The sequence below is a fragment of the Streptomyces sp. NPDC088124 genome (assembly GCF_040685895.1).
Taxonomy (GTDB): Bacteria; Actinomycetota; Actinomycetes; order Streptomycetales; family Streptomycetaceae; genus Streptomyces.
The window spans coordinates 1-115,343 of the sequence record NZ_JBFBJB010000011.1 but is presented as its reverse complement, the minus strand read 5'-3'; the positions used below and the strand labels follow the sequence as shown (position 1 = coordinate 115,343).

The following is a 115,343-nucleotide window of genomic DNA, read 5'->3' as shown; positions in this document are numbered from 1 at the left end:
GGGAGTACGGGGTGGATCAGCCCGAGGGCGCAGGAGACGATCGAGCCGTCCGGGGCGTCGACGACGAAGGCGCGGGCGTCTCCCGCCGGTGTCAGCCGCGGCGCCAGCTCGTTCGCACACCGCCGGATCCACTCCTCGCTCAAGGGCTCGGAGAGGACGTAGGCGGAGCGCAGCCGGACGATCCCTTCGGCGTCGGCGGGCGTGGCGGCGCGGACCGCGGGCCGCTCGGCGGATGCCGGTGGTCCGGCCGTGGCGAGGGGCCTCATGTCGAGGTTCACGTGGCTTCTTCCTGTGGTGGGTTGTGCGGGTGGCGCCCGGCGTGCGTCCGGGCAGGGGGCCGGCGTCCGGGCTCGATGGCTTCCGCGGACGGCCGTGGGGGCAGGCCGACGACGATTCAGTTCACCGGGTCGGGGGAGCCTCGGCCCGGCGTGTCTCCTCGGCCCGGCGTGCCTCCCCGGCCCGGCGCCTGGCAGAGGCCGGTGCGCGCCGAGCGCCCTCGGCGCCCGGGCGCCGAGGGCGGAACGCCGGGTGGCTCATGGGTGTGTCCCGTGCCGCTCGCCGGCACCGCGGGCCGCGTCGGAGGTGACCTGGTAGGACAGCAGCTGCTTGAACAGCCCCTCCTGCTCGGCGAGTTCCTGGTAGGTGCCCTCCTGTACGACCTTGCCTTCGTCGAGGACCACGATCCGGTCGGCCACGGCCACATTGGTGATGCGGTGGGTCACCAGCAGTACCACCCGGTCCCGTGCCAGGCCGCGCAGCCGCTGGAAGATCCGGTACTCCGCGCGGGGATCGAGGTTCGCGGTGGGCTCGTCGAGGACCAGGAGCCCCGCCTCGCGGAAGAACGCTCTGCCGAGGGCGATGCGCTGCCACTGGCCGCCGCTCAGTTCCTCCCCGTTGAGCCACTCCCGGGCCAGCAGGGTGTCCAGACCGGCGCCGAGCCGGTCGACGACCTCGTCCGCGCCGGCCGCCTCGCAGGCCTCGCGCACCGCCGCGTCGCCGCGCGCCGTGGGCTGCCCGAGCGTGATGTTCTCCCGCACGGTCAGGGGCCAGTGGGCGTAGTCCTGGGGGACCAGGGCGACTTGCTGCCACAGCGCCTGCGGGTCGGCGTCTCCCGTGGGGGCGCCGTCCCACAGCACCTGCCCGTCGGTGGGCAGATACAGGCCGCTGACCAGCTTGGACAGCGTCGATTTTCCCGAGCCGTTGAAGCCGACCAGGGCGGTGACCTCGCCCCGGCGCAAGGTGAGCGAGACGTCGGACAGCGCGTCCCGGTCCTTGCCGGCGTAGCGGTGGGTGACCGACTTGAGTTCGATCGTCTTCGGCGGCTCGGGCCGGTGCGGGCCACGGCGCATGCGGAAACCGCCGGCCTTGTCCAGGAATCCGGTCCAGTCGTCCATGTACAGCCCGGTGCGCACGGTCCGTGCCCCGACGGCCACGAGCCCGCGCACCGACTGTCCTACCGTCTGCAGGGCGAAGACGGCCGTTCCGGCGTGCCCGACGCTGATGCGGCCGGTGGCCAGCAGCCATACGACCGCGGCCCAGACGACCGCCGAGCCGACGCCTCCGCACACCGCACCGACCAGGGACATGCGTGCCGCCGTGTCGGCCGCGGTCCGGTCCTCGTGGTTGATCCGGGCGACCGTCTGCCGGTACCGGCCGGACAGGAACGCGGCCATCGTGCCGGCGCGGATCTGGTCGGCGGCCTCCCGGGTGAAGATGTGCCACCGCAGCACCGACAGCATCCGGTTGTCCCCGTTGCTGCGAAGGTTCGCCAGGTAGCGCACCCGCGCGGCGCTGATCTGGGCCAGGGCCTGCGGCAGGCTGGCCGCCACCAGGAGCGGAAGGAGCACCCAGCTCACTCCGGCGAGCACGATGGCCCCGGCGAGGAAGGAAGCCGCCGAGGCGATCAGGTCCTGCCCTTCGTCGATCAGGTCTCCGGTGACCTGCGCGCCACGGTCGGCGGCCTCGCGGTCTCGGTTGAAGTCGGGCTCGTCGTAGGCGCACAGCTCCACCTCGGCGCAGCCGGTGAGCAGCATCTGCTGGGCCTCGCGCGACATCTGCGGACCCAGCCGGGAGGAGAGCCAGCTGACGGTGATTCCCAGGAGCGCGCGCACGCCGGACGCGCCGGCGAGCAGCGCCACGGACGGCCACGCCTGCAGGAGCCGCTGGTAGATGTCGCCGCTGGTCAGCAGCGCGGTCAGGGTGCCGCTGATCGCGACCAGGCCCAGGGCCTGCATCACGCCGGCGACGGCCTGACACAGCAGGAGACCGACAGTCGCCCGTCGGTCGACCTGCCAGGCGAGGGCCAGCGACCGGCGCACCAACTGCGGGAGGCGCCTGGCCATGTCGCGCATCCGGATCGAGCGGCCGGCCGCCTCACGACTGCCGGTCAGATCCACGTACCGCATCTGCGGCCCAGGAGCGGCGGATTCCACGGCGGCGTCGGGCCCGGCTTCGAGGGGGCGGACCGGTCCCTTCGCCGGTCCGGCAGGCTCTGCCGCGGGAGCGGGCGGAAGCGGGGCGGTGCGCGGCCCCGGGACACCGTCGGCCGACACATCGGTGGGCTCGTCGCTCACGCCGCCCACCCCGTATCCGGGGTTGCCGAGCGGATGCTGCTGCCGACGCCGTGGGGGACCGCGCTGAACCGCCGTTCGGTTCCAGGGGGCTGGTACGCGCGGGCAGGATGCATGACGTCCTCCAACTGGGGCACCGGCGGGGTGACGATGGTGCTGACGGTGCCGGTGAGTTCGGCGGTGCGGCAGCGGGTGAGGACGGCGAGGGCGTCCAAGGGGCGGCCGGTACGGGCGATCCGGTCGGCGTTGAACGCGGTCTCCTCCAAGGGAACCTTCACAGGCATGGGCAAACCCTAGGGGCGTCCGCGGGGCGGCGCTGGCATTCTCGCCGAGGTCATCCGGCAGGGTGACGCGAGGCCGACGGGCTGGCGCGGAACAGCAGGCAGGCGTGGCGAAAACGCTTACGGGGGAGACCGATCACGGCAAGATCGTCAAGCGGGACCGCGGCGGCAGGACCCAGAACATCGAGATCGAGGTCGACAGCACCGAGAAGCTGCGCGCGGTCTTCGACGACGCCCTCTCCAACGTCACCGACGAAGGCGCGTACTTCGTCACGATCAACTGTTCCAGCGGGGGGCACCGCAACTGTCGACAATCGGCTCGCCAACGGCCGCTACGCGATCGGAAGGATGGGGGCGATCAGGACCGGTCTTGACGACGGGGACAAGGCGTTCGAGCTATTGGAAGGTCGGACCTGTCCGAGCGCGGCGCCGTCGACGGCTGCGAGCAGCGCATCCGAGTGAGCCGCGCTGTCAGCCGCTCGGTGGATGTCTGCGACGTGATCCGTAAGGGCAAGGACGATGCCACCGCTCTCAAGAGCGCGGCGTTCCGGTACGACGTAGGCAACGCAGGCGTTGAGGCCGAGGCGACGGAGACCGTGTCCGTCACCCAGGTCACGTACCGAACGTCCTGCCGAACGTCCTGACCCATCCGCAGACTCCCGGGCCCGGCCGCGCACCTCCGCGCGAGCCGGGCCTGTCGATGCCGCCGGGAGGCTCCGGCCGATGGTTTCGGCTCCGGTGAGGGCGTGCGGCGCGCAGCGGGTTCGTCGATGCGCTCCGAACGCCTGCCTGTTGTGTGGTTTGACTCAACTCGACGGTCCCAGCGTGCCGACGGGAGTGGGGGCCGGACCATCCGGTCCCGGTGGTGACGGTGTGTGTCGTCCGGGCGCGATGGTGTTCGGGCCTTCCCGAAGGAGAAATGGAAATGAGTACAACACGGCAAGCCTGTCGTAGTGGCGGGCGGTTCCTCACGAGCGGTGCGCTCGGGGTCTTCCTCGCTGTGGCGGCCCCCGCGGCGGGAGCGGCCGCGGCCTCGTACAGCGCTGGAATCGGCAGCCCGGCGGCACAGCAGCCGCAGAGGATCATCTGCGCGGAGGCCGACGTGACGGATCTGCCCCATCTGTCCGCACGGCAGTGCGATTCGGTCCACTGGGGTCCGATCTCCTATTTCGTCGTCATCGACCGTGACAGCAACGCCCAGTACGACTGTGAGAACGGCTGGTCCGAAGGCGGCTTGTGGCTGCGGGCCCAGAAATGCCGCGGGGCCTCCACAGGATCCTGACCCCGCCGCCGGCTCCGCCGAAGCGCCCCAGGTCCCTCTTCTCGCGGCGGAGCTTGGACCGCTTCTCAGCGGTCCCGTGCACCGTCTCACCACCGTGACCGGCGCCGTGCGGTCGTGGCTTTCGTCGACGCAGGGAACCACCAAGGTGACCACTCGCCCATAGACGTAACAAAGCCCTACCGGGCGACCCCGGAAGCGTCCTGGGACCGTCGTACGACGGCCGCCCCGCGCAGTGCGACGGCGCACCAGATGGTCACCAGGAGCAGCGCGGCCGCGGCCAGGCCCGCGACTTCGAGGGGCTCCGGCCGCCAGCCCAGGGACAGCCGGGTGCCGATCATGACGCTGCCGAGAAGGACCTCCGACGGGGAATAGACCGGCACCTTGGCCGCCACGAACCGCAGGATGGCGCCCAGCCCCAGACCGATCCCGGCCCAGGCGAGCAGATAGGGCCAGAGCGCTCCCGGCGCGGCGGGCGGCAGGCCGTACTCCTCCGGGCCGATGCGGAACAGGGCGCCCAACCACCCCAGCGTCACTCCGGCGGCGGTGACGAGCGCCGCCCACAGCGCATGGCGCCACAGCGGGCCGGACCGCACTCGCTCATCCTCGTGCTCGTCCTGGGTGTCGACGGGGTTCGTGGTCTCAGGAAGATCCATCACACCCGATGAGACGCTCACCGGCCGCCGAACGTTCCGTCGCGGACGGTGTCGCGGGCACCGAGGGCCGTAGCCCGTCGGCGACGAGCTCGACATGAGCCGAACGAGAGGCCCTGGCCCCGCGTCCGCCTTGCGGGCGCGGGGCCATCCCGGGGACGGCGCCCGCGCGCCCCACATCACCGTCCACGCCGACGCGCCCTGCGATGGAAGGTGGCCGGCCCCGAGCACATCGAACCGATACCGGCCCGCCCCCTGCCCGAACTCCCGGCCGCCGGAGCCCTGCCCGGCGAGGGGCCGCGGTGCTGGAGCCGCTGCCGGTCAGGGTGCCCACTGCCGCCAAGAGCCTCTCGGCGTCCCGCCCACGAACTCATCCGTTTTCCTCTGGAATCGTTCACTCCGTGGGCGTTCGGCTGAGACGTGGCCTACGGTGCGGACAGGGTCGGGTCACGGGACCAGGACGATCTTTACCTGTGGTGTGGCCGGCCACGATCTCGCGGTGGGCAGCGGCGGCCTCACGCATCGGGTAGCCGTCCTCGACACGGCCGAGGCGTGGGCCGGCAAGCGCGCCGCGTATGTCACCGATGGCGGCGACCTGTCCAGGAGCGTGCATTTCCCGGCCGGTATCGCCGTGTTCCGGGCCGCCGGCTGCGTTGTCGTCGGCATGGGTGCCCCGATAGGTGAGACAGGTCGTGGGCTTGTGTCCGCCGCCGAGACCCACAGACTGCTGATGTCGATGACGCGCGGGAGCGCTCCGTTGCCCGGATGCCGAGTGCCGCCGCCACAGCACGACGGCGGCAGAAGCGATGACAGCGACTGCGGCCAGGACCGGTGCGCCCAGGGAAAGGATGCGCTCCAGGGAGGCCGCGGCGGCGTATCCGGCGCTGATCTCGGCTGTGGCCCACAGGCAGGCGGCGGTGATGCTGTAGGGGGCGATGCGGCGATAGGGCAGACGGGTGGCCCCCGCGAAGTGGGGGGCGAGGGTCCGGACGACGGGTAGGAAGCGGGCGATGAGGACCGCCCGGCCGCCGTGCCGGTTCATCAGCTTCTCCGCCTGGTGCCAGGCAGCGCGCGGAATACGGCGTCCCGTACGGCCGGTACGCAGACGCGCGCCGAGGAGTGTGCCGGTGCGGTGGGCGAGGAGGTCCCCCGCGATCACGGCGGCGGCAGCGGTGGCGATCACGAGAGGAAGGCTGATATGCCCGTCGCGGGCCAGTGCGCCGGCCGTCAGGAGCAGGGTGAGGGTGGGGATGAACGCGCCGACCAGGAGAACGGATTCCGCCAGGATGGCACCCGCCACCACGGCATAGGCGAGGCCATGCGGGAGGTGGCCGAGCAGCTGGGAGACGGCGTTCACCGCCGGGTCTCCTCGGGGCACGGCGCGGAAGGGGCGGCGGCCGTGACCAGGGGGCGCTGCAGATGCCAGACATGGGCAGGGGGCAGGTTGGCCCACACGGTGCAGCGCTTGACGGCGTAGGTGCGCTGGAAGGCGGCCATGACCCCGTCCACCGCGGCATGGCGGCGGGACTCGGCACGGGAAGCGGTCAGCGAGCGGGCGCGGCGGGTTCCGAGATAGGCGAAGTAGGTGAGCGTGCCGCCCGGGTGCAGCAGCTCCATGTAGCGGCTCATGATCCGCTCGACCTGCTCGGGGGCGAAGTTGGTCAGCGGCAGACCGGAGACGATCACGTCGTAGAGGTGAGGCGTGTCGAACTCCTCGGCATAGCTCTGGTGCACCGCTGCCCGCCCGGCCGGGCCCAGCAGGCTCGGGTGCGCCGTGACGAGCTTGTCCAGGCGGTCGGCGAACCGGGGGTTGGCCTCCACGATGTCCAGGCGGCTGCTCCTGGACAGCTGCGGGATCAGGGCCCGCGTGACCGCGCCCGTGCCTGCCCCCGCTTCCAGAACGGCCAGCGGGTGGGGCGCCTGGGCTCGGACGGGTTCGGTCAGGGCACGCGCCAGCGCCTTGCCGCTGGGGGCTATCGCTCCGATGGTCCGCAGATCGCGAACGGCCTCGGTCAGGAACATCCAGCCTTCGGCCTGGCGCTGCGCGATCACCCGATCGTGGGAAGAGATCCGCTTATTCATGCGATCGACGTGAGAAATCCGCGCCGGGCCACAGATCGGTCGTTGTGCGTCGCGCCTCTCCTACGAAAGTAGGAGAACGGCGCGGCCGAACGTCTGAGGGATCGACCCGTCACCGCAGCCTAGCCTTGCAGACGTGAGCACGGAAAAGATGTCGAAATGGGCAGCCCTGACCGGGCGCACAGCGCTCGTCGCGTTCTTCACGGTGATCGCCGTCATGGACGCCGCGACAGTGCGCGGCGGCTGGATCGGGGCAGCAGTAGCCCTCTCCGCAGTGGCCTGCGGGACGGCTCTGCTGGTTCCGCGGCTGCGCCGGCCGGCCGCTTACTCCCGCACTGGAGTTGGGGCTGATCGAGCGCCGTTTGGATATCTGTGTGCTGCGTCCTCCCATCAGAAAGGAGGGCATTGTCCACCGTCTCGTCGCGGAGGAGCCGCTCGTTGTGGCTGCCCCCGAGGAGCATTGGCTGGCCGGGGCGGAAACCGTCCGTATCGAACAACTGCGGCATGAGGACTTCATCCTGTACGACGCGAGGCTCGGCTCCGTTGTCAACGATGCCGTCGTCCGTAGTTGTCTCGCCTCCGGCTTCTACCCGCACCCCGCCTACGAGGTCGCCGAGACGTCCGCGGCCCTGGCCCTCGTCGCCGCCGGCCTCGGTATCGCCGTGCTGCCCGACTCGATCCGCTCCGCACCTCGTGAGGGCGTCGTGTGCAAGGACATCGAGGACGCGCTTTCTGTTCCCCTGGCGCTGGCCTGGCGAGCAGACGACGACTCACCACTGCTGAAGCGCCTGCTGGACGTACTCGAACGAAACGATGTGTTTCTGGCAGCCACCGGGCCGGGGAATGATGAAAGAGCGGAGCGCACGCTGTGAAGATCGCCGCGGTGGAGACCATTCCTTTCGCGATTCCTTTCCGGAAGCCACTGAGATTCGCCAGTGGAGGAGTGCACACGGCCGAACATGTCCTGGTGCGGGTGCACACCGAGGACGGCCTGATCGGCACCGCCGAGGCACCACCACGCCCGTACACGTACGGCGAGACCCAGGAGTCCATCGTGGCGGTGATCGACAAGATCTTCACGCCGCAGATCCTGGGGCTGTCGGCGCTGGAACGAGAAACGGTGCATGATCGGCTCGACCGCACCGTGGGCAACCCGACGGCGAAGGCCGCGATCGACATGGCGCTGTGGGACATCCTGGGCCAGGCCGCCGGGATGTCGGTGTCCGGGCTGCTGGGCGGTTTCACCGATCGCATGCGAGTGAGCCACATGGTCGGGTTCGCGCCGGCCGAGGCGATGGTCGCCGAGGCGGAACGCTTCCGGGACACCTATGGCGTCACCACGTTCAAGGTGAAAGTGGGACGCCGCCCCTACACACAGGATGTCGAAGCCTGCCGAGCCCTGCGCGAGGCCCTCGGCCCGGACGCCGAGCTCTATATCGACGGCAACCGGGGCTGGACGGCCTCGGAGTCCGCCCGGGCTCTGCGGGAGATGGCCGATCTCGGCCTGGTTTTCGCCGAGGAGCTCTGTCCCGCCGACGATGTGCTGGGCCGGCGCTGGTTGGTGGCGCAGACCACGGTGCCCTTCATCGCCGACGAGAGCGCCACGCGGGCCGCCGATGTGACCCGTGAACTCCTGGGTGGCTCCGCCACCGCCATCAGCATCAAAACAGCGCGCACCGGCTTCACCGGATCCCAGCGGGTGTTGCACGAGTGTGAAGGGCTGGGCGTCGAGGTGGTGATGGGCAATCAGATCGACGGTCAGCTGGGCACTTTGTGCACGGTCGCCTTCGGCGCGGCCCACCGCACCACGGCGCGGTACGCGGGCGAGCTGTCCAACTTCCTCGACATGACCGACGACCTTCTCACCGAACCGCTGACCATCGAGGCCGGCACACTGCGCATCCGCGAGGGTGCCGGCCTCGGCATCGACATAGACCCCGACAAGCTGGCGCGCTATCGCCAGGACCGCTGACACCGTGTCGCCCCACTCAGGAACGCATCCAAGGGGCGGGATCATCATGACCGAGAACACCACCGAACAGGCCACCGCCGCAGCCTCAGGAGCGGCGGCCACCGAGCAGTTCCGCGGCAAGCAGCGCGCGGGGACGGCCGAGGTCGGCACCGAGCGCGTCAATACCCTCGTCTCCGAACTCCTCACGGCCGCCCATGACATCATCCGCCGTCACCAGGTGAGCTACGCCGAGTACGACGCGCTCAAGTCCTGGCTCATCAGGGTCGGCGAGGACGGCGAGTGGCCGCTGTTCCTCGACGTGTGGCTGGAGCATGTCGTCGAGGAGGTGGCCAACGAGCAGCGTGAGGGCAGCAAGGGAACGATCGAAGGACGGTACTACGTCCCCGGCTCGCCGGCCCTGCCCGCCGATGCGAGCCTGCCCATGCGCAAGGGCGAGCAGGGCACACCGCTTCTGTTCCAGGGGCGGGTGACGAGCGTGGACGGTACGCCGCTGACCGACGCGAAGGTGGAGGTCTGGCACGCGGACAGTGACGGCTATTATTCGCAGTTCGCGCCTGGCCTGCCCGAGTGGAACCTCAGGGGCACGGTCACCGCCGACGAGACCGGCCGCTTCCGGATCCGCACCATCGAACCGGCGCCGTATCGGATTCCGACGGACGGCGCCTGCGGCTCCCTCATCTCCGCGGCGGGCTGGCACGCGTGGCGGCCGGCCCACCTGCACCTCAAGGCATCGGCGCCCGGTCACCGGCTCATCACCACTCAGCTGTACTTCAAGGGTGGCAGGCACGTCGCCGACGACATAGCCTCCGCGGTGAAGCCCGAACTCATCCTCGACCCCACCCCGGTGGTGGACGGCAGTGGCCGAGAGGTCCGTTACGACTTCGCCCTCGACAAGGCGTGACGCGCGGTGCTGTTCTTCGTACGCATGGACGTGGAGATTCCGCGCGACCTCGACCCCGGGGTCCGCGCCGACCTGGTGGCGCGGGAGAAGAGGTACTGCCGGGAACTGCAGAAGTCGGGGGAATGGGCGCACATCTGGAGGTGTGCCGGGCAGTACGCCAACGTCAGTGTGTTTGACGTTGCCGACAACGAGGCACTCCATCGCATCCTGTGGAATCTCCCACTGTTCCCGTACCTGACGATCGACATCACACCGCTGGCCGAGCACTCGCCCGATCTGGCCGCCGCAACGGAAAGTGCGGCGTGATGGACAAGGTGGTCTCCACGGCGCTGGAGGCGGTGGCCGACGCGGGAGACGGCGCGTCGCTCGCGGTGGGTGGTTTCGGGCTGAGCGGTGTGCCGAACGTGCTGATCCAGGCACTCTTCGAGTGCGGTGTGTCCGGTCCGTCGGTCGTCTCGAACAACTGCGGGGCGATGGAGTCGGGGCTGGCCGTGCTGCTGTCGTCCGGGCGGATCGCCCGGGTGACCGGCTCCTACATCGGCGCGAACAAGGAGTTCGCCCGGCAGTACCTGGCCGGGGAACTGGAGGTCGAGATGATCCCGCAGGGCACACTGGCCGAGCGGCTGCGGGCCGGTGGGGCGGGCATCCCAGCGTTCTACACGCCGGCCGGGGTGGGTACGCAGGTCGCCGAGGGCGGGCTGCCCTGGCGCTACGACGGCTCCGGCGGGGTCGCGATGGCCTCCCCACCGAAGGAGGTGCGGGAGTTCGACGGCACCGAGTACGTACTGGAGCGCGGGATCCGCACGGACTTCGCGCTGGTGCGGGCCAGGAGAGGCGACCGGCACGGAAATCTGGTGTTCAACAAATCCACCCGGAACTTCAACCCGTTGGCCGCGATGGCCGGCCGGGTGACGATCGCCGAGGTGGAGGAGCTCGTCGAGCCCGGCGAGATCGATCCGGACGCGGTGCGTCTGCCGGGGATCTTCGTGCAGCGGGTTGTGGCGCTCACCCCCGAGCAGGCCGCGGACAAGCAGATCGAACGGCGCACGGTTTCCGCGCCCGGGGCACGAGGGGCGGTGGGCCAGCCATGGCGTGGACGCGGGAAGAGATGGCCGCGCGGGCCGCACGCGAGCTGCGGGACGGGCAGTACGTCAATCTCGGCATCGGTCTTCCGACGCCGATCCCGAACCACCTGCCGGACGGCGTGGAGGTGTTCCTGAAGTCGGAGAACGGCATCCTGGGCACCGGCCCCTACCCGAGCGAGGACCAGGCCGACCCGGACCTGATCAACGCCGGCAAGGAGACCGTCACGGTCCTGCCGGGGGCCTCCTTCTTCGACTCGGCACTGTCCTTCTCGATGATCCGGGGCGGCCACATCGATGTCGCCGTACTCGGCGCGATGCAGGTGTCGGGGACCGGGGACCTGGCCAACTGGGCCATCCCCGGCAAGATGATCACCGGGATCGGCGGGGCGATGGACCTGGTCCACGGCGCCCGCACGGTCATCGTCGTGATGACCCATACCGCCAAGGACGGCTCCCCGAAGATCCTCGCCGAGTGCGCACTTCCCCTCACCGGCAAGGCGTGCGTGAACCGGATCATCACTGATCTGGGCGTGCTGGACGTGACACGCGACGGTCTGACGCTGACCGAGACCGCGCCCGGCGTGAGCGTCGACGCGATCATCGCCACGACCGGCGCCGAACTCGCCGTCGCGGAGGGGCTGCTGTGAACACCGTCTACCGCGTCGACGCGGTCCGTACCCAGATCGGCCGCTACAACGGCGCCCTCGCATCGGTCCGCCCGGACGACCTGGCCGCCCACGCCATCCGTGAACTCGTCGGCCGTACACCCGACCTGGACCCGTCCCGGATCGAGGACGTGTACTTCGGCAACGCCAACGGCGCCGGCGAGGAGAACCGCAACGTCGGCCGCATGGCCGCGCTGCTGGCCGGCCTGCCCACCGGCGTGCCGGGCGTGACGGTCAACCGGCTGTGCGCCTCCGGGCTGGAGGCAGTCATCCAGGCGGCCCGCGCCATCGCGATCGGGGACGCCTCCATCACCGTGGCCGGTGGTGTCGAGTCGATGACCCGGGCGCCGTACGTCCTGCCCAAGTCCGACAAGCCGTTCCCGGCCGGACACGCCGAGCTGTATTCCACCTCGCTGGGCTGGCGCATGGTCAACCCGAGGATGGAACCGCGGTGGACCGTCCCACTGGGTGAGTCGGCCGAGCTTCTCGCCGAGAAGCACCGGATCAGCCGGGAGCAGCAGGACGAGTTCGCCCTGCACAGCCACCAGAAGGCCGCACGCGCCCAGCAGACCGGCCTGTTCGACGCCGAGCTCGCGCCCGTGAGCATCCCGCGGCGCCGGGGCGAGCCGAAGGTCCTCGGTTCCGACGAATCCGTACGGCCCGACGCGTCGCTGGAGGCGATGTCGGGACTCAAGCCGACGCTCCGTCAGGAGAACGGCACCGTCACCGCGGGCAACGCGTCCCCGCTCAGCGACGGTGCCGCCGCCTTGCTGCTGACCGACGAGAAGGCCCGCGTCCGGGGTGCAGGACCGCACCGGGGCCCACCGGCCCGGCTGATCCCCTCACCCTGCGCATGTGTGTGCGATGTGGCGCAGGCAGGAGCCTTCACACGGTTCGCCTTGCCGCGCGCCAGCAGCGCGGCCGGCGGGGCGCTCAGCAGATCCGGGCGGGCTCCCTCCTGGGCCAGAGCGCGTGCCGCCTCGTAGGCCATGACCGTGAGGTGGGCTTCGGCGAGCGGGGGTGTCCATACCGGCCAGTCGATCTCGACGAGCTCGGCACCGAGATCCACGGCGAGGTGCTGGGCGGAGCGGGCCAACGCCGCCAGCATGTCCGGTGTGACGTCGTCGAGTTCGGTCCCGGTCCACACCGCCACGCGGGGATGCGCAGCGAGTGCGCGACGACTGGAGGGGCGACCTCGGCGGTCGGCATTCCATACACGAGACGGAGGTCCGCGACCGCCGGGGTGATGAGCCCGACCGCGTCGAGGCTGTGGGACAGTCCGGCGAAGCCCTCCGTGCTGAGCGGTCCGTCGACCGGGGCCACGAACCCGGCGACCCCTCGGTACGCGGCGGGCCGGGTCAGTGAACCCGCGGTTTGGCTGCCGAGGGCCGGCGGCACCACCCCCTCGGCCACGGCGGCGGCCGATCCGCTCGATGAACCACCCGGCGGGACAGTGTGCGCAGGGTGCGCACGGCCGCCGCGGCCGAGATCGTGATCAGCGCCTGTGGCCTGCTGCCGCATGGGTAACGGCGATCGTCTGGAATCGGCGTTCCCGGCCCGCGGGGCGAAGTTGGACGTGGGCGTCCAGACCGCCACCGGGGGCTGCGTGCAGTGTGATCTGTCCGCCGGAGGCGTGGACGAGGTGACGGACGATGGGCAGGCCCAGGCCGGTTCCGTCGTGATGAGAGTCGGAGGCACGCCAGAAGCGGTCGAAGGCCCGCTCCCGGTCGGCTTCCGGCATGCCGGGGCCTTGGTCGATGACGTGTAGGCCGGCGCCGGGGGCGCGGGCGAGGGTGATGGTCGTGCCGGGTGGGGAGACCCGTAGTGCGTTGGCGAGGAGGTTGTCGATGATCTGTTCCAGCGCTCCGGGAATCGCCCGTACCCGGCCGGCCGCTGGGCCGGTGATGGCGATGGTGACGTGTTGTTCGGCTGCGAGGGGTTCCCACATGGTTGCCCGTTCGACGAGGACGGCGTCCGCGTCGACGGGGCCGGGGGTGGTGGCGGTGTTCTCCAGGCGGGCCAGGGCGAGCAGGCCATGGACCATGCGGCTGAGGCGTTCGACCTCTCCGATCGTCTCCTCCAGGCTGGGGTGGGCGCGCGGGTCGAGGTAGGGCTCGAAGTTCTCCAGGCGCAGTCGCAATGAGGTCAGTGGGGTCTTGAGCTGGTGGGAGGCCTCGGAGGCGAAGCCGTGCTGAGCCTGGAGCAGGTGTTGCAGGCGGGTGGCGGTGTGGGTGAACGCAGCGGCCAGGCGGCGTAGTTCGGGGGGTCCGCTGTCGGCGTCGGGCGGGTTGTCCAGGCGGCCGGCGGCGAGTTGGGCGGTGGCGCGTTCCAGGGTGCGCAGGGGCCGGGTGATCCAGCGGGCGAGGGCGAACGCCACGAGTGCCACGGCGGTCACGATGCATGCGCCGGCCAGGGCGAGGACGGCCCAGATGCGGTTCTCCCGGTCGGTGACCGTGGTCATCGGGTAGGTCACCCGCAGGGCGCCGCGGATCGTGGTGCCGGAGGAGCCCGGCATCGTTGCCGCGAGAACATCCGCGCTGTTGGTGCCGGTGCTGGTGGCGACCGTGGTCCGGTTGCGCAGGGCGGCCGCGATGTCCGGCTCACCGGCCAGGGTGGATCCGGTCGGGATGGTGCCGGCGGAGTCGGTGAGTAGCCGGCCGGTGCGGTCGACGATCACGACGCGGGCGCCGGGATTGTCCTCGGCGTATTCTCGGGCCAGTTCGGGCAGGGCCGTCAGGTTGCCTTTCTCGATGCTCTCCTCGGCGATCTCCGCCAGCATCGAGGCGTCGCGTTCGATGCTTTGGGCGAACCGGGATTCCTCGCCGCGGGCGTAGAGGTAGCCGAGGGGGATCTCCAGTCCCAGCAGTACCAGCAGGGCCAGCGCGACATAGCTGAGCATCAGCCGCCGGGTCACGACGCGCCCTTGGCCGGCCCCGGTTCGCCGGGCACGGTGAGCCGGAAGCCCACGCCGCGCGCTGTGATGATCCAGGCGGGGTCGCCCAGCTTGCGGCGCAGGGTGGCGATGTGCGCGTCGAGGGTCTTGGTGGGGCCGAAGAAGTGCGGGTCCCACACGGTGTCCATGATCTGCCGGCGGGAATACACGGCGCCGGGGTCGTCGGAGAGGTAGGCGAGCAGGTCGAACTCCCGTGGGGACAGGGCGATCTCATGGCCCTGGAGGCGGACCTGTCGGGTGCGGCGGTCGATCTCCAGCGGTCCCAGCCGCTGGATCGTGACGGTGGGGGCGGAGGCCGGTTTCTCCGCGGAGGCCGGATGCGTTGCCGGGGGCAGTGTCTGCCGGGTGCCGGTACGGCGGGTGACCGCCCGGATGCGGGCCACCAGCTCCCGCACACCGAACGGCTTGGCGAGATAGTCGTCCGCGCCCAGTTCCAGTCCCACGATCCGGTCGGCTTCCTCACCCCGGGCGGTGATCATGATGATGGGGATCGCGGACCTGGCGCGCAGTGTTCGGCAGAGGTCCAGGCCGTCCATGTCCGGCAGCCCGAGATCGAGCAGGACCAGATCGGCGGCCTGAGCGCTGTCGGTGAGGCCGGCGGCACCGGTGCGTACCCGGTCGACCGTGAACCCGTACCGGCCGAGACCTTCGGTGAGGGGACCGGCGATCCGGTCGTCGTCTTCTATGAGCAGCAGCCGCATGGCGACAGGCTCGCACAACTGTGGGGCAGGAGCAGGGGCGTTCATCACAACCTGCCTGGGATCAGAGGAAACGGACGATGCGACGGATCCGACAGGGCGAAGGGGTGCCGTCCGGCCGGTCACCTGGGGTGGTGATCGGCCGGACGGCAGCGGCGGGACAGCACGCGACGACAGCGAACGGGGGCAGCCGTCGTCGGAGCGGTCGCTGTCCTCGCGTCGGTTCTCGCGCCCGTTGTCCTCCCTTTCGCCGTCCTGGTGATCACTGGTGACGGGGTGCGCTGGTCTGCGGGGCAGCGGTACCCGTCCGGACGGTGTCACCAGCGGTACGGCGGAGACCTGGCCGAGGTCGGAGGCAGGACCCGGGCGAGGTCCTGGAGGAAACGGTGCCGCTGGCCGTCGACCGTGCCGGTCCGAAGCCGCCCGTGATGAGCAGGACCGTGGCCCGTGCAGGCGGCTCACCCGCCGCCCGGTTCCGCGTGGCGGCCGGTACGGGGGAGCCGAAGGAGTCCGCCGCACAGCGGTCCCGTCAACCGGCCTGCCTCACGGCCGGACGCCGCGGAGACCGCGGTCTTCGTCCCCCCTGCCCATCGATGGCGGGCCGTCTCTGAACGGCTGGGATCCACGGGCACGACTCCTGTCCCTGTTCCGGTTCGCGGGACGGGTCAGCTGAACAGCAGGAGTGTCAGTCCTCGTCCTCCTCGGTGCCCTCGTCCTTGGTGCCGGTGATGTTGTAGCTCTTGTCCATGTAGATCTCGACCGTGGTGCCGTCCTCCTTCTTGACCTCCACCGCGAGCATGCCGGGCTTCTCCCTGTCCTCCTCGGACTTCAGGACGGTGCCCGGGTACTCGGCCACCGCGGCGGCCTCGGCCTTCTGCTTGACCTCACCGGTCAGCGGCGGCTCCTTCTCCTCACCGGCCTCGCCCTCCTGGGCATCACCTGTGTTCTGCTCCGACTGCTGGGTGTCCGCGGCCTTCGAGCTGCCGGAGTCGGATTCGGACCCTCCGCCACAGGCGGCCAGCGCGAACATCAGCACGGCGGCGGGAGCGGCGAGCAGGGCACGACGAGGAAGAGCACGCATCAGGAATCTCCACAACGATGTCGGGGTGGTGGCCGGTGTGACCGGATCACCTGGGGACGGACACGACCCTAGAAGTCGCCCTCCAGAGCAGGGCCAGCAAAGGACAGCAGCAGACCAGCAAACCGCCAATTCTTGACCGCAGTCACAGAACAGCAGGTCAAAGCTGTGTTCCGGTATCAGGAGGCCATCGTGCTCACCCTGATGCGGTGTCGTCCTTCGGTCCGGTGTCCCGGCGGCCGGCCCTGACCGGCGGCTCGGCTGAGCCCGGCCACCAGGGCGTCGGTGTCGGAGCAGGCTCCTGTCGCGCCTTGTCGGACCCCTGCTTCAGCACGGTGCGCGGTGTCGGCGGGCGCCGGTGGGTCTGCCACGGTTGTCACCGGGGGATCAGACCCGCTCGTAGACAAGTTGTCGGATTGCGGGTCGCTTCAGTTCCCGTGTGACAGCGGGAGAATCGTCACGTGCGGGAAGGCCGCGCAGGCGGGTACTCAAGATGCCGACCGTGTCAGCATGGTGCGCACAGGCCTCGTTGAACGGCCCCTGGCAGACCTTATTACGTTCCCCCGCACCCGCCCCGCGTGACTGCGGGCCTCCGTCTCTGGAGTGGCGATGGCAGATCAACAGGAGCTTCGTCCCCACCCTTCGGCCGTGCCGGGGCGATGGGTACCACCGCCGGCACTCGCCGGGTTTCTGGTGCTGCTCCTGGTGATGTTCGGCGTCTCGTACGGGATCGGATCGGCGGTCGGGCCGGTCGCTCCCGGAATGTATTCCGGCACCCGTTCCGGCGACGGGACCGGGAGCGGCGATCAGGACGGCGGCGGCATGGACGACATGCACTCCGGCGGCAGGCGATGACGACGCCCTCGACGGACACCACGGCGACCACCGATCTGATCGTCGGCGGTATGACCTGCGCGGCGTGCGTCAGCCGGGTGGAGAAGCGACTGGCCAGACTCGAAGGCGTTACGGCCACGGTCAATCTCGCCACCGGGCGGGCAAGGGTGAGCCATCCCGTGGACATCGCGGAGGAGGACCTTGTCGCGGCGGTCGAGCGGGCCGGGTACACGGCCGAACTGCCACCGCCCCCCGAGACCGCGGAGGAGGCGCGGGGAACGGAGCCGGATACGGCCGACGCCCGTGCGAAGCGGGAGGAGCGCGACCGCCTGCTGATCACCGCGCTGCTCTCGGTGCCGGTGCTCGTCCTGTCGATGGTCCCCGCCTTTCAGTTCCGCAACTGGCAGTGGCTGTGCCTCATGCTCGCCGCGCCGGTGGTGGTCTGGGGGGCTTGGCCGTTCCACCGGCGCGCGCTGCTCGGTCTGCGGCACTCGGCGGCGACCATGGACACGCTGGTCTCCCTCGGGGTTGCCGCCTCCTTCCTCTGGTCCGTGTACGCCCTCTTCCTCGGTGGGGCGGGCGAGGCCGGGATGCGGATGCCGTTCACCCTGCTTCCCTCCGCGGGTGGGGAGGTCGCGCATGTCTATCTGGAGGCGGCGGTCGCCGTCCCCCTGTTCGTGCTGACCGGCCGTTTCCTGGAAGCCCGTGCCAAACGCGGCACCGGCGAGGCTCTGCGGTCACTGGCCGGGCTGGCGGCCAAGGAGGTGACCGTCCGTGAGAACAAGAAGGAACGGCTCATCCCCATCGATCAGTTGCGGGTGGGGCAGGAGTTCATCGTCCGCCCGGGGGAGCGAGTTGCCACCGACGGGGTCGTGATGAGCGGCATTTCCGCACTGGACCTGTCGCTGGTCACCGGGGAGAGCGAGCCCGTCGAGATCAGCCCCGGGAAGCCGGTGATCGGTGCGGCCGTGAACGTGGGCGGACTTCTGCGGGTACGGGCCACCGCGATCGGCGCGGAGACCCAGCTCGCGAGGATCACCCGGCTGGTCACCGAGGCCCAGGCCGGGAAGGCCAGGGCTCAGCGGCTGGCCGATACGGTGGCCGGTTTCTTCGTACCGGTCGTCCTGGCCCTCGCCGTCACCGTGCTCGGCTTCTGGCTCGGCGCCGGCGCGGATCCGCAGGCGGCCGTCACCGCCTGCGTCGCGATCCTCGTCGTCGCCTGCCCCTGCGCCCTGGGCCTGGCCACCCCCACCGCCCTGCTCGCGGCCACCGGCCGTGGTGCCCAACTCGGCGTTCTGGTCAGTGGTCCTCAGGCGCTGGAGACACTCCGCCATGTCGACACCATCGTGCTGGACAAGACCGGAACGCTGACCACCGGTCACATGACCGTCACCCAGGTCACGTCGGTGCCGGACGGCGTCGACCAGGACACGGTGCTGCGGCTGGCCGGCGCGGTGGAGAGTGGCTCCGAGCACCCGCTGGGACGGGCGATCGTCGCATACGCGCGGCGGGCGCTGCCCGAAAAACCCTTGCCCGAGGTGACCACGTTCCATTCCACCGCGGGGTTCGGTGTGACCGGTCAGGTCGAGGGGCACCGGGTCGAGGTATGTGCCCCGGGAAGCGATCTGCCCGCACCGCTGGCACGGGCGATCGCCGAGGCCGAAGCCGCCGTTCTGACCCCTGTCCTGGTACGGGTGGACGGAGTTGACACGGCGCTCATCGCCGTGGGGGACGCCCTGCGGCCCGGCAGCTACCGGGCGGTGGAGCGGCTGAGGCGGCTGGGCGTGGAGCCGGTACTGGCGACCGGTGACCGTGAGGCCACCGCGCGGGCCGTCGCCGCCGAACTCGGCATCACCGATGTCCACGCCCGCTGCTCACCCGAGGACAAGGCGGAACTGGTACGGCGGTTGAAGGAAGGGGACCGGCGGGTCGCCGTCATCGGTGACGGCGTGAACGACGCGGCGGCCCTGGCCGGTGCCGATCTGGGGATCGCCATGGGCAGCGGTACGGACGTGGCCATTGGAGCCGCCGATGTGACGCTGGTACGCGGTGACATCGAGGCCGTCGCCGACGCGGTCCGGCTCGCCCGGCGCACGCTGGGAACGATCCGGGCCAACCTTCTGTGGGCCTTCGGCTACAACGCCGTCACCGTGCCGCTCGCCGCTGTGGGCCTGCTCAATCCGATGGTGGCCGCCGCCGCGATGTCGGTCAGTTCCCTGCTCGTGGTCGGCAACAGCCTACGGCTGCGGGCCTGGCAGCCCTCCCCACCGCGCGGGTCGCGCAGGGGCAGGCCCGGCATCCGAGGAGCGATGCGGCGATGACGAAGCCCGCCACACAGTCCGTCGCCACGGCATGGAAGCCCACGCGTGCCCGCGTACGCGAGGCACTCCTCGCCGCCGGTGCCCCGGTCGTCGCCTGCGCGCTGGCACTGGGAGCTCTGACGACCTGGGTCAACGCCGGGGCCGCCGGCAGCCGGCCGCAGATCGGAATCAGCGACGCGCGCATCTTTCTGCAGTACGGCGACAGCCAGTACACCTCCGCCTACTTCCGGATCGCGAACGGCGGCGACTCCGATGACGAACTCGTCTCCGTCACCTCACCGGAGATGGCAGAGACCATGCTCAGCAGGGATCAGGAGAACGGCGACGGGGCCGCCTCCATGAACATGGTGAACTCGGCCACCGTCCCGGGGCGTGGAACGCTGGCCATGTCTCCGTACGGCCTGAATGTGATGGTGAAAACCAAGAAGAAGCCGCACTGGCAACTCGGTGACACCGTTCCCTTCATCCTGCACTTCCGCTACAGCGGCTCCCGGGAAAGCACGGCGGTTGTCGTCCGTCCCAGCAGCGATTGACCCAGCCTGCCGGGACGGGCACACCGCCGGTGGAATGACGGCAGGGCCGATGACGCGGATGGTGAGGGCCGCGCTGTTCGCGGCCATCTGCGTGTTGCTCGCCGCCATCGGCCATGCCGTGATGTCGGGCTCGGCGGTCCCCTGGTGGGCCATGTCCGCCGCATTCGTGTCGACAGGTTCGGCCGCTTGGGTCTTCGCACGCGCGGAGCGCGGGCTCGTCGCGGTCACCGGTGCGGTGGTCGTGGCCCAGGCCGCGCTCCACACCGGTTTCTCCCTTGCGCAGACGCTGTCCACTTCGGACGGCTCCGAAGGCGCTTCCTTCGCCCGGCGGTGGGCGACCTATCTGACCTGTGGAGCGATCGGTCCTGACGGTATGTCGTTCGCTGGTGCCGGAGGTCTCGTCAAGGCAGCCGGTTCGGGAAGCGAACTCGATGGTCCGCCGCCCGTCATGTCACATGGCGCGATGGAGGGCATGGGCCACGCGGGGGCCGTGATGACGGCGGAGCTTGAGGGCCCCACCTCCATGGCTCACAGTATGGCCGGGATGTCCCCGACCGGCATGATCCTGGCGCACCTGGTCGCGGCCCTCCTGTGCGGGGTGTGGCTGGCTCATGGCGAGCGGGCCGCGTTCCGGCTACTGCGCGCTTTCGCCGGCTGGATGCTCGCTCCCCTGCGGATCCTGCTGACTCCTCCGGCGCCCTGCGGGCCTCCCCGGGCCGGCCTCCGCGACGTCGATACGGATCGTCGCCTCCGCCGGTTCCTGCTGGCCTCCTCACTCATCTCACGAGGTCCGCCCGTCGTCGCTGTCGTCTGACAGCCGTCTCCACGTACCGCGGACCGTCCCGGTCCGCGGCACGGGCCATCGGTCCTGCCGTGAGGCGGGGTCGAACGACGTACCGGCGTGCCACGGCACGCCGGTTATTCCGGATTCTCCGAGAGGGACGACACTCGATGTCTCCTACCCTGTACACACCTGCCGGGAGTGATCCCGCCCGGTACGAATCAACCGGTCCGACAGGTGACGAGGCGGCTACCGGCTGGGCCCTGGCCGCACGCGGCGGCGACCTCCAGGCCGCCGACCGGTTCGTTCGCGCACTGCACCTCGACGTGTGGCGCTTCGTAGCCCATCTGAGCGCGGACCCGCAGTCCGCCGACGACCTGACCCAGGACACCTTTCTGCGGGCCCTGGGCAGTCTGCACGGATTCGAGGGCAGATCCTCGGCGCGAACCTGGCTGCTGACCATCGCTCGTAGAACGGTGATCGACAGCCTCCGCAGCGCGTCCGCCCGCCCTCGGCGGGCGGACGGCGAGGACTGGCAGCTCGCCGCTGAACGCACCCAGCAACGGGATCTGCCAGGGTTCGACGAGGGAGTGGCCCTGACCGAGTTGCTGTCGTCGCTTCCGCGTGACCGCCGTGAGGCCTTTGTGCTCACTCAGTTGCTCGGTGTGCCGTATGCCGAGGTGGCGGTGGTGTGCCGTTGCCCCGTGGGTACGGTGCGCTCGCGTGTCTCCCGGGCCCGTGCAGCCTTGTGGGAGCTGCTCGACGCCGCTGAACACGCGACGGACCATCCGGAGGCCGCGGGGGCGTCATCGCGCCGCCCCGCGCCGGGGCGAGGGCGTCAACACCCTGCCAGGAACGCCTGACAACACACCCCCCGTAGAAGCGCCCGGACGGCAGTTCATCCCGTCCGGGCGCGGGCGTGTCGGCCCGGCACGATCTGCACGGCCACCGTTCCTGAAGAGTCGCACCGGCCGCGTACAGAAGGAACTTCCCAGGTAGTCGGCCTGAGTGCCGGTGCGGTTCCCGAAAAATCCCGTGTTCGAGGTCACCCGCCTCGCATTGAGTCGAGGACCCGGCCGCCGTCCGTAACTCGTCGTGAGGCTCCGGTTCCTGAGGTGAGGAAGAGGCCGTGATGACCGCTGGGTGGTGTTTGCGCACGGTGCGCGCCGCGATGTTCGCGGCCGTCTGTGTGCTTCTCGCCGCCCTGGGCCATGTGCTGATGTCCGGATCCTCGGTGCCCTGGTGGGCGATGACCGTAGCGGCCCTGGTGACGGGCGGCGCGGGCTGGTGTGCGGCCGGCCGTGAACGGGAGCTGCCACTGATCGTGTCCGTGGTGGTCGTCACCCAGACGGCACTCCACTTCGCGTTCTCGTCGGCGCAGTCGGCCGCCCGGCAACCGCACCCCGGCCCCACGGGGCACGATGCCGGATCCATGTCCGTGGACCCCGCGCACCTGCCGCGGATGGACACCGGCCATCTGATGAACTCAGCACATGACCTGGGCAGCGGCATGTCGTCGTCCGGGATGCTCCTCGCCCACCTTCTGGCAGCGCTGCTGTGCGGCGTGTGGCTGGCGTACGGAGAGCGCGCCGCCTTCCGTGTCCTGCGGACCCTGACCTGGCGGCTGACCGCGCCGGTGCGGCTCCTGGTCGCCCTGGCCGCTCCGCCGCACCGTCCGCACGCAGGCGTACGCCGCGACTTCTCGAACCGGGCACCACGCCTGCTCGTTCTCGTTCATGCGATCACTTCCCGGGGGCCGCCGGAGGGAACCGCTGTCATCTGATGACAGCCGTTCTCCCGGGGCACTTCTGTGCGTGCCTCGGGCATCGGGCGTACCTCCCCAAGCGCCCGTACCTCTTACCGGACCACTGCCCTCTCGTACGGGTCCGGATCACGGTTGACCGGAGAAGGACACTTTGTGATGACTTCTGGCCTGCCCGTTTCGCGCCACGACATGGTGCCCTCCGAGGAGTCGACAACGGCCTGGGCGCTGGCCGCCGGCGGTGGCGACCCGGAGGCTTTCGAGCACCTGGTGCGTGCCCTGCACCGTGACGTGGTTCGCTACGTCGCCCACCTTTCCGCGGACCCTCAGGCCGCCGACGATCTGGCCCAGGAGACGTTCCTGCGCGCGCTCGGCAGCCTGCACCGCTTCGAAGGACGTTCCTCGGCCCGGACATGGCTGCTGTCCATCGCGCGACGCGCGGTGATCGACAGCTTCCGGCACGCCGCCGCCCGCCCCCGGTTCGGTGACACCATGGACTGGCAGGTGGCGATCGAGCTCGCCCAGCCGCGTAACACGCCTGGATTCGATGACGGAATCGCGCTCCTCGACCTGCTGGAGACGCTGCCGGACGACCGTCGTGAGGCGTTCGTACACACGCAGATGCTGGGACTGTCCTATGCGGAAGCGGCCGAGATCAGCGGCTGCCCCATCGGTACGATCCGCTCCCGCGTGGCCCGCGCCCGGACCACGCTCCTCGGTCTGCTCTCCGAGGCGGAGCTGCCGGCCGCATGATTCCTGAGGCTGCGTTGCCCGGTTTCACGGGGGAGTTCAGCTCGATCCGGATTGGCGGGAACTCATCGCCTCCGACGCTCGACTACTTGTTCGGAACCACACTTCGATCCCGAACCGACCGCCGCGCGAGCGCGACGTGCCGAACGGGCGCACGACAGCCGCATCCGTGGGGAACTCTCCTTCCTCGAAGGCGACTCGGTCCGTCATCAGATCCGCAACAGGAGACGTGCGTGACACCTGGCATAGAAGAGGTCTTTGCGGAGATCAAGAGCGAGTCCGGCCCGGATTCCATCGCACGTGTCGAGCAGATGATGGAGTCGGGAAGGGGTGAGCGTCATCCACTTCAGAAGGGCGCGAAGTGGATCCTTCCCGGACTCTCCCGGACGCCTTGGCACGAGCCCTACGGATATGCGGAGATGGACCCCGTGGTGAAGGGGTTGGAGAGCAATCACGCTGCGATCAAGGAAGAGTTGGCGGCGGCCTGGTCGACGCAGCGGAGTAAATTCTCCGACTACGAGCACTATTTGACACGTCAGGAGGACTGGCAGGCCCTCTACCTGTTCCGCGGGGGAGGGCTCGTCGAGAGCTCGGCGAGCACGACGCCGACCGCTTACCGGGTACTGAAAGAGCTTGCCGTCGACACGGAGAAGATCTGCCCGCTCCTGGAGAGTCATTTCTCGACACTCCTGCCGGGCGCCGCCGTCGCTCCCCACTGCGACCTGTGGAACTTCAGCATCAACCTGCACCTTGCCGTGGACATACCCGAGGGATGCAGCATCACGGTCGCGAAGGAGACACGCTCCTGGGAAGAGGGGAAGTGTCTACTCTTCGACTATTCCTTCGAACACGAGGCACGCAATGACGGAGTGAGTCCCCGTACATGTCTGCTCGTCGACCTCTGGCATCCGGAGACCACCCTTCCCGAGCGGAAGGCGCTGGTCGCCCTCATTACCGAGATACGCACACTGCTGGGAGAGGCATGAGGCGCGACAGTGCTCCCTCATTCGTTGATCCGGTCACATGTGACATACGGCTCCTCGGAATTGGACCTCGATGAGCACCGTGAAAGAGTATGCGGCCGCTCCGTCCCGGCAGCGTCTCGGACTCCCCCTGTTATTTCTGGCGGCGGCCCAGTTGGTCATCTCGCTCGACTACAGCATCGTGTATGTCGCTCTCCCCGGCATGGGGGCGGAAGCGGGTTTCTCCGACCAGAATCTGCAATGGGTGGTGAGCGCCTATGTCGTGGCCAACGGGGGGTTTCTGCTCCTGGGCGGCCGGGTGACGGACCTCCTCGGGCGGCGCAGGATGTTCGTGCTGGGGGCGCTGCTGTACGCGGGATCGTCTCTCATCGGCGGGCTGTCGGAGTCAGCGGGAGTCCTGGTCGCGGTCCGGGCGGTCCAGGGCATCGGCGGAGCCCTGCTGTTTCCCGCGACGCTGTCGCTCATCAACACGATCTACGCCGAGGGTCCTGGCCGAAACCGGGCTCTCGCCGTATGGGGAGCCGCCGGGGCCGGCGGCCTGTGCTTCGGTTCGTTGCTCGGTGGAGTGCTGGTGGAAGCCTTCGGATGGCCGTCGGTGTTCTTCGTCAACGTGCCGCTGGCCGGAGGCATCGCGCTGGCAGGACGCCTGCTCTTTCCCGCCGACGGTCCCCGCGCCGGTTCACGGCACGTCGGCCTGATGGGTGCGCCGGCCGCCACCGGCGGCATCAGCCTGATGGTCTTCGTCCTGGTGTACGCGCCCGAGGCGGGCTGGGGCAGTGGGTCCGTTGTCGGGTGTGCGGTGCTGTCGTTGTCGCTGCTGGTTCTCTTCTTCGTCGTCGAGAGCCGGTCCCGTGACCCGCTGGTGCCCGCCCGGCTGTTCGCGCACCGTGGTCTGGTCGTCGCCATGGGGGTGACCGCTCTCTTCAGTGCGACGTTCAGTTCGGTGCCATACTTCCTGACCCTCTATTTCCAGTCCGTGCACGGCTACAGCGCCTTCGGCACCGGCCTCGCGTTCCTGGTTCCCGCCGTGGTGGTAGCCGTGGGGACGCAGGTGGGCGAGCGGGCCGTGTCGGTCTTCGGGGCGCGCCGGATGCTGGTGGGCGGGATGGTGCTGGGCACCGCCGGCGCCACCGCGCTCGGACTCGCGCTCACCCACGACGGGACGTATCCGATGTTGCTGCCGGGGATCGTGCTGCTGGGCCTCGGTCAGGGGGCCGCGTGGACGGGCATGTGGATCGCCGCGTCCACCGGGATTGCCCCGGGCGACCAGGGCATCGCCTCCGGAATGGCGTCGACGACGCTTCAGGTGGGAGGCGCGGTGGGACTGGCCGTGCTGATCGCCGTCTCGCGGCTGGGCAGTCCGGGCCTGTCCGGTGAGGGCCTTCTCGACGGAATCCGCACCGCTCTGTTCGCGATCGCGGCCGGCATCTGCTGCGGCGTGCTGCTGACGCTGGGCCTGCGCAGGCCGGCCGCCGCGTAGACCGCAGGATTCGTGTACGGGCCGGCACGGTTGCCGCCGACGGCTCGCGCCCGACCTGGCGCGCGCCCCTCCCCGAATCATCCGTACGACCAAGGAGACCAATCCCGCCATGAGTACCACGTACGAGCAGTTGGCCACGATCCTCACCAAGGTGCACGACGCCCCGCCCGAACAGATCGCCCCCCACACGACCTTCGCCGAACTCGGTGTCGACTCACTGACGATGGTGGAGATCAGCATCCGCATCGAGCGTGACCTCGGCGTCGCCATCGACGACAACGAACTCCGGCCGGACCTCACCCTGGGCGCGATCACCGTACTGATCGACGCGAAGCGGGCCGCGTAACCCACCCGACAGGTCGAACAGGCGCGTTCCACCGTCACCGGGGCCCTCACAGAAGGCGGGAACACATGAAGATCACAGAACAGCTCGGCGAGAAGATCGGCGTAGCCGTGGAGGAATTCGACTCCGCCACCGCGTCGGCAGCGGACATCGACGCGCTCAAGCAGACCGTCTACACCAAGAAGATCGCTGTCCTCAAGGATCAGGATCTGTCACCTCTTCAGTTCCTCGAACTGGGAGAGCGGCTTGGACGTCCGGAGGTCTACTACGAGCCCATGTACAAGCACCCGGAGGTGGAGGAGATATTCGTGTCCTCCAACGTTCCCGAGGGCGGACGACAGATCGGTGTGCCGAAGACGGGAAAGTTCTGGCATGCCGACTACCAGTTCATGCCCGACCCCTTCGGTCTCACCCTGATCTATCCGCAGGTCGTCCCCGAGAAGAACCGCGGCACGTACTTCATCGACATGGGCGGCGCCTACGAGAAGCTCCCCGAGGAATTGAAGAGCGAGATCAGCGGTACCTACTGCCGGCACTCGGTGCGCAAGTACTTCAAGATCCGTCCGCACGACGTCTACCGGCCCATCTCGGAAATCCTGGACGAGGTCGAGGAGAAGACGCCGCCCGTTGTCCAGCCGACCACCTTCATCCACCCCATGACCGGGGAAAGAGTCCTGTACGTCAGTGAGGGATTCACCGTCGGCGTCGAGGACGGAAACGGCCGGCCGCTCGACGACGACCTGCTGCGCCGGCTGTTCGAGGCAACCGGTCAGTTGGACGAGACGTTCGCCCACGACAACATCCACCTGCAGACCTTCGAGAAGGGCGACCTGCTGGTCTGGGACAACCGCAGCCTCATCCACCGGGCCCGGCACACCACCACCCCCGAGCCGACGGTCTCCTACCGGATCACCGTGCACGACGAGAGGAAGCTCTACGACGCGAGCGCCGCCGCATGACCACGCACGCCGTGCCCGCCGCCAGGCCCGAACCACCGCCACGACGGACATACGCCACCGACGAGAAACTGCTGGCGCGCGTGCTGGCGCCCTACAAGAAGCACTGCGTATACCTGCGCGCCGCCACCGTCACCACTCACGACGGCAACGCGTCCGCCGAGTGCGAGTTCGTCATTCCCGAGTCGTGCTACATCGATGACACCGGTCATCTGAATTCCGTCGAAGTCAACATCTGCTACAACCAGATGATGTATTACCTGGTCGCCAAGTGTGTGAAAGAAGGAATGCCGGCCGGGTTCGAGACCTGGACGCTGGAAGACTTCTGGAAACGCCAGCTTCCCGACATCCTCATAGCCCGCTTCTCCAGCAGCTTCCGACGTCCCGTCAACCCTCGTTCCTTCGCGGGTGAGATGGAATTCCAGTCCGTCACCCGACGCGCCCCGGGCCGCGGCGCTCCCTTTCTCCACGCACAGACATCCTTCCGTTACTGGGACACCGACGGCGGGCGCTGCGACGGGCAGGCGACACTCGCCTTCGTCAACATCCCCTGAAAACAACCTGGTCATGAAAGCGAGCAAGGGGTTCTTCATGGACGTGACTCCGGTACCGGAGACCTCGGGCGGACCGCCGGCCGCGGCATCGCGGCAGAGGCTGCACCACCCGCACCTGCGGACGCTCGTCCAGACCGCCCGATTCCACGCGGAGCACCGGCCGCGGACACCCGCGGTCCTCTGTGAGGGGCGCACCCTGACCTACGGGCAGCTGGATCGGGAGAGCAACCGGATCGCCCACGCCATCCGGGCCGCAGGGCTCGGCGCGGGCGCGAGGGTCGCCTACCTGGGGAAGGAGTCCGAGCACTACTACGAGATCCTCTTCGGCTGCGCGAAGAGCGAGACGGTTCTGGTGCCGGTCAACTGGCGGCTCACCGCCCCCGAGGTGAGTCACATCCTCCAGGACTCCGGCACAGAACTGCTCCTCCTGGAAGAGGACTTCGTGCCGGTCGTCGAGAACCTGCCGGCCGGGCCACCGAAAACGGTGGTGCGGCTGGGCGCAGTGGACGGCTTCGCCTCCTGGAAGGCGTCCCGGCCCGACACCGACCTGCCGTCGCAGGCGACCCCCGACACACCCGTCGCCCAGCTCTACACGAGCGGAACCACGGGACTGCCCAAAGGAGTCGTCCTCGCCCACCGCAGTTTCTTCGCGATCCGTGATGCCCTCGCGAGCGAGGAGCTGGACTGGATCGACTGGCGCGCCGGCGACATCGCCCTGATCGGTATCCCCGGATTCCACGTCGGTGGCCTGTGGTGGGCCACCCAGAACTTCAACGCGGGCGTCACCGTCGTGTCGATGCGCGCTTTCGCCGCCCGTGACGCCGTCGCCCTCATCCGCGGTCTCGGCATCACCACCGCATGTGTGGTGCCCGCCATGCTCCGTATGATGCTGGCCGAACCCGGCCTGAGCGCCGAGGACTTCGCGACCCTGCGCAAGACGGTGTACGGCGGGTCGCCGATCTCCGAAGCGCTGCTGGAGGAGAGCCTGGCCGTCTTCGACTGCGAGTTCGCACAGATCTACGGCCTGACCGAGACCGGCAACACCGCCGTCTGCCTCCCCCCGTCCGACCACATCCCCGGCAGTCCGCTCATGCAGGCGGCCGGCCGCACCTATCCCGGGGTGCGCGGCAAGGTCATCGATGACCAGGGCCGCGAACTGCCACCGGGAGCCGTGGGAGAGGTCTGCCTGGCCACCCCGGCGCGCATGGTGGAGTACTGGGGGCTGCCCGACAGGACAGCCGAGACCTTGGTCGACGACTGGATCCACACCGGGGACGCCGGATACATCGACGAGGACGGCTATGTCTTCATCCGCGACCGCATCAAGGACGTCATCCTCGTCGCGGGCGAGAACGTCTATCCCGCCGAGATCGAGAACGCTCTGGAGTCCCACTCCGGCGTGGCCGAGGCGGTGATCGTAGGAGCCCCCGACGAGCGATGGGGGGAGTGTGTCCACGCCTTCGTCGTCCCTGCACCCGAATCCCCGCCCACCCCCCGCGAACTGCACACCTTCCTCGTCCGTCGCCTCGCGAGCTTCAAACTGCCGGCCCGGTACGAGTTCATCGACCAGGTGCCGCGCAACCCCAGCGGAAAGATCCTGCGCCGGGAGTTGCGGGACCGTTTCTGGAGCGGCACCGAACGCAAGGTCAACTGATCCTTCCCGCCGTCGAGTCACCAAGAGAGAGCAACATGTCCGATCCCCTCACCCTGGCGGGCTTCCGCGCGGACCTGGCGGAGTTCCTGCACCAGAAGCCCGATGAAGTCGACCTCGCGGAAAACCCCCTGTACGCGGGCCTCGACTCCTTGCGCATCGTCACCCTCGCCGAACGCTGGCGTGCCACCGGTGTGGAGGTGAGCTTCATCGAGCTCGCCGAGCGCACCTCCTTCGCCCGGTGGTGGCAGCTGTTGTCCGAACGCGGTGCGGGAGCCTCCCGTGGCGATGCCTGAAAGAACCGGGCGGCGCCACCCACTGCTGGCAGCCCAGGAAGGCATCTGGACCGGTCAGCAACTGGCCCCGGACAGCCCCGCCTACAACACGGCGGAATACATACGGATAGAGGGCCCGGTGGACGCCGCGGCCCTCGACCGGGCCCTGCGTCACGTGGTGGCCGAGACGGAGGCCCTCAACGTGGCGTTCGTCGTAGACGACCAGGGACAGCCCTGGCAGGTCGGCGTTCCGGCCGTCGACTGGCAGATACACGTCCGCGACCTCAGCGCCGAGCCGGACCCGCATGCCGCGGCCCTGACGTGGATGGCGCGGGACGTGAGCCGTCCCGTCGACCTCGAACAGGGCCCCGTTTTCGGCCACGCCCTGCTGCGGACCGCGCCCCGCACCCACCTCTGGTACCACCGGGTCCACCACATCGCGCTCGACGGATTCGGGCTCTCCCTGGTGGCCCGCCGGGTCGCCGAGGTCTACACGGCCCTGATGGACGGCGTCCCCGTCGGGGCCGGTGACTTCGGCCTCCTGGATTCGGTCCGGGCCGAGGAACTCGCCTACCGAAGGTCGGCCCGCTGGGCCGAGGACCGCGACTACTGGGCGGCGCGCTTCGCGGACCGTCCGCCCGTCGCCTCCCCGGCCGGCCGGGCTGCTCTGCCCGCGGCCACCTTCCTCCGCGGTGTCACCGACCTCCCGGCGGAGGAGACCCGAGCGTTGCGCGCCGTCGCACGCGACCTCTCGGTCACCTGGTCCGAAGTCGTTCTGGCCGTCACCGCCGCATACCTGAGCCGGGCGACCGGAGCGGCCGAGACGGTCCTCAGCCTGCCGGTGATGGGCCGCCTCGGCTCGGCGTCCCTGCGTGTCCCGGCCATGGTGCGCAACATCATTCCGCTGCGTATCGCCGTCGCAGGAGAGGACGGCCTGCGCGATCTGGTGACGAGAGTCTCCGGCGAACTCCGGGCCGGGCTGCCGCACCAGCGTTACCGCTACGAACAGTTGCGCCGCGATCTCCAGCTGGTCGGCGGGCAACGCCGGCTGTCCGGGCCCGGTGTCAACATCATGCCCTTCGAGTACGGCCTTCACTTCGCCGGACACCGCAGCACCGTTCACAACATCTCCGCCGGCCCCGTGGACGACCTGGCGATCAACGTCTACGACCGGGCAGAAGGCGCGGGCCTGCGGATCGCCTTCGACGCCAACCCCGACCTCTACGACCGGGCCGGCCTCACCGACCATCAGCAGGGGCTGCTCTCCCTGCTCCGTGATGCCGTCGCGGCACCCGACCGGGCGCTGCGCGCACCCGGGGGGCGCGCACCCGGTGGGCGGACACCCGTCACCGTACTGGAGGGCGGCCCTCTCCCCGGCCCCGCCCGCCAGGTGCTCAGCTTGATCGCCGACCACGCCGCCCGGCGGGGCCGGGCCGTCGCCGTCGAACACGACGGGCGGACGGTCACCTACGCGCAGCTGTTCGGCTCGGCCCGGGACCTCGCCCGGGGGCTCGCGGCCCGGTCCATCGGCCCCGGCGCGCTGGTTGCCGTGGTGCTGCCCCGCGGGATCGAAGCCGTCACCGCGATCCTCGGTGTCCTGCTGTCCGGCGCCGCCTACTGCCCGCTCGACCCGAATGCGCCCGCGTCCCGCACCACCGCGTTGCTCGACAACGCGGAGCCCGACCTCGTGCTCACCCTCGGAGCGGGTGCGGACCACTTCGGTGATCACGCCGTACTCCGACTCGACCTGCCGGACACCGGGGCGCGGGGCGCGCAACCGGTGGCGCCGTCATCCCGGGCCCCGGCCTACGTCATTTACACCTCCGGCTCAACGGGACAGCCGAAAGGCGTGGCAGTCAGCCATGCCGCACTGGCCGGATTCGTCAGCGGTGCCACCCACCGCTACGGACTGGACGCCAACGACCGTGTCCTGCAGTTCGCCCCCCTGCACTTCGACGCCAGTGTGGAGGAAATCTTCCTCACCCTGTGCGCCGGCGCCACGCTCGTGGTCCGCACCGACGACATGACCGAGTCGGTGCCCCGTCTCCTGGACGCCTGTGAGCGGCTGCGCATCAGCGTCCTCGATCTGCCCACCGCCTACTGGCACGAACTGGCCTACGCCGTCTCGTCCGGTGCCGCCGCGCTCCCTCCTGGGGTACGGACCGTCATCATCGGCGGTGAGGCCGCCCTGCCCGAGCGAGTGGACCGCTGGCGCACAGCAGTCGGCACCTCGGTCGCCCTCTTCAACACCTACGGTCCGACGGAGGCCACCGTGGTGGCCACGGTCGCCTCACTCCACGACGCTGCCCCGGCCCCCGGGGACGTCCCGATCGGGCTGCCGCTTCCCGGCATCCGTGCCGCTGTCGTCGACGGGGAGCTCTACCTCCTGGGCGGGACGCTGGCGCTCGGATACCGCGGCGGCCCGCCATCGGACCAGTCCCGCTTCGCACCCCTCCACCGCCTGCCCGGAAGCCCGCGCGCCTACCGCACCGGCGATCTGGTGCGGCTCGGCGACGACGGACAACTGCGCTTCGTCGGCCGGGCGGACACCGAATTCAAGATAAGCGGACACCGCGTCCACCCCGCGGAGGTCGAGACCCAGCTCCTCACCCACCCACGGATCCGGGAGGCCGCCGTCGTGGGACAGCTGCTGCCGGACGGAACCCGGCGCCTGGTGGCCCACCTCGTCACGGAGGACCCGGAACTGTCCGCTGCCGAGGTCAGGGACCACGTACGCGCGAGGCTGCCCGCCGCGGTGATCCCGTCAGCCGTCGAATTCCACGACCGGCTGCCCCGTACGGGATCCGGAAAGATCGACAGAGCCACACTCAGCACCCCGAACCCGCAGCCGACACCGGTTGCCACGGCCCCCGGGACCGGCAGCCCACTGGCACGGACCATCACGGACATCTGGCAGCAGATCCTCGGTGCCGGCCAGGTCCTCCCGTCGGACGACATCTTCGATCTCGGTGCACAGTCGCTCCAGGCCATCCAGGCCGCCAACCGGCTCGGCGTCGCACTGAACCGCGAGATCCGGGTCGCCTGGCTTTTCCAGTACCCCACCGCGACCGGACTGACGGAGTTCCTGGAGCACCGGTCGCGGGAATCGGCGCTCGCCCCCGGGCTCCCGGCGGCCCTCGTCACCGACACCGTTCTCGACGACGACATCCGACCCGGCACCGCGCCCCGGGCGGCCACCGAGCCACGGAAGGTCCTCCTCACGGGCGCCACCGGTTTCGTCGGCACGCACCTGCTCTCGGAACTCCTGACCACCACCGGAGCCCAGATCGTCTGCCTGGTCCGCGCGGCCGACCCGGCCACGGCCACCACCCGCGTCCACCAGGCCCTGGACGCCCAGGGGATACCGGTCACGGCGCCGACCGCCAAGAGGATCACCGCACTCCCCGCCGATCTGTCCCGCCGCCGCCTCGGCCTCGACCCGGCGCTGTTCGCCGAACTCGCCCGGACCTGCGACGCGATCTTCCACAACGCCGCCACTGTCAGCATCCTGCGGGAGTACGGCACCCTCCGCGCCGCCAACACCGAATCCACCCGGCACCTGCTCCGCATGGCGGCCGTACGGTCGACGCCTCTCCATCTGGTCTCCACCCTGTCGGTCGCCCCACCCCTCGGCCACAGCCCCGAGGTAACGGAAACCTTCCTGCCGTCCCACCCTGGACTCCGCTCCGGTTACCAGCAGTCGAAATGGGCCTCCGAACGTCTGCTGGAGCAGGCCGCCGAGCGCGGACTGCCGGTCACACTCCACCGGCTCGGCCGGGTCGTCGGCCCGGCCGGCACCGGATACGTGAACGAGCGGGACTTCCTGTGGAGCGTGCTCCGAGCCGGTATCCCGGCCGGCATCCTGCCCGACCTCTTCGAGGCCGAGACCTGGACACCGGCCGACTACGTGGCCCGGGCCGTCGTCCACCTCAGCCTCGACCGGCACACCTCGGGCAGCACCGTCTTCCACCACGCCCCCCTGCCACCAGTGCGATGGCGGGACGTCCACGACTGGGTGCACGACTACGGCTACCGCGTGCGGCACCTGTCACTGGCCCGCTGGAGAAGCGAGCTGCCGCGCTCCGCCGACGTCGCCGCGACCACCCTCGCCTTCTTCGACTCATGGAGCACCCGTACCACCGACGGAGACGAACCCGAACTACGCCTGGGGCACGTACGCGCCGACAACGCCCGGACGGGCCTGCGGGACAGCGGCATCGTCTGCCCCGCGCTCGACCGCGACCTCATGTTCCGCTACCTCGACCACTGCGTGTCCACCGGTTCTCTGCCCGCACCGTCCGGCCGGCGTCCCCACCCGTACTCCGCCGCGAAGTAGTCGGACTCTCATGGAACTCGGCCGCACCACGCCCCGACTACTGGATCGCAACCCCTTCACCTTGCACCAAGGAGTCCGTATGCCGAAGAAACGGCCTATCGCCACGCTCCTGGCCGGAGCACTGTGCCTGGCGACCGCGGCATGTGCCGAGTCCTCGACAGAGCCGTCGAACGGCGAGGCATCCGCGCCCGCGGCGGAATCCGGCTACCCCGTGACCATCGAGAACTGCGGGCGGACCGAAACCTTCGCCAAGGCGCCGAGCAGAGTCGTCGTCATGAACGGCGCCTCCGTGGCGGAGGTCTCCACCCTGCTCGCCCTCGGCCTCGGCGACCGGATCGTCTCCAACCAGCAGACCTACGGCATGTCCGAGGTTCCGGGCCGTGCCCAGGCCATCAAGTCCCTGCCCACCGGCGACATCGAACTCAATGACGCCTACGACATCCCCCGCGAGGCCATGCTCGGCCTGCGCCCCGACCTCGTGCTGTCGACCACCTCGTACGGCTTCGACGGGAAGAACGGGTTCACCACCCGGGACCAGCTGCGGGACGTCAAGGCGAACAGCTATGTCTCACCGCAGGGCTGCGACCAGGACACCTCCAGGATGACCGTCGCCGACAGCTACACACTCCTGCGGGACATGGGCAAGGTCTTCAACGTCGGCGACCGTGCCGAGAAGCTGATCGCCGACTCGGAGAAGCGCATCGCCGAAGTGTCCGCCAAGGTGCAGGACAAGAAGAATCCCAAGGTCATGGTGGTCTTCGCCAACATGGCCATGGGAGGCAACGACTTCAGTTCGGTCGTCGCCAAGGGCATCTACAACGACATCCTCACCCAGGCCGGCGGTGCCAACGCCTTCGAGTCGGCTGCCAAGACCTCCTTCGCCGATCTGAGCAAGGAGAAGGTGGCCGCCACGGACGTGGACGCCCTGGTCGTCATCAGCTACAACGCACCCGACCCGACGGCCTATGCCAAGAAACTGCTCAAGGAGTTCCCCCAGTGGCCGGCCGCCAAGAACAACACGTACACGGTGCTGTCCGACTCGATCTACCTGGGCCCCAGCAACCACCTGGCCGTGGAGAAGGTGGCCAGGATGCTGCACCCCGACGCCTTCTGAAACGGCTGGGACTTCCGTTCGCCCTGCTCGGGCTCGTCGCCGTGCTGACCGCCACCATGATCGTGGCGGTCAGCATCGGCGCCGTCACCATCCCGCTCGGTGACGTGTGGCGGATCATCGCGCACCACGTGAGCGGCGGCGGGGCGACCGGCGATCCGGCGCTGGACCAGATCGTATGGAACTTCCGTGCCCCCCGGGTGGTGCTCGCCGCTCTGGTCGGCGCGGGTCTCGCGGTCTCCGGCGCGGTGTTGCAGGCCGTGGTGTCCAATCCGCTGGCGGACCCCACCGTCCTGGGCTTCTCCTACGGCGCCTCGCTGGGTGCCGTCGTGGTCATCGTCCTGGCCTCGGGCGCCTCGCTCGGAGGGCTCGGGGTATCGGCGGCGGCCTTCGTCGGCGCTCTCGCGGCCGCGGCACTGGTCTTCGCCCTGGGCCGGCGGCGCGGACGGATGGCACCCACCCGACTGGTGCTGGCCGGGGTGGCGGTCGGCTACGTCTTCCTCTCCGCGACGAGCTTCCTGCAGCTCCAGGCGACACCCACCGAGCTGCGTACGGTGATGTTCTGGATGCTGGGCAGCGTCTCAGGCGCCCAGTGGAGCCAACTGCCCATCGTCAGCGCGGTGGTCATCGCCACGACCGTCCTGCTGTCCCTCTTCGGCCGACGGCTCAACGTCCTGCTGGCCGGTGACGAATCGGCCACCGCCCTCGGCGTGGACGTCAACCGGCTGCGCGCCGTGCTGCTGGTCCTCTCCTCACTCCTCACCGGAACCACCATCGCGGTCGCCGGCGGCATCGGCTTCGTAGGACTGATGATCCCCCACCTCGTCCGCCTCACCGTCGGCGCCGACCACCGCAGACTCCTGCCGCTTACCGCCCTGCTGGGAGCCACGTACCTCGTCGTCGTCGACCTGCTCTCCCGCACCCTCAACCGCCCCAACGAACTGCCGCTGGGCATCCTCACCGCCCTCCTCGGCGCTCCGTTCTTCATCTGGCTGCTGCGCCGCAACAAGGGCCTGGACACCGCATGAAACTGACCGTGGACCAACTCCACATCACCCTGGACCGCACGCCCATCCTGCACGACGTGACCCTGGAGGCCCGCAAGGGCGACATCGTCGGACTCGTCGGCCCCAACGGCAGCGGCAAATCCACCCTGCTGCGCGCCGTCTACCGCTCACTGCGCCCGGCCGGCGGAGTGGTCCGCGTCGGCGGTGACGACGTATGGACGCTGCCCGCCCGCACCGCCGCCCGCCGCACCGCCGCCGTACTCCAGGACTCGACCGGCAACACCACCGGGCTGGCGGTCGCCGAGATCGTCGCGCTGGGACGCACACCACACCACGGCCTCCTCGGCCGCGACGGCACCGACGACCGCCGGGCCGTCGACGACGCGATCGACCGCTGCGGTGTGCGCCCACTGGCCGAGCGGGACTACGCCTCCCTGTCGGGCGGAGAACGCCAGCGGGTCCTGCTCGCCCGCGCACTCGCCCAGCACCCTCAACTCCTGGTCCTGGACGAACTCACCAACCACCTCGACATCCGCGCCCGCTTCGAACTCCTCGACCTGATCCGCACCACCGGCATCACCACCCTCGCGGTCCTGCACGACCTCGATCTGGCCGCCAGACTCTGCGACCACCTTGTGGTCCTGCATGAAGGCACCGTCGTGACGGCGGGAGCGGTCCTCGACGTCCTCACCCCCGACATCCTGCGTGAGGTCTTCGGCGTACGGGCCGACACCGACCGCCACCCCGACGGCGTCATACGCATCACCTACGCCGCCCAGCCTCTCGACCTCGACAGGGCAGCATGCGTGCGGCCGGACCTCCGCAGCGTACAGAGGCCGTAGACCAGGAGCGACCCGGAGGCATCGGGTCGCAACCCGGTCAACTCCCCATGTCTTTCCGACCGCCCTCTAGTGCAGCGCCGCATTGATCTTGCGGGGGTCTGTGTCCCGCTGTCAGCAGACGATGGGGCTGCTGACGGCGGGCAGTGATGCGTCAGTTCTTGACGAGCACGGCCGCGTGGACGGATAGCGCGGTGTTGACCTCTGTTGGATCGAAGGCTGCGGGGTCGAACTGGTCGGCAGAGTCGAGGCCCAGCCATTCCAGGCGGTCTTCGTGTTCTTCGTGGTGGGGATCGGCAAGGATCTCGATGAGGTAGTCGTATCCCCAGATGCCGCCGCAGTCCTCGGGCGGGCAAGCTCGGCGGCCAGCGAGGCATCGGGGGTAGGCGGTGTCCGGCTCGGGCTCGGTGATGTCTTCGATGAGGATGTCGTGTTCCCAGTCGTCGCCGAAGTCGTAGGTGTAACGGAGCCGTTCGCCGGTGTGAGCAGCGACCTGGTGGAGTTGCTCGGAGGGGGCGCTGCGGATGCCCAGGTCACGGTCGGCGGTGCCGTATCGGTCCCGTCCGCTTTCAGCGCGACCCCCTGCACCGGACACTGCTGGCCGCGCTCGATACCTGGTATCGCGAAGGGAATTGGCGATGACCACCGGCGAGACCGCCGCGGCGAGCGCCCCGGCGGAGGCGACCGGCGCCGCAACCACCACGACCACGCCCGGCACATCGCGCAGGCGCCGCACCCGGTCACGGGTGCGCTGCGGAGCCTGCGCTCCAACTGCCCGCACGACGCACCTGGAGGCACACCATGTCTGAGCTGTCCCGGCGACACGTCCTGGCCGTGGCCGGAGCATCCGCGGCGGCGACCGCGCTGAGTACCGGACTCGCACAGGCGGCAATCGGTGCGGCGGACACCACCGCGCCGTCGGCCACCGGGACCGGAACTCACCCGATGCGGTTGTGGTACCAGGCCCCGGCGGCGGAGTGGCTGGAGGCACTGCCGGTCGGCAACGGCCGGATCGGCGCCATGGTCTTCGGCGGAACGGACACCGAACGGCTCCAGCTCAACGAGGACAGCGTGTGGGCCGGCGGTCCGCACGATTACATCCGTCCCGGCGCAGGGGAGCACCTGGACGAGATCCGCCGCCTGGTCGTGGAGGAGAAGTGGAACCAGGCGCAGCGGCTGATCGACACCAAGTTCATCGGCAGCCCCTCGGAGCAGGTTGCCTACCAGGTGCTCGGCGATCTCGAACTCGCCTTCACCGGAACCGGCGAGGTGACCGACTACGAACGTGAGCTGGACCTGGAGACCGCGGTCGCCCGCACCAGCTACACGCGCGGCGGCGTACGCCATGTGCGCGAGGTCTTCGCCAGCACCCCCGACCAGGTCGTCGTCGTGCGGATGACCACGGACACTCCAGGGAGTATCGGCTTCACCACTCGCTTCACCACCCCCCCCAACGGTCGACCGACTCCGCGGTGGACGCGCACACCGTCGCGCTCGATGGAGTCAGCGGCGACTGGTACGGCCTGCCCGGTTCCGTGCACTTCCGCGCGCTGGCCCGTGCCGAGGCCGAGGGCGGACAGGTCTCCACCGACCAGGGGGCGCTGACCGTCGAGGGCGCCGACTCGGTCACCCTGCTGATCGCCATGGCGACCAGCTACCGCAACTACCTCGATGCCGGCGCCGACCCGAAGGCCAGAGCCCGCCGCCACCTCGACCCGGCCGCGAAGCGAAGGTATGAGCATCTGTGCACCAGGCACGTGGCCGACTACCGGCGGCTGTTCTCCCGGGTCGGCATCGACCTGGGCCCGTCGGAGCGCGCCGGCCTGCCCACCGACCAGCGCATCCCGCTCTTCGCCGACGGCAAGGACCCGCAGTTGGCCGCCCTCTACTTCCAGTACGGCCGCTACCTGCTGGCCTCCTGCTCCCGGTCGCCGGGGCAGCCCGCCAACCTCCAGGGCCTGTGGAACGACAGCCTGAACCCGGCCTGGGAATCCAAGTACACTGTCAACATCAACTTCGAGATGAACTACTGGCCCGCGGGGCCCGCCAACCTGGCGGAGTGCTGGGACCCCGCCGTGCAGATGGTCCACGAGCTGGCGGAGTCCGGCACCCGCACCGCCAAGGCGATGTACGACGCGCCGGGCTGGGTGTTGCACCACAACACGGACGGCTGGCGGGGAACCGCGCCGGTGGACGCCGCGCAGTACGGCATGTGGCCGACCGGAGGCGCCTGGCTGTGCGTGATGCTCTGGGACCACTACCGCTTCACCGGTGAAACGGGCGCTCTGATCCGCAACTATCCGGTGATCAAGGGCGCGGTGGAGTTCTTCCTCGACACGCTGGTCGTGGACGCGAAGACCGGATGGCTCGTCACCAACCCCTCACAGTCCCCAGAGGTCACCCACCACCAGGACGAGGGCGAAAGCGTCAGTATCTGCGTCGGCCCCACCATGGACATGCAGCTCCTGCGCGACCTGTTCGACGCCTACCGGCAGGCCGCGAAGGTGCTGCACCGCGATGCCGGCTTCGTCGAACGGGTCTCCGAGATCCGCGACCGCCTCGCGCCCACGCGGATCGGCTACCTCGGCCAGATCCAGGAGTGGCTGGAGGACTGGGAGGAGGCGGCGCTGGTGCGGAGCCGCCATGTCTCCCACCTGTACGGGGTGTTCCCGAGCGGGCAGATCAACCCGCGCACGACCCCGGAACTCGCCGCGGCGGCGGTGAAGAGCCTGGAGCTGCGGGGAACGGCGGGGCAGGGCTGGTCCCTCGCCTGGAAGATCGACATGTGGGCCAGACTGCTGGAACCGGCGCGCGCCTACAAGCACCTGTCGGACCTGCTCACCCCGGCGCGCACGGCCCCCAACCTCTTCGACCTGCACCCGCCGTTCCAGATCGACGGCAACTTCGGCGGCGTCTCCGGCATCACCGAGATGCTGCTGCAGAGCCACGCCGACGAGATTGACCTCCTGCCGGCGCTGCCCGAGACATGGCCCACCGGATCCTTCCGCGGACTGCGCTCCCGCGGTGGCTTCGAGGTCGACCTCGCGTGGACGGCCTACGGGATCACGGAAGTCGAGATCCGCTCCCTGCTCGGCAACCCGGTGCGTGTCCGCACCCCGCACCCGGTGGACGTCGAGGGCGCAGGGGCCGACCGCCCCGAGGAGTGCGTGGTGTCCTTCGACACTCGCCGGGGCGGCCGGTACCGTCTGACCGCCGCGAAGACGGGTCGCTGACCCGGGGAAGCGGCGGAACGTCACGTCACAGGGAGCCGGAAGCGGACCGTCGGTCGCGCAGCGGCATCCATACCCGCATCGCGCCGTCGCCGCGGTTGTCCCACTGGAAGTAGGGCATCGCGGTGGCGTGCGCGGGGCAGCCGGAGTCGTCGCTCGCCGGGCCGCCGAGCGTGCGCTACGGCAGCCCCGCCTGTGGGCGCCGGTGACCGCCACCGCCGGGGTCCGCAGCGTGATGGCCGCCACCGTGCCGCCGACGTCGGTTCGCCGGCCGGCCCGCACCATGGGCACCCTGGCCGCCCAGATGCTGCTGCAGGAGACCGACGCCCACGCGGGCGAGCACCGCCACCAACGCATCGTGCTGCGAGCGGAGTTGGTGGTCCGCAAGTCGAACCTGGCTTGAGAGCGGCGCGAGCAGTTGTCTGAAGAGCGCGCGATCGTCCGAAAGGCCATCGGCGGCCTGGTCGGGTGACCAGGCCGCCGATGGCCTTTCCGGTGCGGGGTGCCCTGTTACGCCTGCACGGTGCCCCGCCCGTACGGCACGATCCGTACCGGGCCGATGAGCCCGTAGTCCTGCCGTTTGCCGGCCCCGAACACGGACGGGCGGGCGACCCGCAGCCGGTTCAGGAGGGTCGTCGCCACCTCCGCCTCGATGGTGTTGGCGCCCCGCCGCAGCCGGGTGCCGAGGTCGGCGACCCGGGCGAGCTGGTCCAGCGGTGGCAGCTCGCGGCCGTTGACGAGTACGCGGAACGTATCGAAGACGCGGCCCAGGTGAAGCAGCGCGCCGTGCTCTTCGGACCAGTCGTCGCCCAGGACGACGGTGGTGCGGTAGCGGCCCACACCGGAGACGTCTTCCAGGCCGGGGATCTTCGACCAGGGCGCGAGGGCGTCCAGTTGGACGACCTGCTGCTCGTGGGCCGTCTCGGTGGCGCTCGCCCCGGGGCGCCAGTCGTCGACGGTCAGCGTCCAGGAGGTCAGCGCGACGGGCTGCGGTAGCGCGCCGATGACAGTGTTCGTGCTCCGCCCGTCGTCGAACGTGGTGGTGTATGTTCCGGCGGCCGCGGCGCGCATTTCGAGACGGCCCCCATCGCGCACGTGGAGGGAGTCGGCCTGCGTGGCGGTGGCGTGCCGGCGGGGGGTGTCCCGGGTGGGCCGGGCCAGCACGACGACGGTGACCGCACCGGGCTCCAGGTCCACGGTGAGGCGGATGCGGCCGTCGCCGGTGCGGGTGTACAGGGCGATCGGGGTGAGCGTGCCCGTCCACGGGTCGAGGCGGCGCGGGACCGCGCCCTTGACCCCGGTGGTGAGCGTGACGTCATGTGTGATGCGGGTACCGGTCGAACCCTTCTTGCTCACCGCGTCGTTGGCGAAATAGAACCAGTCGGCCTCGACGGTCGCGCGGTGGCTGTGCAGCAGCATGGACGACTGGGCGTACTCGACGTCGCGACGCAGCCCGAGCGCGGCGATGGCCTCGGGCACGTTGGGGCGGTCGGCCACGATGTGGACCGACTTCAACTTGCCCAGGTCCGCAAGGAGTTGACGCAGCCGCGCGTCGCCGCCGGGGCGGGGGACGCCGGGGACGCGGGCGTTGGACCAGTCGCCGATGAGGATGATGGGCAGGCCGGCCTTCGCGTACGAGAGCAGCTTCTCGGCGACGCCCAGCTCCAGCGTGTGCTCCCGTCCGGCCATGACGTCGCCGTCGACCACGAGGGCCTTGAGCGCCGGCCCGTCCGGCGCGAGGCGCCCGTCGCGTACGACGGCCGACGGCAGATCGAGCAGGCGCGGGCTGAGGAACGTGTGCGTCCAGCCGACCGGTACGCCCTCGCCGGAGAACCAGGGGGCGCCGAGTCCGGAACCGGCGTAGCCCTTCTGGCGCAGGATCCCGACGTCGACCTTGTTGACGCCGGTCTGCAGCACGCGCTGCAGGCGGCCGAGGAAGTCGGCGACCGCCGGCGTGTGCCGCCACAGTGGCTGGCGCGGACCCCATGCCTCGCCGTATCCGGCTGCGCCCGAGTACGGTGAGAACGCCGCGAAGCCCGGCCACTCGGCGCCCGGCGCGTCGGCGTATGCGAAGCCGTGGAAGACGGCCTGGTTGACGCCGGCCGCGTACTGCGTGACCAGCTTCTTGAGGGTGTCGGCCCAGGTCGTCGCGTAGGCGCCGCCGGCGGTGGCACCCGCCTCGTTGGACACGATGCGCCCGCCGCCCATGTCTCGGCCGCCCGCCAGGCACCGGAAGTCGTCCAGGTTCTTGAAGCCGAGCGATTCGCCCTCGCTGACGTCCAGGATCGCCGACTTGTAGATGGCATCGGTCTCCAAGCCGTATGGCTGGATGCGTAGTTGGAGGCCGAGCGAGTGCGCCCACATCTGCAGGGGACGCAGATGATGATCGACGTACAACTCGGTCACGACCTCCATGACGTCGCGGCGGACCCCCTTGTCCAGGGTCGGCTCGAAACTGAATACGTGGTCCTCGTGCTTCTCCACGAACGCGGCCAGATAGGGCAGCAGCGAGTAGCCCATGCGGCGTTCGAACTCCGCCGGCAGTGCGGGGGTCCACAGCGTGGCTTCGGTCTCCATCTCGATGGAGTCCTCGAACAGGGCCCCGCCCGTCTCGCGCAGGAGCGAGCGGATCGTGGGGGTGAGGATGTGCTCCTCCCAGAAGTCGGTGACCGCGCCGGTGCCGACGTCGCTGAAGTGGTCGACAACGTAGGAGAGGGGAGTGGTGTGGTTCCTTCCCTCCGGGCGCTGGCCGGACCCGCGCTCCCAGTACGCGACGATCAGCCAGGTGCCCCCGTCGTCGGGCGCCGTCCAGGACACACGGCCACCGTCGACATGCGTGGCGAGATCGGTGACAGTCGCCTGGTCCAGGCGCACCGGCTCGGCCGTCGGTGAACTGCCCGCCGACACACGGACGGCCTGGGCGAGGAAGAGCCGCTGGTCCGTCACGCCCGGCTCGGGCTCTTCGGCTGTCGGCAGCGGACCCTCGTACGTCGATCCCGCGGCTACAGTGGTGAGTCCGTGGGCGAGTTCCTTCGCCGCGGCCGGGCTGTCGGGCGTGATGGAGGGAACAGCGGCGGGCCAGGCCGGGCCGATGGTCAGGTCGACCAGGACGTCGCGCTTCTTGGCCTCGCGCAGGGCGGCCTCGATGGCGGCGCGCCAGGCCGTGGTGCCCCAGCCGTAGCGGACCGTGTCCAGCTGCTGGGTCATGCTGTGGGTGACCGCCGCGATCTCCACACCGCCGAACCCGGCGTCGGCGATCGCCCGCACCTCCCTGGCGATCTCACCGGTGTCGACCAGTGCGTCGGGCCACCACCAGCGGAACTTGGCTCGCACGGCGGACGCCGGGTCGCGCAGGTCGAAGGCGGCGCCGGCCGCGAGGTCCGCCGCGGCGGCCCCTGTCGCGGTGTGCCAGGGCAGAGCCGTCGCGACGCCTGCCAGGGCGCCCATTCTCAGCAGTGTCCGGCGTCGCAGACTCATGGCTCTCCTTGCCGAGGTCACTGGGCGATTAAACGATTCAATCAGTGCGGGTGGAAACCTACGTTGCGGCGTGGCGGCAGACAAGGGGTGGTCGACAACTATCCCGGCGCAAGCGTCTTGACGGGCGGTGTCGCCTCGCGCAGAGTGGCCGTCGGCGCGATACGAAACGATTCAACGATACGGATTACGCCGGCGGGTGAGGTGGCTTGCCCACGCCTCCATGTGCCGGCCGAATCCCGGTCGTGGATCATCCTTGGCCCGTCCTGCTGTCCCCTCGCTCCCCGCATCCCTCCTGATCGTCTTCCGCCGTACGCCCACGCCGCAACGGAGCCGCCGCATGCCAAGTCAGCACCTGACGAGACGCACCTTCGTTGCCGGGTCCGGGGCGGCGGTCTCTGTCGCGCTGAGGGCGGGAGCCGCGTGGGCGGCCGACCCGGTGCGCACGTCCGCCAGCGTGCGTCCCGCGCTCGCCGAGCTCCCGCTGGGCGACGTACGGCTCCTTGAGGGGCCCTTCCGGGACAACATGCGCCGTACCTGTGCCTACTTGCTGGCCGTCGACGCCGAGCGTCTGCTGCACACCTTCCGCGCCAACGTGGGCCTGCCCTCCAACGCCGAACCCTGCGGCGGCTGGGAGGCGCCGACGATCCAGCTGCGCGGCCACACCACCGGTCACCTCCTGTCAGGACTCGCGCTCGCCCACGCGAACACCGGGGACGAAGCGTACGCGGACAAGGCCCGCTGCCTGGTGGACGCCCTGGCGGCCTGCCAGCAGGCCGGACCCGCCGCCGGGTTCACCGAGGGCTACCTGTCGGCGTTCCCCGAGCAGGTCTTCGCGGACCTGGAGGCGGGCGGCAAGCCCTGGGCGCCGTACTACACGATCCACAAGATCATGGCGGGACTGCTCGACCAATACCGACTCTGTGGCAACCTACAGGCGCTCAAGGTCCTTGAGGGTATGGCCCGTTGGACCGATGTGCGGCTGTCGGCGCTGACCGATGCCGAGCTGCGCAACGTACTGCGCGTGGAGTGGGGCGGCATGAACGAGGTGCTCGCCTCCCTCCACCTGGCCACGGGGGACGAATCGGCGCTGCGCACCGCGCGCCGCTTCGACCAGGAGGACCTGTTCGGCCCGCTGGCCGAAGGGCGCGATGAACTCGCCGGGCGGCACGCCAACACCGAGATCGCCAAGATCGTGGGTGCCGCCCGGCTGTACTACGCCACGGGCGAAGGTCGCTACCGGGCGATCGCCGCCAACTTCTGGGACATCGTGGTCCGCGACCACTCGTACGCCATCGGCGGCAACTCCAACCAGGAGTTCTTCGGGCCGCCGCGCGAGATCGTCAGCCGCCTGTCCGAGGACACCTGCGAGAACTGCAACACGTACAACATGCTGAAACTGGGCCGCGGGCTGTTCCTCGGCGACCCGGACAAGGCCGCCTACATGGACCACTACGAGTGGGCGCTGTACAACCAGATGCTCGGCGAGCAGGACCCCGAATCCGAGCACGGCTACGTCACGTACTACACCGGGCTGTGGGCGGGCTCGCGGCGTCAGCCCAAGGGCGGGCTCGGCGCCGCGCCCGGCAGTTACAGCAGCGACTACGACAACTTCTCCTGCGACCACGGCACCGGACTCGAGACGCACACCAAGTTCGTCGACACCATCTACTTCGAGTCGGCGGCCGGTCCGAAGGGGGCAGCGCAGCCGCCCGAGCTGTACGTCAACCTCTTCATCCCCTCGGAACTGAACTGGCACAGCACCGGCGTGACGGTGCGTCTGTCCGGCGGATATCCGGCTGCCTCGGGCAAGGTGCGGATCGCGGTCACCCGCGGCGCGGCATACTTCCGGCTCAAGGTGCGCATCCCGGGCTGGCTCGCCGACGCGGACCGGCCGCTCATCGCGCAGGTGCGGGTCAACGGACGCGACGTCGACTCCGCACAGATACGGCCCGGCGCCTATCTCACGCTGGAACGGCACTGGCGCGCGGGCGACACCGTCGAGCTCGCCTTCCCACGCGAGCTGACCTGGCGGCCCGCGCCCGACAACCCGCACGTCCACGCCCTGTCCTACGGGCCGCTGGTGCTCGCCGGTGCCTATGGGAGCGTCGAGTCGCCCACGATTCCGTCCCTGGTGCGCCCATTGGTGCGTCAAGTCGGAGCGGACACAGTGCAGTTCGCCGCGTCGCAGACGGACGGCACGGCTGTCGCCCTGCGGCCCTTCTACCAGGTCCACCATCAGCACTACAACGTCTACTTCGCGACCGAGCCCCGCCCCGGCCGTCCCCGCGAGTTGGCGCGCTACCTCCTCGACGAGGGCACCGGAGCCACCGTCGCCGATTCCACCGGAGCGACGCCCGACGGCAAGCTCGTCGAGGGGGCCTCCTGGACCACGGGACGCGACGGACGCACCCACGCCGTCGCCCTCGACGGAGCGGGCGGACATATCGCCCTGCCGCCGGGCCTCATTGCGGGACTGACCGAACTCACGCTCAGCGTCTGGGTCCGCGTCGACACCCAGGTCAACTCGGCACGGATCTTCGACCTCGGCTACCACAAGAGCACCTATCTCTTCCTCGCCGCCCGGACCGGCACCGGGCGCCCCCGCGCCGCCTTGAAGATCGCCGGGATGGCCGACGAAGACTTCATCGACGGCGACGCGCCGCTGCCCACGGGGAGGTGGGTGCACATGGCGCTCGCCCTCCGCTCCGGTGGGGGAGTGCTGTACGTCGACGGGGCCGAGGCCGGGCGCAACGACGCGTTTGTCTCCTCCGCGCTGCTGCTCGGCGCGACGCCCCGCAACTACCTGGGCCGCTCGCAGAACTCCACCCACCCGCATCTGCACGGAGCGGTCGCCGAATTCCGCGTACACAACCGGGCGTTGACGGCCCAGGACGTCGGCGCGCTCGCCCGTTCCTGACCGGCCGCCTCAGCCCCGCCACGCCCCATATTCCTCGTACACAGAGAGCGCACTCACATGCCCCAGCAGCTCGATCCCTCCGAGCAGTTCCCGAGCTCTGGCCACTCGGCCGTGACCAGACGCCACTTCGTAGCCCTGTCCGCCCTCACCGCCGCAGCGGTCACCGTAGGTCTGCCCGGCGCGGCGTTCGCCGACGGTCGGCTTTCGGGAGCAGCCCGGTTCGACCCTGCCGGGTTCGCAGATCCGCGCAGGGACAGCCGGCCCGCCGTCTATTGGTACTGGAACGGGCCCGTCACCCACGAACTGGTCGAGCGGCAGATGGCCGATCTGCGCGACAAGGGCATGTACGAGGTCGTCGTCTTCCCCTACGACAACGCGGACATGCAGCCCGCCTTCTTCACAGAGGGCTGGTTCGATGTCGTCGGACACGTCATCGAGACCGCCGATAAGACCGGCATGAAGGTCTGGCTGTTCAACGACAACCACTTCCCGAGCGGCCGCGCCGGCTACTTCATCACCCAGGGCGGCACGGTCGGTTCGCGCACCTACGAGCCGCGCCCCGACCTGCGTCTGAAGGGTCTGTGGCGGTCCACCGCGGTCGTCGAAGGGCCGGGCACGGTGAGCCTGTCCCAGACCACCGGCGTCGGCGTGGACAAGGGCCGGCTCGTGGCCGATGCGGCCGTGCTCGCCGGGCCTGCCGTGCTGCGCGACGGCGCCGAGTGGGGCGAGGTGACCGTCAGCTGCACCGTCAGGGCCGACGTCATCGCCGCCGGTCTCCTCGTACGCGCGTCGTCCTCAGGGCGCGACGGGCTGCTCGTCGAGGCCGACCAGAGCGGGGTCGTCACCCTGTCCCGTGTCGCGGACGGTGCGGTAACCCAGGTCGCCAAGTCCTCGCGTACCGACGGATTCAACAAGACCAAGTTCCACTCCCTCGCGGTCTCCCTGCGCGGCCCGGACTGCTCGGTCACCCTCGACGGCAAGGACAAAGGCACCGTCACCGACGACTCGCTCACGCGCGGCGGAGTCGGCGTGTACGCCCGCGACGGGCAGCGCTCCCTGTGGGAGGACCTGACGGTCACCGGGGCCGACGGCGGCACGCTCTACACCCAGGTCTTCGACGACCCGGCGGCGGCGGGTGACTTCACCGCACGCGACATGCCCGAGCACGCACCGCGCCCGGCCGCGGCCACCGCACGCCCTGCCGGTTCCAAGGACGGGAGTGAACTGGTCGAGCTCACCGAGCAGGCCGACGGCGGCAGTTGGCGGGTGCCCGAGGGCCGCTGGCAGATCGACCTGTTCGGCGGCGTCGACCTGGTCGACAACACCTCTGGCTACATACGCGGTTACACCGATCTCCTCGACGACGAGCCCGTGGAGCTGTTCCTTGACATTGTGCCGGGCGAGTACCACCGCCGGTTCGGCCGCTACTTCGGCAACGTGATCAAGGGCTTCTGGGACGATGAGCCGTTCATAGCCTCCGCCGGGCCGCACCCCTTCAAGCGCCGCCCCTGGTCGCCGACGCTCGCCGGCGCCCTCGCCGAGATCGGGGCCGAACCGGGCGCCGCGTACGCGAGCGCCTTCGACGACCTGGGCGAACGGGGCCGGGTGCTGCGCGGCCGGTACTGGCAGGCCGTCTCCGACCGGTTCTCGCGCTACTTCCAGAAGCAGGCGGAGCAGTACGCCGAGTGGGGCGTACGCCTGGTCACCAACCCGCTGTACGACGAGGTGGGCGTGTCCAAGCGCATCGTCTCCACCGGTGACCTGCACAAGGTCAACCAGTGGGCGCAGGTGCCCGGCGGCGACTGCATCACCGCCGAGTACGAGCTGAACACGCCGACGACGGATCCGCGCAACCCGGCATCCGTTGCCCACCAGACGGGCCGCCCGCGGGTGCTGATGGAGGCGTTCGGCAACATGGGTTGGCAGATCGCCCCGGACTTCATGCGGGCCCTGCTCGGCGCGTTCGCGACGCGCGGCATCAACCTCACCGTGCTGCACGCCCTGTGGACCGACGAGACACGCGTCTTCTTCGCGCCGCCGTTCGGGCCGCGCAACCCCTGGTGGTGGGCGATGCCGCCGGTCTCGGCGTGGATCGGACGAGTCATGGAGCTCGCGCGCGGCACCTCCGGCGCGCGGACCGCGCTGCTCCAACCTCAGCGCGCCGCCGAGCAGTTCACCGCCACCGACCAGCAGGCCGCGGTGGACGACGGCTTCACGGATGCCGCCTACGCCCTGGAACGCGCCCAGGTCGACTTCGACCTCGTCCACGAAGGCGCGCTCAGCGGGGACAAGGCGCTCCTCGCGCACGCCGAGGCGGACGACGGCAGGCTCCGCGTGGGCCATGCGGCGTACGAGCTGGTCGTCCTGCCCGCCACTCCCGTACTCGACACCGCGACCGTGCGCGCGCTCGCCGACTTCGTACGCTCCGGAGGCACCGCCGTCGCCGTGGGCGAGCTGCCGGCGCTCGCGGCCGACGGTGACGAGGCGGCGCTCGCTCGTGAACTCGCCAAGCTCTTCCCCGCAGTGGGGATCCGCCGCTTCGGCAAGGGCCGCGCCGTGCACCTCACGGACGTCGGGAGGCTGCGGGACGTAGCACAGGAGGCGTCGGTCGCCGCCGCCGTCCTGGAACCCGCGGCCGACGCGGTCCGCGTGCTGCGCACCACGCGCGGCGGTGACACGGCGTTCCTGTTCAACAACGAAAGCGGCATTCCGGTCACCACCATGGCCCTGCTGCCCGCCCACGGCGAGCCCGAACTGTGGGACCCGGCGACCGGCACGGTGCGGCCCGCCCCCGTACGCGGCCTGCTCACGCGCGACGGCGTCCGCTTGCCGATCACCCTCGCCCCGTACGAGACGCTCGCCGTGGTGGTGCGCAAGAGCGCCAAGGCAGCCCCGTACCTCACCGATGCCGACGGCCTGCCCGTCACCCAGGTGAGCCGCGAGCGGCGCACCCTGCGCGTGAGCGCTCTCGCCGAAGTCCCCGGCACCCACCGCCTCACGGGCAGCGACGGCGAACGCACCTACCGGGGGACGGCGAAGGTCGACGACCCGCTCACGCCGCTCGCCCTCGACGGCGACTGGACACTGACCCTGGCCAAGGACGGCGCCGAGCCCGTCACCCGCCCCCTGGCGAGCTGGGTCGACCTCGACCCGCTGTTCTCCGGCAGCGGCACGTACACCAAGGACGTCACCCTCGACGTGGCGGCCCTCGACGGGCGGCGCTTCCTTCTCGACCTCGGCACGGTGCGCGAGGTAGCCGATGTCACCCTCAACGGCATGGAGTTCGCACCAGCGGTGTGGGCGCCGTACGTCGTGGACGTGACCGAAGGCCTGAAGCCCGGCGTGAACCACCTCAGCGTCCGGGTCTCCAACACCCTGTCCAACGAACGCAAGAAGCCGCTGCCGTCCGGCCTGGTCGGCCCGGTGACCCTTCGCCCACGGCGGTCCCTGACCGTCGACCTGACGCCGGCCCACGCCTGAACCCGGAGACCTCCCATGGCCAGACGAACCCTCCTGCTCGCCGCGGCACTGACCGCCCTGGTCACCGTCGTATCCTCCGCGGTGCCGGCCACGGCCGCCACCGATCACGGCGCCATGGCAGCCACCTCCCTGCGCACCCAGCACCTGCGCACCGCACTCGGCATCGACGACACCACGCCCGATCTGAGCTGGCAGCTGACCGCAGACGGTCCGGGTGCCACCCAGCACGCCTACCGTGTGCAGGCCGCCACCAGCCGCGCCGCGCTGGAGCGGGGCCGGCCCGACCTGTGGGACTCGGGTCAGGTCGACTCGCCCGTGCCGCAGGCGACGTACGCGGGCAAGGCACTCGGCTCCCGCAAGATCGTTCACTGGCGCGTCCAGCTCTGGTCGCAGGGCTCCGGCCGGGCCTCCGCATGGAGCGCGCCCGCCGTCTTCGAGACCGGGCTGACCGAGGCGGGCGACTGGTCCGCCGACTGGATCACCCACGAGGACTGGCAGCTCGGCAAGCGCACGGTGCAGCCGGTGACAGTTTCCCTGCCGCGCACCACGGCCCGCCATGTACGCCTCGACGTCACCCGCCTGGGGCTGCCCCTCGCCGACGAGTTTCCCGCGCTCGCCCATCGCGTGCAGCTGGCCGAGATCGCAGTGCGCGACTCCGCCGACCCGGCCACCGAACTCGCCGAGGGCGCCACGGTCACCGTCTCCGAGTCCGACACCGAACGCAAGGTGTGGGAACCGAAGCTGGCCGTCGACGGCGTCACCAACAGCGCCTGGAGTCAGGCCGCCGGATACGCGAGTCTGCCCCACCCGAGCGCCGACGTGAGCGACAAGCCCGTCACCGTCACCCTCGACCTCGAAGAGACGAAGACCTTCGACCAGGTCGTCCTCTATCCGCGCGCCGACATCCTCACCGACGACGGACGCGTACCGGGCTTCCCCGTCGACTACAAGCTGGTCGCTGCCGACGCCGCCGACGGCCCGTACACGACGGTCGCCGACGTCACCGGGCAGCGGCCGCCCGAGCCGTACCTGCCCTCCGGACTCCCGCTGTTCGCCAAGGACTTCACCCTGCCCAAGGATATCCGCCAGGCACGCCTCTACATGACGGGCCTCGGCGTGTACGACGCGGACGTCAACGGCGCACCGGTCGGCGACGCCGTCCTCGAGCCGGCCAACACCGACTTCGCGGACCGCGTCCAGTACGCCACGTACGACATCACGGACCAACTCCGGTCCGGTGCAAACACGTTGGCCGTCGAACTCGGCAACGGCATCTCCAACCAGCTCAGCACCGCCGGCCGCTACCGCAAGCTGTACGGCAACAAGGCGGACCCCGCGCTCATCGCCCAGCTGGAGGTGACGCTCGCGGACGGCACCGTACGCCGCATCTCCAGTGGCGCCGACTGGCACACCGCACTCGGCGCGACCACGTCGTCGAACTGGTACGGCGGCGAGGACTACGACGCTCGCCGCGAGATCCCGCGCTGGAACAAGCCGGGAGCCGATCGTTCGAAGTGGGGCCACGCCACCGAAGCCGGCGCAGACAACCAGCCCGCACTCAGTGCCCGCGAGACCGAACCGGTCCGCGTCGTCGAGACGCTCAAGGCCACCGAGGTGCCCGAAGCCGCGGCCGGTAGCCGCATCTTCGACCTCGGCCGCAACATCGCCGGCTGGCCGGAGATCACCGTCACCGCACCCAAGGGCACCACGATCCGCGCCTACCCGGCCGAAAGCCTCAAGGACGGCCACGCCCACCAGTCGATCAGCAACGTCGGCGCACCCCTGTGGGACAGCTACACGACGAGCGACGGCTCCCGGCCGCGGACCTGGCACCCCAAGTTCAGTTACCACGGCTTCCGTTACGTGGAGATCAGGGGACTGCCCGAGGACGCCACCCTCTCCGTGCGTGGCAAGGTCCTGCGCGTCGACAACACCTCCGCGGGCTCCTTCACCAGCTCCAACGAACTGATCAACGGCATCCACTCGCTGATCCGCCGCTCCGTCGAGGGCAACATGATGAGCGTCCTCACCGACTGCCCCAGCCGCGAAAAGCTGGGGTGGCTGGAGCAGGACCAACTGGTCTTCCCCACCCTCGCCGCCAACTACGACCTGAGCGCCCACCTCCGCAAGATCGTGCGCGACATGGCGGACGCACAAACGGCAGACGGCCTGATTCCCTCCACGGTCCCCGACTACGTCCAACTCTCCGGTACCTACCGCAATGACCCGAACTGGGGCGGCGCGTTCGTCCTCGTCCCTTGGCAGCTGTACACGACCTACGGCGACAGGGAAACGCTGCGCACGTACTACCCGCAGATGAAGAAGTACGTGACGTTCCTGGAGCAGAAGGTCTCCGGGGGTATCCTCGACTACTCCCTTGGAGACTGGTTCACCCCGGACCGGACGTTCCCCAAGGCGGTATCCGGCACCTACGGCTACTGGCGCGTGGTGAACACCCTCGGCGACATCGCGGAAGTCCTCCGCGAGGATGACGACCAGGCGACATACCGGGCCAAGGCCCACGCGAGCGCGCAAGCGCTGTCGGACAAGTTCTACGACCCGGCCACGGGGACGTTCGGCGGCGGCGGGCAGGGCGCGGAGGCGCTCGCCCTCGACATGGGTGCGCACCCGCAGGCCGAACGGTCCCGTCTGCTCGACCACTTGGTCACGTCGGTGACGGCAGCGGACCACCATCTGCTGCTCGGCGAAATCTCCCTGCCGGCCGCCATCCGCGTGCTGTCCCAGGAGGGCCACGACCAGCTCGTCTACAAGATCGCCACACAGACGACGTCCCCCAGCTACGGCTACCAGGTCCTCGCCGGCAACACCGCACTTGGTGAGAGCTGGGACGGCGGCTCGGGCCAGTCGCAGAACCACTTCATGCTCGGCGCGATCGACGCCTGGTTCACCACGCGCCTGGCCGGCCTCGGCCAGGCCCCCGGCTCGGTCGGCTACCGCGAGCTGCGCATCGCCCCGGCGGTCGTCGGCGACCTGTCCTCGGCACGTGCCACCTACACGACGCCGTACGGCCAGGCTGCGAGTGAATGGCGGCGGGACGGCAACGAGTTCCGCCTCACAGCGCGGGTGCCCGCGGGCAGCACGGCCAGGATCGAGGTGCCGGTGACCTCAGGCGAGGTGCGGGCGCCGCAGGGTGCGCGCATGGTCGGCAAGGACGGGAAGACGGCTGTGTACGAGGTGGGTTCCGGGGTGTGGTCGTTCGCCTCGGTGTATGAGAACGAGTAGGAGAAACGGAGGCCGTGGGTTCGGCCGGGGCCGACTCGGCCGGATCCTGGCCGGTCTCGGCCCGGGGAGGTTTGCCGCTGAGCGCACCGTCACGCCGGACGCCTGACGAGTCACGCGACGCCGCGCCCCGGGGCGGCATCAGCGTCGGTCACGGACTCCGCGCCATGCCTCCTCCTGTTTCCCTCGCCGCAGACGAGCTCGTCGACGGGGGCCATCCGCCGCCAATTCTCGTTGTCGAGGCGCCAGGCCATGTCCAGCGCCACCGGATTACTGCCGAATCAGGTGACGGGCCGCAGCTCGGTTCTTTCGAGCCGGGGAAGCCGGGCTGCTCAAGGAGGACGTCACTGACCTTGAGCCCGAAGCAGAGACACGACACGGGGAAATACCCACCTCGTCGCGTGCCCCCGACGTGAACAGCGAGGAAACGGCATGCGCAGGGTTCGCACGGCGACGCTCTTCTCCAGGAGCCAGACGTCGGCGATTCGCTGCTCGGCGTATTCGAAGTCGTACTCGTCTTGCGGGGCGGCTACCACCGTGGCGGTCACCGTCGGGTGCTTGACGGCGTTGGGGTCGTGCATCACTCGGCCCCCTTGATGTGGCGGGCTTCGATCAGCTCTTCGACCAGATCGGAGGTCACGAAGGCCAGGCGGCGGGCGAGGCCGACAGCTTGTTGGCGGCCGGCCGGCGTGCGCTCGTCCCGCATGGGGAGCCCTCGCTCTCCGAGCCGGACCATCTCCGCAATGGGCGGGTACCTCTCGTCGGTGACAGCGACGTCACCGAGCCGGTTCAGGTGGCCGCGGAGGCGTTCAACCAGCGCCGCGATCGTGGCCACGGTAGACATCAATCTCGCCCGAGCCGTTCACGAACCCTCCCCAGCGGAGTTTTCCCCGGCCTCACCTGTGGCATCAGCGTGCCGGCATCCACGTTACGAAGGCCTGCTTCACCTCGGTACGGAATGAGCGGTCATGCCCCTGATCAGCGGTCTGCCAATACCTCCGAGGCCCGGTGACACCACTTTTCCGAGCAGTGAGCCGATGACGAAGAGAATCGACACGGCGATCAGGTAACGGAGGAGGTCGGCCGCCACGGAGCCGAGCAGCGGTGCCGTACGACAGACCGGAAGGCTGCGGAACCGGTCGGTGACGCCGTTCTTCAGGTCGAGGTTGATGGCCGACCCGGTGGAGATCATGCCGGCCAGGCCGGCGCCCATGGCGAGGATCCCGGGGAACAGGTACTGCAGGTACTCGGCGGTGGAACCGGCGACCGGGCCGCCGAACAGATAGAGGAACAGGACCATGAACAGTGCGGGGTGATGACGCCGTTGATGACCGGGCCCGGGTTCCGGGCGGTCTTGACAAGGCTGCGCCGGGCGAGGATCCCACTGTGGCGGAAGGTGGCGAAGCCTCGGGGCCGGGCGGTCCGGGCGGTCCGCGCTGTCGGGGGGAGGGTGGCGGTCATGCGGCGTCCTTGGCGCCGACGGTGGGGACCCCGGGCAGGGAGAGGAAGACCTCGTCGAGACTGGGAAGGCGGAACGCGAACTCGCCGACGTCGATGCCGTGGCGCCGGAGTTCGGCGGTGATCTCGAAGAACTCCGCGTCGCCGGCGACCGGTACGACGAGTTCGTGGTGGCGTGACCGGTCAGGCTCACGCCCGGCGACGCGGGCGACGACCGCGGCGGCCGGGGCGAGGTCGCCGACATCGACCGGGCGGAGCACGATGGTGTGCCCGCCGACCTCCCGCTTCAGATCCGCAGGGGTGCCGGAGGCGATGACTCGTCCGTGGTCGATGACGGTGACCTCGTCGGCGAGGGCGTCGGCCTCTTCGAGGTACTGCGTCGTGAGCAGCACCGTCACACCGTCCTGGGCGAGCCCCCGAATCATCTGCCACAACTCGTCGCGCTTTCCGGGGTCCAGCCCGACCGAGGGCTCGTCGAGGAATATGATCTCCGGCCGCCCCACCAGACTGGCGGCGAGGTCGAGCCGGCGTCGCATCCCTCCCGAGTAGGTGGCGGCGCGCCGGTCCGCCGCGTCGTCGAGGCCGAAACGGGAGAGCGACTCGTCCGCCCGTCGGCGGGCGTCGTGCCGTCCGAGGTCGAGGAGCCGGCCGATCATGACCAGGTTGGACCGCCCGGACAGTTCGTTGTCGACACTCGTGTGCTGCCCCGACAGCGCGATGCGCCGGCGGACCTGAGCGGGATCCCGCCGTACGTCGATCCCGGCCACGCGCACCTGGCCCGCGTCGGGGCGCAGCAGGGTCGCCAGCACGCGGACCACGGTCGTCTTGCCCGCGCCGTTGGGCCCCAGTACTCCCAGCACATGTCCTCGGGGAGCCGAGAGGCTCACTCCGTCGACCGCTGTCGTCCGGCCGAATCTTTTGACAAGCCCTTCGACCTCAAATCCCTTGTCACCCACTGGCAATCTCCGATGCTCGCGTCTTCCAGATGACGGTATCATCTGGATGCTGTCTGTATCATGGCACAGCGGAAGCGGAAGGGGACACGATGGCGAGACTGACTCGTGCACAGCAGCAGGAGCGGACCCGTGCGGCGGTGCTGGTGGCGGCCCGGCAAGAGTTCGCCGAATACGGCTACGCCGAGGCCAAGATCGACCGGATGGCCGAGCGGGCCGAACTGACCAGGGGCGCGGTCTACTCGAACTTCACCGGCAAGCGCGCGCTGTACCTCGCAGTACTCGCCGACGCCGCCGAACAGGCCTGGGTCTCCGCCCAACCGCCGGTGGAATCACCCGATTCCACCGGGCGGGCCCTGGGCGCCTTCGCCAGGGTCTGGCTGGAACGGCTGCCCCTCACCGGCGACACCCCGGGGAGCGGCCATCTTCAGCTGCGCGCACTGTCCGGAGTGCTCGACTCCGAGCCGTCCCGGGCCGCGCTCGCCGAGCTTTTCCGATTCGAGGCCCTGCTCCTCGCCCTGGCGCTGGAGCCGCACACCGCCGTACGCCGCTCGACGATACGACTGGCCGAGCTGGCCCTGACCTTGCTCAACGGGGCGGCCGGTCTCGCGGAGAACGCTCCCGGGATCAGCGATCCGTTCGACCTGGCCCGCGCCGCCGAGCACCTGGCCGACATCGTCCTCCTCGACGACGGGGAACCGGCGCACCTGCCCTTCGTCGCTCCGGCGCGGCCGGTGGAAGACCCGTGGGTGACGCCCTGCGGACTGCGCGACGAGATCACCGGCAGCCGTGTCGACCTCGGAGACGACGGCGTGGTGGTCGTACTGGGCGTCGGGCGGCTGTCGGCGGCCGAGGAGGCGGTGTCCGCAGCGCGGCTGCGCGACGCGGTGACGTTCGTCGTCGTGACAAGCGATCCCGCCGAGATCGGCCGACTGGCCCGACTCCGGATCGTCGATCTCGTCGGCTCTCTGCGCCGGGTGTTCGCGGCTGGGGAACTGCCCCGGCCGCGCATCGTGTTCGACGACGGTGGCGCGGTTCCGGCGGCCCTCGGCCGGAAGCCGGCCGACGACCTCACCGAGGTTGCGATCCGGGTGCGCGACGGGCTGATCGTGGCCCGCGCGGAAGGACGTGGCGCCGGCCACGCCGTGGCCACCCACACCACCCGTGAACGCCGTCGGCAGTGTGACGGCGCGAGTCCACAGAGGCCCGCGGACGAGGTGTGAACGGCCGACGCCCGTCAGAGGCGACCCTGCGGAGCCGCTGTCCTGGGGCGATCAGCTGATGTGGTCGGTCCGGGACATCAGGACCGACATCCCCATGCTCTTCACCACGGTCGTCACGACGGTCCCGGATCTCTCCCCGCGCCTGCCCCAGTGGTTCGACGTCGATCACCCCGCCATGGTGATGACCGACGTCTGCGAGCCCACCCTCGTACTGCTGCGCAAGGATCACCTCACGGTCGAAGCCCGGCTGGAAGTAGCTCCGCACGAGTGCCGCACCGGATCCCGCGCCCTGCTGTCCTGGGCCCCGCTGGCCGTCCAGCCGTGACCGGCAGTGCGCAACCGGTCGGGCGAAAAGCGGGCGCCAGCGGGGTACTTCACGACATAGTGGGTTCCGTGGATTTCGCTGACCACTCCGCCTACCGCGTCCCCACCGGCAGACCCTTCTTACTGAAGGAGCTCTACTCCAAGCTCGCGGGCGTCGGGGAACTCATCGGCCAACTGCCGGTACCCGCCGACCCCACCGAGTACGAGGAGATCGCCGACAGCCTCTACTCGCTGTTCAACGTCGCCCGGAACCTGGCCCCGGACCGCAACTCGACCGGCTGCCAACCGCATCCGAAGGGTGCCGTCGGCTGGGGGCGCTGCCTGCTGTGCAACAGCCACCGCCGCACCGGCCGACCCGACGTGAAAGCGGCACCCCAGGCACCCCGCCACAACTGGGCCGTCCCACCCCCGCCCTACGACCACACCGTCCTCGCGCAGACCATGCAACTGATCAACGACCTGGCATCGGAGATCAACTTCCGGTCGGAGGACGAGACCTTCGTGCATCTGGGCGATCTCACGCACGGGGCCTTCGTCGTCGCCCGGGAGCTCTCCCGTCTCCGCAACAGCTCAGGATGCGCCCAGCACCCCGGAGCGCCCATCGACCCCGCCGCCCCCGGCGGCCCCCAGTGCCTGTTCTGCCAGGGCCAGGCCCGGCGCCAGCAGACCGGACCGCCCACCGTGGCCATCCGGCCCGTCCCCGGATACGAACGCCGCCGCATGCCGCGCCCGCACCATCCGTCCAGCAGCGACTGAAGACCGGTGGCAGGGGAGCGGAATGAACGTCCAGCCAGAGTGCGAGCCCGACAGCCCGCGTCGGACCCGCCACCCCCACCGAGCTCCCGTACTGGGGAGGAGATTCCCTCGTGGGGCCCCGGCTCACCGCGCCGTGCCTCGCGTGCGGCATGGCCACCCACCGCCACCGCACCCCCGACGTCAACAGCCCCCACGCCAGCCGCCCCCACTCCGGCACCACCGACCCCGGCGGCGACAGCTCCGGCGAGCCGGAGGGCGGCAAGGTCTGGATCGCACTCGTCCCGGGCGACTTTCGACCCGGTGCTTCGCCGAAGACGAGATCTACCACTTGTCCGGCGCCATCGCTTGGCCCGGTCAGCATCACCGCGACCACGGCACCGCCAAAATCGCCCACAACGCCTGCTGCCGCGGCCGACACCAGACCCGGCCCGACAGCAGCCGCGGCGCCGCCGAACTCTGGCAGGCCATGCGCCTTCGCAGAACCCGCTCCCCGCGCCCCTGACCTCCGGGGAACGACCGCGCTCGCGCCCGGGCGGCGGCCACCGCCCGTCAGCTTTGCCCCGAAGCCGGATCGCGTGAACCTGGGGATGCAGCGTTGGTACCTGCGCCTTTGCACGATAGTTGGCGCCTTACGGACAGTCAGTGGCCGGTCAGCTCACCGCGCAGCGTGGCCTGCCGGAATGCCGCGATCTCCGCCGTTGATCGCTACTCCGAGCGATTGGACCGCAGCTCGGCACTTAACGATCGCACCCGCCCAACTACGACGCTCGGGTCCGGCGGGATTCAGCCGCTGTGGTGGCGTTCTGTACGGGAGAGCAGGGCGCTGGTGAGAGTGAGGGCGGTGGCGCTGAGGAGGGGGAGGAGGATGCTGGTGCCGATGATGGCTCCGGCGGCTGCTGTTCCGGCGGATCCTGCGGTGATTTTCAGGGCGCCGACCCAGACGAACATCTGTCCGCGGGCGTTGTCGGGGGCGTATTCGTTGCGAGCGGCGAGGGTGGCGGCGAAGAAGTAGGCGTTGGCGATGCCGGCTGCGGCGTAGCCGGTGACGGCGAGGGTGAAGGTGGGAGCGAGGACGATGACCGCGAGGGTGAGGGCGATGGTGGCGGCGAGGCGGGTCATGAGCCGGTCCGCTTCCGCGCGGGCGGGGCGGATCATGACGCCGACGGATCCGGCGAGGTTGCCCAGGCCGTAGGCGGCGGTGAGGAGGCCGGCTGCGGAGGAGCTGACGCCGAGTGTGTGGGTGCTGGAGACGGCGGTGATGGGGAGGGCGGCGACGCTGAAGGCGACGGTCACGGTCAGATAGAGCGTGCGGCGCAGCGGTCCGGAGGCGAGGATGCCCGCGAGTGTGCGGAAGGGGCGCGGGACGTCCGAGGCGGCGCTGGGGGCCGGGGTGTGAGGGAGGAGGCGGATGACGGCGGCGGCGATGTAGCACCCGGCGGCCAGGACGAGGGCCGCGGTTGAGGGTGAGGCCCAGGCGGAGACGGCGGCGACGAGGGTGGGCCCGATGGTGCCGCTGATGCCGTAGGTGGCCACGTCCCAGCCCTGGGCGCGGCGTTGGCGTTGTCGGCCGTGGCCGGCGATGGTGGGCAGGCGGCTGCTGATGCCTCCGGTGAGCAGGGGGCCGAAGAGGCCGGAGACGATCAGGAGGGCTGCGGGGACGGCGGGGTGGGCGTGGGGGTAGAGCAGGACGGCGGCGGCGAGGGTGGTGCCGTGGGCGAGGGAGGCTGCGGCGATGACGGTGCGGCCGTCTCGTGCGGTGTCCAGGCTGCGGGCGACGAAGGGGCCCATCAGGTGGGGTGCGGTGATGCAGGCCCCGAGCGCGCCGGCCAGCCAGCCTGATCCGCCGCTGGAGGTCACCATGAGGACGATGGCCACGACGGCGCCGCCGTCGGATGTGCGGGCCAGGGTCGCGGCGAGGACATAGCGGGCCAGCGGCCCCCAGCCAGGACTGCTGGTGTCCGGACCGTCGGTCGCCCGCCTGTCGGTGTTCGGTCCGAGGACGGTCGGGGCCACTTCCGGGAGCGCCGGGCCGGTCTGGTGAGGGCCGCCGCAGCCGTTTCCTTTCCGCAGGCGGGGAGGGAAACGGCGTGTCCGTGATGGTTGGTCAGGCATGGAGTTGCAGGCTCTTCATCACGGTGGCGACCTGGGTACGTTCCTTCGGGTCCAGGCCGCGCAGCGGGAGGGGGAGGTTGACCGGCGAGGTGAGGCCGAGGTGGGCGGCTGCTGCTGCGATGACGCGCAGGGATCCGCCGTGCTGGGCGAAGAGGTCGAACAGCGGCTGGAGCCGCCGGGATTCCTGCTGGGCCCGCTCGGGCTGTTCGCCCTGTGCGGCCCGAGTGAGGGTGAGGGCCGGCTCGGGGAAGGTGCCGCCGATGACCGAGTACCAGGTGTCGCATCCTGCGTTCAGGCCCCGGGCGGCGTCCGCGTCACCACTGACTCCGATCGTGATCGTTGCGGGCAGCAGTTGCCGCAGGTGCTCGATGCGTGCCTTGGCTGCCGCGGGGTCGGCGGGGACGCCGGGGATCTTGATGGAGGCCACGTTCGGGAGCCAGGCCAGCCGGGTGTAGAGCTCGTCGGTGAAGGTGAAGTGGGTGGTGCCGGGGTTGTCGTAGATGACCAGGGGGACGGACAGGTTCGCGGTGACGTCTTCGAACAGGCCGAACACGTCGTCCTCGGTGAGCGGCTGGTAGGAAACGGGCGCGAGGAGGACTCCGGCGGCCCCGGCGTTCTGCGCGTCTTCGGCTGCTTCCAGCACGTGACGGGTGCGCAGGGCTCCGATGCCGACGATGACGGGGACGTGGTCGGCGTGCTCCACCGCGATCCGGGCGGCGCGGGCGCGTTCGGCCCGGGTCAGGTAGGCGTAGGAGCCCGTGGAGCCGAGCGCTCCGATCGAGTCGACGTCGGCGGTGGCCAGGCGCCGGACGAGCCGGCCATACGCCTTCTCGTCGATGCCTCCGTTGCCGGGGATCGGGGTGAGCGGGAAGGCGCTCAGGCCGGTGAACACGACGGGTCCTCCAATGTGACGTGCGGCCGGGCGGGGTGGGTTCAGGCGGTGGCTGCGGGCTGGGCGGGGCTGAGGTAGTGCAGGCGGGTCTGCGCGGCGTGGGGCAGGAGCAGTCCCTGGAGTTCTTCGGCGGCGGTCTGGAGGTGATGGCCGTCGCGGGGCGCGTGAAGCGTTTCGAGGACGAAAGCGACGTGGGTGGAGTCTTCGGTGACGCGGGTGCGGTGGGCGTCGCGGTGGTTCCAGTGCCGGGTCAGGACGCCGGTGGTGTCGGCGTAGATGATCTCGCCGGGCTTCGGGTTCTCCACGGTGTCGGGTTCGCCGAGCGGGGTGAAGGTCTCGCTGCCGTCGGCGTAGCGGATGTCGACGTGGCCGGTGACGTGGTCGAGGTCGAAGGCGCCGGCGGGCAGGCCGTGGCGGACGGAGACGGCGTTGTAGGAGTCGACGGCCGGGTTGATCCGGGGCAGGGTGCCCTTCTTCGCCAGGCGGCGGCCGAGGGCGTCGACGCTGGGGCGGATGCGGCGGGGGTTGGTGCCGAAGGACCGGTAGGCGGTGTGCCACGCCTCGATCCGCGGGTTGCTCTCGTCGGCGGGCCGCCAGCTCTCGTCGGCGAGCTGCTGCTCCAGCTCCTCCAGGGCCGCGGTGGTGTCCGGCCAGGGCTCGTGGCCCCGTAGTCCGGTGGCGGTGACCAGGGCGATGAGGGTGTCGGGGAAGGCGTCGGCGACAGCGGGGCTGATACGGAAGGCAGTCATCACAGATCCGTTTCCATGAGGGGTGCGGGCGAAGGGAACAGGCCGGCCCGAGGGCGGGCACAAGCCGGGGCGTCGGCGTGTCAGGTCAGGGCGAGGAGACTGACGGCGACGGCCGCGGTGCCCAGGCCGACCAGTTGGCCGCGGTGGATGCGCTCGGCCAGGACGCTCCGGGCGAGCAGGACGGTGCCCGCCGGGTACAGGGCGGTGATCACGGCGACGACGGCGAGGTCGCCGCTCCGGACGGCGAGGAGGAACAGCAGGTTCGCCACCGAGTCCAGCACTCCGGCGGTGGCCGATATCACGTAGGCGGGCTTCTCGGAACCGAGCTTCCGGTACATCATCCCGGCGGCCGTCAGGGTGACGGCGGAGGACACCGCACGGCCGATGATCAGCGGGGCGACGCCGCTGTGGGAGGGGGCCTGGTGCAGGAAGATCAGTTGCAGGGCGATGGCGGCGCCGGCGCCGAAGGCCAGCAGGATCGCCGTGCGCGAGGGGCGGGCGGACTTCGCACCGTTTCCCGCGCTGACCAGCATCACCGCGGCCAGGGCCAGCGGCAGGCCCACCAGCCCGGCCAGACCGAGGTGTTCACCCTGGAACAGCCCGACCCCGACCGGCAGCATCGCGGAGACCAGCGCGGTCACCGGGGAGAGCACGTTCATCGGCCCGATCGCCAGGGTCTTGTAGAGCAGGGCGAACGCGGCGGCCGAAGCGACGCCGGAGGCCGCGCCCCAGCCCAGGGCGCCGGGACTGAAGGAGGCTCCGAGGACCGGCCACAGCAGCAGCTCGACGACCAGGGAGGCCGGAGCGGCGATCATCACGGTCCGCAGCACATGGGCCTTGCGGGCACCGAGACCGCCGAGGAAGTCGGCACATCCGTAGGCCAGGGAGCTGCCCAGGGCCAGCAGCAGAGCAAGCACAGCACATCCTTTAGTGTTCAATGGAACGACTAAACTGTACGACGAACCGACCGTGATGTGTCAACCGAACGACCGCATGGTCCGGCAGACCGAAACGAAGGAGAGGGGCAACCGATGGCGGAGACCGAGGCGGCTCTGCGGACGCTCGCGCACAACGTCAGATCCGCGCGCACCCGCGCGGGGCTGTCCCTGGACGAACTCGGACGGCGCGCCAAGGTGAGCAAAGGCTCACTGTTCGCCCTGGAAAAGGCCCAGGGGAACCCGAACTTCGCCACCCTGGTCCGTCTCGCCGACACCCTCGGCATCTCGGTGTCCGCCCTGATGGAAGGGGCCACCCAGGATCGCGTCCGGGTGGTGTCCGGCGACTCCGTCATGCCTTTGTGGGCGGGTGAGCAGGGCAGCGAGGCCCGGCTGATGCTGACGACGTCCGGCCCGGCCCCGGTCGAGGTCTGGCGCTGGAAACTCCAGCCCGGCGAGGAGTACCCCAGCCACCCACACCAGGCCGGCGTCGTCGAGACCGTCAGCGTCACCGAGGGCCGCATGGTCCTGGTCGTCGACGGCGTGGAGTACTCCGTCGAGGCCGGGGAGACCGCCACCTTCGACGGCGACGTGACCCACACCTACCGCGGCGAAGGCGACCAGACCTGCCACCTGATCATGACCGTCCACCTGCCACCAGGCCCCGCCTGAGCCGCACCACCCCGTTTCCGCTCCTCTCCCGCACGTGAACAAGGAGAACCCGACGCTCATGTCCGCAGCCGCGAAGGAATCCATCGTCCGGGCCGCGGGCATACCGCACCTGCTGGTGGTGGTGCTGTTCTGCTTCTCCGGATTCGCCCTCCTGCTTCCGGTCTCACCGGCATGGGCCGTCCACGGAGGAGCTGACGAGTTCGGCGCCGGCCTGGTCACCGCCGTCCTCATGGCCGCCACCGTCCTGGCCCAGCTGTGCGTCAGAACGACCCTGCGCACGCTCGGATGGTCCCGCACCCTCGCCCTCGGCGCCCTCCTGCTCGGCCTGCCCTCCCTCCTGCAGGCCCTCAGCGACCACCTGCTGCCCGTCCTGCTGACGACTGCCCTGCGCGGCGCGGGCTTCGGCATCGTCACGGTCTGCGGTGCCACCGCCGCGGCCGTACTGGCCCCACGCGGACGCCAGGGCGCGGCCATCGGCCTCTACGGTCTCGCCGTCGCCCTGCCCCAGGTCGTCCTGACCTCGGCGGCCCCCTGGCTGACCCACACGTTCGCCCTGCCCGCGGTCATCGCCTGCGGCGTACTCCCCGTCCTCGCCCTGCCCTGGACACGCGCCCTCGGCCACGCCGTCGAAGCCCGCACCGGCAGCCCGGAACCCCAGGACGGCCCCGCCCGGAACCCCGCCCCCGCGACCACGGTCCTCCGACGCATCCGGCGCCCCCTCGCCGTGCTCCTCCTGGTCACCGCGGCAGGCGGAGCCGTACTCGCCTTCGCCCCGCAATTCACCACCACCCCCGCGCTCGCCGCCACCGGGCTGCTCGCCCTCACCGCCACCGCCGCCCTGGCCCGCTGGGGCTGCGGAGAACTCGCCGACCGAATCGCCCTGCGGCCCATCACCGGCATCCTCGCCCTCACCGCGTGCGCGGGCACGGCACTGATCGCGTCCGCCGTCGGCTCCGACAGCGCCACCGTCCCCGCGCTGATGGCCGGACTGCTTCTCCTGGGGGCGGCGTACGGGGGACTCCAGAGCCTCACCCTCGTCCAGGCGTTCCACTACGCGGGCGCGGAGAACCGGCACGCCACCTCGGTCGCGTGGAACATCGGCTACGACGCGGGCACCGGCCTCGGATCCCTCATGCTGGGCCTGGCGGCACAAGTGGCCACGTTCTCCGCGGGCTTCGTCACCCTGTCCGTGCTGCTGGCCGCCGCGGCCCTGACCGTTCTCCTCGCCAGCCACAACCCGCCCGGCGACCCCGAGGGCAGCCCCCACCGCCTTGCGCGCAAGACGAAACGCCGACCTCTCGGCGACCGTTGAGACCAGTGTGAACCGGGACTTCTGCGCACGTGGCAGCAGGTGCCGGCCGCGTCGTTCGGGCTGTCCGGCGCGACGGCCCGCCTGCACCCTCATCTGCTGCCGCAGGCTGACCAAATGAGATGACGTCCGAGTCAACGGCCGTTTCGGCTGAGGGGGCACCGGCACCGGTGGGGGCGATCGGCGCACACCGGTCGCCCCCACCGGCCGCAAGCAGCCCGGTCTGCCCGATCAGCTGCAGAACTCCGCCTCGACGACCTTCTTGGTGTCACCCGCCCAGTCCGCGTTGAAGTTGAAGGCGATCGAGTGGCTTCCGTCGCGGGTCATCGCGACCGCGGACAGCGAGCCTCGTGTATCGCCGCTGTGGCCCCAGATCTCCACACCACACGGCAGTTCCTGGCGGAGCAGACCCAGACCGTAGCCCGCTGATGCCTCGGAGGCCACGTCGACGGTGTCCATCATCTCGCCGAGCTGCTCCGCCGGGAGCAACTCGCCCCGGAGCAACGCGCGGTAGAAGCGTTGCAGATCGGCCGAGTCGGAGATCATCGATCCTGCCGCCCCCGCGACCGTCGGGTTCAGCTCGGTCACATCGTGGATCTTGGCGGCGGGATCCGGCGAGAGCAGCTTCGAGTAGGCCCGGCCCGAAGGACGGGGCATCCGCACCTCGGTCCCCGGCGCGCTGGTGGCGCGCAGCTCCAGCGGGCGCAGGATACGGCGCTCGATCTCGGTGCCGTACGGGCGTCCTGTCACCCGCTCCACGATCATTCCGGCGAGGATGTAGTTGGTGTTGGAGTAGTGGAAGCCCGAACCGGGCGCGAAGTAGGGCGAATGGCTCATGGCCTGCGCGATCAACTGCTTCGGCAGCCACGTGTCATAACGGTGCGTCAGGAAGCCGTCGCCAGCCACCTTCTGGCGGAACTCCGCGTCCGAGGTGTAGTTGAAGATCCCGCTGGTGTGATTGAGCAGCTGGCGCACGGTGACGGTGCGCCCGTCATGGCCGTTGCCGCGTACCACCCACGGCAGTCGGGACTCGACGGTGTCGTCCAGGTCGAGGCGTCCCTCGGCCTCCAGTTGGAGCAGCACGGTGGCAACGAAGGTCTTGGTGAGCGAGCCGATGCGGTACCTGTCCTGGGGCAGCCGCTCGCGGCCGGTGGTCCGGTCCGCGACTCCGGCGGTGCCGTTCCAGACGCCGTCGCGGTCCGTCACCCGCGCCAGCGCGCCGGGGACCCCGTCCCTGACGGCGGCGGCCAGTTGCTGCTGAGTGGCGTAGTGGCCGGCCCTCCCGGTCCATGACCCGTTCCCGTCCGCGTCCTGCCCGGCCGAAGCGGCCACGGCGGGGCCGGTGAGCGCGGTACTCACCAGCGCGGCCACGGTCAGCGCACCCATCCACGCGCGCCGCGCGCCGCCGCGGTGCGCCGCGGACGAACGGGGCGGTCGGATCCTGTGCTTCGTACGTACGGCCATGTGAACTCCTATGTCTGTGCGTGCATTCGACGGACAGACGCCCGTGCCGCGCCGGAAGTTCTCACCTGGCTGAGTGCGATCTCCTGGTTTCGTGTCAGTGGTAGGGCTGTCGGTAGCGAGGATTGCATTTTGGTCCTGGGGCCGTAACAGCGAGGCGCCTTTCGACGTCGAGCATGTCGTCGTCTTCATCGACGGCCGTGTAGGTCGCCCACCACTGTGCGAGAAGGCCAGCAGGATCATGACTTGCCGGGGAGGACATCTGCTCAGGGAAGACCTCCCCGGACCCCCAAGGGCGGAACTCGCCATCGTTCGGGTCCAGCGCGTCGAGGAGCAGCGGCCACAAGCCGGAACGTGCGTGTTCGGTGTGCATCCGCGTCCACAGCTCAGGCGCGGCTGGCCCGCCACTGAGCCACAAGGGCTGTCGATCTCCGTCGCCTTCATCGGATGTGACCATCCGACCGGGCGGGAGCAGGCCTGAAGTTGCCCCGGTTTGATGGGCAACCTTTCGCTTTGGGGCACTGGGTCCCGCAAGGAGGAGTTCATCGTGCCAAGGACGCGTCCGGCCTACCCGCCGGAGTTCCGTCGCCAGATAGTCGAGCTGGTGCGGGCCGGCCCGTCGCCGGAGGAGCTGGCGAAGGAGTTCGAGCCGTCTGCCCAGACCATCCGCACCTGGACCAGCCAGGACCGGGTGGACAGCGGGGAACGCCCCGGCCTGACCAGCGACGAGAAGGAGGAGACCCCGCCCCGGCCTCGTCCATCACAGCGACAAGGGCTCCCAATACACCAGCCTGACGTTCGGTCAGCGATGCGACGAGGCAGGGATCCGGCCTTGGCTTCTACAACCCCCGGCGCCGCCATTCGGCGAACGGCCAGCTCAGCCCAGCCACCACGAACGTCGTCACGCCATGAAAACACCACATAGAGTGCTCTACGCAGCCGCATAGCTCGCAAACCCATCGGTGTCTGTCAGACCGGAGCAACTCCACGGCACCCTCCGGCGTGTCCCGGTCGATGTCGGCGGGCAGCCCCTCGCCGCCCTGTAGAAGAAGGTGAGCGGGCGTTCAAAGGGACCAGCCAGGCTGTCGCAGCCGCGCACGAGTCGACGTTTCGCCGGGCATGTCCGGCGGGTGGATCCGGAGGGCAGGAGCATGAGCGGTGGTGCCTGGACCGGTGTGGCGGTGGCGGGTGTCACTGCCGGGTACGCACTGGTTTCGCGTCGGCTGTCCTCGACGCCGCTGTCGTCGGCGATCGTGTTCGTCGGTTGCGGGATCCTCATCGGGCCGGCCGTGCTGGACATCATCGACCAGGAGCGCGACACCGCGCCGGTCATCGCCCTTCTCGAAGCCGCGCTGACCCTGGTGCTGTTCACCGATGCCATGACGGTCCGCAGACATGACCTCGCGGCCGGGGGCTTTCTGCCGGGCCGTCTGCTGGGCATCGGACTGCCGCTGAGCATCGGGGCGGGCTGGCTGCTCGCCTGGCCGTTGCTGCCGGGGCTGACGGTGTGGGAGCTCGCACTCGTCGGCGCGATCCTCGCCCCCACCGACGCCGCCCTGGGCAAGACCGCCATCTCCAATCCCCGGGTCCCGGCGCTCGTACGGCACGGACTGAATGTGGAAAGCGGCCTGAACGACGGCATGGTGCTGCCGTTCTTCGTCCTGTTCCTGGCCGCCATTCCGGGCACGCGTTATGCGGCGGAGGGGGCGGGGGGTGTCTTCTGGCGCGCACTCGTGCTGAGCACCGCCCTGGGCCTTGTGGTCGGTGGGCTGGGAGGTCGGCTGCTGCAGTGGTCCAGGGCGAGGGGGTGGGTCACGCGGGAGTGGCGGCAGGTCCATGTGCTGGCCGTCGCGGTGGCGGCGTACGGACTCGGCGTCGTGACGGACGGCAGCGGCTTCATCGCCGCCTGGGTCGCCGGATTCGCCTTCGGGTTCGCCCTGCGCCGCTACCGGACCGGCCGCGAGAAGGAAAGCCCTGACCGCACCGCCGAGTTCGCCGAGAACCTCGGAGGACTCCTGGCGTCGATCAGCCTTCTGGTCTTCGGGGCGGTGCTGCTCGGCCCCGCACTGGAGCACCTGAGCTGGCGAATCGTCCTCTACGCAGTGCTCAGTCTCACCGTCGTCAGAATGGTGCCGGTGGCCCTCTCCCTCGTCGGGAGCGGGCTGCGGGCGCCGACGGTGGCGTACATCGGGTGGTTCGGGCCACGCGGTCTCGCATCCGTCGTGCTGGGATTGCTCGTGGTGGAGGAATCCGCCCACGTTCCAGGGGTGGAACTGCTGGGCAGAGTGGTCGCGGTCACCGTCGGCCTCAGCGTCCTTCTGCACGGCGTCTCGGCCGTGGCCCTCGCCGAGCGGTACGGCCGCTGGTACGAGAAGGCCGCGGCCGCCACCCGCGGCCTGCGCGAGGGGGCGCCCGTACCCGAGTCCCCGGGGCGCCGCAGGCTCGGCTCCCTGGACCGGCCCGAAAAGTGATGGCGCGGCCCGGGCGTCTCCAAGCCGTGTCTCAGCTGTCTCCGTCCGACAGCCAGCGCAACTCGATCTCGAGCCACTGGCTTTCGTGACGCCACCCGTCCAGGGCAGCCACCATCTGGCGGCTCACAGCGCCGACTGTCAGTGAGCGCCACCGGCAGCCCCTCAGGAACTCGACGAGTACTCCGATCCGCTCGTCATGGCGGGCCGCCGGCGCCGCATCGGCCGTTCCGGGTTCGTCGATCGCGGCGAGCGCGCGACGGCTGACCATTTCAGGGGTGAGTCCTCGCCACGTGTACGGGCTCAGCGCCTCGCTCACCGCCCGCACCCGCTCGTCGGTCGAGGAAGCCAGATACACCATCCGAGCCCTTCGCAGTGTGGGGACACTTCCCGTCGACGGCCACGTCGCGGTCAGCTCCGGGCCTCGCGTGCCCCCTGCATCGTCGGAGCCGCATTTCACGCTCATTGTACGTCCGCGGTCCTGCCGATCTCTGTGTGCCCGCTCACAGAGCCGAACGAGGATCGAGGCGGACCATTCGCATTCCGGGGGCCGGCACCGCTACCTCGCGCCGGAAGCGCACGGATCACGGCGGCGAAGCACATTGGTGGGAGTCGGTAGACCGCCGCCAAGCCCGGCGGTCTACCGACTGGAAAGCCGGGAATCCGACTCAACTGCCGACGTGGACACGGATGGTGCGCATGGCGCGGCGTTGCACGAACCTGATGACCGGACTGCTGATCCACAACAATGGCGTGGCCAGTGGGGTTGCCTCGATAGCCATCGTCCAAGTGAGGCGTGAGCCGGAGGGCCTGGAATCGATGGACCAGTCCTCCGCCGCGCGGCGGAGACCGGGAAGAGACGCCTCGAAAACGCCGAACATATATCGATGCGCGTCCTCCCAGCGGAAAAAGCGTTCACGAGCGGTGAACACTCTCAGCAACGTGACATCGCGTACCGTTCCGACACCGAACGGGCGCGGCGAAGCCCAGCGCAGGCCGGTGAACACCCATACCCAGTGGACCAGATCCTCTCCGGTCAGGACCTCCCAGATCCGCTCGGCAGGGGCGGTGGTCTCCACGGAGTACGCATAGCGGAAGGGGGCGGTATTCAGGAATTCATCTCCGCTCTCGGCGAGCGGATACCAATGCCGAGCCATGAGTGCCACCGTTCTCTCCCCCTCCCCGAGTGATTTGCACAAGATGCGGGAGTCCCGCGCTCCACTCAGATGGTGGGCATAATAGTGAGCTCTTTCGGGCAAGTGGACTAGTCGGCCATGCGATACTCGCCCCTCGACCGCCACTGGGCCACCGTGCGCGAGGAGCGGATTCGGCTATCGCTCCAGTGGCAGTCGTCATGGCCAGGATCTAGCATGAATGGTGCGTTACGCGTAGCGGAGGGGCAACCGGAGCGCATACGGAATCGACCGCGGCCGAAAAACCCGCATGCCAGACAAAAGCGTGCTACGGAAATCTCACCCGTTGGCCGAACCATCATGTGGGCTCATGAGCATCGCGGAGCGGTCCGCATGCGGCCCTCCGGTTGACCGGAGTGGGGGATGGTGACATGAGCGCCCGCGACGGCCGGCATTCGTATCAGCCCGTCCACGCAGCCGACTGGACATCACCGGTCAAGGGCCCAGCGGCACCGGACCACGGCGCGGTGCCGAAGACAGCTCGGTATCACTCACCGCATCCGCCGTTCCGCAGAGCCACTCGGCGGAACGGCGGAAGGAGGACAGGCACGATGCCAGTGAACGAGTACAAGCCAGGAAGCGGGTTCCCCGGAGTGATCGGGCGGACCACGGATGTGTCCAGCCCCGCATGGCCCGAACCACCACGCGCGGTACCGGGATCCCCCAACGTGCTGGCGATCGTGCTCGACGACACGGGCTACGGACAACTCGGCTGCTACGGGAGTCCGATGGAGACCCCCAGCCTCGACGGGCTGGCCGCCGACGGGCTGCTCTACAACAACATGCACACCACGGCGCTGTGCTCACCGTCGCGTTCCTGCATCATCACCGGCCGCAACCACCACGCCAACGGCATGGCGGCGGTCACCGAGATGGCCACCGGATACCCGGGCTACAACGGCAACATCCCGTTCGAGAACGGGTTCCTGTCCGAGATGCTGCTGGAGCACGGATACAACACGTACATGCTCGGCAAGTGGCATCTGATGCCCTCGGAGCAGGAGTCCCCCGCCGGCCCCTATGCCCGCTGGCCGCTCGGCCGTGGTTTCGAACGGTTCTACGGCTTCCTCGGTGGTGACACCAACCAGTGGTATCCGGACCTCCTGTACGACAACCACCAGGTCGATCCCCCCGGCTCACCGGAAGACGGCTACCACCTGACCGAGGACCTGGCGGACAAGGCGATGCTCTTCATCTCCGACGCCAAGCAGGTCGCTCCCGACAAGCCGTTCTTCCTCCACTTCTGCCCCGGGGCCACCCACGCACCGCACCACGTGCCGCGCGAGTGGGCGGACCGCTACCGGGGCCGGTTCGACGAAGGCTGGGACGCCTACCGGGAGGTGACGTTCGCCAACCAGAAGCGGCTGGGCGTGATACCTCCCGATGCCGTGCTGTCCCGCCACGATCCGGATGTCCCGCAATGGGAGTCCCTGTCCCCGGACGCCCGGCGCCTCGCCACCCGGATGATGGAGGTCTACGCCGGATTCCTGTCCCACACCGACCACCAGATCGGGCGGCTGCTGGGCTTCCTCAGGGAGACCGGCGAACTCGACAACACCCTGATCATGGTCGTATCCGACAACGGGGCCAGCGCGGAGGGCGGGGCCACCGGGACCGCCAACGAGGCGCAGTTCTTCAACAACGCCCCCGAACCGATCCAGGACAGTCTCGAGGCGATCGACGAACTCGGCGGCCCGACCACGTTCAACCACTACCCCTGGGGCTGGACCTGGGCAGGCAACACCCCGTTCCGGCGCTGGAAGCGGGAGACGTACCGCGGCGGCGCCAGCGACCCGTTCCTCGTTCACTGGCCGCGCGGCATCAAGGCGCGGGGAGAGGTGCGCACTCAGTACGCCCACCTCGTGGACATGGTTCCCACCGTCCTCGACGTCCTCGGGATCGAACCGCCCGACACCATCAAGGGCGTCACCCAGTCCCCCCTGCACGGCGTCAGCTTCGCCCACACCTTCGACAATCCGAACGCGCCGACGCGCCACCACACCCAGTACTTCGAAATGCTCGGCCACCGCGCCATCGATCACGACGGCTGGCGTGCCGTATGCCCCTGGCCGGGGCCCTCCTTCAGCGAGGCGCAGCAGCCCTTCGGCGCACCCATCAGCTCCGAGACGCTCTCCCGGCTGGACGCCCGTTCCTGGGAGCTCTACCACATCGACGAGGACTTCGCGGAAACCCGTGACACCGCCGCAGACCACCGCGACAAGCTCATCGAAATGGTGTCGCTGTGGTACGTCGAGGCAGGCAAGTACGACGTGCTGCCGATCGACGGCAGCGCCCTCGCACGGATGACCGTGGAACGCCCCCAGATCACCAAGGAGCGGACCAGCTACATCTTCCGGCCCGGCACCCAGACGCTGCCGGCCTCCGTCGCGCCCCGGGTGCTCAACCGGCCGCACAGCATCACCGCCGTCGCCGAGATCCCCGCCGGCGGCGCCGAAGGCGTACTGATGAGCCAGGGTTCGGGCGCTGGCGGCTGGAGCTTCTACCTCAAGGACGGCAAGCTGACGTACGTCCACAACTACGTCTCGCGAGCCCTCTACACCGTGTCCACGACCGACCCGGTGCCCGCGGGCCGCCACGAGCTGCGCTTCGAATTCGAACCGGCCGACAAGCCCGACCTCGCCACCGGCAAGGGCACCCCGGGGCGCGCCCAGCTCTACATCGACCGCCGCCTCGTGGCAGAGGCCGACTTCCCGGTGACCACCCCCATCATGTTCAACCCCGGCGGCCTGACCTGCGGCGCCAACCCAGGCCAACCGGTCACGTCCGACTACCGGTCACCGTTCCGGTTCACCGGTCTGCTCCACAGCGTGACCGTCGACCTGTCTGGCGAGCTCATCACCGACGCCGACAGCGAGATGCGTATGCACCTGGCCCGGCAGTGAACGGGCATCTTGGACCGCCTGCGAACTCGGCTTCGGCGAAAACCGAGCTGCTGCGGTCGCTCCGCGGCTGAGCAGCTCCCTCAATCAGACAGTGAGTGAGGAATGGACATGGGCGACGATGTGGACGAGATGGGACCGATCGACTACCTGGTGGTCGAATTTCCGGGCAGCCACATGACGGGGGAAGGGCTGCCCCTGCTGGTCGATCTCGTCGACCGAGGGACTATCCGGATCTTGGACCTGGTGTTCGTCAAGAAGGAGCCCGACAACTCGGTCGTTGCCATGGAACTCGCCGACCTGACCGGGGGCAGGACTGCCGACCTGGCCGTCTTCGAAGGAGCTTCCTCCGGCCTGCTCGGCCGGGACGACATGGAGGAGGCGGCCGCTGTTCTCGAGCCCGGCGACTCTGCGGGCATTCTGGTCTACGAAAACCTGTGGGCAGCGCCGCTTGCCAGGGCGCTGCGGCGCGGTGGCGCGCAACTGGTGGCCGGCGGGCGCATCCCGGTCCAAGCCGTCCTGGCCGCGCTCGACGCAGACGAATCAGGCTCTTCCTCCGAAGCCGGGCCCGCCGGGCCGGATTCCTGAGCTTGCCGGTCCGCTTCCGGAGGCGGTCTTCTCCGCTCCTTCGGGCCGGGGCCGGCTCAAGAACCAGAACCACAGACACCAGGGAGAAGAAACATGCCAGGTCTGATCCGCGGGGTCGCACGCACAGCCGTCGTCGCCGGAACCGCCACCGCCGTCTCCAATCGGGTGTCACGACGCCAGCAGGGCCGCTGGGCCCAGCAGGCTGCCGCCGAGCAGCCCGAAGCAGCCCCAGCGCCCCCGCCGCCCGCCCAGCCGGCCGACGACACGAACAGCACGATGGCCCAGCTGAAGGAACTCGGTGAACTCAAAGCCCAAGGGGTGCTCACCGATGCGGAGTTCGAGGAGCAGAAGCGCAGGATTCTCGGCTCCTGACCGTGCCCTCCGCCGAGGTGCCGCCCCTGGGTGGCGAACAAGGCGGACGGGCGAAGGCCGGACCCGCCCCGCGCGGGGCCGGATACCCTCCCGGCCGGTACCCGCAACCACTTCGCCCGAGGCCGGGACGGCTCATTGCCACTGGAGGGTTCGAGGCGGTCTTGCCGCGCCGAATCCCTCCCTCAGCGTGGGGCATGTACAGCATCGCGGTCACGGTGAGCACGCTCAGGGCGGTTCCCGTCAGGAGGGCGGCAGCCCTCAGCTCGTCTCGGTAGCGGTGTTCGAGAGCCGACACGAGCGTGAAGCCCCCGATCACCCTCGGGTCATCGTCCCTCAACGGCGCCACAACGCTCCGCCTCTCCCCGCACGACCTGCGACCGCCGCCCCGAAACACAGCCCAGCCCGACGACATCCAGTCCATGCAAGCCCGCGATTCCGATGTGCCGCTCTCCGTACGGCACCCACCCGCCCTGTGCAGTGGGCAGGTTGACGACGTCCGCCTCCCGAGTCAGCCGGGGGAGGGTCGTGGACGCGTTCAGAGCCGAAGGACGACAGCGGTCCCGTCGGCCCGGGGGTCGCTCGCCGCGTCGACCACGCCGGCGCGCATCCTCGCCGTCTGTACGTGGCCCGCCTCGTCGTGTGGCCCTGCCACTTCCGCCACCGCCAGCCCCAGACCGTGCGCCGTGTCGGCCAGGTGCCGCGCGTCCGGTACGCCGGGTTCGAGGACGAGGGTGGGTCGTGAACGGCCCAGATCGCGGGAGCCGATGACCCATCGGGGCCGGGCCAGCAGCGCGCCGGGGTCGGCGGCGTCAATGAGTTCGGTCCCCACCTGGGCGAGGATCCACGCCTGCGCTCGGCCGCCCTGGCAGCCGAGCGCCACGACGCGGTCGGGGCCGGTGGCGAGTGCCGGACACAGAGTGTGCGGGGGCCGTGCCCCGGGGCGCAGCGCTCCGGGGTGCGCGGGGTCGAGGCTGAAGGCCGAGCCCCGGTTGTGCAGCACCACGCCCGTGGTGGGTTCCGCGATGCCGGAGCCGAAGCTCTGGAACACGCTCTGAATGAGGGTGACGGCATTGCCTTCGTCGTCGACGGCGGTGACGGCCACCGTATCTCCGGCCGGTCTGGGCCCGGAAGGCAACGCGGCGCTCTCGCGGTGCTCGCGCAGCAGCAGACCGTCGAGGTCCACCGCCCCGCACCGGGGATCGCCGAGCAGAGTGTCACGGCGCAGTTCCGCGCTGCGCGCGGCGGTCAGCCGGTCGCCGTCGGCGCCGAGCACGGCGAGCAGTGCGGCGCCCTGGGTGGGAGGCGGAGCCGCCCACCAGGTGACACCGTCCCGGGTCAGGCTCAGCGCTTCGGTGTTCTCCGCCCGGTGCGCGGCGAAGTCCGCGAGATCGAGCAGGCTGCCGCGTGCGCGCAGACCCGATATCAGGCGCCGTGCGGTCGGTCCGGTGTAGAAGTGCCGCCAGTCCTCCGAGAGTTCGTCCAGGGTCGCGGCCAGGGCAGCCTGGATCAAGGGCGCGCCGACGGGCAGGGGCTCGCCCGCCGCGTCGAGCAGCAGCGCGGAGAGGCCCGGGTCTGCGCGTACGACGTCGAGCCGGTTCCGGATCGCCCGCGCCAGGCCCTCACTGACGGCGACTCCGTCCCGGGCCAGGGCCAGGGCCGGGGCCAGCGCCCGGCCGAGGGGCAGCCGCGCACCGATCCGGGCCAGCTCCGCCCAGCCGGCCACCACTCCGGGGACGGTCACCGTGTGCGGGCCGCCCGCGGGCATCCGCGGCCCGGAGGCCTTCAGCGGCTCCGGGCCGGCGGCCGTCGCGGCGGCCCCCGCCGAGACCACAGCGCGCACGGTGCCGCTCGCCGCGTCGCGGACCAGGGCGACCAGATCACCGCCGATGGAGCACTGGTGGGGGTAGGCCACGGTCAGTGCGGCGGCTGCGGCAAGTGCCGCATCGACCACACCTCCGCCCTCGGCGGCGGCCTGGCGTGCCGCCCTGATACCGGCGGGGTGCGGGGCGGCGATCGCGATCGTGGCCACGGTCAGTCCCGAGTGGTGAGGATGGCGCGGGCGAAGGACCCGTCGGCGCCGACCAGTTTGGTGGGAAGGCAAGCCAGGTCGTACTCACCGGCGGGTACCTCGTCCAGGTCGGCGTTCTCCAGGATGAGCACGCCTGCGCCCAGCAGGGCGTGGTGGACGTCCCAGGTATCGGTGCGGTGGTGGCTCTCGATGGTGAGGTAGTCGATGCCGATGAGCTCCACCCGCTGGGCGATCAGCCAGTCGGCGGCCTCCGGTGACAGTCCCACCCACCGCGGGGCGCGCTCGGGCTCCTTGAGCGGCCCGCCCGAGTTGGAGGTCTTCAGCAGGACGCGCCGGTACCCGGCGGCCCCGCCCTTCTCCAGGTGGGACGGCTCCACGTCGCCCTCGACATGGGTGAGGTCGACGACCAGGGCCGGTCCCACGAGCGAGTCCAAGGACACCTCGTCGATCGGGGTCGCGCCGTCGCGGAAGTGCGCGGGGGCGTCGACGTGCGTGCCGGTGTGGGCGCCGAGCCGCCAGCGGGTCACGTTGGAGGCGTCGCCGTTGGCGAGGGACTCGACGATCTCGACCTCGGGCTTGCGTCCCCAGTGCAGCATCTCGGGGTGGATGGGCAGAGTGATGTCGTAGATCGTCATGCGGTCGCTCCAGGTCGGTGGGTGGGGTCGGGCCACGGCTCGCGGACGGCGGCGGCCACGGCGCGGGCGGTGGTGAGCAGGCAGCGGTCGAACTCCGCGCCACCGTGTTCGGCTCGGGCGTCGGCCACGTCGCGGCCCCATACGCCGGTCTCGCTGACCTGGTCCATGCGGTAGTCCCAGAAGGAGTCCACGTCGATGTGCGAGGTGGCCTTCTCCATCCGCACCAGTTCGGGTCGAAGGTGGAGCATGACCGAGGTCTCGAAGAAGTTCGCGTGCATCAGAGCCCGGCCGTACCGGACATGGCCGTCGACCTCGGGGCCGGGGTACATCGTGACGTAGCCCAAGGCACGTACGCGTGAGTCGCGGTGTCGCACACGTAGCTTCTCCGCCGACACGTCGAGCGCGCCGTTGTTCCAGATGTGGCCGTTGAGCAGGATGAACTGCCTTATCCCGGAGGCGTGGAGGGAGTCGATGACATCCTCCACGACGGCGATCATCGTCTCGGGCCGCAGCGCGACCGTACCGCCGAAGTCGCCGTGCGAGGCCGACACGCCGAAGCTGAGCGGCGGCACGACCGGTACGCCGGTCAACGCCGAGACGCCACGGGCGACTTCCTCGCAGATGATGGTGTCAACGGCGAGTGGCAGGTGCGGGCCGTGCTGCTCCGTGGCCCCGACGGGGATGATCACCGCGTTCAGCTCGGTCGCGGTGGTCTCCGCGTCCTCCCAGGTCAACTCCTCCCACAGGACAGGGGAGCCGGTGCCGCCCAGTTCCGCGGCGAGGGGGACGATGTCGAGGCCGGTGGCCACGGGCAGGGGGGAGGGAACAGGTACTTCACGGGGCATGATGCTTCCTTCTTCGCTGGGGCCGGAGTTCACCATGCACGCCGGCTCTTCTCCGGCAGCAGGTCGAGGGCCCTCATCGGGACGACCTCGTCGTCGTCGGGCGTGGTGACCCAGACGGTGGCGTCCGGGCTGTAGTCGCTGATCAGTTCGCGGCACACGCCGCACGGGGCGATGACGCGGAACCGGCCCGCGGGTTTGATCTGGACGGAGACGACCGAGATGACAGTCAGCGGCTCGCCGCCGGGGTACGCCCCACGCGCGGTTCCCAGGGCGACGCCCTCGGCGCAGACGGAGCTTCGCCGACAGGATCCTTCGACGTGGACGCCGGTGTGGACGGCTCCGTCGGCGGTGCGCAGTGCCGTGGCGACCTCGTGTCGGCCGTCGCGCCAGACACGGCCCAGCACCTCCTGCGCGACCGCGAGCAGTTCGGCGTCCGCCCCGCTCATGGAAGGGGGGACGGCGACGGACGCCGCGGATACGGCCGGCGCCGGTGCCCGCGTCCGTGCCCGCGGCCCGGCGCCTGTGCCGGTGTCGCCGGCGCTCATACGGAGATCCCCAGCAGCCGGGCCATGTTGCCGCCCTCGACGAGAGCCCGGTCCTTGTCGTCCGGTACGGCCTTGGCTATTTTCATACGCTCCAGGTCGAAGTCGGAGCCGGGCCACTCGCTGCCCATCAGGATCTTCTCCGGGCCCAGCCGCGCGTAGGCGCGTTTGACGTCGCTCATCAGCGTCGCGGAGGTCTCCAGGTACACATGGGGCTGTCGCTCGGCGACAATGATCGCCTCGGGGACGTTCCACACCGCGCCCATGTGGGCGATGATCGTCGGCACTTCCGGGTGGTCGCGGGCGATCTCCTCGATCGCCAGCGGGGCGCAGAACGAGTCGTCCAGAGCGTTGATCAACACCATCAGGCCACGCCGCGCGCAAGCCTCGAACAACGGGTCGAGCAGCCCGTGGTCGGCGACGTGGTAACCGTGCAGGCTGGGATGCAGCTTGAGACCCACCAGGCCCGCGTCGGCCATCCGGTCGATCTCCTCGACCGCGTCGTCCGCCTGCGGCAACGCCTGCCCGAAACCGAAGAAGCGGTCCGGGTGGGCGGCGACGAGGGAGCTGATGAAGTCGTTCTCGATGCGCTGGGCGAGTGAGCACACCATCGCCATGTCGACGCCGGCCGCATCCATCCGGTCGATGATCCGCCGGGGGTCGAACGGCGTGTGCGGCGGCGGCGCCTCCCCCTTGCGTACCCCCGTGAGGTAGTCGGACCGTCCCCGGACGTCCTGAGTGGTGTTGTACGCGTCGATGATCATGAAGGGCCGGCCTCTCTTGTGGACACCAAGGGCTTGTGGCAGCGCACGCTGCGCCCGGGGACGAACTCCGTCAGCTCCGGCATACGGGTGCGGCAGGTTGCGTCGGCGAAGGGGCAGCGGGTCTGGAAGAGACAGCCGTCCGGTGGATTCGCCGGATCCGGCAGATCCCCCTCCAGGACCTGCCGTTCGCGCCGCCCGCTGGGGCGCAGTGACGGCACCGAGGACAGCAGCGCGGAGGAGTAGGGGTGGGCGGGGCCGGAGAAGAAGTCGTCCCGGGAGGCGATCTCGACGATCTGCCCGAGGTACATGACGGCCACCCGGTCGGTGATGTGCCGTACGACACCCAGGTCATGGGAGATGAAGAGCATGGTCAGGCCGCGCTCGCGCACCAGGTCCGACAGCAGGTTCAGCACCTGCGCCTGGATGGAGACGTCCAGGGCGGAGACGGCCTCGTCGGCCACCACGAACTTGGGCGAGGAGGCGAGCGCCCGCGCGATGCCGATGCGCTGGCGCTGCCCGCCGGAGAACTCGTGCGGCCTGCGCCCGCCGGCCTCGCCGCCGAGGCCCACCCGCTCCAGCAGTTCCGCCACGGTCCGGTCCGCCTCGGCACGGCTCGCCCCGCGGACCCGTAGCAGCGGCTCGGCGACGATGTCGGCGATCCTGCGCCGCGGGTTCAGCGAACCGAACGGGTCCTGGAACACCATCTGCATGTCGGCCCGCGTGCGCCGCAGCCGGGTACCGCGCAGCCGGGTGATGTTCAGCCCGAGGAAGTCGATGGTGCCCGCGGCGGGTTCGACGACCCGCAGCAGGGCCCGGCCCAGGGTGGACTTGCCACAGCCGGACTCGCCGACCAGACCCAGCGTCTCGCCCTCGATGATCTCCAGGTCCACGTCGCGCAGGGCACGGAACTTGCCCCCGCCGAGGCGGCCTCGGTACTCCACACGCAGCTTCTCCGCCCTGATGAGCGGAGTGCCCCGGCGCGCCGGGGGGACCGGCGAGGCGGGCAGGGGCGGTGACGAGGTCATGAGTTCCCCTCCGTGGCGGGTGACGGGGCCGGTTCCGGGCCCGCCCGGCGCGCCGCGTCGCGTTCGGGGGCGGGCAGGACACAGGCGTCGAGCTGGCCGGGGGCTCCGAAGCGCCGCTCCAGAAGGGGCTGTTGACGGCAGGCGTTACGGGCGAAGGCGCACCGGGGGGCGAACGCGCAGCCGAGGGGCCGGTCCAGGCCCGTCAGCGGGCTTCCGGGGATCGCGGGCAGCCGGTCGGCGACCGGTCCGTCGATCGGCGGCACCGAGCCCAGAAGTCCCATCGTGTACGGGTGTTGCGGGTTGAACAGCACGTCGTCGCGCAGCCCCTGCTCGACGATTCGGCCCGCGTACATGACGGCGACCCGGTCGGCGACCTCGGCGACCACGCCGAGGTCGTGTGTGATCAGCAGGACTGAGGTGCCGTGGGCGAGGCGCACCCGTTCCAGCACGGACAGCACCTGTGCCTGGATCGTCACGTCCAGCGCCGTGGTGGGTTCGTCCGCGATCAGTACGGCCGGGTCGTTGGCCAGCCCCATGGCGATCATCACGCGTTGGCGCATGCCGCCGGAGAGCTGGTGCGGGTAGGCGCCGGCGTTGCGGCGGGGGCCGGCGATGCCGACTTCACCGAGCAGTTCCACGGCCCGCTCCCTCGCCCGCTGCCGCGGGACCTTGCGGTGGGCGCGGATCATCTCGCCGACCTGGTCGCCCACCCTGTGCAGCGGGTTGAGGGCGGCGAGCGCGTCCTGGAAGACCACGGTGACGTCCTTGCCCCGGACCTCGCGCAGTTCGCGCTCGGTGGCCGTGACGAGATCGCGGCCGGCGAATTCCACCTCCCCGCTGATATGCGTACGCGGGCCCCGGTTGAGGCCGACCAGGCTCATCGCCAGGGCGGACTTGCCCGAGCCCGACTCGCCGACCAGCGCCAGGATCTCCCCCCTCCTCAGGGTGAGGTCGACCCCGCCGACGGCCGGAAGCCGGCCCGCGGGACCGTCGAAGCCGACTCGGAGGTCCCGGATCTCCAGCACAGGCGGCGATTGCCCCTCGGGCGCGGGGCGGTCCTGGTCACCCTCGGCGGGCGTGGTCACGGGGTGCCGCTCACTGCCACGGCCGCGGTGTGGATGAGGTCGGCCACCCGTTCCGGATGCACCAGCGTGGTGTAGTGGCTGCCGGGAACGTTCGAGGTCGTGGCCTTCATCCGGGCGGCCATGTCCCGTTGGGCCTCGGGGCGCAGGGTGCGGTCGTCGTCGGCGACCAGGTACCAGCTGGGCAGGGTGCGCCAGGCAGGCTCTCCGGTCGGCTGCCTGAAGATGAGGTTCGCCGCGGGGCGTCCCTCGGCCTCGACGACGGCCCGGTGGCGGGGCGATAGGTCGGGGCCTATCTCGGCCCAGAACCTCTCGTCCGGTTCGGACTTCCACTCGCCGTCGGGGCCACGCCGCATGTACGCCGATATCTCCGCGGGCTTGTACCGTTCGACGATCCCGTTGACGGTCTCGCCCTTGTCCGGCCCGAACGCGGCGATGAAGACGAGTCCGCGGACGGACTTGTGGTTGCCCACGTTGGTGATGACCGCGCCCCCGTACGAGTGACCGGCGAGCAGTACCGGGCCCTGGAGCGCCTCGACGGCGGCAGTGGTGTGCGCGACATCGTCCTGAAGAGAGGTCAGCGGATTGGTGACGGTGACGGTCCGGTGCCCCAGGGCGGCGAGCCGGGGCTCCACGTCGATCCAGGTGGTGGGGCGCCCTCCGGCGCCGTGGACCAGCACGATGTTCATGTGGCTCAGCCTTTCCCTGTCCGTGGGTCGAGGATCATGTACAGCAGGTCCACCGCGTAGTTGACGAGGGTGAACAGAAGGGCGATGGCGAGGGCCGCGCCCTGCACGACCGGGTAGTCGCGCTGAAGCACTCCCTGCACCAGGAGTTGGCCGACACCGCCGTAGGAGAAGACGGTCTCGGTGATCACGGAGCCGCCCAGTAGCGAGCCGAACTGGAGGCCGAGGACGGTGACGATCGGAAGCCAGGCGTTGCGCAGCACGTGGCGGCGGACCACGGCACCCGGCGCGAGACCTTTCATCCGGGCGGTTCTGACGAAGTCGTCGCCGAGGACCTCCAGCACCGAGGCGCGCACGATACGGGTGATGTAGCCGGCCATCGACAGAGCCAGGGTGGTGGCGGGCAGGACGAGGTGCTGGATCCAGGGGCCGACCAGCTCGGGCCGGTTCTGCAGGACGGCGTCGATCAGCACGAAGTTCGTCGTCGGCGAGTAGTCGAGCGAGCTGGGCAGCCGGCCGAGTACGGGCAGCCAGCGCAGTTGGACACCGAAGACGACGATGCCGAGGACACCGAGCGCGAACCACGGCAGCGAGAAGCTCACGGTGGCCACGGTCCTGGTGACGGTGTCCACCCAGGTGCCCCTGCGCAGTGCGGCGAGCACGCCGGTGGTCACCCCCATCAGCACCGCCAACGCCATCGCGGCCACGGTCAGTTCGATGGTGCCCGGCAGCGCGTCGCCGAGCAGGCTGAGGACACTGTTGGAGCCGAAGAACGATGAACCGAACCGCAGGTGCACCAGGTCGTCGAGATAGCTCACGTACTGGGTGAACAGCGGCTGGTCGAGGCCCAGGGCCTGGCCGGCGCGCGCCTCGTTCTCCGCGATCTGCTCGGCCGACAGGTTTGTTCCGCCACCCGCGAGGGATGCGGCGGGTGAGCCGGGCAGTAGACGCATGGCGAGGAACACCAGGGACGCCAGCGCGAACAGCACGACCGGCACGGTCAGCAGCCGGGCGGCCATGACCCGGAGGGTGCCGAGGCTCCCGGAGCCGGGGCGTCGCGGGCCCCGGGGACGAGGCACGGTGAGGGTGCTCATACGGTCCCCCGGGGGTCGAGCGAATCCCGCAGGTCGTCGCCGACGAAGTTGCAGGCCACGACGTACAGCAGGGTCAGGCCCGCGGGGAGCACCACCAGCCGCGGTGCGGAGTGCAGGAACTCCTGACCGGCCTGGACCATGTAGCCCCAGTCGGACGTGGGCGGTTGGATACCGAGGCCGAGATAGGACAGGCCGGCGGCGAATCCGGCGGCGACAGAGAGGGTCATCACCACCTGGGCCAGCATGGGCCCGGCGATGTTGGGCAGGATTTCCTGGACCAGCACACGGGGTGTACGGGTTCCGCCGAGCCGGGAGGCGACGACGTAGTCCTTGGCGGCCTCCCGGGTGGTGAGGGCGCGGGCCAGCCGGGCCAGGCCGGGTGCCAGGGAGACGCCGATGCCGACAGTGAGGCTCACGGTGCCCGGTCCCGCCGCGGCCACCAGCAGGATGACGAGCAGGATCGACGGGAACGCGAGCGCCAGGTCGACGACACGCATCAGCGTCTGCTCGGCAATCCCGCCGACGTAGCCCGCGAGCAGGCCGATACCGGTGCCGGCCGCGGCGGCGAGGGCGGTTGCCGCGAAGGACACCAGCAGCAGGGGACGCGCCCCGTACACCAGCCGGGCCAGTTCGTCGCGGCCCAGATCGTCGGTGCCGAGCGGATGGCCCGGCGAGCCGATGGGCAGCAGCGCCGAGGGAGTCTGGCGTGCCGGGTCGGCCTGGATCAGCAGCGGCCCGACGAGGGCGATGAGGATCACGGCGGCCAGGAACACCCAGGACACCACGGCCGGCCAGGATCCGCCGATGCCCAGGCCGCGCAGCCACTCGAGCGGGCCTGGCCGCCCCGCCCGGCCCCTGGGGGGAGCGGGGCGGGGGACGGGGGGACCGGCGTCCCCCGCCGGCACCTCGATGGCGCCGGTCACGGCACCCACCGGGTCAGACACTGGCATTCTCCATGAAACAGCGGTGGGTGCTGAGGGCGGCGGTGTTCATGCCCTTCACGTCGGCGCCGCTGACCACCAGATTGGTGGAGCAGGCCAGCATGGAGATCACCATGTACTCCTCCGCCCAGCGCCGCTGTATCCGGGAGTAGGCGGCGGTGCGTTTCGGGCCCTCCGGCAGGTTTTTGGCCTCTCGCAACTCGTCCGCCAGCGTCTCGGCGCCTTTCAGCGTGTCCATACCGGTGATGGTGCTGCCGTAGAGACCGGCGGGGTTGGCCATGGAACCGACCATGTTGTTGGGATCGGGCACGTAGGAGTTGCGTTCCCAGATCATCAGGTCGTGGAAGTCGTCCTTCGTGTCGGCGAGCCGGCTGAAGTAGGACGCCGGGTCGACGGACGCGGTCTTCACCGTGAACCCGGCGTCCTCCAGGTTCTGCTTGATGATCTGGGCGGCCTTGGGGTGCCAGGAGTCGCTGGCCGCCATGAGCCCGATCTCGCGGCCCTGCGCCCCGGCCTCGGCGAGCAGCTTCTTGGCCTGCGCGAGGTTCCTCTCGCTGAGATCGGCGAGGCTGGTGTCGTAGCCGTTCTGGGCCGGCGGGATGGCGTAGCCCTTCGGTTCGCTGCCGATGCCGTAGAAGGCTTGTTGCAGGATCGCCTTGCGGTCGATGGCCAGGTTGATGGCCTTGCGTACCTTCAGCTCGGGGACGCGCCGGGCATCGATCATCAGGATCGCGTCGAAGCCGGCCGGGGTGTCGTGGACGGTGACCGCGGGGTCGGACTTCAGCTGCTGGGCGGCCGAGTAGGGAGTGAACTGGGTGGCGGACAGGTCGCCGCTGAGCAGGGAGCTGACGATCGTCGACTGGTCCTGCACCTGGCGCAGGACCAGTCGGTCGACCGGTGGGCGACCGAGCCGGAAGCCGTCGAACGCCTTGAGGGTGATCGACTGGCCGGAGGTGGCCGAGGAGAGCTGGAAGGGGCCTGTACCGACGAGGTGCTTGCCGATGTCGGCGCCGTACTTGTCGAGGGCCGCCTTGGAGATGACGCGTCCGCCGATGTCGGAGAGCTGGGCGAGGACGGTGCGGTCCGGCGTCTTGAGCACCATCTTGACGGTGAGTTCGCCCTCGGCGGTGAGCGAGGCGACGTTCGCGCCGAGCGAGCCGAGTGGTCTGGTGGCGCCCTTGGGCAGGGTCTTGTTCTCGGGGTCGAACTGCCGGTCGAGGCTTGCCAGGACGTCCGCGGAGGTGAGGGTCGTGCCGTCGTGGAACCTCACGCCCTCGCGGAGGGCGAAGGTGTAGGTGAGCTGGTCGTCGGAGATCGTCCAGCTCTTCGCGAGGTCTCCGGTGGGTTCGTTGGACGCGAAGGATATGAAGGTGAGGCCGCGGCAGACGCAGTCCACCGCCATCCAGTCGCCGAGCGTGGTGTAGAAGGCGGGGTCGTTGACGGCACTGGTGGAGTCGATGCCGAGGGTCAGGGTGCCGCCCCTGCCGGATCCTCCACCGGACTTCCCGGCCCCGTCGACCACACCGCAGGCGGTGAGCAGGGGAGTGAGTCCGAATCCCACTCCGACACCGAGGACGCCTGCTCCGCGCAACATGGTGCGGCGCGAGACGTCCGGTGCGGCCTGCTGGTGTGAGGGCGATCTCTGCGACTGATCCGGCATGAGTGCCTCCTTGGCGGCGCCATCCCTCTAAGGAATGGATCTAATCAACAAAGGATTGGATCCAAAGTATCGTGTCCGACTCGCGCTTCACGGGTGTATCCCGGATATTGCGAGCTGATTAAATGCAAACTTGTGTGACAACTACTGGCATAAGTTGACATCACATGGTGTGTGACGGTCGGTCAGTCCGCGCAGCAGTGGTCGCCGCTGCCGCCGGCGGAGGGGTCGGGGATGTCCATGGCGGGGTTGCGGTCGAAGAATCCGTCGGGCTCGAAGACCAGCCTCACCTTGTCGACCGGCATGACCGGCCACTGCTCGGGACGCGGGAAGTGGTGCGATCCCACGACCGGCCACAGCACCAGCTCCGCCCCGTCCAGCGAACGGTTCTTCCGTTGCCAGACGTGTACACCGTCCTCTCCGGGCTCCGCCTGGTTCGGGTACTGGCCTCCGAGATACTGCTCGGCCGGGTCCGAGACGGTCGCCCACAGATGCTGGTGGACGAAGGGCGCCCGACGGGCCATCACCGAGTCGGGCCGCGCGAACGGCCGGGTGGTGTGGGGCAGCAGCAGCCGGTACGCCGTCGGCTCCCCGTAGCGGTTCGTCCGCTCGGCGCTCTCCACTCGCCAGTGCCGCGCCGTCTCCGGGCTGGTCCGGCGGGCGGCCTCGGACTCGGAGAGCAGCGGCGTACGCACCATCCGGACCGCGTTGCCGTACGGGTCGTGGGCCGGGTCGTCCTCGGCCTCGGCGTTCTCCTCCACCAGGCGGTTGCGCGGGCCGTCGACGGCGGCGTCCAGGCGCAGGCCGAAGTAGTGTTGATGTGTGGGGGTCTGGACGGTGCGCGAGACCACCCGGCCGTGGCGCACCTCCTCGCCCTCCTGGATGCCGGAGGCCGACAGCATGCCGGTCAGCTTGATCTCCAGCTCGATCCTGCCGTCCTGGTAGAGCGACCAGTAGAAGCCGTAGTCGTAGTTGGCCACCGTCTGGAAGCAGGAGATGATCAGCCGCCGGGAGCGGCGCACCTCACTCACCCCGCGGCGCAGGTCGTTGTGCTTCCAGAGGATGCCGTCGTCCTCCTCGTGCATGCAGATCGCCTGGGTGATCTCCTGGGCGGTGCCGTCGCCGCCGAGGTAGGCCGCGTCGAAGTAGTGGATGACCCCCAGGCAGTCGCAGCCCAGCGCCAGGGAGTTGGTGAGCGGGCCCGCGCCGTACTCGCCCCAGTCGAAGAAGTTCTTGCGGAACTGCGTGGAGCTCGGGTCGAGGTAGGGGACGTACATCTCGTTGCAGGCGGCACGCTTGAGCACCGAGCGCTCCAGGAACCGCAGGTCGTACAGGACCAGGCCCTCACGGTGGGTGAAGCCGATCCGGAAGTCCCAGCCCTGCCAGCGGACCCGGTGGCCGTCGACGGTGAAGCTCGGGCCCTCAGGCTGCACCACTTCCAGCGGCTTGAGGCCCTCGCGGTCCGGGCCGAAGCCGCCCGCCGCCAGCGGGCCGGGCTCCTCCGAGACCGGGACGACGCCGTGGTCCTCGACCTCCAGCACCTCCATCGTCGCCATGTCGACGAGGGGGATCACACCCTGTACGGGACGGACGTAGGCGTTGTCGTCCTCCTGGACCCGGTGCCAGACCGAACCCCAGGTGATGCGGCGGTCCTTGTACTTCTCCGGCACGAAGCCACCGATCGACTCGGCGTCGATCACCGTCAGAGACACGTCGTGGATGCCGCGCCGGGCCAGCGCCTCACGGAACAGCGGACTCTCCCTGCACGCTTGGGCCGCGGCGCGCGCCTCGGTCGAGGTGATGCCGGGGCGGCGGATGTCCACCGGCCGCCAGTCGAGACAGCGCGGCTCGGCGCCGAGCTGGACGTCGATCTCCCAACCGCCGGGCAGGTCGTGGTCCATCGCGACCAGCCCGACCCGCAGTTCGCCCTCGGGATGCCTGCCGGCCATGACCTCGCGGGCGAAGTTCTCGTCCAGGACCGCGCCCCAGAACCGGGTCCGCTCGCCGAGCCGTCCGTCGGCCCGCGCGACGGCGACCGCCGCGTCGATCTCCGCGGGGGACAGCGGGTCGATGGGGTGGGTACGGTCCCGCCGCGCGTGCACGCGCGTGCTGACACTTCCAGGACGATTCATGGCTTGCTCCACTCACTCGCGTGAACTGCGGATCCAGTAGTGGATCCTGAAATCACCGAACTGGATACATAATGGTCGGCATAGAGTCCACAAGGGAGTCCCGCCTCCTGCCGGGGCCGGGGCTCCCGGTGCGGCCGCGCCACTTCCCGGACCGCCGACCCGCCCTTTCCCGACCAGACGGAGGCTTCATGGACACCGCCCCAGCACAGGACGAGAGTTCGCCCGGAGGAACGGGCAAGGCCCTCGTCGACGACACGGCCGCCGCCATCAGGGCCCGCATCCTCTCCGGCCTGATCCCCATTGGAGCCCAGCTCCGCCAGGCCGAGCTCGCCAAGGCCCTCGGCGTGAGCCGCACTCCCGTGCGGGAGGCGCTGCGCCAGCTCCAGGCCGGCGGTCTCATCGAGGTGCTGCCCAACCGGGGCGCCGTCGTCCGGGTTCCCGCCCCCTGGGAGGTCCGCGAGGCTTACGAGGTGCGCGCCGAGCTCGAAGGGCTCGCCTGCGTACGTGCCGTACGAGCGATCACCCTCGATGTGCTGCGGGAGCTTCGCGAGGCCAACGAGACGGTGCGGACGATGAGCGGCCGGACCGGACCCGAGGAGGGCGCCTCGCCCTCCACCTCGGCGAACGACTGCTTCCACACGCTCATCCACACCACGGCCGGCAACGAACGGCTCGCCCGGGCGATCAAAGACATCAACGAGGCGTTCCCGCGCAACATCTCCGCCCTCGTCCTCCGGGACAACCCCCGTCATCGTGAGGACAACATCCGTGAGCACGAACGGATCGTCGAAGCGCTCGCCGCCGAGGACGCAGAAGACGCCCGCCGCCAGATGAAAGCCCACGTGATCAGTGCTGGCGAGCAATTGGCCCGGTGGTACGAGCAGCGGTCGGCCACCGTCTTCCGGGGCTGAGAAGCCGTTGTCCGGCCCCGCTCCGGGCCCGAGGGGCTCGGCACCTCCGCCTTGGATTCGACAGCCCCGCGCCCCTCGGTCTGATCCGAATCGGAGTTGGGCAACAGCTCTTGACGCTTCGCCCGCGCGGGCACCGGGGGTCATGTCCGGGCCTCCCGCGTCGGCCCGGCGGCCCCGGGGCGGCCCGTTTCCGCGGTGCCGGCCATCGCGGCCGGGGACAGGAAATCCAGGTCGGCCCGCTCCTTGCCCTCCGCCAGGTCCGCGAGAGCGGCGCCCAGGGCGGGGCCGAACTTGAAGCCGTGGCCGGAGCAGGCCGCGACGACCAGGACCCGCTTCTCGCCGGGCAGCCGCCCGACGGCGAACCGATTGTTCGGTGCCATCGTGTAGCGGCAGGTGATCGTCTCCTCCACCGGACCGTCGGCGGCCGGGAGGAACCGCGAGGCCAGGCCCAGGAGCCGGTCGCGCTCGGCGGCGGTGACCGGCTCGGCCGGCGCCGACGGGTCCTCCTCCGGGCCGTGGTCCAGTCCGATCTTGACGCCTGCGCCGTCGAAGGAGGGGATGCCGTACAGCAGGCCCAGGTCCGGGACATCGACCGAGAACGGGCCGAGGAGCGGCGGCTGGAGCAGGTGCTGCCGGGAGGAGCCGAGGTGCACGTTGACGATCCGCACGACGCTCAGCGGTCCGGCGAAGGCGGGGAGCAGTTCGCCGGTCCAAGGGCCCGCGGCGACGACCAGCCGGTCGGCCCGCAGCACGCCCGTCTCCGTCTCGACGCGTACGCCGTCGCCGTCCCGACGCCAGCCGAGTACGGCGCAGCCGTCCCGCCGGTCCACCCCGTGGACCCGGCCGAGCGAGGCCAGCGCCGTGAGCGAGGCCGCCGCGTCGATGACTCCGGCGGCCGGGTCGTGCGTCGCGGAGAAGCCCTCGCACAGCCGCAGGCCCGGGAACAGCTCCGCGGCGCGGACGTGGTCCACCTGTTCGCAGCCGGGGCCGCGCAGGGTGATCGGGGCGTCGGCCGCGCGGGCGTACAGACCACCGGTCCTGGTCACCAGCCGCTGTCCGGCGGCCAGTTCGAGTTCCGCCCAGGCCGCGTAGGCGGTGTCGACCAGCGGATCCCAGACAGGGGAGGGGTACGCGCGCCTGATCATCCGGGTCCGGCCGTGCGAGGAGCCCCGGGTGTGGCCCGCCGGGAACCGGTCGAGGTGGACGACGCGTGCACCCCGGGCCGCCAGATGCCAAGCGGCGGAGGACCCGTGAATCCCGGCCCCGACGACGATCACGTCGGCCCGCCCGCCACCACGCCCGGCTCGAGCGCGAAGCACGGGGCCCGGGGCGGGCTCCCCCGCAACGGCGGCCGGGTCGGTGACAGGTCCTCCCGCAGCGGCGGGGGGGCCGGGGACGCGCCCCGCGAGCGCAGCTCCGGCGGGCCGGGGTGCGGCGAGTGCCGCGGTTCCGTGTCGCCGTTCCCGCTCCGCCAGAGAGGCAAGGAGGGCGTCCACGTCGTCCTCACTGTTGTAGACGTGGAAGGAGGCCCGCGCCACCCGCGCCAGCCCGCGCCGCCCCAGGTCCCACTGCCCGTGCGCGGCGGGCACCGTCGTGAGGCGGCAGCCGGTGGCGCGCAGGTCCCGCACGGTCTGGCGCGGGTCCTCGTCCTCCCGAAGGAAGGTGACGATCCCCGACGCCGCCGCGGGCGGATCGGTGACCAGGATCCCGGGTACGCCGGACAGTCCGGCCCGCATCCGCCCGGCCAGCGCGGTCACGTGGTCTCTGATGCGCTCCACCCCTAGCTCGAGCGTCTCCTGAAGGGCCGTGCCAAGACCCAGCCGCAGCGCGTGGGAGGCTTCCCACGTCTCGTAGCGCTGGGCCCCGGCCACGAGTTCGTAGCGGTGGGCCGCCGACCACGCGGCCCCCCGCACATCGGGGGCCGCGGGCCGGGCCGTCGCGCGCAGCTCCGGAGCTACGTACAACAGCCCGGTCCCGCGCGGGCCGCGCAGGAACTTACGGCCGGTGGCGACGACGATCCCGCAGCCCATACCCTCGACGCTGACCGGGAGTTGCCCGAGCGACTGCGTCGCGTCCAGCAGCATCGGCACGCCCGCGCGGGCGGCCAGCGCGCCGACCTCGGCGACCGGTTCCACCAGCCCCGACGAGGTGGGCACATGGGCGACCGTGACGAGCGCCGCAGGCTCGCGCAGGGCCCTCTCCAGCGCACCGAGGTCCACCTGTCCGCTCGCGTCCGCGGGCAGCACCTCCAGCACGATGCCGTGCGACTCCCGCAGTTCCAGCAGGTGCAGGGCCGAGCTGACGTACGTGGACGAGGTGGCCAGGACCCGGTCCCCCGCCCCGAGCCGCAGTGCGCCGAGCGCGCGTTGCCAGGCCACCGACGCGCTCTCCACCAGCGCGATGTCCTCGGGCCTGGCGCCGAGCAGCCGCGCCGCCGCGCGGTACACCTCCTCGGTGCGCGCGCTCAGCGCCTCGGCGGCTTCGTAACCGCCCAGCAGGGACTCCAGACGCAGGTGCTCGGTGACGGCGGACAGCGTCGCCCGGCTGGGCAGCGCGGCGCCCGCCGCGTTCAGATGGCGGGCGTGCAGCATGCCCGGGGTGGCGGCGCGCAGCGCCGCTACGTCGAAGGCCCCGTTCCGGGCGGCGGCCGGGGACTCCGCTGGCGCCGCGGTGCCGGCTGTGTTGGCGTTCATAGTGCGACGACCACCGCCTTGCGCTCGCAGTAGGAATAGAGGGCGTCGTCGCCCAGGTCCCGGCCTAGTCCGGAGTCGCCCAAGCCGCCGAAGGGAAGGGCCGGGTCGAAGATGTTGTAGGTGTTGATCCAGACGGTCCCCGCCCGCAGCCGCGCCGCCATCCGGTGCGCCCGGGACAGGTCTTTGGTCCAGACACCGGCCGCGAGGCCGTAGGCGGTGTCGTTGCCGATGGCGACGGCTTCCTCCTCGTCCTCGAACGGGATGACGCCGAGCACCGGGCCGAAGATCTCCTCGCGGGCGATCCGCATCATGTGGGTGACGCCGGTGAAAAGCGTGGGCTCGACGAAGAAGCCGACCCGGTCCGGCACGCCGCCGCCGACCACGAGGGTCGCGCCCTCGGCGACGCCGGCTTCGACGTATTCGAGAACCTGCGCCCGCTGCTCCTCGGAGACCAGCGGTCCGACGGTGACACCACCGTCCAGTCCGTTGCCCATCGGGACCCCGCGTACCGCCTCTGCGAGACGTTCCTCCATCTCGGCGAGGACGGAGCGCTGGACCAGCAGCCTGCTGCCGGCCGTGCACATCTGCCCCGAGTGGCCGAAGGCGGCCCGCATCGCGGTGGTGACGGCGGCGTCGAGGTCGGCGTCGGCGAAGATGATGTTGGGGCTCTTGCCGCCGAGTTCCAGGGTGAGGCGCTTGACGGAGGGGGCAGCGGCCGCCATGACCTGTCGGCCGACCTCGGTGGAGCCGGTGAAGGACACCTTGGCCACGCCGGGGTGCGCGGTGAGTGCGGCGCCCACCGCGCCGTCTCCGGTCAGCACGTTGAGCACGCCCGCCGGCAGGCCCGCCTCTTCGCACAGGGCGGCGACGCGGAGCATGGTCAGCGGGGTCTGCTCGGCGGGCTTGACGACGACGGTGCAGCCCGCGGCGAGCGCGGGGGCCAGCTTGAAGCAGCCGGTCATGATGGGGAAGTTCCACGGCAGGATCAACGCGGCCACGCCCGCCGGCTCGGGCACCGTGTAGATGTGGTGTCCACCGTCGACGGGAACGACGGTGCCGGTCAGCCGCGTCGGGGCACCTGCGAAGTGCCGGAAAGTCTTCGCGCTCATCGCCGTGTCGGCGCGCGACCTCTCGATCGGCTTACCGTTGTCCCGGGTCTCCAGCACCGCCAGCTCTTCGGCATGCTCCTCGATCAGCTCCGCGACTCGGTTCAGCACGCGGGTCCTCTCCGCGGCGGGCAGACTCCGCCAGCGGCCGTCCTCGTGCGCACGGGCCGCGGCCTCCACAGCGGCGTCCACGTCGCCGGACGTGGCCTGCGCGACATGCGCCAGGGCGGTGCCCGAGGCCGGGTCGACGACCGGGAACGTACGGTGGTCTCCGGGGGCGATCCACCGGCCGTCGACGAAGAAGGGTTCCAGCTCCATGGGCTGTGCGGTAAACATGGTCATGGGGTCTTCCTGGATCGGATGCGGGGCATGGGACCTACCTGTGTGTCGCGGGAGCGGAGCCCTGGGGCCGCCGTCAGACGAGGTCGAAGTACTCGCGCTGCTCCCAGTCCGAGACATGGCCCAAGTAGCGTGCGAACTCGGCACGTTTGATCGCGGTGAGCCAAGAGATGACGTGCGGGCCGAGCGCGCGGGCGAAAACCGGATCCGCGTCGAGCGCGTCCAGCGCCTCGGCCAGCGACCCTGGAAGTCCCGGGGCCTTCGCGTCGTACGGGTCGAGGACCGGCGGGCCGGGATCGAGTCTTCGGGCCATCCCGTCCATCCCGCTGACCACCTGCGACGCCACGTAGAGATACGGGTTGGCCGCCGGCTCCCCCGATCTGTTCTCCAGCCGTACGCCGCCGGTGCCCGGACCGCCGACGACCCGCACCATGGCCCCCTTGTTGTCGACCCCCCACACCACCCGGTCCGGCGCCAGCGACAGGGGCAGGTACCGCTTGTACCCGTTGACGGTGGGGGTGGTGAACACGGTGGCGGCGGAAGCGTGCTCCAGCAGCCCGGCCAGGTAGTGCCGGCCCTGTGCCGACAGCACCTCACCGTCCCCATCCCGCGCCGCCGAAGGGTCGAAGACGGTCTCGCCGGTCGCCCGGGAGCGCAGCGACTGGTGCAGGTGCCAGCCTGTCGACGCGGTCTCCGCACCGGCCGGACGGGACATGAACGTCGCGTGGTAGCCGTTCCTCCGGCAGATCTGCCGCACCGCCGCCCGCGCCAGCAGCGCGTCGTCCGCGGCCCGCGCGGCGCCCCGCGCGTCCAGCGTCAACTCCAGCTGATTCGGCCCGAATTCGAGTTCGAGGGAGCGCAACGGAAGATCCAGGCCGGTGAGCCCGCGGTGCAGCAGCCCCACCAGCCCGTCGAGCCGGTCAAGACCCTCCTCGTGCAGCAGTTGCGAACCGTCATTCACCGGCTCCACCTCGGGCGCCGGGCCGGGCGTCCCCGGCCTGCCCGCACCCAGCCGTACGGACCCCGCCGCCGGACGGAAGACGTGGAACTCCAGCTCCACGCCGACCGTGAGGTCGTACCCCGCCCCGGCCAGCGCGTCCAGCCTGCCGCGCAGCATCCCGCGCGGGCAGAACGGCGCGGGCGTGCCGTCCGGGTGGAACACATCGCACAGGATCCAGCCGGTGCGCTCCGTCCAGGGCAGCACCCGGAACGTCGTCGGATCAGGCACCAGGACGATGTCGCCGGCGCCGGCGAAGCGCCGATCGACCCGTGGGTCGCTGCCCGAGAACACCGGGAGGACGGTCCTGCCGGAGGTGTCCTTCAGCAGCAGCGAGGACGGGGCGGTGACTCCGGAACGCAGCGCGCCGGGCACCGCGTCGCGGGTCAGCGTCTTGCCGCGCAACACTCCGTGCTGGTCGGCGAAGGAGAACCGCACCATGTCCAGGCCGAGTTCGTCGATCACACGGCGGATCTGACCGGCGGCGGCGTGCTGCCTGTCGTCCCACAGACCGTGCCGTTCCACGAAGCCTCCGGCTCCGGCGTTCGTCAGCGGGCGCACCTTCAGGCCCTCGCCGCCCTCGGCCCGCGGCCGTTCGTCAGCACTGCGCACGACGCACATCCCGCCCGGCCCACGGAGACCGCCTACGCCGCTCCGACTCCCGCTCCCGCCAGGCCCGTTCCCAGTCCTCGGCGGGCGTGACGGTGTCGATGGCGGGGGGACCGGTCAACTCCTCGGCGGACTCCACGTCCAGCGGCAGACCCGGCACCGGGTTGCCGTTCTCGAAGGAGTCGATCGCCTTCAGCAGCAGCCGCCGGTTGGCCGTGACGGCGCGGTCGGACACACCCAGCCGCTCGACGGTGCGGTCCTGGACGGGCCCCATGCTCTCCACCGCCCACTGGTCGTGGACGTTGATGTCCAGACCCATGCCCGTATAGGTGAGTTCCCGCTGCTCCGTGGGGTCGAAGCCCCAGTCGTTCGTCCGGTTGCGCAGCGGACGGTAGTCCGGCAGCGAGACTTCCCTCAGCCGCTGAGTCAGCAGCGTCTCCTGGTCGGTGACCTCCTCGAAGTCGTAGAGGATCATGAACCAGTAGTGGTTCTCGTCGTCGATGGGGACGTGCCACTGGCAGAAGGACTTGCTGTTGCCGAAGGGCACCACGAAGGCGTTCGGGAACACCAGGTTGGTGATCCGCACGTGCCGTACGTCCTCGGTAAGATCGCGCAGCGCGAAGACCCGGAGACCGTGCTCGGCGCCCTCCACCTCGATGTCCGGGCGGAAGTTGTCGCCGACCAGCTCCGACAGCTTCTTCCCGGTGCCCGCCACCTCCTCGCTGAACTGCTGCCCGTACGCCTCGCGCGGGTCCTCTCCGACGAAGCGGTGCAGGAAGGAGACATGGCTCGGGTCGATACCACCCTCCAAGCCCTGCAGCCAGTTGCACTGCCACCGTCCTTTGAAGGCGAAGGTGTACGACTCGGGGGCGCGGAAGCAGTCGTAGGCCGGAAAGGGCGGCGGGTCTCCGGCACCGAGGTAGGCAAAGACGATGCCGTTGCGTTCTACACACGGATAGCTCGGGATGCGCACCTTCTCGGCGAACGAGCTGTGCTCGGGCTCCGCGGGCTGCTCCAGACACCGGCCGTCCGGCCCGTACAGCCACCCGTGGTAGAGGCAACGCAGCCCGCCGTTCTCCCGCCGCCCGTACGAGAGATCGACCCCGCGGTGCGCGCAGTAGCGGCCGACCAGACCCCATTCACCCGTGGGGACCGCCGCGGCTGATCCGCCCTCGCCGACCTCGACGGAAACCTCATCCCGACGAAAGAGGACAAGGTCCTCGCTCATGACCCGGACCGCCTTGACCGGGCGGTCTTCGGGCATCTCCGAGACAAGGGCGACGGGCTGCCAGTAAGCCCGCAGGAGCCGACCCAGCGGTGTACCCGGGCCGCTGCGCGTCACGCGCACATTGTCCTCGTGTCTGAGCATCACTCTCCCCTTGCATGCGATCATCCCAACATTGGATCCAATACTTACACATTGAGATCCCATTGTGGAAGACCTTGCTATGACGGCCGAACGTTCCTCACGCCGCTTCGACCATTCCGGCCATGGCGGCGACCATGAGCAGGGCCCCCGACTCCCGGAGCAGCGCCACACGGCGCCCGGGGCGAGCCGGGGCAACTCCAGGCAACCCCCTGGACGGGGCACCGGACGGGACGCCGGGCGCCGGCCACGCCTGGGAGACGAGCACGACAGCCGCGCGGACCACGGCCCAGCATCCGACGAAGAACAGCGCCAACCACGGTTCCGTCGCGACCGGCGCGGAGCCACCGTGACCGCCGGTGCCGTGCTGACCCCGCGGGAGGATCGACACCGCCGCCAGCAGCGCCATCATGGCCAGGTTCACCACCTCGGCACCTCGGCGGAACGAGCGGCCCACGCGCGCGTTCCACAGACAGGCGGCGGCGAGCGCGGCGGCTGCTCCCGCCATCAGCGGCCCCGCCTCCTCCGCCCGGAGCCCCATCGGCAACATGGCCGCCAGGGCGACCGCGTGCGGCCCCCACTGGCGCGCGGGGGCCGGCAGATGACCGGCGAGACACAGGAGCCCGCCCGCCGAGCCGACCAGCCACAGCGCGTCATGCACGACGTCCACCCCGGCTGCGGAGCTGTGCGCGACGAGCTCGCGGGGTCCGGGCACGCCCGGCCGCGACGAACGGATGGCAGTGCGATGTGCTCACAGCTCTCGTGCTCCTGGTGCGATTTGCGTCGGATTGCCGCCTTGGCGGACAGGAACAAAGTGCACCGCGCACGTTTCAAGTCGAGACGGTGTCGCGTTTCCCTCTCATTACGGCTCCTGACACGGCTCCGCTCGCCACGGAGCCATCGCCGCACGTCAGCGGGCCGGACACGACCCTGGGCCGGAACAGCCGGTTCGAGTCACAGCCGCTCGCCACCACAGTGCCGCGCACCACATGGCTCAGGACGAACAGCTCGCTGGAAGCTCGCCCCGCCCTCGCTCGATCTCCTCCGTGGAAGGGCCGAGCAGGTGCGGCCAGAACCGCAGGTAGGGGTCTGTCACCCGGTAGCGGCGATCCTTCGACGGCGGGAATTCGGCGGCCGGCGAGCGCTCGGCCGACACCAGCAGGGCGGAGACCGGATCGTTCAGCGCCTCGCCGAGGCACCGCAGGGTCACTGTGCGCCGAGGGCTCCGTACAGCGCCTCGTCGGCGTCGGTGGCGGGCGGGCCCGCCGCCCACCACTGGCCGCGCTCCTTCTGGTACGGGTACCAGCGCCCGTCCGAGCCCCAGCGCGGCTCGACGTCCTCGCCGACCAGCTGCAGACGGCCACGGGTCCGGCGCGGCCTGGGCGGTCCTGACCGGCCTGGAATCCGTACCTGCGGCAGTTGCTCGCGTGCCGCGGCCTCAGTCTCGGGCGGCGGTACGAGTGTGCCGTCCAGGGCGCTCAGCGCCGCCGGGCCGCCGTAGCGCCACTAGCCACCGCCCTCCCGCCGTGATCACGCTGAACCACCGATGGCACGACCACTAACGCAACGGCATTGAGCCGCAGGCTCCCGGGGGCGGTGTGTCCTGCGCCGCCCCCGGTCACACCGCCCGCGTGGTTCAGTACACCAGGACCCACAGCTCCCAGTTACGGCCCTCCGGTATGCACTGCGAGCCGAGGACGGGTCCGTACTTCCCCACCCAGTCCTTGGCACCTTGCTTACACAACTTCTCTGAGCCGTAGGCCAACCCCGTGTACGTCCACCTCGCGGCCTGGACGGAAGGATCCGCCCGAGGCGTGTCGGCGGTGGCGGCGACCGAGGTGCCCGCCACTCCTCCCACGAGAGCAGCCATCATTGCTCCTACGGCGCACGCACGTCCCAAACGCTGCATCTTGCCTCCTTGAAGTCGGACTTCGAGGCTGCCAGGCGAGCTCAAGGTCTGTCTTTGACCGTCCATGCCCGATGGTTTGACGTTCCGTTCACCCTCAATGCTGAGTTGGCGCAACGCAGGATCCACCGGCGGAATGTCTGGCTTACGCCATCACGACGCTGCTCTCCGTCCAGAATCGACCCGCGACATCCCCGGCTCCGCGGCATGCGTGGTGACGGCCATCTGCACCTCGTCTGCCGCATCGCGCCACGGCCGCCAGCCCTCCGGGGTGTACGCAGGGCTGCGTCGTTCAGGTGAGGTCCTGGTTGATCACGTGATGCCGAGGGTGGTCAGTGGACGGTTGGCGTCGCGGGTGTGGTGGCGGAGTCCAGCGGCGATGTTCGTCCGGTCGGTGAGCCGGAGAGCGCCGATGGCCAGGTTGCGCAGGGATGCCATGGCGCGTGGAGCGGTGAGATCGAGACCGCCCGGCTGGCCGAGGTCAGTCCGCCGAACATGGACACCCTCTACGAGAACATCATCGACTACCTGTTCAGCCTGGCCGAGCAACTGCCCCACGAAATCAGCTGGTACGTGGAGCGGTTCGGGACACAGACCTCTGCCGGGAGAAGGACGCTCACCTCGCTGCGCCATGTCCTGCACTGCGACGCGAGCGCCACCGCGACCCGGCAGGGCCCGGACACCGGAGCCGGCCCGGCCTGGAAGATGTACCTGTGCCCCGCTCACGCCGAAGCCCTGCCCGCGTGGCCGGGCCCGCTCACCCCCGGTGCGGTCCCCAAACACCCGTGCGGAATCGTGCACGACCACCGCCGGCCTGTGGAGATCCTGCGATCCCACGCCGACCTGTGGCTCGCCGCACTGTCGGGACTGCCGCGCAAGGTGTTCGACGGCGACTGGACCGACGCTCTTGGCCGGGCGTGCGAAGTGCTGGATGCCCGGCTCGAGGAAGAGGGCAAGGCGGACACCGATGATCCCGGCGTTCTTTACGACGTGGCGCTGATGACCAGCATGGCCCACGGTGCCGCCGCCGACGGTGACCTCCTCCAGGCCGCCACATGTCTGAGCCACGCGGAGACCCTCGCCCTCCGGCTCTGACAAGAGGGCCCCCGGGAATCCCCGCGATCGCCGCGTTCGAATCCGAGTCGTCCGATTCGAATGATCCCGCTCGAATGCGAGTCGAAAAGCTGAGCCAGAGTGATGCCGACATCTCCGGCGGACGTCATGGCGAGGGCCGCGGCTTGCTCATGCGGTCAGAACGGCGCGTGCTCGTTCCCGAAGGTCCCGGACGGCTGGTGTGGTGTCGTACCGGGCGAGTCGTTCGGTGAGTTCGAGGAGGGGGACGGTGGAACGGTGGGAGCTGATGGCTTCGGTGAGGTTCAGGGCGTAACCCGCGGCCGCGCAGGCGTGTTCGATCTCGCCTTTCGCCAGCAGGGCGTCTGCCTGGCGCGCGGTGTAGAGGGCAGAGGTGCGGACGTGGGCCGGGTCGATGATTGCGTGGGCCTGGGCGAAGGCGGCTGCGGCGGGGCCGGGCTGGTCCATGTCGCGGTGGCTAGAGGCCCGTGCCCCGAGGACTTCCGCTTCGTCGAACCAGTACGACCAGTCCGGGTCGTCGTGGCCGGCCGCCTTGGACAGGAGGGCTTGGGCACGGTGGAAGTCGTCCCAGCATCGGGCGTCGCCGAGGTGGGCGCGGGCGCGGCCGCGGCGAGAGGTGAGCATCGCTTCGACGCTGGGGTGGAGCGGCCGCGTACGGCGGCGAGTCCGGCCGAGGCCATGGCCTCGGCGTCGGTGTACCGGCCGGTGTTGTAGGCGGACACGGTCCAGAAGTTGAGGACGTTGGCGCCGAGTGCGTCGTCGCCCGCTATGCGGGCGGCGCGCAGGGCGGTGTCGAAGGCGGCGTCGGCAGACCATCCGTGTACGTCGAGTATCGCGGCGGCGCGCTGGCGGGCGAGGTCGGAAGCGGCTGCGTAGAGGCGGGCGCCGTGGTGGTCACTGTAGGACCGGTCGCGCAGGAGTCCGGTCGCCAGTTCGAGGGCGCTGGAGGTTTCCTTGAGGATGACGCCGCCGCCGTCGGCGTCGTCGGTCCTGCGTAAGGCGGCGGCCCGTGCTTCGAGGCGGGCCACGGCGGCTTCGCCGATGCGCTGTCCGGTGGTGAGCTGGCCTGCGGCCACGGGGTCGGCGGTGATCCAGTTGAGCAGTGCGGCGGTCAGCGTCCCGCCGGCGATGAGGACGAGTTCCCTGCGGGTTGCATCCACGGCGGCGCTCCCTGCGAGTTCGGTCAGTGACGTGTAGGCGCCGAGGAGAGTCCAGGGCCTGGGGATACGCCGTTGCAGGGGGTCCTCGGCCAACCACTCCGGCCATGGTCGCTCATCGACCCGGCCCGGTGGAATACCGAGCACGTCGGCGATCACCAGCTTCGTGGGCCGGTCCTCATGGTGACGACGGCGGTGCGCGCGTGCGCGGCGGCGTGCTGGGTGAGGACACCGCCGGCGAGGAGGCTCTCGTCGTCGGGATGGGCGAACACGCCGAGCAGGGACGGCATCGTGGAGGATGCCGCCTTCTCGGGGGTCAGCTCGTCGGAGTCAGGCACGCTGGCCCCCTGCGGTCGACAGGCTCAGTGCGTCGGCTGGGGTCCGGCCCGGCCACTGGAGGACAAGCCGTGCGCTGGGCTTGTCGAGCACGTCGCCGGGCGGCAGTTGGTCGTCGACCTTGTCCGGTGCGGTGGAGACGACCCGCAGCCAGCAGTCATCGGCTCGACGTCCCAGGGTGCGGCCCTGCCCCCCCCACACCTTCGGCCCCGACCCGGAGACCTGGAACTGTCGGGCGGCGGCCGCGTGCGCGCGCCGCACCCGCTCTCGGTCACCGCGCTCCATCGGCGCGGCGAACACGGGCTCGCGTCCCGCTGGTTCCATCGTCACGCCCCGTCCGTTACGGTGCCGGCTTCCAGGCGCCCAACAGGGCGGGGCAGCAGTGCGTCACGCTCCGGCCACCGGACCACCAAGCGGCAGTGCTCCTTGTCCAGGACGTGCCCGGCGGGCAGCAGATTGTCGGGCGTCCCGGCCGGATGGGCCGTCAGGACGGGATCGGCGTGCTTGCGGTTGTCGTCCGCGCGCACGTGCCGGTCCCAGGCCCGGACCGTGGCCGTCAGCTGCTCGGCGAGCTGCAGGCCCTGCTCGCCGAAGGCGTGGACGACCCACTCCCACGCCTTGTCCTCCGGGCGGTCGCCGTCCTGGGTCTGGACGTAGGTCAGGTAGGCGAGCGAGGCGTCGCCGACGATCGCGGGCGCGTCACGGTCCTTCCCGATGACGGTCACCCCTTCGGCCGGGTCCTGGTGAGCAGCCAGCCTGCAGAAGGCAGCCGGCAGGGTGGTGGCCGCGTACAACTGTAGGGAGCCGAAGAAGGAGTTCGGCCCCATGGTCACGCCGGTGGCGATCTCGTGCCGCAGCCCGCGCAGTGCCTCCTCCAAGCCCGTCGTGTCGGCGGCGGTGCCGTGCTCGAAGCCGAGCGTCAGCCCGCCGTCGAGAAGGGACACGACCGGAATGGTGCGGGCCTGCTGTCCCTGATCTCGGACGAAGCCGCAGAAGGTGAAGTGACGGGCATGCAGCACCTGGCCGCGCCGCTCGAAGGCGATCGCCCGTGTATAGCCGCCGATCTCCAGTGGCAGAACCAGCCGTCCGCCCTCGGCCAGCTGCTCCCGCCAGGCCGGGGCGATGTCCCAGCAGTTGTAGGTGATCATGCTGCCGTCGAAGCCGCCACGGGGCACGAGACGGGCGGGTGCACCGAGGGCCGCGTCGGCTTCGACGATGCTGACGCGGCCGCTGCCGGCCTCCGTGAGGAACCGGCGAGTGCGGCGCACGACCCACGGGTCGATGTCGACGGTGACCACGCGCCCGTCGGGCCCGGCGACATGGGCGATCAGCTCGGCGTTGTAGCCGCCGGAGCCTGCCTCGAACACGATCGCGCCCGACCGAAGGCGCAAGGTTTCGATCATGTCGGCCTGGAGCCAGGCCGCGGACACCGAGCTGATTGCCGTTCCGGTCTCGTCGCGCCGGGTGATCACGGCCCGGTCGCCGCCGTCGTACGCGCCCGAGAGGCTTGCCTCCGGGGCGAAGCGGTGGCGGGGCACGGTCCGCAGCGCGTCGCGGACCGGCTCGGACGGGGCCCAGCCCCCGTCGATCACCGTCTCGGCCATCGCCTGACGCAGCCGGACCGCTGCGGCCGGCTCACCCGGCACCGGCGGCTGGTCGACGGCGAGAGGGTAGGAGACGACGGGAGGCAGGTCGGGAACGACTCCGGGCCACACGGCATCCAGCGACTGGGCGGCAGGGACGAACACGGCGCCGATGCAGGAGAGTGCGTGCAGGTCGACGAACTCCCAGCGGTCGAACTTGTCCGCCTCGGGGTTGGTCAGTGTCCCGGACCAGGTGGTGATGCGGACGACCGCGGTGAGCCGCGGGACGTCGCCGGCCGCGTCGGCGAGCATCGTCACCACGTATGCGTTTTCGACCGCAGCGGCGAGGCCGGTCTCCTCGGAGAGTTCGCGCACCGCGGCCGCCTCGAACGATTCGGAACCGACGTTCTTGCCGCCGGGAAGTTCCCACATGCCCCGCCGCGAGCGGCCGAGCAGGACCCGGCCGGCCTCGTCGGTGACGACCGCGAGGGCGCCCGTCACAGCCGGACCGGCAGGTGGTTGCTGCCGCTCCACCGCCCGGGTGCCGGTGTGGCACGGGCCGCGCAGGACCAGAGCGGCCAGCTGGTCCGCCTCCAGCCGCTCGACCGTCTCCCAGCCTTCGGTGAGCAGACCGATCTCGTCCTCATCGAGAGCGATCCTGCGGCGCTCCTCAGGCGTCTGCCCGACCACTGGGGTGATGACGACGAGTGTGCCGCCGGACCGCAGCCGTTCACCGAGCGCGTGCACGACGCTCATCCGCCTGGTCAGGAACGGGTACATCAGGCGCAGCGTAACCAGGTCGTATCCGTCCTCGTGGAGCGGTGCCGGGTCGTCGCGCTCAAGGTCCAGGCACAGCCAGCGCACGCCGTCAACGGCCGAGTGTTCCGCTCGGGCACGCTCGAGTGCGCCCTCGGCGAAGTCCACAGCATCCACAGCGTAGCCGAGCGAGGCCAGGAACACCGCCAACTCGCCGGTGCCACAGCCGATGTCGAGCGCGCGGCCGCCCTCGGCGGCCGGGGCGTGCTCGACGAGCAGGCCCTTCTCCTGGTCACCGAGCCGCCGGAAACCTCGCCCCTCGCTGTAGTGCTCGGACCAGTCAGTCCGGGTGTATCCCACAGGTCGCTCCTTGTTCGTGAAAGGCGGTGTCAGGGCAGTTCGACGGGGCCGTAGAGGGCGGCCGGCTGCTGGGTCTGCAGCGCCCAGTACCGGTCGCCGAACGACCAGTGCCACCACTCCGTGCCGTAATTGATCAAGCCTGCGGTGGCCAGCGTGCGACTCAACGTGGCCCGGTTCGTGCGGGCCCGGACACTGAGGCCGGCGGCGTCGGTGTAGCAGGCGCCGGAAGATTCCTCCGGAGACGCATTCACCCGGGTACCCATGTCCAGTTCGCGGCCCCGATGGTCGACGAGCGTCACGTCGACGGCCGCGCCGGCGGAGTGCGGCGCGATCTCCGGAGGCGATACGAAGCGGCTGGCGGCCTCCCGGATCGCGGCGGCCTGCCAGTCCGGATGGGCGCGCGCGAGCTCGTCGGAGTACTCCTCGAAGTACCGGCGCTGCAGGGACGGGGGCCGGTACCCCTCGATGAACAGCAACCGCACACCGCCGGGGAGCAGTGATTGCGCCTGCTGGAGCCGCGTGAGCACGCCCTGACGTACGTGGGCCCAGGCGCCCGCAGCGTCCTGCTTACGGTCGTCGACCATCAGGCCGTGCACCCGGGCATCGAGGAGGACCTCGCCGCGCTCCTGGACAGGGATCGCGGCGACTCTCCGGTCGGACATCAAGACGATGCTGCTGGCGCTCATGCGTTCCCCCAGGTGTCGACGTATGCGGCCACGCCGGTGCGGCGGGCTTCCTCCACGGCACGCCGCGCGAAATCGCGGGCCGGCATCAAGGCCTCCCACTCGGCCAAGGGCAGGACGCGGACCTCGTCGCGCTCGCGCGGATCGAGGGTGATGCCCCGGACCTGTTCAGCGGTGAGGCGACCGCCGTAGAAGATCAGCCGCAGCGCGCTGTACGGACGCTGCTCCCGGGGCTGCCCGTGCACGGTGGCCAGCAGCCGGGGCGGGCCCGCGGCGGTCATGCCGGTCTCTTCCCGGCACTCGCGCACTACCGCGTCCCAGGGCCGCTCACCCAGATCCATCGCGCCGCCGATCATGTGCCAGGAGTGGCCGGGGGAGTAGACGGAGTGGAGCTGGAGCGGCGGCCCGCCGGCGGCGTCGCGCGGCTCGGCCGCGGCAGTGGGTGACGTCTCAGCGTTCACCTTGTATCTCCTGTCGGTGAGAGGGCTGCACGGTGCTCGGCGCGCAGGCGGGCCAGGGTCCGCCGACCGCGTTCGACCAGCTCGGGGTCGCCGTGGGCGACGCCGTACGAGATCCCGCTCACGGAATCGAGCGCTGCGTCGATGACGAGGCGGGCCTCTTCGGCGGCGGTCAGGAGCCTGCCGTACCCGGCCATGAACGCCGCATACAGATCAGGCCGGTTGGCCCAGGCGTCGGACAGACGGACCAGATCTCGCACCGCAGGGCCAGGCTCGCTTCTCTCCAGATCGATTATGGCCACGGAGTCGTCGGAGTCGTCCAGCAGGATGTTGCGGAGCTGGAAGTCCCCGTGTGTCTCCACCCACTCCAGCGGCTCCAGGTCCTCGGCTTGTCGGACCAGATCACGGACGAATTCCTCATCCCTCTGGGCAAGATGAGGCCGAGCCGCTTCCAGGTGCCGGTCGGCCTTGCCGACGGCTGGTCCGCTGCCGACGGGGGCCGGGTGTGAAGGCGAGGCCTCATGGATGCGGCGTGCCAGCGCACCGATCCGGTGGAAGATCCCTCGCTCCTGCTCAGGACCGAGAACCCTGCCGTGCAGGGGCCGGCCGGGCAGTGCGGTGACGACGACGGCTCGCAGCTCTGCGTTCGTGGCCACCAGCTGGGGTGCGGCCGCGCCCAGCGACCCGGCCCAGGTCCGCAACGCCCGGACCTCCCGGCCATGGAACTTGTCGTTCTGGTGGACCTTCACGTACCAGGTGCCGCCGTCGGTGCCCCGGATCCGCCACACCCGGCTGTCCTCGCGCCTCCACGAGGTATCCGTCCACTCGGTGATCGCGCCCACCGCCCGCTGAGCGAAGGCCGCGACCGCGGCGTCAGGTCTGCTGCCGCATGTCGGGCCGGTCGCATCCGGGACCAGACGCAGGCGGTCGGCGGCCGGGTTGTAGGCGATGGCGTCACCGGGCAGTTGGAAGTGCACGGTGAGCCGCGGGCACCCCGAGGTGCTGCTGTCCCGGTGGGTCGGCAACGTGTACGCGGCGGGATGCTGGCATTGCCGCTGGTTGCCGGTCACGCGGCACCTCCTGGGCGGCGGGCGAGCAGCACGGTGAACTCTGCGTCCTCCTGCAGGACACCGCCGCGTGCATGCCCCCGGAGGAGGCCGAGCGCCTGGGCCTCGAACTCGGTGTGCCGGTCGGCGAAGAGGGCGGGGCGGGCGAAGCTGGTGGTGCGCAAGTAGCCGACGACGTCCTCGGAAGTCCAGGCGCGGGCGACGGGAAAGCGGTACTCGGTCACGTCGTTGAACGCCGAGTCGGCGAGGTCGTCCTCGTAGGAGCGGCTCGGTCCGGCGTACGTGCCGCGGGTGCCCGCGCGACGCTCCTCGCCGAGGTAGGTCTGGACCAGCCGCCGAAGGGCCGCGGTCCAGTCCGCTTCATGGATCCACAGGCTGCCGTCTCCCATGATCGCCACGGCGGCGTGCGGCGCGGCCACCCGATCGGCCATGTCCAGGACCTCGGGGCGGGCCATCCAATGGAAGGACCGGCAGCTGGTGATCAAGGTGGGTGCTCGGCCGGGCGCGCTGGGGGTGAAGGTGTGCGCTTCGCCGGTGAAGGTGGTCACCGAGCAGGACCCGCAGGCCGGTTCGAGGGCGGTGAGGGCCGTCTCAAGCATGTGCTGGTTCACGTCGACCAGGTCGACGTGAACCAGTCGGCGCAGGACAGGCAGCAGCGCGCGGGGCACCTGGCCGGTGCCGGTCCCCAGGTCCAGCAGGACGGGGCCGGGTACGCCGTGCTGGGTGGCGGCCAGGAGGTGGATTGCGTCGTCCGGTAGGCCGGGACGGTAACGGGCGTAGTCGGCGGCCTCGGACCCGAACAGGGCCTCGGCCGAGACTGCCGCGGAGGCCGGCTGGTGGGGGCGGGTCATCGTGAATCTCCGGGAGTACGGGGGAGTTGCCAGGTCAGGGCGCCGTTCGGGCTGGTGGCCCGCTGGACATCGTCGGTGTCGAGGTGGATCCGGTAGGCGGGCGGTTCACCGGCCGCCCGCCAGCGGGCGGCGGCGTCCTGGATCTCCGCCCAGATGTCCCGGGGGCCGCAGGTCGTCACGTCCCACTGGCGGGGCCCGACGGCTCGCACGCGCATCCACGACCCGCACTCAGGCGCGCCGATCGCCAGGTCCTCGGCCCCGAAGTGGCGCACCAGCCCGGGGTGCAGGGCGTCGAGGGCCAGCCACATGCCGCGCGCCGTGTCCGCCGGCGGCGCGACCCGGGTTCGCTGCGTCGGCCCGTCGGCCGTGGTGATCGTGTCGCGGAACGCAGCGGTCAGGAACAGCCGGTCGAAGCCGGCACCGGCGCGGTGCCCGAACTCGACCGCGCGCAGCTCCGCCTCCACGGTCCCGTCCGGCCGTTTGTCGATCACGACCAGGCCCGGCCACGACGGCGACGACGTCCCGAGCGTCATCAGGGCGCGCCCGCCCGGCGCCAGCTGCTCCACCAGGGCTGTCGGTACGCGGCGGACGGCGAAGGAGACGATAATCCGGTCGTACGGGCCGGCGTCGGGCCATCCTGTGGTGCCGTCCCCGGTCGCCGCGGTCGGCTCGTAGCCGAGTGCCGGCAGGCGCTCGCGGGCGGCGGCGGTGACGTGCGGGTCGATGTCCAGGGTGACGACCCGGTCGTGGCAGCACACGAAGCACACCACCGCCGCGGTCACCCCGGCACCGGTCCCCACGTCCAGCACGCGCTGCCCGGGCCGCAGGTCCAGGAGCTGGAGCAGGTCCGCGGTCATGCCCATCGTGCTCGACATCGCGGTCATCGAGCCCCCGCGCCGCGACCCGGTCGTACGGCCGAGGATCGGTTCGCCATCGTGCTGGATCGCGACGCTGTCCCCGGTGTGCAGCCGCTCCAGCAGCTCGTCCCGGTCCACCGGGCGGCTCCAGTCCAGCAGGTCCCAGCGCGGTGGGGTCTCGTCCGGGTCGCTGCGCCGCAAGTACGCCTGGGGCATCAGGATCTGGCGCGGCAGCGCGAGCAGGGCCTCACGCACCGGCCCCGGGCGCAGCTCACCGCTCTTCTCGAGCCGCGCGACCATTGCCGCCCGGGCAGCCGCGGCCCCGGAGGTGTCGCCAACGGACTGCCGCGGCAGGAAGAGCGCGGCGGACTGGTCGGGGGTGCTGCGCACGTCGTACCCGATGGGCTCGGATGGGGCGGGCACGGCGGACGGCACCGCTGCCGTGTTCGGCGCCGTGTTCATGGGGCATCTCCTCCGGGCGAGCAGTTGTGACGGGCGTCTTCCGTACGTGCGGGCGTGGGCACGCCCGCAGGGGCGGTCCGTAATGCGGGCGGCGGCAGTACGGGGCCGCCGCCTGTCACGGGCGCGTCGGGCGGCTGGTCGGGCATGTGCCGCAGCGCGCGCAGTGGGGAGCGGGCGAGGACGTGCAGCAGGCTCGCCGCTCACTGGACCACGGCGACGATCATGAGCTGCATCAGGGTCAGCGTGCCCGCAGGGAGCTCAGAGCAGGGCGTCACGGAGCACCTCCTCGGCTTCCTCCAGGCGCGCCCACAGGGGCCCACGGCCTCGTGCCGGGCGCGCCCGTACGCCTCCAGGGCCGGAGTGACCGAGGCAGGGCTGTCCAGCGGCTCGGACAGCGGATAGACAGAGCAGGCCAGGTACCCGGCGGCGACGCGCGGCACGGCGAGGAGGTCCTCGGCCACAAGCTCCGGGTTCGCCGCACGGTAGGCGCCGACTGCGCGGGCCAGGCCCGGGATCCATTCGTCCGGGCGGGCCAGCACGGAGCGCGGGTCCAGCACGATCCGGCCGAGTTCCCAGACGGCACTGCGATGCCCCGGAGGCCGGAAGTCGATCACCGCGGCGACCGCCTCGCCGCGCAGCAGCAGGTTCGGAGAGGCCAGGTCCCCGTGCACCACCTGCGCCGTCAGCGTGACCGGCAGCTTTTCCAGGCGGGCCGCCACCTCGGGAAGGGCGGAAAGCCGCTGTTCCGCGGCCTGGGCGCACCAGGCGGCGAACCCTGCCGGTGCAGGCGGAACAGCCGCCCACTGGGCGAGGAGTTTCTCCAGCCGCCGCCCGGCCCGAGCGATGTCGCACACCTCGCGGGCCGCCACCGGGCGCGGCGGTCCGACGGGGTGTCGGGCCAGGGCCCGGTGCAGACGGCCGACGGCCTCGCCGACCGCATCCCACCGGCCGCCGGACAGCCCGCCCTCGGCCGTCTCCGTGCCCGCGATGTACTCCGTCACGGATACCGACAGCCCGTCGGCCGACGCGATCACCTCGCCCGTCACCGTTCGCCGCACGGCCGGCACCGTAACCCCGGCCGCCGTGGCCGCCTCGCCCAGGGCCAAGGCCTGCCGCTCCGCCTCCATATCGGTCCCACGGGGGTACGCCTTCACGAACCACCGTCGGCCCTCGCGGTCCTCGGCGACGTAGTTGCGGGTTGCTGTCCCCGCCGGTCCCTCGCTGACCGCGGCCGGTGTGATCCGGTACAGCAGCGCCAGGATCCCGGCCACGGCCATGACATCGGACTCGGTACTCATCTCGGCACCCCCAACGGTTCCGGCCTGCGGACGGACGGGACTCGCCGCCCGTTCCTGGTAGGTGTGCTCACGCCGTTCACCAGCCCAACTCGGAGTAGGTGCGACCTTCGGCGATGGCGGACAGAGCCGTCCGGGTGTAGTGGACGAGCCGCTCCGGAAGCTCGTGCAGCGGCCACCACTGCCAGGTCAGGCACTTGTCCGTCTCGAGGACCTTCGGGTCTCCCTGCCAGCGGCGGGCACGGAACACGAGCTGCATCAAAGGCTGTCCACCCGGAGTGTCGACGACGTGGACGACGTGCACGAGATCCACGTCCGCGGGCTCGATGACCAGCCCCGCTTCCTCCCGCGCCTCGCGCACCAGGCACGCGACCGCGGACTCCTGCTCGCACCTGCCGGCCAGGTAGTGCCAGGTGTTCCCCGCGTACGCCGAGTCGGGGTGGCGCAGACCCAGGAGCACCCGCTCCTCGTCGTCCTCCAGGTGGAGATGGACGCCGACTGCGTTCAGCACGGTCCGGCTGCCCCCGTCCCACGGAGCCGGGTTCGCAACCGGCTGACCGTCCGGCGCGTTCTCGGCGGCGTGTCGGCGAATGAGGTCCCGCGTCGCGGCGCTCAGGCGCAGCCGATCCAGAACGTCGGGGGTGAACCACCTCAGCAGCACGCCCTCGTGCAGCCGGAGCCGGTCGGGGTTGCCACGCCACCGGCTCGTGAACACCTGGACCGGGACGCTGAGGCCGTCGACGCTGGTGGCCGCCTCCACGGCGTACGGCTCCAGGTCCTCCAGGCGGAGGTCGGGGACTTCCTCGGACAGTTCCCGAAGCAGCGTGTCCTCAAGGCTCTGGTCGTCGTGTGTGCGGCCGCCACCGAGAAGGGCGAACGCCCCCGACTGCCAGATGACGCCGGGCTTGTGGTCGCGCAGATGGATCAGGTAGCGGCCAGCCCCGTCGTGGATGAGCGCGGAAGCGTTCACCGGTTCGGGCCGGCCGTCCAGTTGCGCCTGGAGGAGTTTCGCGCGCAGTGTCGGCGAGGTGACCTCCGGCTGCGGCAGCCACTGGGCGCCGGACACTTCCTCGTCCTGCAGCGCGATCGAGGGCGGCTCCTCACCGGCGAGGTAGAAGACGTAGCGGACGTCGTAGTGGCGGTGGGCCGGTTCCCCTTTCGCCGGGTTGGCGTCGATGTCGATCGGAGAGCCGAGCAGCTGCCGGGTCAGGCACAGGGCGCCCGGTGCGATCCCAGTTTCCTCCGACACCTTTCGCAGCGCCGCGGCGAGCAGTGTGCGGTCCCGGGGCTCGATGCGGCCGCCGGGAGGGAGCACGAGGCCGCCGGTGGCCCGGTGCCGGATGTGCAGGACCCGGCGCTGCCGGTCGATGACGACAGCGCTGCACGTGACGTGCCCGGGCAGCGTCGTCCGGGCGGTCGCGTCGACGGGCCGGTCCAGCGCGGCAAGAAGTCCGGCCAGGGCGTCACGCTCGCCAGGGTGCCGGCCGAGGTACGCCTCGACGGTCCTGCGGATCGCGGTGGGGCTGGGTGACATGGGCGTCGTCTCGCCTTCGATGGAGTGGGGGCGGGGTGGCAGGCCGGGCTGGGGGAAGGTCGCTCCGGTGGATCAGCTCGCTGTTTCGTGGCCGGACGGCTGGGCGCCGCGGGGGCCGGGAACGCCGTCGGGTGCCGGCGCGATCCCGTACTGGGCGGCCTGGGCGGTGAACATGCCCTGATACAGGCCGCCCTCGCGGGCCATCAGGTCCTCGTGAGCGCCGTCCTCCACGACGCTCCCCTTGTCGAGCACGTAGATGTGGTCGGCGTGCATGGTCGCGGCGAGCCGGTGGGTGACGAGCACGACCGCGTGCCCCTCCTCGGCCAGGGACCACAGCCCCTCGAACGCGGCGATTTCCGCATGGGGGTCCAGCGCACTGGTCGGCTCGTCGACCAGCAGGAACGGCGCCTGCCTGTACCTCGTTCGAGCGGTCCCCAGCTTCTGCCACTGGCCTCCCGAGAGCTGGACGCCCCGCTCATAGCCCTTGAACACGATCGAGTCCCAGCCATGCGGCAGTCCCTCGACCAGCTCGAGCACGTCCGCCTCGCCGGCGGCCTTGCGGACGCGGTCCATGTCCCGGGGACGGTCGCCAGCACCGATGGCCACGTTCGCGGCCGCCGTCATCTCCCAACGCGGAAAGTCCTGAGCCAACAACCCGACTCCGGCGAACACCTGGGCGCGGTCCGCCTCACGCAGCTCCACCCGCTCGCCCGACTCACCCACCCACCACACGTCTCCCTCAGACGGCAGCAGCAGCCCGGCCAGCACCTTCGTCAGCGTGGTCTTCCCCGACCCGTTCGCACCCACCAGGGCCGTCACCTTCCCCCGTGGCACACGCACGCTCACCCCTTTCAGGGAGGGGCCGTCGGCACCCGGATAGGTGAAGGACACCGTCTCCGTCCTCACCTCCCGAACCGGCACGGGCAGCGGCATGCCGGTGAGCGGGATCGCGTTCTCGCCCGCCACCGCGATGGCGTCCTCGGTGTCGGTAAGGAACAGCAGCTCTTCGTACAGCCGGTTGACCTGCTGCACCAGCGACGTGAGCCGCGCCGTCGACGTACGGATGGCGATCACCGCGGTCCCGCCGACGGCGAGCGGCAGACCACCGGTTGACAGCAGCCACCACAGGACCCCGTAGCAGGCCAGCGACGCCACGCCGGCGAACGCTCCCGCGACCAGATCCGTCGATGCCTGGGCCCGGGCCAGGCGCCGCTGCTCCGCCTCCGTCTGCCTGGACATCTCCTCGTAGCCGGACAGCAGTTTCGTGCCGGCAGCGTGGACGCGGAGCTCACCGGCGGCGTGCGGGCGGGTCAGATAGGCCAGCAGGGACGCGATCGCCCTGCGGTGATCGACCCAGTTCAGCCGTGACACGTACTCGCGGCGGGCCGAGCGGACCGCGCCCCACCCCTTGGGAAGGGCAATCGCCAGCAGCATCGGCAGCAGCGCCCAGTGCAGCGCCGCGAGCACGACTGCGGCTGCCGCCATGCCGATCACCACATTGCCGGCGCCGACCGACAGCCGCAGCATGCTGCGGGCCGAGTCCGTGCCGAACTTCCCCGCTTCCAGGATCCGCTGGACCTCCGGCCGCTCGGTCGCCTCCACCTCCACGCCGGTGACGGCCGTGTAGTAGCGGGCGGACACCGCCCGCTCCACCTGGGGTTCCAGCCGGCCGGACATGGCTGTCGACCATGCCGACAGGACGGCGCCGGCGACCGCCGCGATCGCGAGTGCCACCAGGGACGGCAGAGCGTCGTGGAGCTTGTCCACGGTCGGGCCGTCGGCGAACAACCGCGCGAGGACGCCGTTGACCGCCACCAGTTCCCACCCAGCCGTCACGCCCTGCCCGAGCTCGGCCGCAACGACCCCCATCAGCGCGCGCCGGTCCGCCGTCCAGCCGGTGCGCAGCACCGTGCCCACCATCCGCGGCAGCGCGGCCGCCATGCGCCCGAACTTCATCCGGGTCAGCGGGCCTTCGTGGCGGACGTAGGACTGGTCGTAGCGCAGTCGGCCCCCGTACAGTTCCCGCTCGGCGTCCGAGATGTTGTCCGTGGATCCGGCCTTCGGGCCGCCCGCGCTTTTGTCGCTGCCTGGTTCGACTTGCATCAATGTATTCCCCCTCGTGGATGTGATGGTGGCGTCGCAGTGCTCAACGACGCCGCACCATTTCGAGCACCTGTTCCTTTCGGACGGATTGTGCGCCCTGTGATTCAGCGGTTTCCGTAGGTGTGCAGTGCACCGACCTTTGCCGCACAAGGGCCCACGCCCGGTAGCCGTATGGCCGAAACGCTGACGCTCATGCGGCTGTGGCTGTCAGGCCAGTCAGGGACACCTCGCTGCGATTTCCAGGTACCTCGGGAACTGGTCGGTCGCGGATCGGTATAGGCGCCTGTGGCCGCAGCGGACAGGCATTTGCGGCCGGCTGGCCAAGAGCTTGTGCTACGCCGCGGTGCGCTGCGCGGTCAGCAAGACCGCCGCGAGGGTGCCGGCTTCGGTGATCCGGCCGTCGCCGCACATCGCCACCGCCTCCTCCAGCGCGACCCAGCACAGCTCCATGTCGGCCTCGCTCGCGTTCCGGTGGTGCTCACCGATGCTCAGACCCCGGGCAAGGTACAAGTGCTCACGGGTACGGGCGCCGGCGGGCATCCGCCAGATCATCGTCAGCAGCTCGACCTCGGAGGCGCGGATGCCGGCCTCCTCGGCCAGTGCCCGGCGCGCAGCCTCCAACGGGTCCTCGCCGGGCTCGCATCCGCCGCCAGGACACATCAGCAGCCGCTGACCGCACACGTAGACGTTCTCCTCCACCAGAGCGATCCGGCCCCCGGTCGTCGAGGGCTACGACGCGCACGCCGTCGACCGACTCGGTGTACTCATAGGTCCCCAGGCTCGGGTCGGTACGCCGGACCGAGTCGCGGCGCACCACCACCCGGACTCCTGTGTACTGGATGGTCGACGAGACCGTGCTCCAGCCGTCGATCATTGCTGACTCCTCCTTCGGACTGTGCTGTGCCAACAGGAGGCACAAGGCTGCTTGGAGCGCGTCCGCGCGGCGGAGCCGTCCTTGGTCAGGCCGGGCGGTTGGTGATGCGGAGCAGCGCCGGGGGGTGACGGCGTCCGTTGACCTGGAGGGCGAGGTGGTAGCTGCCCGGGTCGAGGGCGGCGGTGCCGGTGGACCGCAGGGGGTGGGTTTTGGCCAGGCGCAGTGGTGCGTCCGCCTTGACGGTGGCGCGGGTGAGGTGGGCGACCTTCTCTCCGGCCGAGGTGCCGGGGTTGGTGCGGGTCAGGACGTACATGACGTGCACCGGGGTGTCGGTGGGGGCGGTGAGGTCGGCTTCGAAGGCGAGGCCGTCGCCGAGCCGGTACTCGGTGTGGGGCAGACGGAGGGAGCTGACGCTGACAGCCGCTTGAGGGTCGTAGCCGGTCAGGGTGTAGGCGGGTTCCCAGCCGGCCTTGAGTCGGGCTTTGAGTGCTTCGCGGGTGATGAAGGCGAGTTCTTTGACTGTGGCCCGTCTTTCGGTGCGCCACCTGGTCAGGGTGGCGAGGACGAGTTCGGGGCGGGTGCGGGCGATGTCGCGCAGGTGGTTGGCGACCGACGTGGTGACGAAGCGGCTGCTGTCGGCGTGCAGCCTGTCGAGCAGCGGAAGAGCGGTGTCGACGGGCAGGCCGGTGCCGGGGGACCAGGGCAGATGGGGGCGGAGGGCCTCACTGGCAAGGCGTCTCACCCGGTGGTCGGAGGCGGCGGACCACGTGGCGGCGGCTTTCAGTGTCTGCTGGGGGTAGGTGTTGAGGAAGGTGCGGACGGCGTCTTCGGCGGAGAAGTACGGGGTGAGGGCGGCGAGCGCGGCGAAGGCCTGGTCGAGGTGATCCGGGTGGAGGTGGTGGACGGCCACGTAGGCGGAGTGCGGGGCGTAGATGTACAGGCCGAAGTCGGTTTCGGCGCCGGCTGCCTCCGGGGTGGCCGGCAGGGAGCGCAGCAGGGTGGCGAGGGCGGCCGGCCCGGTGACGGGTAGGTGCTGGTGCAGGCCCTCGGCGGTGCGGGCGATTCGGGCCTTGAGTTCCAGGCGGGGGAGGTCGGCGGTGACCTGGGCGGTGAAGGCGGCGGCGTCGAAGCGGGGGCAGGCCGCCTGCATCTCGCGCCCGATCCGGGCGATCCGGTCGGGGTTCAATGCCCGCTCTTTCATGGGCACTTGGGAACTCATTTGGTCACCCTAGTGCCGTTTTGATCCGGAGGCGGGCGGCTCGGCGGTGATTCCCTCGTCGGGGGTACCTGGGCGGCGTGCCTGCTGACGGACGGCGGCGCGTACCAGCAGCCGCGGGTGACGTGTGCTGTCGCAGGGTGAGGCGGTGTGCAGGACGGCGAGGTTGTCCCAGACGACCAGGTCGTCCTGCTTCCAGCGGTGGGTGTAGAGGTATTCGGGACTGGTGGTGTGGGCGAGGAGGTCGGCCAGCAGCATCTGGCCGTCGGCCTCGGGCAGTCCCTGTATTCGGGGGATGGCCATGGAGCCGAGCAGGAGTGCGCGGGCGCCGGTGGCGGGGTGGACTGGGGCGAGTGGGTGGGTGACCTCGGGCAGTTGTGTGAGGGTGCCGGCCTGGGTGGAGGAGCGGCCGCCGACGGCGTGGGCCTGCCGGGCGGCGAGGTGCTGGACGGAGTGGACGGCGTTCAGGTCGTCGACCCGTGCCCGGAGGCCGGCCGGCAGACCGGCGTAGGCGCGGGTGGCGTCGGCGAAGCGGGTCTCACCGCCCTCGCCGGGGGTGATGACCGAGTAGAGCAAGGTGGCGGCGGTCACCTCGGGCTTGAAGGAGTTGTCTGCGTGCCATTCCTCCTCCTGGTCGCCGTCGTAGATGCCGATCGGCGTGCTGTCCTGGTGGATGTTGGAGACGATGGCGAGGCCAGGGAAGCCGGGGACGGCGTAACGGCGGTCGGTGGCGGTGTCGACATCGCCGAACAATGCGGCTGCGGCGAGCAGGTCGGCGTGGTTGAGGTGCTGACTGGGCAGGACCAGCACGCGGTAGTGGTGCAGCGCGCCGGGAAGGGCACCCGCCGCGGCGGAGCCGATCATGCGGGCGAGGTCGGTCTCGACGCGGGCGCCGAATCTGCCGGGCAGCGGGGTGATCGCAAGGTTCATCGTGCCTCCGCAGGCTGGTGAGCCGGATGTCAGAACTGGAGGGGCTGAAGGAACGGGGTGATGTCGCGCAGTCCGGCGGAGGCGGCGCACAGCCGCTCGATGCCGATGCCCAGGCCCGCGGTGTCCGCCGGTACGAGTCCGGCCTCGACGGCATCCCGGGCGAGCCGCTGCTCGTCGTCGTAGAGGCCGACGGCCTTGGCCCGTTCAGTGAAGGCCTTCCCATCCGTCTCATCGGTGTAGCCGTGGACGAGCTCGATGCCGTCGACGATCAGCTCGAAGCGCTCCAGGACGGCGGCGGTCCCGGGGGCCAAGCGGGCGCACGGCTCGTCACCGCCGGTCGGGTAGTCGGTCAGGAACACCGCGCGGCCCGTGGTGCCGGCCTCCAGTTCGAGGGCGATGTAGCGGCCGAGGACGTCACGGAACGGCTCGCCCGGATCTATGCCGATCCGGCCGGCCATGCGCGGGTGCAGGCCGCTGACGGGTTCGGTGCACAGGTCGATGCCGAACTCGTCGCGGACATGACCGGCGATCGAGAGCCGCTGGGGGGTGCAGGACGGCAGATGCGGGCCGACCAGACGCCAGGCGAGGTCGATCAGCTCCTCGAAGCCGAGGTGCGCGGCGTACAGGTCGAGCATCGTGAACTCGGAGGCGTGGAGGGCGTCAGGGGACTCAGGCCGGAAGCACGGGCCGATCTCGTATAGCCGCGGGAGGTCGGTGCTCACGTTGACGCGCAGCGCCGGGCCGATCATCGCGCGCAGGTGCCGACCCTCGTGGAGGCTAACGGACGCGCGGCGGCCAGGCCCGAGGTCGGCGCGGCGTGCGACGGGGGTGACTAGTACTCCAGTGCGGTTTCGTGATCTATCCAGCGGGTTCGTCGGTGGACCGTCGTCGGTAGTGGCTGCGTCGGGCTGTTGCCTGGTGGCGTCTGCGC

97 protein-coding genes and 10 pseudogenes (1 of these 107 running past the window's edge) are annotated in these 115,343 nt (G+C 70.4%); 47 read left to right on the top strand and 60 right to left on the bottom strand.

Translation table 11 applies throughout. The annotated features are described in order from the left end of the window. The 3 genes from AB0P17_RS11620 to AB0P17_RS11610 form a co-directional block, all read right to left on the bottom strand. A protein-coding gene (locus tag AB0P17_RS11620; protein WP_365809859.1) for a GNAT family N-acetyltransferase crosses the window boundary here: on the bottom strand, positions 1-278 show its 5' portion. 763 nt of this gene lie to the left of the window's left edge; only the first 278 of its 1,041 coding nucleotides appear in the window; its start codon is at positions 276-278; its stop codon lies beyond the left edge, outside the window. A gap of 255 nt (positions 279-533) precedes the next feature. Further along, complete coding sequence (locus AB0P17_RS11615) at positions 534-2,405, bottom strand: ABC transporter ATP-binding protein (RefSeq protein ID WP_365809937.1); 1,872 nt, start codon at positions 2,403-2,405, stop codon at positions 534-536. 164 nt (positions 2,406-2,569) lie between these two features. Then, positions 2,570-2,854, bottom strand: a complete 285-nt coding sequence (locus AB0P17_RS11610; RefSeq protein ID WP_365809857.1) for a hypothetical protein — start codon at positions 2,852-2,854, stop codon at positions 2,570-2,572. 104 nt (positions 2,855-2,958) lie between these two features. On the opposite strand from AB0P17_RS11610, the gene AB0P17_RS11605 reads away from it, so the two are divergent. The 3 genes from AB0P17_RS11605 to AB0P17_RS11595 all read left to right on the top strand — a co-directional run bounded on the left by AB0P17_RS11605 (position 2,959) and on the right by AB0P17_RS11595 (position 4,133). Next, positions 2,959-3,225 carry a hypothetical protein gene (locus AB0P17_RS11605; protein ID WP_365809856.1) on the top strand — a complete coding sequence of 89 codons (267 nt, stop codon included), beginning with the start codon at positions 2,959-2,961 and terminating at the stop codon, positions 3,223-3,225. Positions 3,226-3,309: 84 nt separating this feature from the next. Then, positions 3,310-3,495 carry a hypothetical protein gene (locus AB0P17_RS11600; protein ID WP_365809854.1) on the top strand — a complete coding sequence of 62 codons (186 nt, stop codon included), beginning with the start codon at positions 3,310-3,312 and terminating at the stop codon, positions 3,493-3,495. A 281-nt stretch (positions 3,496-3,776) separates the two neighbouring features. Beyond that, the gene (locus AB0P17_RS11595) at positions 3,777-4,133 is read left to right on the top strand and encodes a hypothetical protein (protein WP_365809852.1); all 357 of its coding nucleotides are present in this window, start codon (positions 3,777-3,779) and stop codon (positions 4,131-4,133) included. 176 nt (positions 4,134-4,309) lie between these two features. Here the strand turns inward: AB0P17_RS11595 and AB0P17_RS11590 are convergent, their stop codons facing one another. After that, positions 4,310-4,786, bottom strand: coding sequence for a hypothetical protein (locus tag AB0P17_RS11590; protein ID WP_365809850.1), 477 nt, complete (start codon positions 4,784-4,786; stop codon positions 4,310-4,312). Positions 4,787-5,327: 541 nt separating this feature from the next. On the opposite strand from AB0P17_RS11590, the pseudogene AB0P17_RS11585 reads away from it, so the two are divergent. Then, positions 5,328-5,531, top strand: a pseudogene (locus AB0P17_RS11585) (phosphatase); the annotation flags it as partial. Between the two features lie 138 nt (positions 5,532-5,669). Here the strand turns inward: AB0P17_RS11585 and AB0P17_RS11580 are convergent. Continuing rightward, positions 5,670-6,083: pseudogene (locus tag AB0P17_RS11580) on the bottom strand (VTT domain-containing protein); the annotation flags it as partial. 53 nt (positions 6,084-6,136) lie between these two features. Beyond that, complete coding sequence (locus AB0P17_RS11575; protein ID WP_365809848.1) at positions 6,137-6,865, bottom strand: methyltransferase domain-containing protein; 729 nt, start codon at positions 6,863-6,865, stop codon at positions 6,137-6,139. Positions 6,866-7,203: 338 nt separating this feature from the next. Here AB0P17_RS11575 and AB0P17_RS11570 point away from each other — a divergent pair, with 338 nt between their 5' ends. The 7 genes and pseudogenes from AB0P17_RS11570 to AB0P17_RS11540 all read left to right on the top strand — a co-directional run. Beyond that, positions 7,204-7,734 (top strand): LysR family substrate-binding domain-containing protein, encoded by a 531-nt coding sequence (locus tag AB0P17_RS11570; protein WP_365809847.1) that lies wholly within the window; start codon positions 7,204-7,206, stop codon positions 7,732-7,734. Beyond that, positions 7,731-8,834: an enolase C-terminal domain-like protein gene (locus tag AB0P17_RS11565; protein WP_365809845.1), complete on the top strand. Its 1,104-nt coding sequence runs from the start codon at positions 7,731-7,733 to the stop codon at positions 8,832-8,834. Before AB0P17_RS11570 ends, AB0P17_RS11565 begins: the two co-directional genes overlap by 4 nt. A gap of 46 nt (positions 8,835-8,880) precedes the next feature. Further along, on the top strand, positions 8,881-9,735 hold the full coding sequence (catA, locus tag AB0P17_RS11560; protein ID WP_365809843.1) for a catechol 1,2-dioxygenase: 855 nt from the start codon (positions 8,881-8,883) through the stop codon (positions 9,733-9,735). 6 nt (positions 9,736-9,741) lie between these two features. Continuing rightward, complete coding sequence (locus AB0P17_RS11555; protein ID WP_365809841.1) at positions 9,742-10,041, top strand: muconolactone Delta-isomerase family protein; 300 nt, start codon at positions 9,742-9,744, stop codon at positions 10,039-10,041. Then, a pseudogene (locus tag AB0P17_RS11550) lies at positions 10,041-10,808 on the top strand (CoA transferase subunit A); the annotation flags it as partial. The gene AB0P17_RS11555 and the pseudogene AB0P17_RS11550, both read left to right, overlap by 1 nt. A 14-nt stretch (positions 10,809-10,822) precedes the next feature. Next, positions 10,823-11,467 carry a CoA transferase subunit B gene (locus AB0P17_RS11545; RefSeq protein WP_365809840.1) on the top strand — a complete coding sequence of 215 codons (645 nt, stop codon included), beginning with the start codon at positions 10,823-10,825 and terminating at the stop codon, positions 11,465-11,467. After that, positions 11,464-12,321 (top strand): annotated as a pseudogene (locus AB0P17_RS11540) (acetyl-CoA C-acyltransferase); the annotation flags it as partial. The gene AB0P17_RS11545 and the pseudogene AB0P17_RS11540, both read left to right, overlap by 4 nt. 97 nt (positions 12,322-12,418) lie before the next feature. Here the strand turns inward: AB0P17_RS11540 and AB0P17_RS11535 are convergent. The 4 genes from AB0P17_RS11535 to AB0P17_RS11520 all read right to left on the bottom strand — a co-directional run bounded on the left by AB0P17_RS11535 (position 12,419) and on the right by AB0P17_RS11520 (position 16,217). Continuing rightward, complete coding sequence (locus AB0P17_RS11535; protein WP_365809838.1) at positions 12,419-13,006, bottom strand: amidase family protein; 588 nt, start codon at positions 13,004-13,006, stop codon at positions 12,419-12,421. Further along, positions 12,981-14,399, bottom strand: a complete 1,419-nt coding sequence (locus AB0P17_RS11530; protein ID WP_365809836.1) for a HAMP domain-containing sensor histidine kinase — start codon at positions 14,397-14,399, stop codon at positions 12,981-12,983. Before AB0P17_RS11530 ends, AB0P17_RS11535 begins: the two co-directional genes overlap by 26 nt. Then, complete coding sequence (locus AB0P17_RS11525) at positions 14,396-15,139, bottom strand: response regulator transcription factor (RefSeq protein ID WP_365809834.1); 744 nt, start codon at positions 15,137-15,139, stop codon at positions 14,396-14,398. Before AB0P17_RS11525 ends, AB0P17_RS11530 begins: the two co-directional genes overlap by 4 nt. A 682-nt stretch (positions 15,140-15,821) precedes the next feature. After that, positions 15,822-16,217, bottom strand: coding sequence for a peptidase (locus tag AB0P17_RS11520; protein WP_365809832.1), 396 nt, complete (start codon positions 16,215-16,217; stop codon positions 15,822-15,824). Positions 16,218-16,862: 645 nt separating this feature from the next. On the opposite strand from AB0P17_RS11520, the gene AB0P17_RS11515 reads away from it, so the two are divergent. The 18 genes from AB0P17_RS11515 to AB0P17_RS11430 all read left to right on the top strand — a co-directional run bounded on the left by AB0P17_RS11515 (position 16,863) and on the right by AB0P17_RS11430 (position 36,733). After that, a complete protein-coding gene (locus AB0P17_RS11515) occupies positions 16,863-17,069 on the top strand; it encodes a hypothetical protein (protein WP_365809830.1) in 207 nt (68 codons plus the stop codon). Beyond that, positions 17,066-19,369: a heavy metal translocating P-type ATPase gene (locus tag AB0P17_RS11510; RefSeq protein WP_365809829.1), complete on the top strand. Its 2,304-nt coding sequence runs from the start codon at positions 17,066-17,068 to the stop codon at positions 19,367-19,369. The genes AB0P17_RS11515 and AB0P17_RS11510 overlap by 4 nt, the downstream gene beginning before the upstream one ends. Continuing rightward, complete coding sequence (locus AB0P17_RS11505; protein ID WP_365809827.1) at positions 19,366-19,902, top strand: copper chaperone PCu(A)C; 537 nt, start codon at positions 19,366-19,368, stop codon at positions 19,900-19,902. Before AB0P17_RS11510 ends, AB0P17_RS11505 begins: the two co-directional genes overlap by 4 nt. A 58-nt stretch (positions 19,903-19,960) precedes the next feature. Beyond that, positions 19,961-20,716 (top strand): hypothetical protein, encoded by a 756-nt coding sequence (locus tag AB0P17_RS11500; RefSeq protein WP_365809825.1) that lies wholly within the window; start codon positions 19,961-19,963, stop codon positions 20,714-20,716. A gap of 137 nt (positions 20,717-20,853) precedes the next feature. After that, positions 20,854-21,546 (top strand): sigma-70 family RNA polymerase sigma factor, encoded by a 693-nt coding sequence (locus AB0P17_RS11495; RefSeq protein ID WP_365809824.1) that lies wholly within the window; start codon positions 20,854-20,856, stop codon positions 21,544-21,546. A 269-nt stretch (positions 21,547-21,815) separates the two neighbouring features. Continuing rightward, positions 21,816-22,466, top strand: a complete 651-nt coding sequence (locus tag AB0P17_RS11490) for a hypothetical protein (RefSeq protein WP_365809822.1) — start codon at positions 21,816-21,818, stop codon at positions 22,464-22,466. Positions 22,467-22,604: 138 nt separating this feature from the next. Next, on the top strand, positions 22,605-23,198 hold the full coding sequence (locus tag AB0P17_RS11485) for a sigma-70 family RNA polymerase sigma factor (RefSeq protein ID WP_365809820.1): 594 nt from the start codon (positions 22,605-22,607) through the stop codon (positions 23,196-23,198). 230 nt (positions 23,199-23,428) lie between these two features. Continuing rightward, positions 23,429-24,181: an aspartyl/asparaginyl beta-hydroxylase domain-containing protein gene (locus AB0P17_RS11480; RefSeq protein WP_365809818.1), complete on the top strand. Its 753-nt coding sequence runs from the start codon at positions 23,429-23,431 to the stop codon at positions 24,179-24,181. A 70-nt stretch (positions 24,182-24,251) separates the two neighbouring features. Continuing rightward, positions 24,252-25,658, top strand: coding sequence for an MFS transporter (locus AB0P17_RS11475; RefSeq protein ID WP_365809816.1), 1,407 nt, complete (start codon positions 24,252-24,254; stop codon positions 25,656-25,658). Between the two features lie 109 nt (positions 25,659-25,767). Next, positions 25,768-26,004: an acyl carrier protein gene (locus AB0P17_RS11470; RefSeq protein WP_365809814.1), complete on the top strand. Its 237-nt coding sequence runs from the start codon at positions 25,768-25,770 to the stop codon at positions 26,002-26,004. A 65-nt stretch (positions 26,005-26,069) separates the two neighbouring features. Further along, a complete protein-coding gene (locus AB0P17_RS11465; RefSeq protein ID WP_365809812.1) occupies positions 26,070-26,960 on the top strand; it encodes a TauD/TfdA family dioxygenase in 891 nt (296 codons plus the stop codon). Beyond that, positions 26,957-27,511, top strand: a complete 555-nt coding sequence (locus AB0P17_RS11460) for an FcoT family thioesterase (protein WP_365809810.1) — start codon at positions 26,957-26,959, stop codon at positions 27,509-27,511. The genes AB0P17_RS11465 and AB0P17_RS11460 overlap by 4 nt, the downstream gene beginning before the upstream one ends. A 37-nt stretch (positions 27,512-27,548) precedes the next feature. After that, positions 27,549-29,165, top strand: a complete 1,617-nt coding sequence (locus AB0P17_RS11455) for a long-chain-fatty-acid--CoA ligase (RefSeq protein ID WP_365809936.1) — start codon at positions 27,549-27,551, stop codon at positions 29,163-29,165. Between the two features lie 35 nt (positions 29,166-29,200). After that, positions 29,201-29,458 carry a phosphopantetheine-binding protein gene (locus AB0P17_RS11450; protein ID WP_365809808.1) on the top strand — a complete coding sequence of 86 codons (258 nt, stop codon included), beginning with the start codon at positions 29,201-29,203 and terminating at the stop codon, positions 29,456-29,458. Continuing rightward, the gene (locus tag AB0P17_RS11445; protein WP_365809806.1) at positions 29,451-33,773 is read left to right on the top strand and encodes an amino acid adenylation domain-containing protein; all 4,323 of its coding nucleotides are present in this window, start codon (positions 29,451-29,453) and stop codon (positions 33,771-33,773) included. The genes AB0P17_RS11450 and AB0P17_RS11445 overlap by 8 nt, the downstream gene beginning before the upstream one ends. A gap of 79 nt (positions 33,774-33,852) precedes the next feature. Then, positions 33,853-34,887 (top strand): ABC transporter substrate-binding protein, encoded by a 1,035-nt coding sequence (locus tag AB0P17_RS11440; RefSeq protein ID WP_365809804.1) that lies wholly within the window; start codon positions 33,853-33,855, stop codon positions 34,885-34,887. A 56-nt stretch (positions 34,888-34,943) separates the two neighbouring features. Beyond that, positions 34,944-35,912 carry an iron ABC transporter permease gene (locus tag AB0P17_RS11435; RefSeq protein ID WP_365809934.1) on the top strand — a complete coding sequence of 323 codons (969 nt, stop codon included), beginning with the start codon at positions 34,944-34,946 and terminating at the stop codon, positions 35,910-35,912. Further along, on the top strand, positions 35,909-36,733 hold the full coding sequence (locus AB0P17_RS11430; protein WP_365809802.1) for an ABC transporter ATP-binding protein: 825 nt from the start codon (positions 35,909-35,911) through the stop codon (positions 36,731-36,733). The genes AB0P17_RS11435 and AB0P17_RS11430 overlap by 4 nt, the downstream gene beginning before the upstream one ends. Positions 36,734-36,884: 151 nt before the next feature. Here the strand turns inward: AB0P17_RS11430 and AB0P17_RS11425 are convergent, their stop codons facing one another. Next, positions 36,885-37,511 carry a plasmid pRiA4b ORF-3 family protein gene (locus AB0P17_RS11425; protein ID WP_365809801.1) on the bottom strand — a complete coding sequence of 209 codons (627 nt, stop codon included), beginning with the start codon at positions 37,509-37,511 and terminating at the stop codon, positions 36,885-36,887. Positions 37,512-37,531: 20 nt separating this feature from the next. Here AB0P17_RS11425 and AB0P17_RS11420 point away from each other — a divergent pair. Together AB0P17_RS11420 and AB0P17_RS11415 are read left to right on the top strand one after the other, a co-directional pair. Continuing rightward, positions 37,532-38,334 (top strand): annotated as a pseudogene (locus AB0P17_RS11420) (glycoside hydrolase family 95 protein); the annotation flags it as partial. Positions 38,335-38,373: 39 nt separating this feature from the next. Beyond that, positions 38,374-39,963 (top strand): glycoside hydrolase family 95-like protein, encoded by a 1,590-nt coding sequence (locus AB0P17_RS11415; RefSeq protein WP_365809932.1) that lies wholly within the window; start codon positions 38,374-38,376, stop codon positions 39,961-39,963. A gap of 25 nt (positions 39,964-39,988) precedes the next feature. Here the strand turns inward: AB0P17_RS11415 and AB0P17_RS11410 are convergent, their stop codons facing one another. Continuing rightward, the gene (locus AB0P17_RS11410) at positions 39,989-40,081 is read right to left on the bottom strand and encodes a hypothetical protein (protein WP_365809799.1); all 93 of its coding nucleotides are present in this window, start codon (positions 40,079-40,081) and stop codon (positions 39,989-39,991) included. A gap of 117 nt (positions 40,082-40,198) precedes the next feature. On the opposite strand from AB0P17_RS11410, the pseudogene AB0P17_RS11405 reads away from it, so the two are divergent. Beyond that, a pseudogene (locus tag AB0P17_RS11405) lies at positions 40,199-40,363 on the top strand (substrate-binding domain-containing protein); the annotation flags it as partial. A 107-nt stretch (positions 40,364-40,470) separates the two neighbouring features. Here the strand turns inward: AB0P17_RS11405 and AB0P17_RS11400 are convergent. Beyond that, positions 40,471-43,437 (bottom strand): glycosyl hydrolase, encoded by a 2,967-nt coding sequence (locus AB0P17_RS11400; RefSeq protein ID WP_365809797.1) that lies wholly within the window; start codon positions 43,435-43,437, stop codon positions 40,471-40,473. A 337-nt stretch (positions 43,438-43,774) separates the two neighbouring features. On the opposite strand from AB0P17_RS11400, the gene AB0P17_RS11395 reads away from it, so the two are divergent. From AB0P17_RS11395 to AB0P17_RS11385, 3 genes are read left to right on the top strand one after another with little or no spacing between them, the layout of a single operon-like run. Continuing rightward, complete coding sequence (locus AB0P17_RS11395; protein WP_365809795.1) at positions 43,775-46,354, top strand: beta-L-arabinofuranosidase domain-containing protein; 2,580 nt, start codon at positions 43,775-43,777, stop codon at positions 46,352-46,354. Positions 46,355-46,411: 57 nt separating this feature from the next. After that, positions 46,412-49,834, top strand: a complete 3,423-nt coding sequence (locus AB0P17_RS11390; protein ID WP_365809793.1) for a glycosyl hydrolase — start codon at positions 46,412-46,414, stop codon at positions 49,832-49,834. Between the two features lie 15 nt (positions 49,835-49,849). After that, entirely contained in the window at positions 49,850-53,077 is a 3,228-nt protein-coding gene (locus AB0P17_RS11385) for a family 78 glycoside hydrolase catalytic domain (protein WP_365809791.1), read from the top strand. A gap of 148 nt (positions 53,078-53,225) precedes the next feature. Here AB0P17_RS11385 and AB0P17_RS11380 read toward each other — a convergent pair. The 4 genes and pseudogenes from AB0P17_RS11380 to AB0P17_RS11365 all read right to left on the bottom strand — a co-directional run. Next, positions 53,226-53,492 (bottom strand): annotated as a pseudogene (locus tag AB0P17_RS11380) (hypothetical protein); the annotation flags it as partial. A 162-nt stretch (positions 53,493-53,654) separates the two neighbouring features. Next, positions 53,655-53,909: a DUF6415 family natural product biosynthesis protein gene (locus tag AB0P17_RS11375; RefSeq protein ID WP_365809789.1), complete on the bottom strand. Its 255-nt coding sequence runs from the start codon at positions 53,907-53,909 to the stop codon at positions 53,655-53,657. Positions 53,910-54,017: 108 nt separating this feature from the next. Next, on the bottom strand, positions 54,018-54,374 hold the full coding sequence (locus AB0P17_RS11370; protein WP_365809787.1) for a hypothetical protein: 357 nt from the start codon (positions 54,372-54,374) through the stop codon (positions 54,018-54,020). 157 nt (positions 54,375-54,531) lie between these two features. Further along, positions 54,532-55,530, bottom strand: coding sequence for an ATP-binding cassette domain-containing protein (locus AB0P17_RS11365; RefSeq protein WP_365809785.1), 999 nt, complete (start codon positions 55,528-55,530; stop codon positions 54,532-54,534). A 47-nt stretch (positions 55,531-55,577) separates the two neighbouring features. Between AB0P17_RS11365 and AB0P17_RS11360 the strand changes: the two genes are divergently transcribed. From AB0P17_RS11360 to AB0P17_RS11350, 3 genes are all read left to right on the top strand, one after another. After that, complete coding sequence (locus tag AB0P17_RS11360; protein ID WP_365809783.1) at positions 55,578-56,708, top strand: TetR family transcriptional regulator; 1,131 nt, start codon at positions 55,578-55,580, stop codon at positions 56,706-56,708. 58 nt (positions 56,709-56,766) lie between these two features. Next, positions 56,767-57,033, top strand: coding sequence for a hypothetical protein (locus AB0P17_RS11355; protein ID WP_365809782.1), 267 nt, complete (start codon positions 56,767-56,769; stop codon positions 57,031-57,033). Positions 57,034-57,101: 68 nt separating this feature from the next. Further along, complete coding sequence (locus tag AB0P17_RS11350; RefSeq protein WP_365809780.1) at positions 57,102-57,788, top strand: hypothetical protein; 687 nt, start codon at positions 57,102-57,104, stop codon at positions 57,786-57,788. Positions 57,789-58,571: 783 nt separating this feature from the next. Here AB0P17_RS11350 and AB0P17_RS11345 read toward each other — a convergent pair. The 4 genes from AB0P17_RS11345 to AB0P17_RS11330 all read right to left on the bottom strand — a co-directional run bounded on the left by AB0P17_RS11345 (position 58,572) and on the right by AB0P17_RS11330 (position 62,458). Further along, positions 58,572-59,801, bottom strand: a complete 1,230-nt coding sequence (locus AB0P17_RS11345; protein WP_365809778.1) for an MFS transporter — start codon at positions 59,799-59,801, stop codon at positions 58,572-58,574. A gap of 91 nt (positions 59,802-59,892) precedes the next feature. After that, on the bottom strand, positions 59,893-60,792 hold the full coding sequence (locus AB0P17_RS11340; RefSeq protein WP_365809776.1) for a dihydrodipicolinate synthase family protein: 900 nt from the start codon (positions 60,790-60,792) through the stop codon (positions 59,893-59,895). A 41-nt stretch (positions 60,793-60,833) separates the two neighbouring features. Then, positions 60,834-61,541: a phenylalanine--tRNA ligase beta subunit-related protein gene (locus tag AB0P17_RS11335; protein WP_365809774.1), complete on the bottom strand. Its 708-nt coding sequence runs from the start codon at positions 61,539-61,541 to the stop codon at positions 60,834-60,836. An 80-nt stretch (positions 61,542-61,621) separates the two neighbouring features. Then, entirely contained in the window at positions 61,622-62,458 is an 837-nt protein-coding gene (locus AB0P17_RS11330; RefSeq protein WP_365809773.1) for an EamA family transporter, read from the bottom strand. Between the two features lie 114 nt (positions 62,459-62,572). Here AB0P17_RS11330 and AB0P17_RS11325 point away from each other — a divergent pair, with 114 nt between their 5' ends. Then, the gene (locus AB0P17_RS11325; RefSeq protein ID WP_365809771.1) at positions 62,573-63,148 is read left to right on the top strand and encodes an XRE family transcriptional regulator; all 576 of its coding nucleotides are present in this window, start codon (positions 62,573-62,575) and stop codon (positions 63,146-63,148) included. Positions 63,149-63,206: 58 nt separating this feature from the next. Then, positions 63,207-64,460, top strand: coding sequence for an MFS transporter (locus AB0P17_RS11320; RefSeq protein WP_365809770.1), 1,254 nt, complete (start codon positions 63,207-63,209; stop codon positions 64,458-64,460). A gap of 228 nt (positions 64,461-64,688) precedes the next feature. Here the strand turns inward: AB0P17_RS11320 and AB0P17_RS11315 are convergent, their stop codons facing one another. Then, on the bottom strand, positions 64,689-65,843 hold the full coding sequence (locus tag AB0P17_RS11315) for a serine hydrolase domain-containing protein (RefSeq protein WP_365809930.1): 1,155 nt from the start codon (positions 65,841-65,843) through the stop codon (positions 64,689-64,691). A 622-nt stretch (positions 65,844-66,465) separates the two neighbouring features. Here AB0P17_RS11315 and AB0P17_RS11310 point away from each other — a divergent pair. Then, positions 66,466-66,843: a transposase gene (locus tag AB0P17_RS11310; RefSeq protein WP_365809928.1), complete on the top strand. Its 378-nt coding sequence runs from the start codon at positions 66,466-66,468 to the stop codon at positions 66,841-66,843. A gap of 226 nt (positions 66,844-67,069) precedes the next feature. After that, positions 67,070-68,389, top strand: a complete 1,320-nt coding sequence (locus tag AB0P17_RS11305) for a cation:proton antiporter (RefSeq protein ID WP_365809768.1) — start codon at positions 67,070-67,072, stop codon at positions 68,387-68,389. A gap of 31 nt (positions 68,390-68,420) precedes the next feature. Here the strand turns inward: AB0P17_RS11305 and AB0P17_RS11300 are convergent, their stop codons facing one another. Continuing rightward, positions 68,421-68,747, bottom strand: a complete 327-nt coding sequence (locus AB0P17_RS11300; protein ID WP_365809766.1) for a hypothetical protein — start codon at positions 68,745-68,747, stop codon at positions 68,421-68,423. Positions 68,748-69,054: 307 nt separating this feature from the next. Then, on the bottom strand, positions 69,055-69,543 hold the full coding sequence (locus tag AB0P17_RS11295) for an SRPBCC family protein (RefSeq protein WP_365809926.1): 489 nt from the start codon (positions 69,541-69,543) through the stop codon (positions 69,055-69,057). A gap of 587 nt (positions 69,544-70,130) precedes the next feature. On the opposite strand from AB0P17_RS11295, the gene AB0P17_RS11290 reads away from it, so the two are divergent. The 3 genes from AB0P17_RS11290 (at position 70,131) to AB0P17_RS11280 (ending at position 73,439) form a co-directional block, all read left to right on the top strand. After that, positions 70,131-72,482 carry an arylsulfatase gene (locus AB0P17_RS11290; protein ID WP_365809764.1) on the top strand — a complete coding sequence of 784 codons (2,352 nt, stop codon included), beginning with the start codon at positions 70,131-70,133 and terminating at the stop codon, positions 72,480-72,482. 108 nt (positions 72,483-72,590) lie between these two features. Beyond that, positions 72,591-73,067 (top strand): DUF6325 family protein, encoded by a 477-nt coding sequence (locus AB0P17_RS11285; RefSeq protein ID WP_365809762.1) that lies wholly within the window; start codon positions 72,591-72,593, stop codon positions 73,065-73,067. Between the two features lie 93 nt (positions 73,068-73,160). Then, positions 73,161-73,439 (top strand): SHOCT domain-containing protein, encoded by a 279-nt coding sequence (locus AB0P17_RS11280; RefSeq protein ID WP_365809760.1) that lies wholly within the window; start codon positions 73,161-73,163, stop codon positions 73,437-73,439. 535 nt (positions 73,440-73,974) lie between these two features. Here the strand turns inward: AB0P17_RS11280 and AB0P17_RS11275 are convergent. The 12 genes from AB0P17_RS11275 to AB0P17_RS11220 form a co-directional block, all read right to left on the bottom strand. Next, positions 73,975-75,468, bottom strand: a complete 1,494-nt coding sequence (locus AB0P17_RS11275) for a gamma-glutamyltransferase (protein ID WP_365809758.1) — start codon at positions 75,466-75,468, stop codon at positions 73,975-73,977. 2 nt (positions 75,469-75,470) lie between these two features. After that, positions 75,471-76,103: a cyclase family protein gene (locus tag AB0P17_RS11270; protein WP_365809756.1), complete on the bottom strand. Its 633-nt coding sequence runs from the start codon at positions 76,101-76,103 to the stop codon at positions 75,471-75,473. Beyond that, positions 76,100-76,948, bottom strand: a complete 849-nt coding sequence (locus AB0P17_RS11265) for a creatininase family protein (protein WP_365809755.1) — start codon at positions 76,946-76,948, stop codon at positions 76,100-76,102. Before AB0P17_RS11265 ends, AB0P17_RS11270 begins: the two co-directional genes overlap by 4 nt. Positions 76,949-76,977: 29 nt before the next feature. Continuing rightward, the gene (locus tag AB0P17_RS11260; protein WP_365809754.1) at positions 76,978-77,394 is read right to left on the bottom strand and encodes a cytidine deaminase; all 417 of its coding nucleotides are present in this window, start codon (positions 77,392-77,394) and stop codon (positions 76,978-76,980) included. Positions 77,395-77,489: 95 nt separating this feature from the next. Next, complete coding sequence (locus tag AB0P17_RS11255; RefSeq protein ID WP_365809752.1) at positions 77,490-78,254, bottom strand: amidohydrolase family protein; 765 nt, start codon at positions 78,252-78,254, stop codon at positions 77,490-77,492. Next, complete coding sequence (locus AB0P17_RS11250) at positions 78,251-79,279, bottom strand: oligopeptide/dipeptide ABC transporter ATP-binding protein (protein ID WP_365809750.1); 1,029 nt, start codon at positions 79,277-79,279, stop codon at positions 78,251-78,253. The genes AB0P17_RS11255 and AB0P17_RS11250 overlap by 4 nt, the downstream gene beginning before the upstream one ends. Next, positions 79,276-80,364, bottom strand: coding sequence for an ABC transporter ATP-binding protein (locus AB0P17_RS11245; RefSeq protein WP_365809749.1), 1,089 nt, complete (start codon positions 80,362-80,364; stop codon positions 79,276-79,278). The genes AB0P17_RS11250 and AB0P17_RS11245 overlap by 4 nt, the downstream gene beginning before the upstream one ends. Then, positions 80,361-81,050: an alpha/beta hydrolase gene (locus AB0P17_RS11240; protein ID WP_365809748.1), complete on the bottom strand. Its 690-nt coding sequence runs from the start codon at positions 81,048-81,050 to the stop codon at positions 80,361-80,363. The genes AB0P17_RS11245 and AB0P17_RS11240 overlap by 4 nt, the downstream gene beginning before the upstream one ends. A 5-nt stretch (positions 81,051-81,055) precedes the next feature. Beyond that, positions 81,056-82,066, bottom strand: a complete 1,011-nt coding sequence (locus AB0P17_RS11235; RefSeq protein WP_365809746.1) for an ABC transporter permease — start codon at positions 82,064-82,066, stop codon at positions 81,056-81,058. 71 nt (positions 82,067-82,137) lie between these two features. Beyond that, positions 82,138-83,085, bottom strand: coding sequence for an ABC transporter permease (locus AB0P17_RS11230; protein WP_365809745.1), 948 nt, complete (start codon positions 83,083-83,085; stop codon positions 82,138-82,140). Then, positions 83,078-84,742: an ABC transporter substrate-binding protein gene (locus AB0P17_RS11225; protein ID WP_365809743.1), complete on the bottom strand. Its 1,665-nt coding sequence runs from the start codon at positions 84,740-84,742 to the stop codon at positions 83,078-83,080. Before AB0P17_RS11225 ends, AB0P17_RS11230 begins: the two co-directional genes overlap by 8 nt. Before the next feature lie 182 nt (positions 84,743-84,924). Continuing rightward, positions 84,925-86,871, bottom strand: a complete 1,947-nt coding sequence (locus tag AB0P17_RS11220; protein WP_365809741.1) for a primary-amine oxidase — start codon at positions 86,869-86,871, stop codon at positions 84,925-84,927. 188 nt (positions 86,872-87,059) lie between these two features. Between AB0P17_RS11220 and AB0P17_RS11215 the strand changes: the two genes are divergently transcribed. Further along, complete coding sequence (locus AB0P17_RS11215) at positions 87,060-87,782, top strand: GntR family transcriptional regulator (RefSeq protein WP_365809740.1); 723 nt, start codon at positions 87,060-87,062, stop codon at positions 87,780-87,782. A gap of 140 nt (positions 87,783-87,922) precedes the next feature. Here the strand turns inward: AB0P17_RS11215 and solA are convergent, their stop codons facing one another. The 8 genes and pseudogenes from solA to AB0P17_RS11175 form a co-directional block, all read right to left on the bottom strand. Beyond that, positions 87,923-90,475: an N-methyl-L-tryptophan oxidase gene (gene solA, locus AB0P17_RS11210; RefSeq protein ID WP_365809739.1), complete on the bottom strand. Its 2,553-nt coding sequence runs from the start codon at positions 90,473-90,475 to the stop codon at positions 87,923-87,925. Continuing rightward, positions 90,472-91,923, bottom strand: a complete 1,452-nt coding sequence (locus tag AB0P17_RS11205; RefSeq protein ID WP_365809737.1) for an aldehyde dehydrogenase family protein — start codon at positions 91,921-91,923, stop codon at positions 90,472-90,474. Before AB0P17_RS11205 ends, solA begins: the two co-directional genes overlap by 4 nt. Before the next feature lie 73 nt (positions 91,924-91,996). Next, positions 91,997-93,529, bottom strand: a complete 1,533-nt coding sequence (locus AB0P17_RS11200; RefSeq protein ID WP_365809735.1) for a glutamine synthetase family protein — start codon at positions 93,527-93,529, stop codon at positions 91,997-91,999. Continuing rightward, a complete protein-coding gene (locus AB0P17_RS11195; protein ID WP_365809734.1) occupies positions 93,516-94,895 on the bottom strand; it encodes an aromatic ring-hydroxylating dioxygenase subunit alpha in 1,380 nt (459 codons plus the stop codon). Before AB0P17_RS11195 ends, AB0P17_RS11200 begins: the two co-directional genes overlap by 14 nt. A gap of 97 nt (positions 94,896-94,992) precedes the next feature. Further along, on the bottom strand, positions 94,993-95,553 hold the full coding sequence (locus AB0P17_RS11190) for a hypothetical protein (protein ID WP_365809732.1): 561 nt from the start codon (positions 95,551-95,553) through the stop codon (positions 94,993-94,995). A 354-nt stretch (positions 95,554-95,907) separates the two neighbouring features. Beyond that, positions 95,908-96,087 (bottom strand): annotated as a pseudogene (locus AB0P17_RS11185) (ATP-binding protein); the annotation flags it as partial. 441 nt (positions 96,088-96,528) lie between these two features. Then, entirely contained in the window at positions 96,529-96,762 is a 234-nt protein-coding gene (locus tag AB0P17_RS11180; RefSeq protein WP_365809731.1) for a hypothetical protein, read from the bottom strand. A 348-nt stretch (positions 96,763-97,110) separates the two neighbouring features. Next, positions 97,111-97,248: pseudogene (locus AB0P17_RS11175) on the bottom strand (ISAs1 family transposase); the annotation flags it as partial. Between the two features lie 45 nt (positions 97,249-97,293). Here AB0P17_RS11175 and AB0P17_RS11170 point away from each other — a divergent pair. Further along, the gene (locus tag AB0P17_RS11170) at positions 97,294-97,893 is read left to right on the top strand and encodes a hypothetical protein (protein ID WP_365809729.1); all 600 of its coding nucleotides are present in this window, start codon (positions 97,294-97,296) and stop codon (positions 97,891-97,893) included. 147 nt (positions 97,894-98,040) lie between these two features. Here AB0P17_RS11170 and AB0P17_RS11165 read toward each other — a convergent pair whose 3' ends face one another. From AB0P17_RS11165 to AB0P17_RS11090, 16 genes and pseudogenes are all read right to left on the bottom strand, one after another. Continuing rightward, positions 98,041-98,514, bottom strand: coding sequence for a hypothetical protein (locus AB0P17_RS11165; protein ID WP_365809727.1), 474 nt, complete (start codon positions 98,512-98,514; stop codon positions 98,041-98,043). A gap of 715 nt (positions 98,515-99,229) precedes the next feature. Continuing rightward, positions 99,230-99,337, bottom strand: a pseudogene (locus tag AB0P17_RS11160) (PIG-L family deacetylase); the annotation flags it as partial. A 40-nt stretch (positions 99,338-99,377) separates the two neighbouring features. Then, entirely contained in the window at positions 99,378-99,713 is a 336-nt protein-coding gene (locus AB0P17_RS11155; protein WP_365809725.1) for a hypothetical protein, read from the bottom strand. Continuing rightward, positions 99,710-102,082, bottom strand: a complete 2,373-nt coding sequence (gene fxlM / locus AB0P17_RS11150; protein ID WP_365809723.1) for a methyltransferase, FxLD system — start codon at positions 102,080-102,082, stop codon at positions 99,710-99,712. The genes AB0P17_RS11155 and fxlM overlap by 4 nt, the downstream gene beginning before the upstream one ends. 29 nt (positions 102,083-102,111) lie before the next feature. Beyond that, complete coding sequence (locus tag AB0P17_RS11145) at positions 102,112-102,744, bottom strand: M15 family metallopeptidase (RefSeq protein ID WP_365809721.1); 633 nt, start codon at positions 102,742-102,744, stop codon at positions 102,112-102,114. Between the two features lie 20 nt (positions 102,745-102,764). Further along, the gene (locus AB0P17_RS11140; protein WP_365809720.1) at positions 102,765-103,226 is read right to left on the bottom strand and encodes an NUDIX domain-containing protein; all 462 of its coding nucleotides are present in this window, start codon (positions 103,224-103,226) and stop codon (positions 102,765-102,767) included. Further along, positions 103,223-104,293, bottom strand: a complete 1,071-nt coding sequence (locus tag AB0P17_RS11135) for an aminoglycoside phosphotransferase family protein (protein WP_365809718.1) — start codon at positions 104,291-104,293, stop codon at positions 103,223-103,225. Before AB0P17_RS11135 ends, AB0P17_RS11140 begins: the two co-directional genes overlap by 4 nt. Continuing rightward, positions 104,290-105,141, bottom strand: a complete 852-nt coding sequence (locus tag AB0P17_RS11130) for a class I SAM-dependent methyltransferase (protein WP_365809715.1) — start codon at positions 105,139-105,141, stop codon at positions 104,290-104,292. Before AB0P17_RS11130 ends, AB0P17_RS11135 begins: the two co-directional genes overlap by 4 nt. Then, a complete protein-coding gene (locus AB0P17_RS11125) occupies positions 105,138-106,460 on the bottom strand; it encodes a protein-L-isoaspartate O-methyltransferase (protein WP_365809713.1) in 1,323 nt (440 codons plus the stop codon). Before AB0P17_RS11125 ends, AB0P17_RS11130 begins: the two co-directional genes overlap by 4 nt. A gap of 200 nt (positions 106,461-106,660) precedes the next feature. Beyond that, positions 106,661-107,758, bottom strand: a complete 1,098-nt coding sequence (locus AB0P17_RS11120; RefSeq protein ID WP_365809712.1) for a phosphotransferase — start codon at positions 107,756-107,758, stop codon at positions 106,661-106,663. Positions 107,759-107,834: 76 nt separating this feature from the next. Then, positions 107,835-109,289: an NUDIX domain-containing protein gene (locus AB0P17_RS11115; RefSeq protein ID WP_365809710.1), complete on the bottom strand. Its 1,455-nt coding sequence runs from the start codon at positions 109,287-109,289 to the stop codon at positions 107,835-107,837. Between the two features lie 72 nt (positions 109,290-109,361). Continuing rightward, complete coding sequence (locus AB0P17_RS11110; RefSeq protein WP_365809708.1) at positions 109,362-111,392, bottom strand: ABC transporter ATP-binding protein; 2,031 nt, start codon at positions 111,390-111,392, stop codon at positions 109,362-109,364. A 333-nt stretch (positions 111,393-111,725) separates the two neighbouring features. After that, the gene (locus AB0P17_RS11105; protein ID WP_365809707.1) at positions 111,726-112,091 is read right to left on the bottom strand and encodes an NUDIX domain-containing protein; all 366 of its coding nucleotides are present in this window, start codon (positions 112,089-112,091) and stop codon (positions 111,726-111,728) included. A gap of 260 nt (positions 112,092-112,351) precedes the next feature. Beyond that, complete coding sequence (locus tag AB0P17_RS11100) at positions 112,352-113,485, bottom strand: DNA alkylation repair protein (RefSeq protein ID WP_365809705.1); 1,134 nt, start codon at positions 113,483-113,485, stop codon at positions 112,352-112,354. 9 nt (positions 113,486-113,494) lie between these two features. Further along, positions 113,495-114,412, bottom strand: a complete 918-nt coding sequence (locus tag AB0P17_RS11095) for a TauD/TfdA family dioxygenase (protein ID WP_365809702.1) — start codon at positions 114,410-114,412, stop codon at positions 113,495-113,497. A gap of 29 nt (positions 114,413-114,441) precedes the next feature. After that, positions 114,442-115,161, bottom strand: coding sequence for an amino acid--tRNA ligase-related protein (locus AB0P17_RS11090; protein ID WP_365809700.1), 720 nt, complete (start codon positions 115,159-115,161; stop codon positions 114,442-114,444). Positions 115,162-115,343: the final 182 nt, after the last annotated feature.

Coding starts and splice junctions, on each gene's coding strand:
- AB0P17_RS11615 (WP_365809937.1), bottom strand. CDS start 2,405: ATGCGGTACGTGGATCTGACCGGCAGTCGTGAGGCGGCCGGCCGCTCG.
- AB0P17_RS11610 (WP_365809857.1), bottom strand. CDS start 2,854: ATGCCTGTGAAGGTTCCCTTGGAGGAGACCGCGTTCAACGCCGACCGG.
- AB0P17_RS11595 (WP_365809852.1), top strand. CDS start 3,777: ATGAGTACAACACGGCAAGCCTGTCGTAGTGGCGGGCGGTTCCTCACG.
- AB0P17_RS11590 (WP_365809850.1), bottom strand. CDS start 4,786: ATGGATCTTCCTGAGACCACGAACCCCGTCGACACCCAGGACGAGCAC.
- AB0P17_RS11575 (WP_365809848.1), bottom strand. CDS start 6,865: ATGAATAAGCGGATCTCTTCCCACGATCGGGTGATCGCGCAGCGCCAG.
- catA (WP_365809843.1), top strand. CDS start 8,881: ATGACCGAGAACACCACCGAACAGGCCACCGCCGCAGCCTCAGGAGCG.
- AB0P17_RS11545 (WP_365809840.1), top strand. CDS start 10,823: ATGGCGTGGACGCGGGAAGAGATGGCCGCGCGGGCCGCACGCGAGCTG.
- AB0P17_RS11535 (WP_365809838.1), bottom strand. CDS start 13,006: ATGCGGCAGCAGGCCACAGGCGCTGATCACGATCTCGGCCGCGGCGGC.
- AB0P17_RS11525 (WP_365809834.1), bottom strand. CDS start 15,139: ATGCGGCTGCTGCTCATAGAAGACGACGACCGGATCGCCGGTCCCCTC.
- AB0P17_RS11520 (WP_365809832.1), bottom strand. CDS start 16,217: ATGCGTGCTCTTCCTCGTCGTGCCCTGCTCGCCGCTCCCGCCGCCGTG.
- AB0P17_RS11510 (WP_365809829.1), top strand. CDS start 17,066: ATGACGACGCCCTCGACGGACACCACGGCGACCACCGATCTGATCGTC.
- AB0P17_RS11505 (WP_365809827.1), top strand. CDS start 19,366: ATGACGAAGCCCGCCACACAGTCCGTCGCCACGGCATGGAAGCCCACG.
- AB0P17_RS11500 (WP_365809825.1), top strand. CDS start 19,961: ATGGTGAGGGCCGCGCTGTTCGCGGCCATCTGCGTGTTGCTCGCCGCC.
- AB0P17_RS11495 (WP_365809824.1), top strand. CDS start 20,854: ATGTCTCCTACCCTGTACACACCTGCCGGGAGTGATCCCGCCCGGTAC.
- AB0P17_RS11490 (WP_365809822.1), top strand. CDS start 21,816: ATGACCGCTGGGTGGTGTTTGCGCACGGTGCGCGCCGCGATGTTCGCG.
- AB0P17_RS11485 (WP_365809820.1), top strand. CDS start 22,605: ATGACTTCTGGCCTGCCCGTTTCGCGCCACGACATGGTGCCCTCCGAG.
- AB0P17_RS11475 (WP_365809816.1), top strand. CDS start 24,252: ATGAGCACCGTGAAAGAGTATGCGGCCGCTCCGTCCCGGCAGCGTCTC.
- AB0P17_RS11470 (WP_365809814.1), top strand. CDS start 25,768: ATGAGTACCACGTACGAGCAGTTGGCCACGATCCTCACCAAGGTGCAC.
- AB0P17_RS11465 (WP_365809812.1), top strand. CDS start 26,070: ATGAAGATCACAGAACAGCTCGGCGAGAAGATCGGCGTAGCCGTGGAG.
- AB0P17_RS11460 (WP_365809810.1), top strand. CDS start 26,957: ATGACCACGCACGCCGTGCCCGCCGCCAGGCCCGAACCACCGCCACGA.
- AB0P17_RS11455 (WP_365809936.1), top strand. CDS start 27,549: ATGGACGTGACTCCGGTACCGGAGACCTCGGGCGGACCGCCGGCCGCG.
- AB0P17_RS11450 (WP_365809808.1), top strand. CDS start 29,201: ATGTCCGATCCCCTCACCCTGGCGGGCTTCCGCGCGGACCTGGCGGAG.
- AB0P17_RS11445 (WP_365809806.1), top strand. CDS start 29,451: ATGCCTGAAAGAACCGGGCGGCGCCACCCACTGCTGGCAGCCCAGGAA.
- AB0P17_RS11440 (WP_365809804.1), top strand. CDS start 33,853: ATGCCGAAGAAACGGCCTATCGCCACGCTCCTGGCCGGAGCACTGTGC.
- AB0P17_RS11435 (WP_365809934.1), top strand. CDS start 34,944: ATGATCGTGGCGGTCAGCATCGGCGCCGTCACCATCCCGCTCGGTGAC.
- AB0P17_RS11430 (WP_365809802.1), top strand. CDS start 35,909: ATGAAACTGACCGTGGACCAACTCCACATCACCCTGGACCGCACGCCC.
- AB0P17_RS11415 (WP_365809932.1), top strand. CDS start 38,374: ATGGCGACCAGCTACCGCAACTACCTCGATGCCGGCGCCGACCCGAAG.
- AB0P17_RS11410 (WP_365809799.1), bottom strand. CDS start 40,081: ATGCCCTACTTCCAGTGGGACAACCGCGGCGACGGCGCGATGCGGGTA.
- AB0P17_RS11400 (WP_365809797.1), bottom strand. CDS start 43,437: ATGAGTCTGCGACGCCGGACACTGCTGAGAATGGGCGCCCTGGCAGGC.
- AB0P17_RS11395 (WP_365809795.1), top strand. CDS start 43,775: ATGCCAAGTCAGCACCTGACGAGACGCACCTTCGTTGCCGGGTCCGGG.
- AB0P17_RS11390 (WP_365809793.1), top strand. CDS start 46,412: ATGCCCCAGCAGCTCGATCCCTCCGAGCAGTTCCCGAGCTCTGGCCAC.
- AB0P17_RS11385 (WP_365809791.1), top strand. CDS start 49,850: ATGGCCAGACGAACCCTCCTGCTCGCCGCGGCACTGACCGCCCTGGTC.
- AB0P17_RS11370 (WP_365809787.1), bottom strand. CDS start 54,374: ATGGTCCTGTTCCTCTATCTGTTCGGCGGCCCGGTCGCCGGTTCCACC.
- AB0P17_RS11365 (WP_365809785.1), bottom strand. CDS start 55,530: ATGATACCGTCATCTGGAAGACGCGAGCATCGGAGATTGCCAGTGGGT.
- AB0P17_RS11360 (WP_365809783.1), top strand. CDS start 55,578: ATGGCGAGACTGACTCGTGCACAGCAGCAGGAGCGGACCCGTGCGGCG.
- AB0P17_RS11355 (WP_365809782.1), top strand. CDS start 56,767: ATGTGGTCGGTCCGGGACATCAGGACCGACATCCCCATGCTCTTCACC.
- AB0P17_RS11335 (WP_365809774.1), bottom strand. CDS start 61,541: ATGACTGCCTTCCGTATCAGCCCCGCTGTCGCCGACGCCTTCCCCGAC.
- AB0P17_RS11325 (WP_365809771.1), top strand. CDS start 62,573: ATGGCGGAGACCGAGGCGGCTCTGCGGACGCTCGCGCACAACGTCAGA.
- AB0P17_RS11320 (WP_365809770.1), top strand. CDS start 63,207: ATGTCCGCAGCCGCGAAGGAATCCATCGTCCGGGCCGCGGGCATACCG.
- AB0P17_RS11315 (WP_365809930.1), bottom strand. CDS start 65,843: ATGGGTGCGCTGACCGTGGCCGCGCTGGTGAGTACCGCGCTCACCGGC.
- AB0P17_RS11305 (WP_365809768.1), top strand. CDS start 67,070: ATGAGCGGTGGTGCCTGGACCGGTGTGGCGGTGGCGGGTGTCACTGCC.
- AB0P17_RS11300 (WP_365809766.1), bottom strand. CDS start 68,747: ATGGTGTATCTGGCTTCCTCGACCGACGAGCGGGTGCGGGCGGTGAGC.
- AB0P17_RS11295 (WP_365809926.1), bottom strand. CDS start 69,543: ATGGCTCGGCATTGGTATCCGCTCGCCGAGAGCGGAGATGAATTCCTG.
- AB0P17_RS11290 (WP_365809764.1), top strand. CDS start 70,131: ATGCCAGTGAACGAGTACAAGCCAGGAAGCGGGTTCCCCGGAGTGATC.
- AB0P17_RS11285 (WP_365809762.1), top strand. CDS start 72,591: ATGGGCGACGATGTGGACGAGATGGGACCGATCGACTACCTGGTGGTC.
- AB0P17_RS11280 (WP_365809760.1), top strand. CDS start 73,161: ATGCCAGGTCTGATCCGCGGGGTCGCACGCACAGCCGTCGTCGCCGGA.
- AB0P17_RS11270 (WP_365809756.1), bottom strand. CDS start 76,103: ATGACGATCTACGACATCACTCTGCCCATCCACCCCGAGATGCTGCAC.
- AB0P17_RS11265 (WP_365809755.1), bottom strand. CDS start 76,948: ATGCCCCGTGAAGTACCTGTTCCCTCCCCCCTGCCCGTGGCCACCGGC.
- AB0P17_RS11260 (WP_365809754.1), bottom strand. CDS start 77,394: ATGAGCGGGGCGGACGCCGAACTGCTCGCGGTCGCGCAGGAGGTGCTG.
- AB0P17_RS11255 (WP_365809752.1), bottom strand. CDS start 78,254: ATGATCATCGACGCGTACAACACCACTCAGGACGTCCGGGGACGGTCC.
- AB0P17_RS11250 (WP_365809750.1), bottom strand. CDS start 79,279: ATGACCTCGTCACCGCCCCTGCCCGCCTCGCCGGTCCCCCCGGCGCGC.
- AB0P17_RS11240 (WP_365809748.1), bottom strand. CDS start 81,050: ATGAACATCGTGCTGGTCCACGGCGCCGGAGGGCGCCCCACCACCTGG.
- AB0P17_RS11235 (WP_365809746.1), bottom strand. CDS start 82,066: ATGGCCGCCCGGCTGCTGACCGTGCCGGTCGTGCTGTTCGCGCTGGCG.
- AB0P17_RS11225 (WP_365809743.1), bottom strand. CDS start 84,742: ATGCCGGATCAGTCGCAGAGATCGCCCTCACACCAGCAGGCCGCACCG.
- AB0P17_RS11220 (WP_365809741.1), bottom strand. CDS start 86,871: ATGAATCGTCCTGGAAGTGTCAGCACGCGCGTGCACGCGCGGCGGGAC.
- AB0P17_RS11215 (WP_365809740.1), top strand. CDS start 87,060: ATGGACACCGCCCCAGCACAGGACGAGAGTTCGCCCGGAGGAACGGGC.
- solA (WP_365809739.1), bottom strand. CDS start 90,475: ATGAACGCCAACACAGCCGGCACCGCGGCGCCAGCGGAGTCCCCGGCC.
- AB0P17_RS11205 (WP_365809737.1), bottom strand. CDS start 91,923: ATGACCATGTTTACCGCACAGCCCATGGAGCTGGAACCCTTCTTCGTC.
- AB0P17_RS11195 (WP_365809734.1), bottom strand. CDS start 94,895: ATGCTCAGACACGAGGACAATGTGCGCGTGACGCGCAGCGGCCCGGGT.
- AB0P17_RS11180 (WP_365809731.1), bottom strand. CDS start 96,762: ATGGCTGCTCTCGTGGGAGGAGTGGCGGGCACCTCGGTCGCCGCCACC.
- AB0P17_RS11170 (WP_365809729.1), top strand. CDS start 97,294: ATGGACACCCTCTACGAGAACATCATCGACTACCTGTTCAGCCTGGCC.
- AB0P17_RS11165 (WP_365809727.1), bottom strand. CDS start 98,514: ATGCTCACCTCTCGCCGCGGCCGCGCCCGCGCCCACCTCGGCGACGCC.
- AB0P17_RS11145 (WP_365809721.1), bottom strand. CDS start 102,744: ATGTCCGACCGGAGAGTCGCCGCGATCCCTGTCCAGGAGCGCGGCGAG.
- AB0P17_RS11130 (WP_365809715.1), bottom strand. CDS start 105,141: ATGACCCGCCCCCACCAGCCGGCCTCCGCGGCAGTCTCGGCCGAGGCC.
- AB0P17_RS11125 (WP_365809713.1), bottom strand. CDS start 106,460: ATGAACACGGCGCCGAACACGGCAGCGGTGCCGTCCGCCGTGCCCGCC.
- AB0P17_RS11120 (WP_365809712.1), bottom strand. CDS start 107,758: ATGAGTACCGAGTCCGATGTCATGGCCGTGGCCGGGATCCTGGCGCTG.
- AB0P17_RS11115 (WP_365809710.1), bottom strand. CDS start 109,289: ATGTCACCCAGCCCCACCGCGATCCGCAGGACCGTCGAGGCGTACCTC.
- AB0P17_RS11110 (WP_365809708.1), bottom strand. CDS start 111,392: ATGCAAGTCGAACCAGGCAGCGACAAAAGCGCGGGCGGCCCGAAGGCC.
- AB0P17_RS11100 (WP_365809705.1), bottom strand. CDS start 113,485: ATGAGTTCCCAAGTGCCCATGAAAGAGCGGGCATTGAACCCCGACCGG.
- AB0P17_RS11095 (WP_365809702.1), bottom strand. CDS start 114,412: ATGAACCTTGCGATCACCCCGCTGCCCGGCAGATTCGGCGCCCGCGTC.
- AB0P17_RS11090 (WP_365809700.1), bottom strand. CDS start 115,161: ATGATCGGCCCGGCGCTGCGCGTCAACGTGAGCACCGACCTCCCGCGG.